The following is a 113,446-nucleotide window of genomic DNA, read 5'->3' as shown; positions in this document are numbered from 1 at the left end:
CCGAGAGCAATACAATGATCAGATCATATTTAATCGTTATAGGAAGTTTTAATGCGAGCATGCCCACAAAATGCATCGACCATATTCCCATTCCCATAGAGGCTGCCCCAAATAACAACCATCCAAGCCTAATGCTCCCATTCGAACTATTTACCCTCCCTGCTAGATCAAGCGCCGTATAGGAGGCCATAACTGCTATAAGATAGGAAAATAAAACTAATAAACTATCATAAGAACCATGAACATGCTCCATTTAATCCCCCTCTATCTCTATGTCTTTTTGCTGTTGTCAAAGTACATTTTCATTATACATGATTGCTATAATAAAATATTGATTTTCTGTCGACAGCTGTCAGATTTCAACGGTCCAGCCATAAAAAAAAGAAGCTTCCCGTCTGGTCCACGACCTTCGGTAGCTCCTAAATTCTTCACAGTCGAAAATAATTTTCTGTCCTATATAAGTTGAACTAAACATTTACGTTTTGGTCGCTGCGCGAGAGGATCATTCTTACGATCGCTGTTGCAGCCAGATTCTTTGATTTACTAAGACATTTAAAGGTAAGAATATGGCTGCAAAGGCGAACACTTCGTTTCTCCAGAACGATCTTCTCGCTTCGCTAAATCTTCATTTTTTTAAGTTCAAGTTATATAGCAATTAACTCTCACTTGCATGCCCTCGGCAGCTCTCTTACTTTTTCACTAAAGCTTTACGCAGCAGGTAGAGAAAGAATGGTGCTCCAAGCAGCGTAGTAACCGCGCCGACTGGCAAGCTAGTCAAGTGATTCTCCATTCCTGGAAAAGACAGTCTAAGCGTAATGCTCTGAGCAATCCAGTCGGATGCGAGCAGGAGAAATGCGGCTAGGAGCGCGCTGACTGGAAACAAGTAGATGGGTCTCCTGCCGACAAGCAACGCAGCAATATGAGGCCCAATGAGTCCAATGAAGCCAATAGCGCCTACAACAGATACAGATGCGGCTGTTAAAGCCGAAGCGACAACAAGCAAAATAAAGCGCGAGCGGTTTGCGGCCAGGCCGAGTCCCCTAGCTGTCATATCTCCGAGCTGCAAAAGTTCCGCCTGTCGCGAATATAACATAGCGAGCAGCAGTCCAAGAGCAGCCCATGGCCAAAGCATCGACCAGCTGCTCCAGCCTCTGCCGTTAAGCGAGCCGAATGACCACAAGAAAATGGTAGATAACCCCCGCTGATTTTGAAGCAGAAGCAGCGATACAGCCGATTGCAATATTGCTGTCATGATGACACCGATAAGAGCAAGACGCGCACCATTGCTCTGCTGACGTGCATTTAAGGCATAAACCAGCATGACCGCTCCAAGACCGCCTATTAATGCGACGAATGGAAGCGGCACTGCTTTGGTGAAAGCGTCAGATGCATAGCTCATCCAGAGGACAGCAAAACATACAGCACCCGCTGATGCACCGATAAGCCCTGGCTCAACTAAAGGATTGCGCATAATTACCTGCAAAATAGCACCCGCTGTTCCGAGCATCATGCCGGCCACAATCGCAATTAGCGCACGCGGCAGTCGTAAATTCCACACGATGTGCCGGAATCCTTCATCTCCGCCCCGGTCAAATAGCGCTCGCATAACTTCCTCAGGTGTCAGCATCGTTTTGCCAAGCCCGATATGCAGCACGAACATTATGCAAATTCCTAGCAGCAACAACATAACAGACATCTGCCGCTTTTGAACCCGAGCCGCTGTCGTCTGCTGATCGTTAAGCATTTACTCCGCCACCCTGCCGTTTAATAAAAAAGAATAAGAAAAATGCCCCGCCAAGCAGCGTCGTCCACACGCCCACAGGAATTTCCATCGGATATAGCAGCAAGCGGGCAACGGTATCTGCAGTCATTAACAGTATCCCCCCGCATAATGCCGATAAAGGCAGCACCAAACGGTTATCGTCTGAGCCTACCATGCTGCGAATTGAATGCGGCGCAAGTAATGCCACATAGCCTATAGGCCCGCATTGCGCAACGGTTATGGCAACTAATCCAGTGCAAAGCACAAGAATCATCAGCCGCGAGCGCTGCACCTGAACGCCTAGCCCAGCCGCCGCTTCATCACCAAGCTGAAGAACATTAAGCGTACGGGTAAAGTGGAAAGCCAGCGGCAAAACAGCTGCTGTCCATGGCAGCATGCGCAGCACATGGCTCCAATTGCGATTGGCAAGCGAGCCGAGCAAGTAAGTATAGAGTAGATTGACGTCATTGCTTGTTCCAAGAGCAATCAGAATAATGAGCAGGCCATTCAGTATTGCCGATACGGACATTCCAATAAGCAGCATGCCTACAGTTCCGCGGCTCCCTCTGGATGCAAGCACGACGCTAAAGCCTCCTAACAATCCTCCGATTAAAGCGACAACGGGATGAACAAGAACAGATATGGGCAAATGGAGCACCGTAATTGCCGCCATTGCAAGCGAGGCACCCGATGATATCCCAAGCAGCTCCGGTCCCGCCAGCTTATTATTCATTGCCCCCTGCATCATAGTTCCCGCAGCACCCAGCATCGTCCCCACCAGAAAGCCAAGCACAATGCGCGGAATTCGCATTTCCCACACGATCGTCCGATGGAGATCCACTTCGGTATTGGAAAAAATAGCAGCAAGCAGCTCCGCCCATGTCATAGCCGGAGAACCATACTTTAAATGAATAATTCCTGTCGTCATAAAGAGCAGGCCAAATAAAAAAATCGGAAGAAGAATGCTTCTTCTTCCGATTGTGTGTACATGTGTACCCTCTTGCATGCAGTCACTTCCTCCTAAAACAAATCCGGGTACATGTATTCAAGTGATTCATCCAATAAAATGCCCAAGGAGCGAGTTCCTCGACCATCTCCCCAAACGGGTGAACGCACTTCGATTACCTTACCCTCTTGAACCGCCTTGAGCTTGCTCCATAGCGGCAGCTCTTTCATTTGCTCGGAAAGCGGCTTCGTACCTGGACTATAAGAATAACTTTCCACAAAAATGATGTCTGGATTTTGTTCCAGCAGCTTTTCTAATGAATACTGAATGCTGCCATCCCCGTACGGATCTTCCGATGGATCATTAACCCTCCAAGGGTATGCAGTTACCTCCTTCAATATTGTTCCGCCAAGTCCGCTATCGGTTACGATGGCAAAATTCACATCAGACCCGTACATAATTAGTGCTTTCTTGTCCTTTGGCGACTTCTTCTTTGCCGCCTCCAGCTTGGCAAGAAAGGCTTCTTCAGCAGCCTTAGCCTCAGCCGTTTTACCGGTCAGCTTTCCGATCGTCTCCAACACTGCAAGTGAATCCGTATAGGTTTTCGGATTAGCAAGATAAATCGGCGCAACGCCATCCAGCCCTTCTCGCAGAGCATCATGTACCCCCATCAATCCAATGACGAGCTCAGGCTTAGCCGTAACAATATCCTCAAGGTTTGGTTCGAAGAAGCTGCCTCCAATGGATGCGAAAGATTCCCCTTTTATACCGTAAAATTCAGGCTGTGTCGCAATTGTCCGAACACCGCTCTCTGCAATAGCAGCGGGCTCAAGCCCAAGCTCTGCCAATACGTCAACGCATAGGGATACAATACAGACAATCTTAGTTACTTCAGCAGGAATTTCCAACACTGTTCCGGTAGCATCTACAACGGTTTGCGGCTCAAATACGGCAGTTGGTTCTTCAGCAGCCGGAGCAGTCGTTGCTTGCCCTGCGGGCGAGGTATGCTCCAAGCTATCATTTACCGCGTTCCCGCAAGCGGAAACCATTAAAGCGGCAGCTAGAAGCAAACTGATGACGAACATTTTTTTACGATTCATTTTATAAGTCCCCTTATTTGTTATTAAGTGTAATTATTACGATTTGCAAAGAAGTAAAGTAATCCGTTACCGCTATCAACCATTATCTGTTTACATATTGCTGATAAGCCTCAGCGCAGCGCTGCATCAGCAGGCAAAAAGAACGATTATGACCTATAAAAAAAGAGGATAGATCATAGCGAGCACGTGATGGCTCAAACGTAACAAGCAATCTATGCTTCATAAAAAGAGCGGCAAACCGAACAAATTCCTCCGTCTGCTCAGAGGCATGGAACGTAATATAGGCGTACAAGGAATGCTCCAGCGGATCATCTTGCACACTCACTCCAGCGCAAGAAAACTCTGTAGGTATTTGCATGCGGCGAAGCAGCGCGAGCGCGGGATGCAGCTCTGCATCCACAGCAACCGATTCCAGCATCACCGTGAGCTTATCCTTTTTCTTCAGCTTCTCGCGTTCTGCCCAAGCGGCCAGCTCCGCATCTCTTCGCTCCCACTGCGCCTCCGAATGCTGGCTTATTACGCGCTCCATATTGTCGTCCAAGGCGATATTGTCCATAAGCTGCACTCCTTTTTTGTCCTTACGAGAAATTCGGAATCGGATCCTTAAGGTCCCGCCAGTTTCCGTCCATCTCTTCAGGTGTCAGCAATGCTTCATCAAGCGAAGCTGCAATACCCATCCGATCCATCTCAATGCCGATAAATACAAGCTTCGTGACCCGATCCCCCCACTTGTCATCCCAATCTGCCGTCTTCTCGTATTCACTGCCAAAATAGGAAAATCGCTCTTCCTCTGACAGCGCAGCAACCCAGAGACCTGCTGGTGACAATTGCCTGGATACCCCCGCCTGACTGAACGTCACAGCCATATTATTCCGCGTTGCGATCCACATTAAACCTTTCGAGCGCACGATCGTCCTCGGCCATTTCGCAAGCCACTTCAGCAGGCGCTCCGGATGAAAGGGGGTTTTTCGTTTATAAATGAAAGTGGCAATGCCGTATTCCTCAGTCTCTGGCGTATGCTCCTCCTTCTGGAGCTCCTTGATCCAACCCGCTGATTGACTTGCCTCCTCAAAATCAAAGAGCTGCGTGTTCAAAATATCCTTTGGGTTTACGCCGCCACGACTTGCTCTTACAATCCTAGCTCTAGGCTGAAGCCCCTTCAGCGTCAATTCAAGTCTCTCCAGCTCTGATTCGCTAACCATATCACATTTATTAATAACGAGCACATCACAAAACTCAATCTGCTCAATCAAGAGGTGGACGACGCCCCTCGTGTCTCCTTCTCCCGCCTCCTGCTCCCGATCCAGCAACGTTTCCTTCGTATTAAAGTCATTCCAAAAATTAACCGCATCTACGACCGTAACCATCGTATCAAGCCTTGTCAGCTTAGATAAATCAATATTTTGCTCCTCGTCTACATAGGTAAAGGTTTGAGCAACTGGAACCGGCTCTCCAATGCCCGTTGATTCGATCAAAATATAGTCAAAACGCTTTTCCAGCGCGAGACGCTCCACCTCCTGCAATAAATCATCCCGCAGCGTGCAGCAAATGCAGCCATTGGACATTTCAACAAGTGATTCTTCTGTCCGGCTCAGACCTCCGCCATCGCGTATCAGATCCGCATCAATATTCACCTCGCCTAAATCATTGACGATAACGGCGACTCTCAGCCCTTCCCGATTATTCAGCACGTGGTTTAGTATCGTTGTTTTACCCGCTCCTAAATAACCGCTAAGCACAGTAACCGGAATTTTATGTTCTGCCGCTTGCATCTTCATTTTTTTACTCCTCTTGGATTAATTTATTTGAAGCTCTTCTGTATTCAAATGCGGCTTATACTCCTCTAGGGAATACTGAATATGCTCCGCACTGAGCAGCGTGCTTTCGATTATCGCCTTTCGCTTGGCCTTCAACACAATTTGCTCCATATCAGCGAAGCTGCATCCCTTTAACGACGAGCTGGCAAACTGCAGCGTTTGCTGCTCTTGATTGAAATCTCCAATCAACAATCGGAGATACTCATTTCTTGTTACGTCATCGGGCATGCCATAGGTCATTTTCGTATCAAATCTGCGCCATACCGCGTGATCCAGCTCCTCTTGCAAGTTCGTTGCAGCCATAAAAATACTGCCGCATTCAAACTCGTCCAAGCATTGCAGCAGCGTGTTGACGACCCTTGCCATTTCCTTTACCTCATCATTGTTGTCACGCGTCCTCGCGATCGCATCAAACTCATCTAGAAACAGCACACAAGGAGATGCCTTCGCATACTCGAATATTTTTCGCACATTGCTCGCGGTCTCCCCTAGATGGCTATGTATAATCGTATCCAGTCGTACAAGCACAAGCGGAATATCAAGCTGCTGAGCCATATAAAAAGCAGTTAGCGTCTTCCCTGTGCCTGGAGGACCAAACATAACAATTTTGTTCGGAATCGGCACATCATGCTCAACAAATTTCTCCTTCATCTCAAGGATCGTGAGAAACTCTTCTATAATTCTCCGGTTTTCCGGCTGAAACACGATGCGCTTCACCTTGCGCGCACAATCCTTTGGTGTATAAAACGCAGCCATCTCCGACCCCTTGGCTCTCGGAAGACGGTTATTGTTGTTTTTACTCATTCTAGATAGGGCTCCTTTAGCTGATCTTCATTTAATCGTAATGTTTACTATTTAAGTATATCAGAATGATTACGATTTGCAAATGGTTTTCAGCTGCGGGAGATTTCTCCTGTACTTTCTCAGAGCAGCCGCGATTGCGCAGTGTCCCAAATCGCTCATGCTTTGTGAGCATGAGCTTGCTCCTGTTATCATTAGTTAGCGGAGCGCTCCTTCCTGTCGCAGAACAGATGGATCTACGTAAATAGGGACTGTCCCGTTAAGCGTAATCCGCTTAAGGACAGTCCCTATTTTTATAAATGCTCTTTAAGATGACGCTAGTTCATTAATGAACTCCACGCCCCTTGATCATACGCATCAGATAAAAGCAATTAAGAAGAAACGAAAACGCCGTCCTTATGGCGGTGGCGCGTTTCATTCCCAGAAATATAGAGAAAGTATAGCGAAATGATATACTTTCCTATATTTTAAGAAACCGCCTTGCGCGTCCGCTTGCAATTCGCTTGGTCGCAGGTTTTGTAGGTTCCGGTAAAATCAAGCCGATGGTCGATGACCTTAAAACCGAACTCCTTCTCAATCCGCTGCTCGATCTCAAATAGCCAGTCTTCCTTAATTTCCTTCAGCGAGCCGCATTCATTGCATATCAGATGATGATGCATATGTTTATCTTCTTCGCCGCGAAGATCATAACGAGCTACCCCATCACCGAAATTCATTTTTTCTACGACATGCAGCTCTGCCAGCAGCTCCAGTGTCCGATATACGGTAGCTAGGCCAATGACCGAATGTTTTTGCTTAACGAGCATGTAGACGCCTTCTGCGCTCAAATGATCTGCTTCGTTCTCAAGCAGCACCTGTAATATTATTTCCCGTTGAGTCGTTAGCTTGTATCCATTTGCCAATAAATGGCGATTTATACGATCCATTTCTGCTGTTATATTCAACATACAGGGATACCTCCTTTATTGAAAAGCCTGAACATAAATATAAGACTATCTATGTAAAGGCTTTCTTTTAGAATAATTATAATTTAATGCTAGTACATTTTTTCGAATTTAGCAAATACCATATTTTAATACCGCGTTTACCCTATATCCTTGACTTTAATAACGACTATCGCATATGATTAAACTACAGTTTTTCGTAAGTATTACTAATAAAGGATGAGTGAGTGTAATGAAGGACGGTATACATCCGGTTTACCATCAGGTTCTGTTTTTTGATGTGAGCAGCGGGTACAAAATTTTGACAGGCTCTACAAAGTCTTCCAATGAAAAAATGGAATGGGAAGATGGCAACAGCTACCCGGTAATTCGTGTAGATACAAGCTCTGCTTCGCACCCTTTCTATACAGGCAAACAACGCAATACGGATAAAGGCGGCCGTGTTGACCGCTTTAACCAACGGGCTCAACAAAAGAAATAAGCTGTAAGCAAGCGTAAACGGCTGTCGCCGTCCTTAAAGGCAAAGCTCGTTTCGCAGTGATATATAAGCCTATTTATAATTGAAAACTTATAAATCTTATATATGAAAAAAAGGAGCTCCGAGCAAGATGCCGTACGATCCGGCTCTTTGCAAGGAGCTTCCTGTATTTACACGATGAAACTAGAGCACTGTTGAGATGCCGCCGTCAATATTTACCGAGGTTCCGGTGACGAAGGAGGCTGCGTCCGATACGAGGAAGCCGATTACATTCGCCGCTTCCTGCGCGCTGCCTATCCGTCCAAGCGGTATGCCGTGACGAGCATCTGCTGCAAATTCATCCCAGCTTAGCTCAGGTGATTTCGCCTGCCACATCCGCTCGATTTGAGCGCTCCGTATGAGCCCGATGCACACCGCATTCACGCGTATCCGGTCAGCAGCAAGATCCTTGCTCATCGCTTTCGTAAGCGCTAAGCCTGCCGCACGACTAACGGAAGTCGGCAACGAGGATGCGCCTGGCGTTTTTCCGCCAATGGCCGTCACATTGACGATCGCTCCACCGCCCGCTTGTCGCATAAAGGGCAATACCGCACGCGAGAAATTCACAGCACCAAATAGCTTCAAATCGAGATCCGCTGACCATGCCGCTGTCTCCACCTGCTCGAACGGACGTGCCGCAGAGGTACCAGCATTATTTACTAAAATTTGAATGCCTCCAAAATGTGCTGCAGTCTCCGCAACTGCCCGCTCTACCTCTTCCGCTTTAGACACATCAGCACTGATCGCAAGTGCCTCTTTGCCTGTCTGCTCTCTAATTTGGTTTACTGCGCTTTGCAGCGCTTCCGCCTCTCTAGCTACAATGGCAACCTCTGCACCTTCTGCAGCCAGCAGCAATGCTGTTGCGAGACCGATCCCTTTGCTTCCACCTGTAATAATAGCTATCTTCCCTCTTACACCAAGCTCCATCGTACTTTCCCTCCATCTCTGCTCGCAAAACTTATTTTTGAACCGCGTTGATTACCCTTTGCACCTCTTCGTTGATGTCGATCCCTGTATGTGCAGGCATGTTTACAATAAATATACCTCCGAATACTTGCTGGGATTTGCCTCCGCAGTCTCGGATTTTATTTTTCAAAACTTTCAGCTCCAAGGAATAAATTACCTCTTTGCTTAGCAGCCAATTATGTCTGGAAAATTGTGATTTTTCAATTGTTTCTATGTACAAGGAAGCATCCTTAAGCGCCTTTACACGAATGACGTCGCCAAAAGCAATGTTTTCTGTGAAAACAGGATTTTCTTCAATTCTATAGATATCTTCAGCTATCTGAATGACATCTAATACCTCAACCTCTCGACCAACACCATCGAAGCAGAGATGCAATGGTATAAAATCTTGAATGTTATTCACCCTCTATGTCTGATTTCAATTTAATCATAAGCTCAGCTGCTAGCTGTTAACGAAGGTCAATGTTCTCATAATGCTCGACGGTCGGAAACGGATCGTAAAAATGATGAAGCAGTCTTTTCCACTCCAAATACTGTGCCGAGCCACGGAACCCCTCCGTATGATCTTCTAGTGTCTCCCATTTGACTAGCAAAATATATTTATGGTCCGCTTCTATACATTTCTGAAGCTCATGACTTATGTAGCCCTTCATACTGGATATGATGGCTGAAGCTTTCTTGAACTGAAGCTCAAACTCTTCCGTGAGCCCCTCTTTTACTTGTAACATAGCTACCTCTAAGATCATAGAAACATTCCTTTCAGCTAAATCTAGCATATACGAAAAATCGCAAAAAAACTACAACAGTTAGCAGAAATTTCTCCAGTTAATTAGCCCAATTTCCGTCTGGATTAGCTAGTTACATGGAATATTGGAGTTATTCCCATTATAATCGAAATTCGATCCGTATCATCTGTTTTAGCGGGAGTTTTTCCCCACCACTTCTCCGTGGCAACGTATAGCATATTAACCTACTTAGGAGCACCGACCAGAGCACAATGAGCAAATGAGTGAACTTCAATCCATGCACCCCGTAAATTACGACAATCACTATAATATTGCTTTTGCTTTGCCGATATATGTCATTAGAACTATACGTCATTCATTCCCCCAAAGTGAAATCAAGGGAAAATCGACTATATTACTTTGTCGGAGAGGAACTGCTGCTTATGCCTATTGGGTCTAAAGTCTTTGGAATTCTTTTATCCCTATTCTTCCTTCTGTCCGTCTCACCCGCAAGTGCAGAAGAACGTTCGTTTGAGATCGGCAAGGTCGACATTCACGCCATCATCGATTCCGATGGAAATATGCAAATAACCGAAAGGGATACATACCGATTCGATGGCGCCTTTAACGGAATTCTCGTCGACTTGAATACGACGGGATCGGACGGGATCGAGCAATTCAAGGCTTACGAGGTATCTGAGAGAGGCAATGTCCCGCTTGAATTCGAGCAATCCGGCGATGGAGCTTCGCTCCAATATAAGGTTTACTCCAATTCCGTCGATACAACGAAGGTATTCCAGATTTCTTATATAGTCAAGAACGTCGTACAGGTGTATGCAGACACCGCAGAATTGTACTGGAAGTTCTTCGATGAGACGAACGCCAACGCGCTTGGGATGATGAATATCGAAATCGAGCTGCCAGTAGGGGTTATGAAGGACGAAGTCACGACGTTCGGCCATGGTCCGCTAGACGGAAGCATTCAAGTCGAAGACGATAGATGGGTTCTCTTCCAGGTCGATTCGCTGCCGGCCAATCAGATGCTTGAGACGCGAGTCCTGTTTCCCACGGATACCGTACTTGGCAGCAAGCGAATAAGCGACGAGCCGATGCTCGATAAGATTCTGGAGGAGGAGCGGAAATGGAGATCGGACGACGCGAATCTGGAGAGTTCGAATGATTACACGGTACCCGGCGCACTGCTCCTGCTGCTCGCCAACCTTGCGGCCGGCTTCACAATTTACATCCGATATCGCAAGAAGCCCAAATCGGATTGGAAGGGCGACTATTATCGAGAGCTTCCTACCGACGCATCCCCTGCCGTCGTCAGTTTTTTGCTGAACTACCGAATCGAGCCCAGAGATTTGATGGCGACTCTGCTCGACTTCGTGAGAAGGAAATACGTCACCATGGAGAAACTGAGCTCGCCGAAGATTGGAGACGGCAAACATGATTATTCCTTCAAGTGGATGAGAAAAAACACCGATGGCTTACTGCCGCACGAAACGATGCTGCTGGAATGGTTCTTCGAGGAGATAGGCGAAAACGATCGGGTGACTTTCTCCGAGATTCGGTTCGAAGCATCCTTGCGACAAAATTTCCCGGGAAAATGGGGGGAATGGAAAAAGAAAGTTGAGAATGTCGTCATTGAACGACAGTATATGAGGATAAATAGCGGTATTTATCGATGGGTTATCCTCGCCTTCCTCTTGCAATTTTTCGGTTTCATGTTCCTTGCTACAGACGATTGGCGATGGCTGCTGATCTGCTCGTTTCCGCTTCCCTTCTTCAAGCCTAAACGTTATCAGAGAACGAAGCTTGGACAGACCGAATACGAGAAATGGAAGGCATTCGACCGTTTTCTTCGCGCTTATAGCCGTATTGAGAAACGCGATGCGATGGAGGTGCATTTATGGGATCATTACTTCGTGTATGCGATTCCGCTTGGAGCAGCGAAGAAGATGATCAAGGACACGAGGGTTAAAATCTTGAATAAGGCAGACAGAAACTACGTCGATACCACTCTCTACCATTCAACAGCCATTCTTGAATTCGATCATCTGACTAAGCTCTTCAAAGAGACGGTAGCGGAATCAGAAAAATCGGTTAGCAGCAGTTCTTCCGATTCTGGAGGATGGTTCTCTTCCGGAGGTGGAGACGGAGGCGGAGGTGGAGGACGCGGAGCGTTCTGATGCCAGATATGGTGTATGACGTATTACAAATAAGGAGGATAACCTTATGTCTATCGGCGGTTATATTGGAATTGTTATTGCCGTTATCGTGCTTCTATGGATCATCATTATATACAACCGGCTTGTCGAGCTGCGCAACCGGGTTCGCAACAGCTGGTCGCAGGTGGACATCGTTCTCAAAAATCGTTTCGACCTCATTCCCAATCTGATCGAAACAGTATCGGGATATGCCCGCTACGAGAGAGCGGTGCTGAATCAGATGACGGAGTTAAGAACGAAATACGCCACTGCGTCATCCGTCACGGATAAAGCCTCGACCAGCAGCGATTTGTCCGCTATGCTCAGTCGCGTGATGATCATAGCGGAGGGCTACCCGGACTTAAAGGCGAGTACAAACTACCTGTATCTCAAAGAACAGCTTGCGGAGATTGAGGATAAAATCCGGTTCGCCAGACAGTTCTTTAACGATTCGGTTGAAACGTTTAACACCGCACTTGCGGTTTTCCCATCCAACCTGTTGGCCAGAGCGTTCGGGTTCCGCGAGGAAGCCTTCTTCAAAATTGATGGGACCGAGAAGGTTTTGCCTGAGTTTCAATTCAAGCTATAATTTTAGAGCCCTCTCGCGAATCGCTTCGTGAGAGGGCTTTCTCATATTATCAGTTCAGCCAGAGATTTCTGGTTGGCTTATTTTCATGGTCATCCTATGATGGCGGCAGCCGGGAGAACGTAAGGCATCGGGGCACACAAAAACTGTCCCCTCTCCCCCTAATGACCGTATTTGAACTAGTCGAGACTTATGGCCTCGTATCCACAAACGAAGCTATAGTGTTGGAATGATCGTGGATATGCCGGCTAACGTTCAACAGGAACCGATATGGGACCAAATATCGGATTAGACATCGCAAAAGGAGCATCTGTATTTCAAGCTTTCGTAAACGGGAACAAATGCGAATATGTTTCATATCCTGGCATCCCGTATGGGATGCGACGCGGAAAGAGCCTGCACGCTATTTGTGCGAGTGGTTTCAATCCACGCACTCCACACGGAGTGCGACTGATTCCAGACTAAAGCAGTTACAGCAGCAGATCATTTCAATCCACGCACTCCGTACGGAGTACGACTTACGATGCGCCGCGCACATATTCGTACTCAAATATTTCAATCCACGCACTCCGTACGGAGTGCGACTACCAAAACCGAACTATCATACAGCGGCTACTTAATTTCAATCCACGCACTCCACACGGAGTGCGACTCCGCGACCTGAGCATTTAAATCCGTAACTTTTTATTTCAATCCACGCACTCCACACGGAGTGCGACAGCGAAAATGACGTTAATTGATCCCATACAGGCATCAATCACCTCATCTCCATACAATTATTATCCATAAAAAGTATAACTCATATATTGACTTTTCACCATGGAGCATAAAAAATGTCATTTTCGACAAATTTCGAGGTGCGAATGTCCTAGGGATTTTATGTGAGCTTCACGTTCGCACCTGGAGCGACTCAAAAAAACAAACATTTTATCTAATCCAATTGACCAGTCCGCCGCTTACAACCGTCTGCGGCTCTTTTTCGAGGCATCATCAGCTGCTACCTTCTCTTGCTCAGCAGCCACCTTATTTTTCGGCGGCCTTCCTCGGCGTGGCTTCGTTCCCTCGCCGCCTGTCTCCGGCTCTGCCTTTGAAACCTGCTTCCCTCCACCTTCTGCTGCTCCACCTGCACTTCGACCATCTGCACTCCGCTTTTTGACAAAAGTGGAGTCGTCATCAGACCCCATATCCAGCTCAATTCCAAACGTCCTGCCCAGATCGCCATCATCCACGACCCGGCGTCCGCGACGACCGCCCTTGCCCAGCATCTCTTGTGACTGCGCAGCAAGCGATGCTGAAATAAGCTCGTCCATCTTCACATTGCGAAGCTGGAAGAACAACGCCGAATCGTGATCAAACCTCGCACCAATACCGTACAGCACCGCTGCTACATGCTTGCACATAACCGCGTAATCCGGGCAGCTGCAGCTCAAGCGAATATCTTTAGGCGCTGGGAACAAGCCCTTGCCTTTCGTCGTAAACAACTCGGACAGCCCGGCAGGAAACTTGCCTTCGGCGAGTTCCTGCAGCGAGCTTATTTTCCCCGCACACTCCTTGACGATCTGCTGCCATACCGAGTCGGACAACGGACCTACAGTAATCTCAACCTTATATGGCTTAGAAGAACTTCCCTGAACAAGCGCTGCGGCCTTGCCGCCAGTGATCTGCAAATCGAGCACAGAACTGTGCCTTACATAGCTGCGCCCCCTGGCAATCCGGTTGCTATAATCCGCATAGCTCTCCAGATTCGTGCACCATGCCTTGCCCCACCAGGTTGTTGCGATAGCACGTCCCGTAATCACCACCGGCCATACTTTAGCATTTTTTTTCTGTAATTTTGCTACCGCTGCAGCTGCTCTGCGCTTCTTCTCCGAAACCGGTACATATTCGGGGAAATCGTTATAGAACGCCATTTCCCATCCACTCCCCTAGCTCTATTCTGTAAGCTTCATCAAATTCATCAGTTGGTCATTGTCCATTTCCGTTATCCAGCTCTCCTGAATATCCGGCACGATTTCATGGGAAAGACGTACCTTGTCCTCGATGATCTGATCGATTTTCTCTTCTATCGTTCCTTGCGTAATAAATTTGTGGACGATAACATTTTTCTGCTGACCAATCCGAAAAGCACGGTCTGTCGCCTGATTTTCCACCGCCGGATTCCACCATCTGTCGAAATGAACCACATGATTGGCCGCCGTCAAGTTAAGCCCGACTCCACCCGCTTTAATAGACAGCACCATAAACGGCACATACTCCTTGCCCTGAAAAGCCTCCACCAGCTCTTGTCGCTTCCCTACTGGAGTTTCTCCATGCAAGACTAGCCCCTTATGCTGAAAAATCTGCTCTAGAAAAACCTGCAGCGCTTCCGTCACTTCCTTGAACTGGGTAAAAATAAGGACGCGTTCCCGCTTCTCATAAATCGTCTCACATATTTCACGCAGCCTCGCAAATTTCCCACTGTCCAGCTCCGCATATACCTGTTGTCCCAAATACTGATCGGGGTGATTGCAAATTTGCTTGAATTTCATTAACGCCGCAAGCACCAGCCCTTTGCGCTGAATCCCTTCTTCCGAAGAAACAAGTTTCTCCTGCAATTCCTTAACAAGCTTGTTATAAAGCACAACCTGCTTTTTCGTAAGGGTCGCATACGTTTTCATCTCGATTTTGTCCGGAAGGTCCGTAATGATGGTACGATCCGTCTTTAACCGCCGCAGAATAAACGGACTCACCGTCTGCCGCAGTCTGCCATAACCATCACTAGAGTCGCGCAATCCGCGCGTGAACGCGCCAAATTCTTTTACCGTCCCCAGCAGCCCCTTGTTCAGAAAATCAAACAGCGACCACAGATCGCCCAGCCTGTTCTCAATCGGCGTACCTGTCATCGCTATGCGATAAGAGGCTTCGATTTGCTTGACCAGCTTCGTTTGCTTCGTGCCCGGATTTTTGATCGCTTGCGCTTCATCAAGAATAAGCATGTCCCATGCTTGTCCTCTCAGCCACTCATATTTGGCCAGCATGCCGTAGGTTGTAATGACGAGCTGAATATCATCTCCAAGTGCATCAGCTTGTTGAATTTCTTTATTTTCGGACGGATGGCACACGTAGTAATGAAGAGAAGGAGCAAACTTGCCAAGCTCTCTCATCCAGTTGCCGATAAGCGAAGCTGGAACGACAAGCAAGGCCCGCTCCTGCTGCACACTACGAATATAATTAAGCAGCGCGATAATCTGGATCGTTTTGCCGAGACCCATATCGTCTGCAAGACAAGCGCCCAGCCCCAGCGTCTTCATCATATGCAGCCAGCTTACGCCCCGTTCCTGATAAGCGCGCAGACTTGCCTGAAAATCCTCCCCCGCACCGCCAAGCGCTTCAATCGTATCCGGCTCTCGCAATCGGTCCATGACTGTTTCCAGCCATTGTCCGTTCGTTATCTCTACTTCGACTTTGTCCGATTCCACTTGTAAAATGCGTTCCGCATTCATATGAAGCTTCATCGCCTCAATCATGCTTAAGCCTGAGCCGCCGGCCGATTTTTCTGCCCGTTCGTAAGCATCCAGCGCCTGCTGCAAGCGCTTATGATTGACCTCCACCCATTTGCCCTTAATGAGTGCAAGCCCTTCCTGCTCGGCAAGCAATTGCCGTAGTTCTTCCACAGAAATAGCTTCATCTCCCAGCCAAAGATCAGCCTGAAAACTCAGCAACGCATCTGCATTTAAACGAGATGGCTGCTTTTCACCAACGCTGACATTTAACTTAAGTGAATTGGCTTTGCTACGCCACCATTTTGGAATACGGCATAACACGCCTGCATCCTCATATCGCGCTACTTCACGAAGGAAAGCGTACGCTTCATCAGACGTCAGTCCAATAGGGTAAAATATATCGCCGGACTCCACCAGTTCGCTAATCAGCTCACTTTGCTCTGCCGCCCGATGCACCGTTGAAAGCAGCTCCAGCAGCTTGCCGCTGTTCTCTCCATAGTCCACCAGCGCTTGCTTAAGCGGCAAATGTCTTGTTTTGCCCGACTCCTGCTCCTCTGCTGCATAGGTAGACAAGAATGAGAAGGGATATTCACTCCCTTCCTTGCTCTCTACGAGGTGGAAATAAACACGTCCTGCCGGCTGAAATGCAGCTCCGTTATCCGCGAACCATTGCGCCATGCTGCCGCTATGACGGTTCACACTAGCTGCAAAAGCGCGATGCAAGCTATTCCAAAGCTCTTCTATAAAGCTTTTATCCAAAAATTGTGCTCCTATCAGAAACGGGGCATCTGCCAGCCATTCCTGCACTTTCTCCTTCTCAAGGGGAACGACAGCTGCATCACGCTGCCCTTCCAGTTCAGGATGGCGCGCCATTCCTTTCACAAATGCTGCCCCAACACGCTGCAAAAATCTGAGTGACTCCGATAACGACTCGTTCCGCCGCGTTAAAGCCAGCTCCAGTAGGAATCCGTCCGAATCCTCACGAAACAGTTTGTACAGCTCATCTTGAAATGCTTGCTCGCTGTGTTCCGACTCGGACTGCGATACCCCCTCCTGCCAGTCAAGCTCATATTGCTCGTCTGGGAGCAGAACGGCGATAAGCTGTCCCCTGCCGGTAATGACAGCTGTTTTGCTAAGTTGCTGCATTGTTTTCACTCCTGCTATATAGTTACAAGTTTACTTATTTTCTCATATATTCACCGAATCGAGATCTCAGTTAGTCGTCAACTAACTGCGTGGTCTTCCCATATATTTTCACACATTATTATCAAAGTTTCAATGTACAAGCATAAACCGCAGACTTCCAACATGACCCAACAACAAGCCATCTCAAAAATGCTACTCCACAAAATACGACGATATCACCCTATGAAGAAGCGCAGTGGGATAACATTTCAATTCACGGCACTCCATACGAAGGTTAGCGCCAAATAACCCCCACCTAGTAATCAGATGGGAGCATGAATATAAGTTAACTGAAGTTGCAATGATTAAGTATATAAAGTGTTAAAAGCAATCGAGAAATTCGCTTCCGGATGAGGCTCTCCCAAAAATGCTATGCTCGCTATTAGTGGAGAATAGTAGAATTTTTAAAAAATGGCGGTATAGGAGTCTATTCCTATACCGCCATTTTCCTTTGATTATCCATGACTGTCATGGACAAGCGAAAGCCATTATGAGATATCCAATTTTTATTCTAACTACATATGTGGTCTTATCGCGCCAGAATGGCCGTGTCCCGTCACTAATTCGACCTCATAAGCACGTATACGTGCTTATCCCCCGGGAAAGTACACTGTTTTGCTGCCATAAGCACCTATATGCTCTTATCGCGCTCGAATGGCCGACACCGACCACTAATTCGACCTCATAAGCACGTATACGTGCTTATCCCCCGGGAAAGTACACTGTTTTGCTGCCATAAGCACCTATGTGGTCTTATCGCACCAGAATGACCGTATCCCGCCACGAATTGGAACCCATATGAGGGGGCCCTAGTCAAATTCATGCCTTTGACCGGCACCCTCATTCAAGTAGTAATATGGAAATCCAAGGAAACTAACCGTATTTTCGGTTATTGCTGGACGGCTGCTTCAAAAACCTCGCTTAGAGGCTGAGCCGGACGACCCAGCAATTTCTCCAGATCGTTGCTTTCCACATCAAGCGATCCGCTACGAATTGGCTCCTGCATATCCACAAGCATGGATACTACAAAATCAGGCAGACCGGCACTTTTCAAAGCTTCGCCGAACGCAGTGTCATCAACGTTGACAACGTTAACCTCTTTGCCCAGCACCTCGCCTGCGATAACAGCAAGTTCCGCTTGCGTAAGCGGCTTGCCTGCCAATTCATACACGGTATTGTCATGAGCTGTTCCTGCCAATACCACTGCGGCCGCTTGTGCGTAGTCATAACGGCTTGCCCAGCCTATACGAGCATCGCCCACTGCATTTAGCCAAGGAGCTCCATGGAGTACGCCCTGCAAGCTGCCAAGCTCGTTTTCCGCGTACCAGTTGTTGCGCAGGAAGGAATACGGGATACCGCTCTCCAAAATCGCTTTTTCAGTCGCCCGATGAACTTCTGCCAGAGCAAGCGTACTGCGGTCCGCGTTGCCTACGCTTGTGTAAGCGATAAAGCCTACCCCCGCTTCCTTCGCCGCATGGACAGCATTCTGATGCTGGCGAATCCGGGTTTCGTTATCCCCATCGGCAGAAATGATCAACAGGCGATCTACTCCGGCAAATGAGTTCTTCAACGTATCTGGCTGATCGAAATCGCCGTGCCGAACGTCTACGCCCTGTGCCCGAATATGCTCAGCCTTCTCAGGATTGCGCACACTTACCGCAAGGTCGGAAGCAGGCACTGTCTTTAATAATGTATCGATTACGATCGAGCCCAATTGTCCGGTTGCACCAGTAACTAATATTTTCATAATAATAACCTCCAATATAAATTTATATAAAATAAATGAAGCGATTCCATTCATCCTACAACTAACAACGGCAAGAATGTAACTAATCATGTTATAACAATAGAAGTTACAACTATGGCGTTAAAAAAAGCTCATATTGAGCTTTTATTATCGGACGCTTGTTCGAGCATCAACTGGATCGTAGTTGCTGCCAGCTGCGACTCCATTGCCGCCTGTGCCTTAGCTAGTTCATCATGAAGCGAGACCTCGATCGTTCTGCCCACAGGACAGAGCGGATTTGGATGATTATGAATATGGAACAAACGTCCCTTATCCGTTGCCTCAACCGCAAGATACACATCCAGCAACGAAATGGCAGAAGGCTCCTTCAACAACGTTGCTCCGCCAACACCGGCCCTGACCTCAATCAATCCTGCTTTCTTAAGCATCCCCATTATTCTGCGAATAACTACCGGATTGGTGTCCACACTGCCTGCAATGATGTCCCCGGTACATTCCCCAGGCATCAACGCAATTAATGTAAGAATATGAACGGCCATCGAGAAGCGGCTGCTGATTTGTTTCATTGCTTTTCACCACCGTTGTAACTATCATAGTTACTTCTTGTTTTTTTGTCAATATCTATTGATCATACGGATCGCTTGGCGGAAGCTCCAACTTAGCGTACTAACATTTCAGCTTTCTTAATGCTTTAGTCACGGTCTTCACTCTTATCCTTACGCTTATCGCGTTCTTTTTTTTCTATTTTATCCTTGTATTTTTGAATGCGTTCGCGCTGTTTCTCCTTTTTTCGTTTATCTTTTTCCTTATCTTTATCTTTTTCCTTATTCTTATCCTTATCTTTATCCTTCGATGTTTTCTCCTTTTTGGGTTGTCTATCCTTATTCTTTTCTTTCTCCTCTTCCTTTTTCTTAGCAATCGGCAATAGCTCCTGAGCTTTAGGAAAACTCAGCACCGGCTCACCCTCTAAAGCCCCAGCCATTAGCGCTTGAAATACGACAGCCGCAGCCTTGGAACTCGTCGATAAATAATGAGTGCTATCGCTTTGATCATAGCCAAGCCATACAGCACCAACAAGCTGTGGCGCATAGCCAACAAACCAGTTATCCTTGGCACTGTAGCCCGTTGTTCCGAGCATTTGTGTCGTGCCTGACTTGCCAGCAAGCGTGCGGTCTTTCATTGCTGCGGAACTACCGGTTCCTTGCTTAATTACGCCTTCAAGCATAGCTGTCATCGTATGGGCAATTGCAGGCTCCATTACCTTCTCACTGCCCGAACTTTGAGAGAATTCCGCCAGCACGGCACCATCGGCAGATTCGATCCGAGTTATCGCATGGGCATGCATCCGAACGCCATCATTAGCAAATACACCAAAAGCTTCAGCTAGCTGGAGCGGTGATACACCGTCATGCAATCCGCCCAGTGCAAGCCCCAGCGTGCGATCACTCTCGGTCAGAGGAATTCCAAATCTCTCTGCGGCATCGATCCCTTTTTGAATTCCTAGCTCATGCAATATTTTCACAGCAGGCACATTATAAGATTGGATTAGCGCTTCATACATGGACACCTTCCCGTGATAGGAGCCATCTGCGTTCTTAGGCTCGTAACCGCTAATATTAATTGGCTCATCTACCAGCTCGTCGCTGGGCTTATATCCCTGCTCCAAAGCAGGCGTATATACGACTAACGGCTTAATGGTTGAGCCTGGCTGGCGTTTTAGCTGCGAAGCCCGATTAAAGCCGCGAAACGGCTGCTCCCCTCTACCGCCCACAAGCGCGCGTATACCGCCAGTTCGAGGATCTATCAGCACAGCACTGCTTTGGATAAGCTGATCAGGCGTGCTCTCAGGAAAGAGTGTTTCCTGCTCATAAACCTGCTCCGCTTTTTGCTGCATTTTCGTGTCCAATTCCGTATATATTCGCAGTCCGCCCTGAAGCACCTCATTTTCCGATAGCCCATACTGTCCCATAGCTTCCCGTATAATCTGATCCACATAATAAGGATAGCTGATATCCTCTACACGGTTAGGCTTCGAGGTTAACAATTGAACCGGCTCATTGATCGCTGTTCGGTAGCTGTCCTCGGTTATCAACGCTTGCTCCTTCATAAGCTGAAGAACAACATTCCGTCTTTCCTTTGCTTTCTCCAGATGCTTATACGGCGTAAGTGCTGATGGAGCTTTAATTAGCCCCGCCAACAGAGCCGCTTCTGCAACGGTAAGCTGCTTAGGCTCTTTTCCGAAATACGTGTTTGCAGCCCGTTTAATACCCCAAGCGCCCTCGCCATAATAGATCTGATTGAGATACATCTCCATAATCTCCTGTTTGTTGTAAGTCTCCTCAATTTTCTTCGCAAGAAGCACCTCGTTCCACTTCCTTGACCAGGTTCGCTCATGCGACAGAAAGACGTTTTTTGCAAGCTGCTGTGTAATTGTGCTGCCTCCTTGCACAGTGCCTCCTGACGTGAAATTTTTTATAAAAGCGCGCCCGATCGCACGCATATCCATTCCTTCATGCTCAAAATATCGCCGGTCTTCGACTGCAACAACAGCATCAACCATATGCTTAGGCATTTCACTGTACGCCAGCTCATCAATTTTATTGAAGGAGATGCGCGTTGCTTCCACACCGCTCAGATCATAAATGATAGTCGCTGCTGGCAGCGGTTCCTCAAGCTGGCCAATATGCTGCGCACCGATCAGCACTCTGAACATGATCCACCCGCCGAGCACTGCCAAAATTAGCAGAGCCAATAATAAGAGCAGTAAGCTTTTTATTTTTATCTTTTTCAACTGAAAAACATGATTTTTTCTCATTATCGTTCCCCCGTGTTTGCATGTTCTATTTGTTTATACCATTCGCAGCAGGAGTTGATTTTTAGTACGTTTGACCCACTCTTACCAATTATGCAGAACAAAATCCCCCTTACAGGTGATTGCACATCGCAGACGCGTCAGCTCAGACTTCTAACGGAAACCAGAGACGCTAAATCGTCTATATATGTCGTTTCAAGATTGTAACGGAAACACGGGCCTCTATTTGCACAAAATATACACGATATCGCTTCATTTCTGTGGAATAGCGTCTCCCACTTCCGTTAAAATGTGACGCTAACCAAAAATGGGACTTTAGCGTCTCTGGTTTCCGTTAGCTTTCGTTGTCCCCTCTCCGGCTGCGTGCACAGCATCGTTATTAACAGATTCGGAGAATCCATAGTTTCCTATACAACAAAAAAATGCTAGAAAGCAGTTGTCTGCTTTCTAGCATTTTTCACATTTTCCCATCAATATAGATGTAACTTAAAAATGAAGTGTAAGCGAAGCGAGAAGATCGTTCTGGAGAAACGAAGTGTTCACCTTTGCAGCCTTATTCTTACCTTTAAATGTCTTAGGAAATCAAAGAATCTGGCTGCAACAGCGACCCTTCAGAATGATCTACTCACGCAGCGCACAAAGCTGTTTTTTTCATCATTGGTGTGCCCTGACACTATTTGGTCAAGCTTGTAATTCGGTTTGTGAACAGTTATCGAAAGCTTCTGTCAAAAGCAAAGTGAGATGATGTCGTTTGGTCAAAAACTGCTGAAGCTGCACGAGTGCAATCTCATCATCCGGGTTCGTTTCTAAATAAGTTTCCAGCTCTGCGATCGTTTGATTGGTTTCATACAAAACTTCCCTGCTGCTTTGACTTTTCTTCGCGCTTATCCACATCGTTTTCCATGCTTCGTTCAACTTATGCCTCCTGTTGCCCTATTCTATTGTTTTGCAAAATATTGGTGTACTTGCAACAATAGGGCTTCGTTATCTATGATATTCAAGACATTGCAATGTAGAACCAAAAATGACATAATCAGGCCTTTAAAATCAGGAGACACAGCGTCAGCATGCCTGAAATGCCTATAAACTAAACAGCTATAAATGATAATATTTCCCGAGAAATAGCGTTTTTTGCAAAAGAACCGCGATAGCTGCGGTTAGCCAAACTGGTTCAGCTCTTGTTAATCAGGGTATTGGATACTAACCGATTCACTATAGGGAGTGTTTAAAATGACAACGAGGCAAAACAATGTAGATATTGAGGAACGTCATGTTGAGAAGAAATCAGATTCCAGCTTGGTTGCATCTACATTCATTAAATATGCTGCTTATATCATCATTTTCTTTGGGGCTCTATACTTTCTGGTACGCTATGTATTCCCCATGTTCTAACAAAAAGATTATCTCAGTATTCCCTAAGGACAATTGGGACGCAGACAATGGTTTTGTCTGCGTCCCTATTTGTTGTGTAATGAATGACATCATTTGTACCAAGGATTCAAGTAGTGCTGATAATTATTGATAATACTTCAATTCAAAGTTATTGTAACCGAAAACATATATAGTATTTTCCGAAATTAATTTTGCGCCCCGCAATGCTGCCATAGGTCCAACGTTTTCATGCTTTCATATGTTAAAATGAGAGGAGAGAAAAAATGTACGATTGAAGGAGTGTAGCAAAGATGGGGCGGCTAATTGACCAATATATTACAAATACCGAGGAGAGAAAGCGTGCCGAGCAGGTAGAGGCTTTGGCTGCACGTTTCGCCGAACGGGCGGCTGTCCACGATTTGGAGGGCTCTTTTCCACACGAAAATTTTGATGACCTGAAGGAAGCCGGTTACTTAAAGCTTACCGTTCCGAAGGAGTACGGAGGAGAGGGCATTTCACTTCATGAAATGGTGGCGCTGCAGGAGCGACTGGCTTATGGAGACGGCTCGACTGCACTCGCTGTAGGCTGGCATATCGGTCAGGTGCTGCATCTTAGAACGACGCGGAAATGGCCGGAAGAGCAGTTCGACAAGCTATGCCGAGCAATCGTGGAGGGCGGCGCTATGATTAATACATTTGCAAGTGAAGCTTCTTCGGGTAGTCCAAGCCGTGGAGGCAGACCTGAAACAACAGCAAGGCAAGTGGACGGCGGCTATCTGATTACAGGTCGTAAAACCTTCAGCACACTATCACCCATTCTTGATCGTTTTGTCGTTACCGCCTACCTCCCCGAGGAAGAAGCTGTAGCGGACTTTCTTATTTATAAAAACGAACGCGTGAGCATCCTTGAAACATGGGATACGATCGGTATGCGCGGCACAGGCAGCCATGATGTCGTATTAGATGATGTGTTCGCCGCTAATGAAGATCGCCTCTTTGGAAAAGGAATCGATGACGGCGGCGGCTGGCTGCTCCATATCCCTGCCTGCTACCTTGGTATCGCATTAGCTGCGCGTGATTTTGCCCTTTCCTTTGCCCAGACGTACCGCCCGAATCATCTTCAAGGGCCCATTGCGGAGCTTGCGACCATTCAGCAAGCCATTGGACAGATGGAGGTTGAGCTGCGAGCGGCCCGTTGTCTTCTATATGCAGCAGCAGACCGCTGGGATGAGGAGAAGGAAAGCCGTTCGATGCTGAGGCCTGAACTTGGACTAGCCAAATATGTCGCAACAAATAATGCGATCAAGGTCGTCGACATCGCTATGCGGATCGTCGGCGGTGCCAGCTTATCCAAGAAATTACCTTTGGAACGATATTACCGGGATGTGCGAGCGGGCCTTCATAATCCTCCAATGGATAATATGGTGCTCCAAACCCTCGCAGCAGCTGCTTTAAACGAGAAATTATAAATTTCTGCTCGATCTAAATCGGTTGGAATAAATCATCCATCGCCTGCTGTGGAGCGACTTGCGCAGCTAGAAAATACTCAAAGCGACCGAACTTGCCTAGCGCTTTATGATCTGATTCCCAAACCCACTTATCCATTTCAGTCTGACAGCGATGCGCCCGGAATGCTGCAAGCTTGGCTGCCAAATGATGCCGAATATCAACTTTGACGACATCCTTCTTTGTATAACCAAATCGCTCAGGAGCTTCCATCGCGTCGCCGAAGCTGATGAAATAAAGCGATCCCTGCCGGCCAGTACGCTGGCAGGCAGCAGTGGTCGCTTTTCCAATGGCACAGTGATCAGGATGACCGCCAAATATTTCATGGAAGGTGAGAACGACATCGGGCTTAATTTCTTCCATGAGTTCAGAAATTTTCTCAATTAAACGTTCCTGATCGTAAAATTCAACCATTTTGTCACGAATATCGAAAAAAATTAATTTCTCAATGCCTAGTGCTTCACAAGCTTTGTTCAGCTCTTTTTCACGGATGGCTGGCATCGTCTCTCGATTTACATAAGGAGGATTGCCCATTCTACGCCCCATGTCGCCTCTAGTAGCACTTACGAGCGTAATCTCCACCCCCATGCTTGCATACTTCGCCAGCGTTCCGCCGCAAATAAACGATTCATCATCAGGATGTGCAAATACAGCCAATAGTTTACGTTTTTTATTCTTCAGCTTTGGAATCATTCCGGAAATGGCTCCTTCCCTAGATGCAGTGCTACGTTCATTCTTCCAATATCATCATAACCAGCTAATAGAAGCTGCCCATTCTTCGTTATTTCATAATGGGTAAGAGCCTCTATACGCAGCCAGCCTTGCCCATCAAAACGAAGAGCGACCCGGAACGGGCCCTCGCCAGCGACAAAAGCTTCCTTAAGATTAATTTTAAAATTACGCACAAAAATAAAAGAGGTGGCTTCGCTATGAATGTAAACCTCTTCTGTTATAAATGATTGAAGCGCTGCATTCAGCTCATGCTGGCTAATTTTATTCATCGCCACTTCATCCCCATTCTCTAAAATTGATAGGAGCATTTACATTTTAACATGTGCGAATCCCGCTTGGGCTTATTTAGCAAAAAAAAGCCTATGCTCCATGCCTCTCGCTTCAAACACGAGATACATGAAGCATAGGCTTCAACTAGCTTATGAAAGCTTTACTGCAATTCTAAATATCAGCCAGCACCTGATACCAAATGCCCCGCTTTGAATAGAGATTTTTCCTAACCTCAGCCCATCCGCCTAAATACGTAATGTCGAACAGCTCCTCAGGTACGGTATAACGATCCTTCGTATCAGCAGCAACCTTCTCGTCCACAGCACGGAAACCATGCTCAACGAAGAGACGCTGTGATTCTTCGTTATGCAGGAAGGCAATGAATGCCTCGGCTACCTTGCGGGTACCGTGCTTATCTGCATTTTTGTCGACGATTGCAGCTGGATTCTCGATAAGAATCGTACTCCTCGGAATGACGATATCATAATCGACGCCTTTCTTAATACGAGCGAGCAGCTCATTCTCATACGTAACGATCACATCGCCTACACCGTATTCGAACGCAGCCATCGATGCGCGCCCGCTCTTGTCGAGCGACTCCACGTTAGCATGAACCGCCTTTAAGAAGTTTTTGGCATAGTCCGAGTCCTTCGTTCCGTTCTTGTCCTCCGCCAGCTTCAGCCCAGCCCCATAAATAGCATTGATATCCCACTGCGCTCCACCAGATGTCTTCGGATTCGGATAAAGCACCTTCACGCCCTTCCGCGTCAGGTCATCCCAATCCTTAATATCTAGCGGATTGCCTTTGCGAGTGCCGAGCACGACGATTGAGTTCGTAATCATCCCGCCATTGCTTTGAGCTTTCCAATCATGCGTAATGAAGCCGGCATCGGCTATTTTGTCCAAATCGCCTTCCATAGCAAGAATGGCAACATCGGCCTCGAAGCCGCCGGAAATGGCACGCGCCTGCGTTCCCGAAGCCTCATAGGATTCTTGGAAGGTTACCTTCTGCCCCGTCTCCTGCAGCCAATACGTTTGGAATGCAGGCAGCAGATCTGCAAAAGCATCCTTTACTACCGAATACGCACCGATGACAAGTGTTACATCGCCGTCTTGAACGGTAGACCCAGCTGCATTGCCGCCTTGCTGCTCAGCCTTGCCACAGCCTGCCGCTATTAGCAGCATAACTACAGCAAGCAGCAGTGAGAGGCTGCGCTGACTTGTTGCTCGATTGATTTTCATGTTCGCATACAACTCTTTCTACGTAGCTTATTGGTTAAATATGAATAGGCATAGGATCGACTTTTAGTTTATTTTCCGCAATCCAGCTGTCGTTATCATTGAACAAATAGGCACGATGAACGAGCACGCTTACTTGATCACCCGGATGCAGCACTTCCTTCTCAAGCGAACGGTACGTAATTAGCTTCGTATCGCCAACGAGCAGCTCAACCATCCATTCACTGCCGCGGAAATGCAATTGCTTCACTTTTCCAGGCAATGTCGCAGAGGCTAGCTTAATTTCTCCCGGCTTGCCGATTTCAATATATTCCGGACGAATAAGTGCTTTCGTACCTGGCTGGACCGCTGCATCCTCGAAGCCCTTAAGCTGCGAAATATTGTCCACGATGGTGGATTCACCGATGAAGCCGGCGACAAACGGCGTTGCTGGGCTTTTATAAATATCCCACGGGCTGCCCTTTTGCTCTAGCTTGCCCTTGCTGATAATCATAATTTCATCTGCTACTTCAATCGCTTCCTCTTGATCGTGCGTAACGAAAATCGTTGTAATGCCGACACGCTCAATCATTTCCTTCAGCCATGTCCGAAGCTCCGTTCGAATCTTCGCATCAATCGCAGCGAACGGCTCATCGAGAAGCAGCAGCTGCGGCTCAGGAGCCAAGGCTCTCGCGAAAGCGACACGCTGACGTTGTCCCCCTGAGAGCTGATGCGCATAACGATGCTCAAAGCCCTTAAGACCCGTCAGCTCAACCAGATACATCACGCGCTCGCGTATTTGCTCCTTCGATTGCTTCTTCACCTTTAAGCCGAAAGCAATGTTATCATATACGGTCATATGCTTGAACAAAGCATAGTTTTGAAAGACGAAGCCAATTCCGCGCTCCTGCGGCGGCAGATCGTTCACGCGTTTTCCATGGAAAATAATATCGCCTGAGGAGGGTGATTCAAGCCCCGCTAGCATACGAAGTATGGACGTTTTACCGCCGCCGCTCGGGCCGAGCAAGCCGATCAGATGACCTTTTTCGATTTCAAAGCTAACATCCTTCACCGCATGAAAATCGCCAAAATTTTTATCTAGGTTCCGTACCTCAATATGCATGGCTTAATGCACTTCCTTCCGTTTTTTCGCCCATTCCATCAGCAGCAGCAATCCGACGGAAAATGCCGCTAGAACAAGGGCAACGCCGTTAGCTGCAACAACGTTAAAGTTTTCTACATCCTGATAAACGAGTGTTGTCGCCGTTTGTGTTTTGTTCATAATATTCCCTGACACGACGAGCACTGCGCCAAATTCACCAAGCGAGCGAGCGACCGTCAATACAACCCCATAGATGACGCCCCAGCGAATGGAAGGCCAAGTCACCTTCCAGAAGGTATACCAAGAGTATGCGCCTAGTGTAGATGCCGCTTCCTCCTGCTGTGCGCCAATCTCCTGAAGCACCGGCATGACCTCGCGCACCATCAGCGGGAATGTTACGAACAGCGTCGCTAGTATCATTCCGGGCAATGCGTATACGATTTTGAAGCCAGCGTCCTCGAACAACGCGCCGATAATCGTATTTGGCCCCAAAATAAGAACAATCATCAAGCCGCCAATAACCGGTGATACTGCGAAAGGCAAATCAACCAAGCTGTTAAGCAGCCTTTTCAATCGCTTCCCGATCCATTCCGCACGCACAAGATACATCGCCAGCATAATGCCAAACACCGTATTCAAGGCCGTAACGACAACAACGATTATTCCTGTCATCATTAGAGCGTGCAGCGACTGCGGCCTCGTGATCCCTTCTATAAAGCCGCTCCAGCCGTCCGCCCATGAGCCAGTGAATATTTTTATTAGCGGTACAATAAGCAATACTCCAAAAACAATATAAGTTAATGTAATCCATAGTCTTCTCATCATTGACCGCCCCTCCTGCCTTGAATGAGGTTGACCGTCCATAGAATGAGGAAGGATAGCGTGAGCAGCATGACCGATACAGCCGCCGCGCCCTGCGGATTACTGCTTTCAATTTCTCCAAAAATATAAACAGATGCGATTAAGGTTTTGCCTGGGATATTGCCTGCAACGAGTACGACAGCGCCAAACTCTGCAATCCCTCGCGAGAAGGCCAGCATTGCGCCGCTTAGGATACCCGGCAGCATCGTTGGAAATATAACGCTGAAAAACGTCTTTGCGCGTGTGGCGCCTAACGTATAAGCAGCTTCTTCCTCTGATTTGTCCATTTCCTCCAGCAGCGGCTGAATTGCACGAATGACAAAGGGAAACGTAACGAACAGCATCGCAATGACAATTGCCGGTTCATGAAATACAATTTCGATTCCAAACTTCTGTGCTAGTCCCCCGACAAAGCTATTAGGTCCAAGCAGCAGTAAAATCATTAGCCCGCCTACTGCTGTAGGCAATGCGAATGGCAGATCCACTAGACTGTTGAGAAACCGTCGTCCTGGGAAACGATAGCGAATAAGCACCCAGCCGATCATCGTGCCAAGAAACATATTGAGCACTGTTGCAACAATTGCCAATCTCACCGTAAGCAGCACAGCTTTCCAAGCTAAAGGATCAGAAACACTTTCCCAGAAAGGGGCCCATCCAAGCGAGAAGGATTGCGTATAAATGCCGACGATAGGTAGAACGATTAGGATGATAAAATAAAGCATAATGGTGCTCCGAAAGCCGAAGCTCCACCCTTTTCCACGAAACAAAGCATTCACTGTGACTTGACCTCCAGACCATCGGCTCGTGCCGTAGGTGTAACAAAGCAATTAATAATTATAATTCCCATTAAGTTACTGGGATATTAATAATGTAGCATCCAAACTGGGATTAAGTCAATCATAAATTTACAAATTCTAATCGCTTTCATAGCAATTTCTTATATAGCTTGCATATTTAGAGTATGTCCAAAACAAAAAAAGAGAGCACCTGGCATGCGCCAAGCACTCTCTCTTCTCATTCACCTTCAATATGATAAACATTTTCGCCCTCTGTAATGATAGCTTGTCCTTGTGTGAGATCTGTTATCCACGCGATGAAGGCTTCTGCTTCAGGTGCTTCCGGCAGGCAGCGCACGATAACGCGATCTGTGAAATCCACAGCGCCCACTCGTGTTCCTTTGCCATGCAGCACATTTTCCAGCTTGCCATACCACGTGTAATCCACATCAACAATGACTTCGCGATGCAATACCTTAACGATTTCATCAGCCGCTTCAATGCCAGCTACCGCGCCGTCCGTGTAAGCTCGTACGAGTCCGCCTGCTCCCAGCATTATGCCTCCAAAATACCGCGTCACAACGACGGCGACATTTTTGAGTCCCTTATGCTTAATGACCTCAAGAATGGGCTTGCCCGCCGTTCCGCTTGGCTCTCCGTCATCGGATGCCTTCTGGAACTGGTCGCGCTCGCCTATCATATAAGCAGAGCAATTGTGCGTCGCCTGCTTATGCAGCTGCTTGATCTCATTTATGAAAGCGACGGCTTCCTCTTCCGATTCCACGGGCTTCGCATAACCGATGAAGCGTGATTTCTTAATAACGATCTCAGCGCTTGCCTGCTGCCTGACCGTTCTATATCTCTCAAGCATAGGCTAAAACTCCCGTATACCGATAATGCCGGTTAATTACAGCCTTGCTTCAAGCTCAGCTTTTTCTTTCTCGAAGCCTGGCTTGCCGAGCAATGCGAACATATTTTTCTTGTATGCTTCAACGCCTGGTTGGTCAAACGGATTAACGCCAGACAGGTAACCGCTGATTCCGCATGCTTTCTCGAAGAAATAAACCAGGTATCCGAACGTGTATGGCGTCATGTCGGCAATGTTTACGATAAAGTTAGGAACTTGTCCGTCCGTATGCGCAAGAAGCGTTCCTTCGAAAGCTTTCTTATTCACGAAGTCCATCGTTTTGCCTGTCAGGAAGTTCAGGCCGTCAAGATCAGCCGCGTCATGCTCAATGGAGATATGCTCAGATACTTCTCTTACTTGAATGACCGTTTCAAAAATGTTCCGGTTGCCCTCTTGGATAAATTGGCCCATGGAGTGCAAATCAGTCGAGAAATCTACTGCTGCCGGGAAAATACCTTTGTAGTCCTTGCCTTCGCTTTCGCCAAAAAGCTGTTTCCACCATTCTGATACAAAGTGCAGCGATGGCTCGTAGTTCACAAGAATTTCAGTCACTTTGCCTTTGCGATACAGCGCGTTGCGGGCTGCAGCGTATTGGTACGCTTCGTTCTCAGCAAGATTAGGATTGCTGTACTCTTTGGATGCATCGGCAGCGCCCTGCATAATTTCTTCGATATTGATTCCAGCAGCTGCGATTGGCAGCAAGCCTACCGCTGTAAGCACGGAGTAGCGTCCGCCTACATCGTCAGGAATAATAAACGATTCGTAGCCTTCCTCAGAAGAAAGCTTCTTAAGAGCGCCCTTCTCAGTATCTGTTGTTGCATAGATACGTTTGCGTGCTTCTTCCTTGCCGTATTGCTTCTCAAGCGCTGCGCGGAATACGCGGAATGCGATTGCCGGCTCTGTCGTTGTGCCTGATTTGGAGATCACATTGATCGACCAGTCGCGGCCTTCAACCAATTGCAGCAGGTGAGTCACATAAGTGGAGCTGATGTTGTTGCCTGCGAACAATACTTGAGGCGTTTTGCGCTGCTCTTTCGGCAAAATATTATAAAAAGAATGCGACAACGCTTCAATAGCTGCGCGAGCACCTAGATACGAACCGCCAATACCGATAACAATCAGCACCTCGGAGTCCGATTTAATCTTGTCTGCGGCCTTCTGAATGCGGGCAAACTCTTCTTTATCGTAGTTGGTCGGCAGATCGATCCAGCCAAGGTAATCTGAACCCGTGCCCGTACCGTTATGTAATTGTTCATGCGCTAGACGAACGGATTCCGTCAAATAATCAATTTCGTGCTGGCCGACAAACGACAGCGCTTTGCTGTAATCGAACTGTACTGTTTTGCTCATGTAAATATTAACCTCCTAAAAGTAGCCTTGATTATGGTTATCAACTTATCAACTTAGCATCTACAATATCGGATTTACCTTACAAAAACAAGCGACAAACAATGAATTATTGATGAAGAATCTGTATAATCAAGTAAAACACAATGATAAACGGAGGAAATCTATATGAAAAAAATCGGTTTTATCGGGTTAGGCGTTATGGGTCTTGCTATGGCAAGCAATCTGCTGCGCAAAGGCTTCGAGGTTAGTGTATATAACCGTACACCTGGCAGAGCAGACACACTTACCCAGCTTGGAGCCGCTGTGCTTGATTCACCGGCAGCTGTTGCCAGTACGGCAGATATTGTCATTACGATGATCAGCAACGATGCTGCTATTCGCGAAGTATATTGGGGCGAGAATGGTATTTTCGCAGGTGTACGCAGCGGCAGCACCCTAATTGACAGCAGCACGATATCGCCAGCGCTCGCTCGTGAGCTTGCAGCAGAAGCTGAGGCCCTAGGCGCCGCATTCCTTGATGCCCCCGTAACCGGCAGCAAGCCAGCCGCTGAAGGCGGTACGCTTGTGTTTATGGTCGGCGGGCTTGCCGAGCAGATCAGCAAGGTTGAAGATGTGTTGCTTGCTATGGGCCGCAAGGTCATACCGATGGGTGCGAATGGAAGCGGCTCAATAGCTAAGCTTGCGCATAACACAATTGTTGGCATCAATGTTGTTGCCCTTGCTGAGGGAATGGCCATTGCAGCTAGCGGCGGCATCGACGGCGCCTCGTTTGTCGAGCTTGTTCAATCCGGCGGCGCAGCCAGCAAGGCAGCTGAGATGAAAGGACCTAAGCTGCTTGAAGGCAACTATGACGTGCAATTCTCGCTTGAGCTTATGCTGAAGGACCTAAGACTATCCTCTGTTCTATCCGACAGCCTGAATGTCCCTACGCCGCTTCTTGAGGCTTCTAAGACACTGTTTCAGGTAGGGGATGCCATGGGACTAGGCGCGCTCGATATGTCCAGTGTTGGACAAGCCTATGAGCAATGGATCGGACGCAAGCTCAGCGGCGCTCCGAAGCAAAGTGACTAACCACATAGCCGTGAAAAAAAGCTGTCTCAAAAGTAGATTTTATCTACCGAGAGACAGCTTTTTTTTTCAATAATACGGAGAAATCATCAAGTATACAACAACGCCTGTAAAGCTGACATAAAGCCAAATCGGCATCGTCCATCTTGCGATTTTGCGATGCTTGTCCAGCTTCATTTGCAGACCGCGTACAACGGAGAGCAAAGCGAGCGGCACCACTACAATGGCGAGCACAATATGGGTGAGCAGAACGAAAAAGTAGATGGAGCGGAGTGCGCCCTCGCCGCCGTATTTCGTTGATTCCGTCAAATAATGATAGGAAACATACGAGATCAGAAACAGCGTTGTAGAAGTAAAAGCAGCTCCGATGAACATCCGATGAAGACGAACATTTTTCTTCAAAATCGAAACTAACGCAACAACGAGCGCTATAAAGGTGAAGCAATTAAAAATCGCATTCAGCAGCGGCAATATCGTAACATCAAATCCGATCTCACCGTCATATGCTGGCAGGAAGAACAGCACAGTTATAATCGCTACCAAGACAAATGATAAAATCGCAATAAAGGGTCCTACATTTTTTTCCTTCAAGAGCCTAACCTCCTATACACGCGCCAAGGCTTAAACCGTGGACACTTCCTTCTTTATTAACTTTATCCGATTTGGCTAGTTTAAATCAATTTGATTTGAGTCGCAGATGTCACGAAAAATCGACTTTTGTACCGTTTGTCTGCATGCAAAATCCGTCGCAGCTGCAGCTCCATAAGAGCTAATCTGCGACGGCTTCTCAATTCTTGCAAATCAATAAACGGCTAATATCTCAAAGAGCTGCGGATCACGTCCCTTTCGCGGATCATGCTCCACCGCCTCTTCTACATGGACAGAAGGGTGCGCTAGTGATTCTCCAGTCCTATTTCGGGTACTCAGCACTTTTCCAGACATGCGATTTCGAATAAGGATTTTCCCCTCGTCATCGGCATCCTTAAGCGCCCATTCGCAGCAGCAGCCGTGCGCTCCCTTTTGCACCAATAATACTTTCCCATCACCCTCAGGCAGCTCATCAGAAGATAACGATGCAGCTAGGTATCGACCGTCAAATACGTTTTTGAAGAGAACATATCCGTCATCCTCAGCCTGCTCCACGATCCATTTTTGCTCTTCTGCCAAATAAGACAGCATCTTGCCGTTGACGGCAGCTTCTTCACCTGCTGTCTGCTGTACTGCCAAATAACGTTCTGCGCCGCAGCTTTTGATGCGATGCATGCCGCTATGCAGCGTATTCTCAATCGAATCCGTAAAGTGATTTAACGTAAAATGGTCAGCCCAGTCCACCTTCATTTCCTTATCCATAGGAAAGCTAAGCGGTAAAAACACGTAAGTGGAGTCATGATAGCTTGACGGGTCCCAGCGATCCCCTACATACAAATATTCTGTCTTACCCTGGACCTGAAGCGGCATAATGAATGCCGGCTGCGAATCATAGGTTGTCGAATCGCCAAACGGCAATAGCTGCGACCATTTGCCGGTTAGGCTGTCAGCATAAGCATAGGTTCCCTGATTCGGCAGCCAGCCGGTGCAAGCGGAAGTAATGAGGAAATATACACCGTTTCGTTTCATCACTGCAGGTGCCTCGCGATATTGACCCGGCCATAGCGTCTTCACATGCTCATCAATGCTCAAATAATCATCCGACAGTCTGTATACGAGAAGATCTGCGTTATCTCTAGCAGCTGAGATAAAGTAGGCGCTGCCGTCATCGTCCTGAAATACGGTGCAATCCCTTGACATATAGCCGATTGGATTAAAGCTGCCATGATAAACATAGTCGCCATCGATCGTATCACATGTTGCAACGGCACAACGGGCATCATGATAATCCCGGCCATTTTCCCAGTGCATCCACATGACATATTTGCCAGTGCGCTCGTTGCGAAGCACCTTCGGACGCTCGATGACGGCACCTTGTCCGTATCCAATATCTTCTTGATCTGGAGAATACATCTCCAGCGAGGTCCGGTAATACGTAGGCCGAACCTTGGATTTCAGCGTCAGTACTGCTCCTCTATTCTCCCAGCAGCTTAAATCGCTGGAGCGATAGCAGGATACCTTTTTACCATCCGTACGATCCTCTCCGAACCAATAATAATAGCCGTCCTGCTGGAGCATCCACCCGCCATGTGCTCTTATCGTATGACCATCCGTATCCTTCCAAGCTTGTCCGTTGTAGAGCCTTGCTATGTTTTCCATATTCTCCATCCTCCCATGATTAAACAGAATGTTCATCCCTGAATTCTTGCGGCGTCTTTCCGTATACCTTCTTGAACTGCTTAATAAAATAAGGTGCATTCTGATAGCTGAATTTGTTTCCGATTTCGTATATTTTTAAATTGGTTGTCTTCAATAAATAAGCAGATTTCTCCATACGTATGCGAAGCATATAGTCTGTTAGACTTTCCCCTGTAACCGATTTATACATTTGCGATACATAAACAGGATGAAGATGGACATATTCTCCGATCATCTGAAGAGAAATCGGTTTATCCAAATGCTCCTCGATAAACCTGTGAACCTTGTAGATCAGCTTGGAATGACCGTCCGCCGCCTCTCGCTCCAGCGATGTGCGCATAAGAGCAGACAATCGGAATAATCCTTCCTTAAGCTGTCCGAACGTTTCGAACGATTCAAAGGTCAAGGAAGCACGCTCGCTGGGCGGCAGGAAATCAAACAAGCCATAACCGCTTTTATGAGCTATGAAGGCTAAGGCGCCGGTCACGGCACAGAAGGTCTCAAAGGCATGCTCGGCCGAATCGCTAAAGTCCTGTTCAAGCTCCTTAAAGATAAGCGAAAGCTTTGCCTCGAAGGCATCCCAACGTCCCGCCTCCAATAGGTCCTGAACCGTCGGAGGCTCATAGAGCTGCCTAAGTGTTTGCACCGATGCTCGTTCTTGATGCTCGCCAAGGGAAACCAAATATCCCTTGCCGCTGCTAATATGCTTGCGGAATGCAGTGAGCGCGCTGCTGTAGGTCAATGCCAAATGCTCAGGGAAAGGTCCTTCCTCGCCGATTACAACGGACACAGCACCTTTCAAATAAGTTTGAACCTGTCTTTGAATCAACTCTCCCAGACGCTCAAGCTGTTCTCTCGCAGAGGATTTCGGTACGCCCCGCGGCTGCTCTTTAACGCTTCGCTTTACTACAAATGCCAAATAACCATGTGTTTCCTTGCAGAGCCATACCTGGCAGTGATCACGCAGCACCTCTTCAGCAACGTTGCTAACCGCATATTCAAGCAGTGTACGATCCTTATAATTATAATGAACGAAGGGCTCCTCCATCCTGATCAGCAGCAATGCGACAGAATCTCCTTGCGAGAGCGGAATCATGAGCGATGAAAGCCTCTCATCCAAAGCAGCTCTGGGTAGCGCATGCCCCTGCAGCAGCTCAAGGAGCAAATCCCTGCGCAGCAGCGGCAAATTGTCTCGCATCGTTTTCAACGTGTGGTCTCGAGAAATGAGCGCCTCCCACTCCCTCCGTACCGTTCCCAGCGCCTTATCAACTGCTCGAATCAAATCATCATCATTTACCGGCTTCAGCAGATAGTCAGATGCTCCGCCAATAATCGCACGCTTGGCATATTCAAACTCCGCATATCCCGTTAGCAAAATACACTGCGTGGATGGCGAGGTTTCGTGCACCTTATCCATCAGCTCCAGACCAGAAATACCGGGCATTCGAATGTCAGTAATAATTAGATCAATAGAGCTTCGTCTCATAATGCTTAGCGCATCTGTAACGGAGAATGCTTTATGGATCGTGCTTATTTTCAATTCATCACATGGCAGCGTGGCTGCAACACCTTCAACAACCGATCTTTCGTCATCCACGATCAATACTTCGTACATGCTCCACCTCTTCTTCCCACCGAACAATGACTCTCAAGCCTCCAGCAGGAGAATGCTCAAGCTCAAGTCCCGAACGCCCCTCATACTTATGGATAAGCCGCTGATGAACATTTCGCATTCCGCAGCTTCCTTCCGCCTCGCCTGGTGTGTTTATCGATTCTCTCAGCTCACCCAGCTCCTGCTCGCTCATTCCGACACCATCATCATCGAACACGATCATAAAGCTGTCTGGCAAAGCAACACCTTTAATTTTAATTATGCCTGCTTCTTCCTTCTGCTCAATACCATGAATGATTGCATTTTCAACGATTGGCTGAAGAATCAGCCTTGGCAACGTCAAATCCTCCATCGCAGCGGGAATATCAATTTCAAATTGAATTCGATTCATGCGCATATTCTGAATAGACAAGTAATTATAGATCAGCTTAATTTCTTCTTTAAGCGTCGTATTTTGCTGGTCTACATGTGTGGTATAGCGATAGTATTCACCGAGCTTCACCGCCATTTCCATGACAGCTTCATGCTCCCCGATCCGGGTCATATTTTTCATAAAAAACAAGCAATTGTACAGAAAATGCGGATTAATTTGCGACTGAAGCTGCTTTAACGTGGCTTCTCTGGAACGCAGCTTTTCTTCATACACGCGATCGATCAGATTTTGAATCTGCTCGCTCATAAGATTGAATTGATCGAACAAATAACTGAATTCATCCTGTTTGTCGCTGTCAACGCGAGCCGTATAATCGCCCATTCGCAGACGCTTGGCAGCAAAGTAGAGCTTTCGAATTGGAACCTGTACATTTTTATAGAGAAGATAGGCAACAAGCACGCTAATAATGGCAATAACGCTCATAGATAACCAAAACCAGTTCCTGCCTGACGTTATCGGATTAAGTATACTTTCGAGCGGAACATATTCAATTAGATACCAGCCGATAGTGTCCGATTGGATGTAAGTGACCAGATACCGTTCGTCCTCAAGTGAAGTAATGAACGTTCCCTGATTTTTCGACATTCCGCTCTTTGTCACAAAGGAAGGAATCAGCTCGCCAATTCGTTTTAGATTCGCGGTACGCGACACAATAGGCGAATAATCCGGATGAAATAGGAAAGGGTCGCCCGAACTATCCGATTTAAAACTAGTAAGCATCTCTCCGATATTTTTGGCATCCACACGAATTTCGCCGATCAGATCCGCTTCTTTGGCATAATCATAAGCCGTTAGCGGTTCTACGGTGCGGAATACGAATGAGTCCGGAACACGATCGTTTTCCATAGGATCAAATTTCCATATAAAAGGCTGAACGGGATTGCTTACGATCTCATCGCGAAACAGCTTTTTGAATGTAATAGAATTATGACTGCTGACGACTACATCCGAGAGTGGAGCATAAAGCGAGTACGAATGTGACCAGCCGCCCGTTTTTCCGCGTCTCTCCAGCTCCTCCTGAAGCTCCAGCTTTATTTTGAACGAATCATAATTGCCAGACTCGGACTCCATAACCGTAAAGGTTTCCACCCTTGGTTCAATGCCCAAATTAATGACCGAGGTCATAAACTTGTTGAATTCGGCATCGATCTGCTGGACCAGAAAAGAAAGATTGTTGCGATTATTTTGCTCAATTTCCTCTTGTACGACCCGAATGCTGACTTGATTGGAATAGGTATACAGCGCTACAAACGGAATGAGCAGCAGAGCCATAATGGCTAATATCTTTTTGAAAATATTCGATTTCTCCATCTACTTTGCCGCCCTCTCCAACAAGGAAAAGCACCCGTTCCCCTAGTAAAGGAACGGGTGCCGCCTTGATCCCAATGTTAATAATTAATTGGTTTGTACCGAATCATACCATTCATTAATCTCTTCTGTAATCGTGTCCCCGCCAGACGATTTCCACTCCGTCACGAACGTATCGAACGCCTCGATTGGACTGCTGCCGTAAATAATTTTGCTAAAGGTTTCCTGCTCGCTCTTGTTAAGGAAATCCCAGCGCTTCTTATAGGTTTTTGTAGGAGAGCCGTTGTAAAGGTTTGGCATTGCATACTCAATTTGCGAGAAGTTAACAGCGCCGCCGTGAATATTTTTATCCATTTCCATGGATGATTTTTTCTCAAACGCAGTTGCAGGCTCTTTGCCGCTGTCCAAATCACTAAGCGTCTTCATCATAAGTGATGGAATACGAGCGCCATCAAACAACACCGCATATTTCCCCATGTTCATAATCGGATTTTCCGTAGGGAACTGTTCTGGGTCCCATGTCGGCTGTCCGTCTTTAATCAAGTAATCATACCCCTCTTTAAAGCCATATTCAAGAGGACTGCCCGCTTGCGGATTAGCTTGATTATTATAGAGATAGTTGGCATAGAGGAAGAACGCTTCCGGGTGCTCATAATTTTTGTTGATCAAAATAACTCCATTGCTTACGCCGGATTGGCTGCGGCCAATCTGTCCGTCCGGTCCAGCAGGCAGCGGATATGCCGAGTAATCAGCGTTTGGATCGATCTCCTTAACCGCTGGCAGCGGCCAGCCTCCAGCCCAATATGGCGCTGCTACGATGCCCGCTTTGCCTGCCGAGAACAACTCAGCAGCTTTGCCTTCATCGTGAAGTCCTGCCTCTTTATGAATATATCCTTTTCCCATCCATTCCTTAAGCTTGCCGAGCACAGTCTTAACTGCCGGCTGAACGGAGCCATAGGCTAAGTTTCCATCGCTATCTGCATTCCATTGACCTGGCATTACGCCATATGCACCAAAGATGAAGTCAGCGTCTGCAAGCCCCCAAGTGTTCATGCCATTTTTCAAGCCTACTGCAAGTCCAACCGTATCTTTTTTACCATTTCCGTCAGGATCTTGATTCGCGAAAATATCCATCATTTTTTCCATCTCTTCAATGGTTGTTGGTGCTTGCAAATTATATTTTGTCATCCAGTCATCTCTAATCCACAAAACAGTATCGTTATTGCTCGCGTAATCAAGTATAGGAACCGCGTATTTCCCACCATCGCGGACGTATGGATTCCACACGCTAGTGTCCTCAGCCATAGCTGACTTATAAGAGTCGCTTGCATACTGCTCAAACAGCTCGCCAACCTCAGCAAATTTACCGGAGTCGATCAGCGCATCAATAACATCCTGTGATCCGCGATATTGAATCACATCAGGCAATTCCTCATTTGCAGACAGCAGCAATCTAATTTTCGTATCGATCGCGCTGCTGTCAGCTGTCCATACATAGTTCAGGTCGATATTAAACGTATCTTTCACGAAATCTACATGCGGGTTATTGTTGATATCTTCTCCAGATCGAAAATTAACGTCACTCGTCATTTGACGAACGATATTCATTTGGACCGGCTCGCTGTATTTCCCTGTCTCCAATACGTTTTTTACAGCAGCCTGCTTTTCCGGGTCGGCAGCAGCCCCACCTGTATTCCCTTCATTGTTGCTTCCACAAGCGCCTAGCAATCCCACGCAAAGGACGAGAGCAGTCATTAGTGCACTTAGCTTAACCAATCGTTTTTTCAAAATAAGTTCCCCCTTAAAATGATGATGATTTTGTCCAGCTTTATTCCTTAACAGAGCCAAGCACGATCCCCTTGACGAAAAACTTTTGCAAAAATGGATAAACGGCAATAATCGGCAGCGTTGCGATAAAGATTTGCGCGGTCTTGACTGTCCGATTAGAAAGCTGCTTCAATTCATCCGCATTGACATTCATACTGCTTAGATCCCGCTGGACAACAAGCGTTTGCAGCAGCGTTGACATCGGATACTTCTCTGTTTGCGTCATATAAATAAGACCATCAAACCAAGCGTTCCAGTGTCCAACCATCGTAAATAGCGATATGGTAGCGAGCGAAGGCAGCGAGATCGGCAGATAGATGCTCCACAGTGCCCGGAAATGCCCCGCTCCATCAATAAATGCGGCTTCCTCAAGCGCCTTCGGTACAGAGGTACGGAAGAAATTCATCAGCAAGATCGTATTATACACGCTGACCGCCCCCGGAAGGATGAGTGCCCAGATCGAATTCAGCAAGCCTAGCTTCTGTACGACCATATACCCCGGAATGAGCCCGCCGCTGAACAGCATCGTGAAGACAAAAAACCAAGCGTACATGTTGCGTCCCTTAAACTCGTTCGTTTCCTTCGACAAGGAATAACCAATGAAGATCGACATGCCGATGGCAACTGCCGTACCGAGCACGGTTCGCACAATCGAATTCATGAACGAGCCTATGAAATTCCCGTTTGATAATGTTACCTTATAGGCTTCAAGTGAAAATCCAACGGGCCACATCTTCACGATATTAGCATCCGCGGCCGCCGATGAGCTTAACGATACCGCAAGGACGTGAATAAGAGGAGCGATACACATGAATGATAGAAGCGCTAGAAACAAGCCATTTCCTACTGAAAAAATTCGATAAGTTAACGAACGATGATGCATGTAGCTCCCCCCTTTAGAAAATGCGGTAATTGGCCAGCTTATAGGCGAGCCTGTATGAGATGACAATCAGGATTAAGCTAACTAGCGATTTGAACACACCGACCGCAGTACCAAACCCAAAGTTTCCTCCAATTAGTCCTACACGATATACATAAGTATCAATAATATCGCCTTTTTCATAAACCAATGGATTGTACAGATTGAAAATTTGATCAAAGCCTGCGTTCAAGACATTCCCAAGTGACAGCGTAGCGACTACGATTGTAATTGGGATAAGCGATGGCAGTGTAATCTTAAATACCTGCTGCCAACGATTGGCTCCATCTATTAGTGCTGCCTCGTAGAAGTCAGGATTGATGCCGGAGAGGGCAGCCAAGAAAATAATCGTTGAAAAACCAAAGTCCTTCCATACATCGCTCGCAATAACCGTAAATCTAAACCAGTCGTTGTCGCCAAGGAAGAAGATCGGCTCAATGCCAAACCAACCCAGCGCTTGATTCACAAGCCCTCCGTCAGTCGATAGCATGTCCAGCAAAATCCCTCCGAGAATGACCCAAGATAAGAAATGCGGCAAGTAAACCAATGTTTGTACGAACCGCTTAAACAGCATTTTCCTTACCTCGTTGAGCAGCAGAGCAAATACCAACGGCACAAACAGATGAGCCACAATCTTGATGACTGCGATAATTAACGTGTTCCAAATGACCTGTCTCGCATCCGGATATTCGAACATTAGCGTAAAGTTTTCGAAGCCAACCCACTCTGATCGGAAGAAACCATGCTGCGGCTGAAAGTCCTGAAACGCCATAATAAGTCCCAGCATCGGCATATATGAGAATATTAAGACGAGCACGATGCCTGGTATCAGCATGATGTGCAGCGGCCAAGTAAGTTTGAAATTCCACTTCCGTGAAACCTTTTGTTTCAATAGGTTCTCCCCCTTTCAACCTTTTCATTTTTGTCCTCGTTATCTATAAACTTATTGTAACCTTGGGGGTAGACGCCTCATATAACAAGGTTTTAAGATTGGTAGCACGATATTAGGGGATTGTATGGCGGCGGTGCGTTTCATTCCGGAGAAATATAGAGAAAAAAAAGAGGCCTTCCCGCAAGCGAATAATCTTCGCTTCGGGAAAGCCTCTTTTCCATTAAAAACAATGAAATTCTTACTCGTAAATATACGAACAGCAGTAATCCGATACTTCAGCAACTTGAAGCTTAAACTTCGTATTCGCAGGCACACGGAATTCACCTTCGCCTTGAATATGAATCCACTCGGTTTCACCAGGGAGAAGCACCTTCAAATCACCAGCTAAAATCTCCATGATTTCGACGCAGTCTGTCCCAAACTCATAGTCGCCAGGCAGCATAATACCTAGTGTTTTTTTGGTACCGTCTGCAAACAGCACAGCGCGGCTAGTTACTTTACCATCAAAATAAACATTAGCTTTCTTTACGATTGAAACATTATCGAATTGAGACATGGCAGTGTAATTCTCCCTTATTTATCGGATGCTAAAGCTTATAGTAACGATTACAGCAGTGCTTTCACTTTGCTAACAACGTTCTCAACCGTGAAGCCATATTCTTTAATTACGCGATCGCCAGGTGCGGAAGCTCCGAAACGGTCGATAGCAAGAATATCGCCTTGATCTCCTGTGTAACGCTCCCAGCCGAATGGATGAGCCATTTCGATCGCAAGACGAGCTTTAACCTCAGGAAGAATAACGGAGTTTTTGTATTCCTTCGATTGCTTCTCGAACAGATCCCAGCTCGGCATGCTGATTACACGTACTTGAATGCCCTCTTCTGCCAAAGCCTTCTGAGCAGCAACTGCTAGTTGAACCTCAGAGCCTGTTGCAAGAATTTGCGCTTGCGGCTTGCCGCCCGCAGCATCAGAAACAACGTAAGCACCGCGGCGAATGTTCTCATGAACGCCTTCCACAGTTCCTTCAAGGATCGGCAGGTTTTGACGAGTAAGCACTAGAGCTACCGGGTTGCCTGTGTTCTCAACAGCATACGCCCATGCAGCAGAAGTTTCGTTGCCGTCAGCAGGACGAATGACAGTCAGGTCAGGGATGATACGGATTGAAGCAAGCTGCTCAATCGGCTCATGTGTAGGACCATCTTCACCAACAGCGATACTGTCATGTGTCAATACATAAACAACAGGAAGCTTCATCAATGCAGCAAGGCGAACAGCAGGACGAAGATAATCGGTAAATACGAAGAACGTACCGCCGAATACTTTCAAACCACTGTGTAGAGCGATACCGTTCATTGCAGCAGCCATTCCGAATTCACGAACGCCGTAATAGAGATTGCGGCCATCGTAGCTGCCTGGCTTGAACTGAGTCAAACCTTTAAGGTGAGTCATGGTTGAGCTTTCTAAGTCAGCAGAACCACCGAAAATCGTAGGCACGTTTTTCGCTAGTCCGTTAAGTGCATTACCGGAAGCTACACGAGTCGATACAGCGCTATCTCCTACTTTGTATACAGGAAGATCAGCATCCCAGCCCTCTGGCAATGCGCCGGAGATCGCTAGCTCGAACTGTGCTGCAAGCTCAGGGAAAGCTGATTTGTAAGCTGCGAAAGCTGCATCCCACTGTGCGTTCGCTTCCTCGCCGCTGCTTTTCACGTCTGCAAAATGAGCGCGAACCTCATCAGGAACATGGAACTGGTGATCTTCCGACCAGCCGTATGCTTGCTTTGTCAATTTTGTTTCATCAACGCCAAGTGGTGATCCGTGAGGACCAGCATGTCCGCCTTTGCCGCCTTTGTTCGGGCTGCCGAAGCCGATAACCGTTTTCACTTCGATCAAAGTCGGTTTGGACAAATCTGCTTGCGCCTCAGCTACTGCTTTGGATAGAGCTTCAAGGTCATTGCCGTCCTCTACGCGAAGAACTTGCCAGCCATAGCCTTCGAAACGTTTTTGAACGCTCTCGGAGTACGATAGGCTCAGCTCGCCATCAAGCGAAATATCGTTGGAATCATATAGAACGACCAATTTGCCAAGCTGCAAGTGGCCTGCGAAAGAAGCAGCTTCATGAGAAACGCCTTCCATCAAGTCGCCGTCGCCGCAAATGGAATATGTGAAGTGATTGATTAGCTCATGGTTTTCTTTGTTATAAGTCGCGCCGAGCTGTGCTTCTGCAATCGCCATACCTACTGCCATTGCAATACCTTGACCAAGCGGACCAGTCGTTGCATCAACACCTGCAGTGTGACCGAACTCAGGATGTCCTGGTGTCAGGGAGCCCCATTGGCGGAAGTTTTTCAGCTCTTCAAGCGGCAAATCATAGCCGGATAGGTGAAGAAGGCTGTAAAGGAGCATCGAACCGTGACCCGCTGACAAAACAAAGCGATCGCGATTGATCCATGTAGGGTTTGAAGGATTATGCTTCATGTTTTTAGCGAAAAGCTGGTAGCCCATTGGAGCTGCGCCCATTGGCATGCCAGGGTGACCCGATTTGGCTTTTTCGATTGAGTCAATCGCAAGTGTACGGATCGTATCGATAGAAAGCTGTTCAACTGATTTCTGTGCTGCATTCATTACAATTTCCTCCTATAGTCTGATCTTATCTACGTAATAGCTTTGAATATTGTATCACTCTGTTTGAAGGTTTTCCAATATTAAAAATAGAATCACAGTATAAATATACAGTTAATTGAATACAACTGTTTTATTGTGATGCACGATAACTCGATCTTCAATATGCCATTTCACAGCGCGGGCGAGTACGACGCGCTCAATTGTGCGGCCAATACGCTTTAGGTCATCTACATTATCGCGGTGGCTGACGCGCTGAACATCCTGCTCAATAATTGGACCGCCATCGAGCTCCTCGGTTACATAATGTGCGGTTGCTCCGATAATTTTCACGCCGCGAGTGTAAGCTTGCGCATAAGGCTTGCCGCCTACAAAAGCAGGAAGGAAAGAATGATGAATATTAATGATGCGATTAGGAAATTGCTCGATAAATCTCGGCGAAATAATTTGCATGTAGCGTGCTAATACAATGATATCCGCTTTGTCCGCAACGACTTCCATCTGCTTGCGTTCTGCTTCTTCCTTCGTTGACGCAGTAACTGGAATATGGTGATACATAATGCCGAAGGACTCTACCAGCTCGCGCATATCGGGATGATTGCTGATGACCATTGCGATATCAGCATTCAAATCTCCGGCCTTCCACTGCCAGAGCAGCTCCAGCAAGCAATGATCCTCTTTGGATACAAACACAGCTAGGCGTTTCTTGCGGCTTGCACGGAATGTATGCCACTTCATATCGAAGCGGTCAGCTACTCTAGCAAAATCTTCAACAAGCACGGGAAGCTCTTTATCCAGATCGTTCAGATCAAACTCGAAGCGAATGAAAAACATGCCGCCCTCAGGGTCCATCGTATATTGATCCGATTGTACGATATTTGCTCCGTGCTCATACAAGAAATGCGAAACAGCTGCAACGATGCCCGAACGATCTGGACAAGAAATAAGCATGCGGGCTCGGCCGTTTTTTGTGCCGACAGCATTGCTGTTTTCGGACGGGGGAATTAGTGATGACATAACTTCAATCTTCCTCTCACAGATATATATAAAGTAATTTTTTTAAATTCTGGCAAGTAGCTCTTTGCCGCCAAACCAAGCGACGATGCGCTGATTAACCTGCTCCTCCGTCAATTCAGAAGAGAGAGCCTCGCCAGCAATAATAAGATCATACAAGCGCTCCATTGGCTCGCGCGGATCTGCTTTCTTAGCTTTGGCATCGTTTTTCAGCAATTCCCAAGTAGAGATTACGAATAACCTAGGATCGATTTCCTGCTTGCCGAAGAAATGATGAAGCCGCTCCACATCCTCGAAGAACGGTTCGCCTAGACGCGGCCTGCCATTACCGCTAAGCAGCGCAATTTCCGCCTCATACATCGGGCGATCTGTTTTGTCTTCCTTGCCAATCCACGGCGTCTCCAATATGAATGGACGACCCTGAAGCCCTTCATGATTCACAATTCTTTGAATCGCATCGTGTCCAAGCCAGCCAGCACCTATCGGAGCATGTCTGTCCTTGCTTGCAGCACGTGGATTTTTGCTGTCATTCACGTGAACGACAGCAACACGGTTTAGTCCAACAATGCGGTCGAATTGCTCCAGCACGCCATCGAGATCATCGACAAGGTCATAACCCGCATCATGCATATGGCAAGTATCCATACAGACCGTTAAACGTTGATTGTCCTCAACCTTGTCAATAATAGCTGCAAGCTCTTCAAAGCTGCGGCCAATTTCGGTTCCTTTGCCTGCCATCGTCTCAAGCGCGATGTTCACATTGGTTTCCTTCGTTCCAGCAAGCACCTCGTTTAAGCCTGCTGCAATGCGAGCAATGCCATATTCAGCATCCTTGTCTGTATAAGCGCCTGGATGAAGAACAATATTCCGAACACCGATCTGCTCCGTCCGACGAATTTCTTCTTGCAAGAAAGAAACCCCAAGCTCAAACGTAGCATCCTTATATGAGCCCAAATTCACAATATAAGGAGCATGCACAACGATTTCGTTGATGCCGGATTGCTCCATTAGTGCTTTGCCTTCTTCAATATATAGCGTATCGATCGGCTTCCTCCTCGTATTCTGAGGTGCGCCGGTGTAAATCATAAATGAGCTGGAACCATATGAAACTGCCTCTTGTGCTGCTGATAGCAGCCCCTTGTCCGAAAATGATACATGGGAACCTATTTTTATCATAAATTTATCGCCCCTTTCGGTTGATCAAACCTTATTTTACAAGGAATGTCGAAATAAATCTAGGAATACGGTATAATTCATTATTGAGGTGAAAGACACTTATGAAAGTAGCGCCTGATTGGTTTATGTATTTTATCGTTTTTTGGGCAGTAGTCATGGTTGGTGCCATGTCCATTGGCGGTTTTTTCATGTTTCGAAAATTTCTCAAGCTGCTTCCGATGCGAGACGGCAAGTCTAAGCTCGATTGGCAAAATTACTGGGTAGACCGCAGCCGCAGCATGTGGAGCGACGATTCCAAGGAGCTGCTCGATGAGCTAGTATCTCCAGTGCCAACCGCTTTTCGCGATATAGCCAAACATTCCATCGCAGCCAAAATTGGCCAGGTGGCAATTGAGCACGGCGCATCGTCCGTTACGCGCGAGCATTGCATCGAGGGCTACATACGAGCTACTCCAAAACGTGATTATCGCAGCCTCGTCACATTCCTTGACCGTAAAGGAATTGACTACGCTCCCTATAAGCATTTACTTAATAAATGAGTTTAAGCCGCCCTCTGGCGGCTTAAACTCATTTATTCATTCCAGCAGAATGAACGCAGCTAATCAATCGTGAGATTCACAATCTTCTTTTACGTTTAAATATAATTATGTAACCTAACACACATTCATTTCGTTATAACATGCAGGAGGTGGTTCTCATGATGAACACATCAAGGAAAAGAAAAAATAAAAAAGCAGTCACAGCAGGAGCCGTTCTCCTTGCTGTCATGTTAGCCGCATCAGCTTGCGGCAACAGCTCCAACACAAACAATGCAGCTCCAGGAAATGATCTGCAGGGTACAGTGGACGAGACACCGATTGTCAGTCAATTGCCTGATGAAAGCGGCGTTCTTGAGCCAGATGTATCGTCACCGTCACCTGAGCCGACAACGGACAATGGCGGCGCAGCTGAAGAACCAGCAGCATCGGTTAAAGTTAATGAAGGTACATTTAGCGGTCTAATTGACTCTCACTCCATAGAAGTTGAAACAGCTGCAGGTGTAATTGTTCTACAAGTAACTGACGATCAATCGGGCATGGTCGAGGCTCTCTCAGACGATGCAAAAATAAAATTCGAGTATACGGAAAAAGCGATCGAAGGCGATGCCAGCATCAAGCAAAATTGGCTCGTCAAAATCGAGGAAATTAAGTGATCGGATAAGCAAAGGGGCGAGCTTTAGATGCGGGTTGCAATTGCTGGTGGAACGGGCTTTATTGGAAGTGCGCTCACAGATCGCTTGTTGAACAGAAATGATGAGGTATTCATTATCTCTCGAAGCGGAGCAAGGGAGCAGACAAGACGCCCCGGAGTTACCCATGTAACATGGGACGAGCTTGATACTGCTCCTGGTTTGCTGGAAGGCATTGACGCCATTATTAATCTTGCTGGAGAATCTATCAATCAGCGCTGGAGCGTAGCGGCTAAGCACCGTGTTATGGATTCAAGAATCACAGCGGCAGCACGCATCTCAAAACTAATGAACTCCCTGGAGCCAAAGCCTCCGCTGGTCATTAATGCATCCGGTATTTCTGCTTACGGAATATCATCAAATGAAATTTTCGATGAATCCAGTCCCATGAAGGTTACTGATTTTTTATCAGAGGTCGTTAGCAATTGGGAGCAGGCCGCAGACGCTATTCCGGCAGAGCGGCTTGTAAAGCTTCGCGTCGGCGTTGTCCTGGATAAGAAGGATGGAGCATTTCCTTTGATGGCTATGCCTTATCGCTTATTTGGAGGCGGCAGGATCGGCAGCGGCAAGCAATGGCTCTCTTGGATTCATCTTGAGGATATGATTCGTCTTATTTTATTTATTTTAGACCATGAAGATATAAGCGGTCCTGTGAATGGCTCTTCGCCTGATCCAGTAAGCAATGACGTATTTGGCCGGGCAATTGGCAAAGCAATGGGAAGACCGCATTGGTTCCCCGTGCCAGCCTTTGTGATGAAAGCCTTGTTCGGCGAGATGTCCACACTGCTCTTGGACGGGCAGCGCGCATTGCCGCGCAAAGCGCTTGATCATGGGTTTGTCTTCCGCTTTCCGACGGTCGATAGCGCTATGAATGATTTAGTAGGCGGCAGATAACCCAGAATTAACGTCCCCTTTTTTCAACTCGTAGGATGGGCCAGTCACACCTGCTAAATGGATAATATCCCCTATAGCCAGCTTATAGCTTTTGTAGGGGATCATCGCTTGTCCATTCAGCAGGCTCCCATTTCTCGAACCTAGATCCTTCGCTCTATATTCGCCCTTCAGGTTTTCTATTTCCAAATGAAGACGAGAAACACCACTCGCTAGCTCTTCATAGCTCAACCGCTCTCCCATTCGTCCAATTCGAAAGAACTCCTCTTCTAAATCCAGCCTACTCAATTGTCCCTCCCAGCTTCTTTGCAGCCAGATTTCCGCTTCAACTGCCTGCGGCGGCTGATGAGTATTGCGCCCGATCAGCATCGTTGGCTCTACTTTGGTATCCACTGGATTTGAAACTACTACACGCAGTGGAGCCGAAGGTTGATCTGCTCCTTGTTCACGAAGAGCTCCGGCGTACATTTCTGGTTCCGTAGCATTCCTCTCCAGCTCAACATTCCTATTACTTGGCTCCGTGAACAATCCATCGATAGACCTCTGCCGAGACCAATCCATATCATCCTCCTTGGAGTATCCCTGCTTAATCTCTCTTCTTCTCACTGCTAGCAAAAAAAATGATAGAAGAAGCAAGGTTAGACCAGAGCTGATGAGCAGAGCTTGCCTTGTTTCCATAGCAAAATAAACAAAACGCCATACGCACGATATTGCAATGATAAGCCCGGCCGCCATGATCCATTTTCTCTTCGTATTCGGCTCATCCTCATCATCATCAGACTCTTCTAAATACAAGGCATCTTCAACAGCTTTAATAGAACGATCCTGATCATTAAGCTCTGCTTTATAATCAACTGAATCTGAATAGTGCAGCTCTGACGGAACAGATGACGGCTGCAGCTGCTGTGCGGATCTATGCCATAAATTTTGCTCCTTTATTTCAGGCTCCACTCGGAGTGGCTTCGCAACGGGTGACGTTCCAATTAATTCTAAAAGTATGGCCCGAAGCTCCGCAAGCGGCCATCGCTTAGCAGCTAATGGCTGGAGCACACGCTGCAGCCCCTCGCCGTCTATATGGTCAATATAGGAGGTAAACCGAACAATAAGATACAAGAGATCGCCCGCCCCGATCGTTTGATCTTCTGGCCCTCCTTTCATCGGAACGTAGGCAATGCGAATATGATGAAGATCCTCTCCGATAAAGATATACTGCTCATCAAGCAGACAGCCCTCAGGCCGCAGCATATAATTTTTGCATTCAAAAAGCGCATCCGTAATTCCTAATATAAGCGTATAATATTGTTCCATTGTGAGCGGCTGCTGCTGCAGGCGATGCAGGAGCATCTTCATCCCCGACAGCTTATAGCGAAAGGTTACTTTACCGTCCATCTCAAACCAATCTATCGGCAGGAAATTCGGTATCTGTTCGCTGTGCAGCATATGAAGCTCTATCTCATCCAGCTCGCTCCTATAAATGCCGCTCTCTCGATCCAGCATCATTTCATGCTCCTGATTCATTGTAAAATCAATTCGAAAGCTCTGCATGAACCAATTTCCCCCTTCTAGCCAGCCTGCTTAACTAATGATAGACCACACTGTTATTGCAGCAGGGGCGACAGCCAGCATAAACGGAAATTTTTTGCCCGACCTCGCCCATTGCAGCCATTGCTGCTTCCTCCAGCCCACAGCAGGCACAAAAATAGCAGTTGCCCCCTCCACCAATCGTTTTCCAAACGTACGATTCATAATAACTAGACATATGCCAATTGCGCCTGCATACAAAATCGAATACAGCAGCACTTGCAGAACAGTCCATACACCTAGCCAAGCGCCTAAAGCAGCAAACAGCTTGACATCTCCAGCACCGATCCCTTTCGCCAGATGAAGCAGCAGCAATGGAAAAAAACCTGCGGCTGCCCCTATTAAAGCTGCTGTTATGCCCTCCATCCCACCTAGAACAGCATGATAAACAATTGCCGCAGCAAAGGAAGCAGCTGTCAGCCAATTCGGAATGATCTGTTTTCTAATGTCAACAATAAAAGCGATAGCCAAAAACAAGCCTGCTGCCACTAGCTGAGTAATATTCACTACAATCCCCCTTATTCCAGAAAACGTCCGTTTGCTTATTAGCTTCCACTGCTGCTCTTCTCAACAACAAAATGCATCGCTACTCTGTTGCTCTCCTTATTCACCTCAGAAGCAGTTAGCTCCCAAATGCCAGGCGTCGTATTGCCTGATACATGCCAAGTCCACTTTACGTAACCATCGGCATCAGCCGTCGCTTCCCCCAAATGCTTCGCTTTGCTTGACCCGCTCTTGTACATGACACCCAAAGAGATGGCAGCGCCCGGCACCGTCTTCACCGTTACAGTTGCCTTTCGTCCCGGCCGCAAGGGCGTCGGCTCAATAGCTACAATCTGAATTGGAATATGATCCGCTTGATTGTTCTCCGTGCCATACCTTGCAGGGAGAGCGTCGCTTATCCAAACCCGCTCAGAGGCTTGCTCCTTAAGAATAATCGGCTTGTTATAGAAGGGCAGCTTTAATGGAAATTCATATTCTACAGCAATCGTCAAATAAGACTCGTTTTCCTTATCAAGATCAGGCAGTGACAGCCAGCCTAAGCTTAGCCGCTCCTGATCAATAATTGCGGCATCAGCAAATTGTTTTAACAATGGCTCGACAACAGCACGGCCAATTTCTGTAGCAGCCATATTTTGCAGCGGACGGAAATCGCCACGCAGCGCAGATGATACCAGTTCTCCTGCTGGGTCAGGCAGCCATTCCGCTGCTTCTGCCGCAATCTCACTCCAAGTAGATGTTGGCAGCAGCGTTCGCTCTTCCACAGGCTGTTTATCTGCTGCTTGCTGCCATGCTAGCTCGATCGGATGTATATGTGCCGCAATTTGTCTTACTGTCTGGGAAGCGGCTGAATGCAACGCCATTTGCACGGCACACAACCGGATCAATGTTACAAAGACTAGAAGTACAACGATAATCATAGGCATAACTAACGCGGCTTCTACGACTATTGACCCTCGCTCATTTTCCTTAGGCCGATAATTAATAGGAGCCGCCAATCGTCTGTGTCGTCTCATATCGATTGCCGACAACCTTTCCTTCCAATAGTCCAAGGCTTCCAATTACCCGTATAAGTCCAAGAACAAACCACAGCTCCATTGAAACATTCGCTTCTCCCGTAACCCCACTTGGAACAGCAGATAGGACGACACCGTTGTTTTGCTCAATAACTGCAATCATTCTAGCCATGCTTGCCTTATCGCCCGCCCCATGCATAAGAATAAACAGCCTTAGGTAGTCCTTGTAGGAAAGCTCTACCTTTACGTATTTCGATAACGGGGCCGAGCCACGTTCTGCGAAGGCCAGCATATCCTCCATCGTTTTCTCTAAGCCATAAATAAGCGCCGCCGACAAAATAAGCAGCGGATGCCCCAAAGAACGGCTCGCTATTAGTCCCTCCATCGTTCGAACAGCAAAGCGAATAGCAAACAGCTCCCCATAAGCTGCAGCTATGTTGCCTACTGAATTATGAAAGCCATAAATAATATATTCCGTTTCCTGGTTATGGAAAGAAGCCGCTTTCTCCAGCTCTGACATATTTCCTTCCATTATCATTGAATACAAATGCTGGGGGGCGAAGAAGGCAAATCGATGAACAGCGTATTCACCAAAATACAAGGAGTCCCTTGTACGCTCGAGCATCCCTGCCATCCCAGCAAATAAACCGCTCATTTTCGCTGTGGAATGTTCTGCTGCCTCATGTGCATCGCTTGCTTTTCCCATCGGCGCATCGGTTATCGTTTCATCTATCTGCTCATTGAACAGCATATTATCGTTATAGCGCTGCTTAACCTGCTCAAAAACCTGCAAGTGCTCTTCCGATTGCAGGACCGTTGTCAATCCATTGAGCAAGCTGCGTGCCTGCTTCCAAAGAGAATTTGCTTCCTCCTCCTGCTGTTTCAGCTTCGCCTTTAAACCGCCTTGCTCATGCTCCTGCTTCCGATTGACCATTACGCTGGCTGGACGAATATACTTCTCTTCATATCCTTCATAGGCGAGTCTTATGCTCGCTGCACTGTCGTACAAAGCTTCACTAGAACTGCTTACAACCGGCCTGATTAATGAAGCTAAGCTTTTGTCTTGATACGCTGCTGCTTCCGCATCGATCGCCGCCGCAGCTATTCCTTGCGCTTCCAGCTCATGTACATATGCGTTAAACCAGTCATCCGACTTGACTAGCTCTGCTGCTGCAGCTTTTACTTGCTCGATATCATCAGCAGTTCCATCAGGAAGCTCATACTCCTCAGCCCCTTCCGCAATGGCTTTCGATACGGCATCATAACCTGTGCTATCCTGCTGCTGACTGGCTTCTTCGGCAAGCTTCAGCAGCTCCTCATTTAATGCGCGTGCAGCTTCCAGCTCCCTCATGGCATTTCCTTGCTGCTTCATCTGTTGATCCAACTGCTCGCTGCTAAGTCTCCGCAGCATAACGCTGAATGCCGTCGCCTTCTGCTCGTATGCTCTAATTTCTTTTGAGGTGTTTTCTGTATCAGCAGCTGGCAGCTCTGACAGCAGCTTCACCTTTGCGGCGTACGCTTTAAATTCTGAAGCGATGCTAAGCGCGGTGTTCTCTGCAGCCGAGACTCCTGCCGACTGAACCGGAATCAGTGCGTGAATCCCGCTGTCTCTCATCTCCGAAGCTGACCGCTCTTGCAGCTCCAATACTTTGGCGAGATGAGCTTCCCGTCTTTCATAAAGCTTTCGCATTCTCTCCAGCAAGCTAAGTGTGACGGATGCCTCCTTCATCGCTTCAGCCATCGGTGCAAACTTCGTGACAAGCTCCAGTGTAAAATCAACCGGAGCCTTGTACTTCATATCCTCCAGTACCTGTCTGGCAAACACTTCATGGCTGCCAAGATACGAGGCTGCATGAAGAGTAGAGGACTCCAGCTTCGAACGAACCATTCGAATCCCTTTTTTATTAGAACCGACAGCGCCCTCTCCATTAGCCGTCATCACATCGGAGAATATGAACTGTCCCTCCGTCCCCCCGCGGCCAAATAATCCGTAGCGCTCATAAAGAGCAGAATCATAAGCAGAAAGCACCGATCGAACGCTCGACCTTACAGCATCCTCGGTCAGCTTGTGCAGGGCTGCAATTCGGGCATAATCAATGAGCAATGAAAAAAACAACAGCAGCGACGATAATACGATAACCGAAAATATGGTTACTGCACCGTCTTCCCGAAAGAGCAGACTATGCTTGCTCTGCTCAGCCTCTGCTCCCTTCGCAACCTTTTCAATCATAGCCGCCGTATCCCTCCTTCAAGTGCCTATCTGCTCACAAGCTCACTCGATCATTTTGATTTCTCCTCCTGCATTGATCCTTTATAAGGAGCTAAAGCCTGTCCCGCTCGCGATCTCGATTGTTCCCCTCCGCCTGCCCCTTTCGAAAACTTAGCATAGTAGTACCTTACAAGATCGACACTTCTTATAAACTCCACTGGGTCAACCACAGAGGCAGCTGCAACACTTTTGGACTCACGCCGCAGCCAGCTCTTCTCTACCAGCTGATTCGACAACGGTGCTTTCAGCTTTACCTCAATGGTTTTCTTAACTGCGCTTCGCTCATAGCTAACTTGTCCTTCGTATGCAAGCCCAGCTTTGCCTATCCATTCCACCGATTGCTTCAATTTTCGGTTTGCCAAAGGATCATTCTCCTCAGCCTTCGCTTCCATAAGAGGAAGTGCCACGACTGCTGTACCCTCTTCTTCACTTGTTCCAAACAAGCTGCCAAGCAGCTTATCCTCGCTAATTCGCCAGTAAAGCCCATCGTAGCTAAGGTTAGTCAGCATGCCATTCCTCGCCTCGCGAGAGCTGTTATCCCAGCTGTACGCCGCTCGCTCAGCCGTTGTTGATGCGGCGTAATAAACGATCACCTTCTGATACATATACATGCCAAACAAAATGAATAATAAAATCAGTCCCAGCAGCAGTGGAAATACGATCGTCGACTCCAGCGTGAAGCTGCCCTGCTCTTTTCTCAGCAAGCATAGCAGCTTAACCTTCATTTTATGTGCGTACATCAGCACCGCCTGCTAACTGAAAATTTTATCCGCTTCATCATCTGCTTTTCCCATAAGTCTCTCAATAAGCTCAATAATCCAATCCTTGAACAGCAAAGCAATAATAATAACAACTGCAATAATCAAAATAATTTCTAACGTACCGAGGCCCTCTTCTTCTGTCCAAAATGATTGAATTGCTTTAGCTAGCTTTTTCATCGATCCATCTTCCTCTCTTTTTCTCATATTCAAGACATTAATAAAACGGCTGGCGCAGCAACTAAAATCATAAGCACAAGCAATATCCCCACAAGCGGGAAAACAAGCTTCGAGGATGCCTCCTCTCCACGTGATCTAGCAATTGCCTTTCGTTTCTCCCATAAGGTATAAGAAAGCTCACGCAAAGCAAGAACGAAATGCTCCCCTCCGCGGCGATAATTCAGCAGCAGAACCGTTGTAAATATCGAAACCTCCTGAACAGAGCAGCGCCTATTAAATTTTTCAATCGTCGTGCTGAAGGGCTGGCCATTGCGCATCGAGACTACCGCAACTCCCCACTCCTTGTAGAGAGGATGCTGGCCAGCCTCCTTCCCATCCAAGCATTTAGCCAATGCCTGCTGCACCGTCTCACCTGCGCCTACAAGCAGCATAAGCTTGCTCAGCATATCCGGAAGCTCTGTAATGATCTGCTGCTTGCGCTGCTCAACACGCCGCCCAGCCTCCACGAACGGGCGCAGTACAAGCACAATGCCTATCACAGCCCCCATCGCGAGCAGAACAGGCTCTTGTCCGAGCAGACTCAGCCAAGCACAAATCGTTAAAGCAGCGTAGCCAGTCCCAAATCCCACTGCCGCTTCTGCCTTCGTCTGCTCGATCGACCAATGATTATCCATCAAGACAAGCAGCTTCATATGGTAGCTGCCCATAGGCAGCTGAAGGGAATCAAACAGATGAAGCCGTTCAAGCAGACGCATGAAGGGGTTGATTAGGACAAGCTGCTTAAGCCGCGTCATACCTTCACTACTCTCTCGTTTCTTATTTGCTAGATGGAGCCAAATTAAACGAAGCGCTCCACTACCGACCAAATAAATCCACAAAACGGTCAGCACGGCAGCGACCAGCGCAGCAGCCATCCCCATCCCTCTTTTCTTCGCTACATACGTATATCCATCATTTTTATCATGATCCAGAAGCAGAAGCCGAGTAAAACTAGCGCCGCCGTCAACAATACGTATCCAAACCCTCCATACAGCGGAGCCATATAGTCAGGAGCTGCTACGCTTAAAAAAGCTAGAAAAACAAAGGGCACGGCCATCATAATTCGTCCCTCAAATTTTTTCTGAGCAATCATAACGGCTATCTCCTGCTCAATTTCTAGTTTTTCTCCAATAATAACCGAGGTTCGTTTCATCACCTCCAGCAAATCTCCGCCCGAGCGCTTGCATGACCCCAGTGCATCAACAAACTGTGTAATTTCATCAATGCCTGCACGATTCGCAAAATGACGAAGCGCATACTCCAGAGGCTCGGCATTTTCCAGTCGAAATCGAACAATTTGAAACTCGATTAGAAGCTCCGTTCGAGCATCAGGATAGAGCAGCTTTAGATCATCAAGTGTTGACAAAAAAGCATTTTCGATAGATCTTCCTGCAGCAAGCGAGGAAATGAGCGAGAATAATGCCTCCTTAAATTGCAGCTTCAAACGCTCTTTACGCTGCAGCAGCAATGACCTGCGTCTGAATCTTGGTGCGATTATTCCAAATAACGCAGCTATTAACGATAGAAACATAGAATGATAGAACAGGTAGACAGCCGCATAAATAACTATTGCTGCTGCAAGGGCTGCTGCAGTAGACTGTTTTCTTGTCAAATAGTAATGATCGTAATTCGTTAATTGTCGGCCTGCTCTTAAATTGTCCAGCGTGATGCTGCTCTCCCAGCCGCACCATTCAAGCGCTCTGTCTATCGGTCCGCTCTGCTGCCGATTTTGACGGTAGCTTTTGCTAGCTTCATAAGCACTTCTCATATGGCAACTCCTCCGTTTATGCTCTTCCCAGCCATAATCAGCTTATCCAGCCTGACAAGCTGGTTCGCTGTACGCTTAAGCCCGCCAACTACCTGAGCGCCACATTCCTCCTCCTCTTCAAAAAGAAATAACGGCTGAAGCAGTACTTCTCCAGCTTGCATCCCAATCACCTCACAAATTTCAGTTACTCTGCGCGATCGATCACGGAACCTGGATAGATGGATAACAATATCGATCGCGGACGCGATTTGCTGACGAATCACCAGCACTGGCAATTCCGCAGCGCTCAGCGCCATCGTCTCTAGACGAGCCATCATATCCTTTGCTCCGTTAGAATGGCCCGTTGACATGCTTTTGTCTTGGACAAAAGAGCACTTAAAAAAGAATAAAAAATATCCCCAGCATTGTGGATAACTGGGGATTAACGATAAGGATATGATGGGCCATACACAGGCTTATTACATTTGATGCACATGTAAATTCTAAAGTGGGTGCTGGCGTGTAGCTTTTCGTTGATTGTGATGTGCTTGCCTTTCATGGCAGCCATACACATACACAGGCCGTCTTTGTAGAGGTCGATTAGTTTGATGGGTTCGGTCATGTTAGTCCTCCAATATAAAAAAAGCCAGACGCTGAACCCTGATAATCACCCAACACGGATGATGTTTCGGATGCAACGGCCAGCCTTTAATTAAAAGGCCCGGGTAAGCCCAGTCCCTAAAATAGCACTCATAGCCTCAGGGGAACTACCACACAGGCAGCTTACGAGATTGTTCGTCCGGTCTGAGGACTTACTTGAACACTATAGTTAATTTTAACAAAAATGTTATACGTTTATCAAGCGGTTTTATAATAACCCTTCATTTCGCATTATATCCGCTACTCTCGATAACTTCCGTATTGCTTCAACCTGATTCTTCCCTGGAGCTGCCGCTTTGTCGTAGAGGTCTTTAACTCTCGTTTGCAGTGATGCAGCATTCAACAACTGCCCTTGTAAGTTCTCGTTCAGCAGCATACTAAAATCAATATCTGCAATGTCTGCTCGTACCTTCACCATATCATAGCCCGGGCATAGTGTTGGTGTTATCTCTCCATGTGCTTTAAGCGACTTGAACGCTGGCATACTGGCTTTGGCGATATAGTACGCAGCATACAAGGCGTTACGGTCAGAATCGATCAGCACGTCATTGGCAGCGTAGTTGCCTGATACAGATATATGAACGGTATAGCTATTATTAGAAGCAACACCATATACGAATGTTGTTAGATCGTTACAAATGTACACTTTACCATTCCGCACAAATAACGAATATGGAAATCCTCCATCACCGTTTGCGCGGTTTTTTGTCAAACTGATGTGCGAATTGGCAATGTTTATTATCAGTTGAAGATCGCTGTATTTGGCTGTATCAGCCTTTGATATAGCGTCATGGTGCAATACAATATCTGTGAGCGCATCAACGTTTCTAGGAGGGTTTATGTCCGTCCAACTACCTTTAGGGTTAACTGGTATCTGACCGCGTAGGTCGATGATTGGAACGGATGCTAGGTTACTTGGCAGAGTCTTGGGTAAAGTCCACTGTGTTGTCATTCGTATTCCCCTTTCCTACTCTAGCTTTATCGATACCGCCCTCAACCATGATATAAACCCATGTTGAAATCGTTCCTACTGTAAGGTTAATGACTGGCATCCACGTATTAAGCTGACCGTCAATGTCTAGTGTGCCGGACAGGAACAAATACGCGCTAATGCCGTTTACGATTAACGATGCTAGGAGTGCTTGAAACTTCGTTTTTCCTAGCTTTTTGAGGTATTCTTTCATGATCTTCACTCCCCATGATAATTTTGATGATTGCTTCAAGTTCGTCGGAATAGGTATCATTGGGCCTTCTTGTCCACTCGATTCGATTCCCAACCTTTCCATGATCAAATGTTGATTATGAATGTACGCCTTGACCTCTGAATCATCATCCAACAGCCAAGGGATATAGCGGCGTAACTTCTTCTTCACTTTGCGTTGCTTCAATAATACGTATACGGCTGTGCCTAATGCGGTTAAGCTGAATCCGTTTTTCCAAAGGGTATGAGCCATTTCTATAATAAGATCGTACATAGGTTGCACCCCTATAGAGCAGCTTGTCGTAAGTGTCGCGGTCAACAAAAAAAGCGATAAGGCGTAGCGCCTCGTCGCTTAGTGGTGAGTTATAGTGTTCCGATTCGTGGAATTCAATCAATTGCATCAACTCCCGAACGCAAAAATAGCCATGGGATGCCTTCCCAATGGCTACATGCGAATTATATTATATCATTCTAGTTTTGTAAAGATGTGGTATAATTCCTGTTAAGTACATAAAAGGCGATAAGGGCGGTCGGCTAATCCTCTGTGAAAGGAGGATGACGCTTATGACAGTATTCGAGACGATGTATCTTATGATCGCATTCGCAACACTCGTGTTACTGATCAGAAAAGACAAATAGACCGCCCCCGGCAAGGTTCGGTCTACCCATTAACCAATCTTCCAAAGCTGACCGCTCTTAAAGCGGATGTGTACCAAGGGCGTAGATGCTGATACATCTGCGCTCTTTCTTATTTTAGTCAAGTATACACCATTTAATTCTTGGTGTAACCAAATTTGTTGAGCTGCATAAACGAAAATAACCCGCCCAAGTTGCGCAAGGTCCGGGTTATTTTCTGATCGTTTAGAGGTCTCCCACCCAAGTATCGTGCAGGAGGGCAGTTGGCGAACTGCTCTCTTTTGTTATTGTAAGCATATCATAGGTGTTTTAGACGTGCAATGTGGGGATTGGTGCCTTTTTCATCATTTAGCGGAAAATACTTTCTGCCCACTCAAACAACCTTCCGAGAATCGGTATTTTATCGCCTATATATTCGTAAATTGATTCAATTTCGTATAATAGAAGCGATCCGAAATATACTATAGCCACAACGCCAATCATGTTAAGAAGTACTAAAAAACCGTTTTTGAATTTGGTCGACATACCGCTACCTACTCCTTAGTTTTAGGCACTCCCAACTCTTCCAATCTTTTCATTCCTTGTATTCTTAGGAAATTAATTTCTCTTTGTATATCTCGTAATTTATCAGACCTATCTTTCGCGGTCAACAACGGATTTCTTTGTGTTTCCTTTTTAGATGAATTCAATTCGCTGACTCGTGAGGATATACTACCTTTTTTGGTGCTCGTCACTTCATCATAGGCCGTTTGATACCAGTTTGGGAGAGGTTTGTCAGCGACAGTATTAGCTGCTTTAGCCTGAGAAACACTTGTTGCATAACCGTAGTAATCCTCGGATATACGATTCTTCATCACCGGATCTTCAAGAAGTTTCAGCTTAGTTAGCGTTTCATCCCACGCATTTCCTACAGGATCACCTTTTCCAACAGTTGAAGTCATTGGTAATCCTACTTTCGCAAGGTCGCCGCCGAATTTCTGAGCTAAGTAATCAAAGGTAAAAGCATCGATCCCCATATTCTCCGCTGCCCAGTTAGCTGCAGCACTCGTCGTTTCATTTTGTTGCATATTTCTGGGTAGGCCTTGGTATTCTCTTGGTACAACGTCACCACCGAAATAGTTTTGTCCACTAAATACAGACACTACTGGCTCAATTGATGATCCGCCTAATGAAGATTTCACAGCCGCCACTGGGTCTAATTTTCTTTCTGGATTTGTGAATGCTGCTGCTGGACCTGCTAGGTATTTAGGTAAGAATGCGTTAGCTCCCTCTTGAATATTTTCTTTTACTCCTGGTAGATCCTGACCATCTTTAGCCCATTTATAGAAGTTGAGGATTTGATCAGCGATATATGCTTCTGTAGGCTCAACAGGGATTGTTCTAAATTTACCGTCAGCGGTTTTTCCGACTGGTATGCCTTTCTCAAATCGGCTGCGTTGTTGGAAATCGGGGTCGTTCTTATACTTCTCGTATGCTGCGATTTTAGCGCCAGCAATACCAAGTATTAAAGCTACTGCAGAAACGGGTTGCTCTTTGAATCTCTTAACCAATCTATAAGTCCCTTGTACAGCAGCGTTAGAATATGGCAAGAACGCTTCAATGTTCGCCCCTCTATGACCGCGCCTTGACCAGTTAACCGTTGCTTCTCGTGCGGCATCGACGGCAGCTCTGACATTCTCAGGATCCCTACTCCATCCCGTCTTGCGCATCTCGGCGTTAAATGCAGATATGCGAGGGATGTTTTCCATAGCGTCGCCTAGTGCTTTCAATGGCCTGAGAGGGTTATAATTTCTGATCGTTTTCAGAGCATTACGTCCCGATAGTATAGGATCTCTCGTTATGTCCGCACTAACTGATCTAATCTTTGAATCCCCTTTTAAATACGCTTCATAACCACCGCCAGCTCGATAGTATTCACGCGCTAATTTACCAACATTTTTAGCTCCTGGAACGAATGAAGGTAACCAATCGGCTATTTGGCTAACCATTGCGTGACTTATATCTGCAAGAAACATCTTCTTGTTCTTTGATTGAGCAGCTGCAATTGGCATGTCGCGTAGCGCAAGTTTCGCCCCTTGAAGTGGTGCCAGTAGTCCTGTTGCTGATTGCTTGATTAGTTTTGATAATCCGTTAACTATCTTCACCACATCATTCAATTGTTCCGGCGATATCCCCTCAATAGCTTTCAAAAGACTAGGATCGCTTACACGCAGCTTAACGGGATTACCCTCTAACATTACAGTTACAGTCGCTTGGCTGTCTCCTGTGGCTTGTTTAGCTTTCTTGAAAAGACCGTTCAGTTCATCATTCAACATTGCTGCTACACCATCGGGACCATTATCCTCAAGCGCTTCATTTATCGCTTTCAACGTGGCCTTCTTCATATCTGCTGTTTCTTCGACTATTTCTATTACGCCTTTGTACTTGTCGGGATCGGCTTTTATGGCATCATGCAATTTGACCATTGCCCTGTTACGCATCATCGCATTGTACGATGCCCCAGTGCTTTCGATCATGCCCTGTGCTGGTTCGATGATCTTCTTTGTACTTCCGACTGCCCGTTGGATCGGTGCTCTCTGACCGCTGAATCCTGACCGTGAAGAGTTGAATGCTAGCCTATTTTTCAGGTTCGTTTTGCTGACTTGACGCATCATAGGAGCGTAGTTTGGATTCGAATTTCTGAGCACGCCGATAAGTTCAGGTGATGCGATACCACTCTGTACCCACAAATCCTGACGATTACCGTTGAATTGGTTCCAATCATCTCCGAATTGCTTCAACCACGGGTTACGAGCTTCTAATTGACTGAGCATTGCAGCTGCTTCCGTTCCGGATTGAGGGAACCACGTTTCATTGCCGTATACTTTCAAACCTCTGTCCATACGGCTAATGGCATCACGCATAATAACATATCTATCAGCTATGTTCTTCTTTCCACGCGGCACAGTGGCATATACATCTTTCAATGACTTACCTAGCACGTTGCCCTCTAGGTCCACAAACTTATCTTTGATAGTCACGTTAGCAAGGTTATTTGCTCTAGTAGAATCCATAGCAGCATCGTATGTTTCTTTATCAATCTGTTTAAATGGTACGAACCGGTCGATATAATCCTCATTTGTCGCTGAAGCTAGATTCTCTGCGCGTTCAACGAGTGATGTACGTTCCTTGGCCCTGCTCACGATTTGAGTATCAATTAATTCTTGGCCGTTTGCTCCAGGAGTGATACCAATTGATTTGTCACCGAACAGTTTGTTAAACCAATGTTCTTTTGGTGCAGAAGTTGGAGCCGCTGGCAGCAGCGAGTCCTTATTCGACAATGCAACACGTGCATTCTGAGGTGCGTCTATCGCTCCTGCAACACGACCCATGCGTAACCTATCAGCTTCTTTTCTAACATTCGGCGATTTCCCATTAAGCAAATCATCGAGGTTATAACCGCGCTCCTTAGCCGCTTGTTTAGCTACATCAAACATACTTGCGTTCCTCTGTACCTCTGTTGCTAATTGACTCATGTCCTCATATGAAAGTTTACGCACATCATTAAGAGACACGTCTCCAAGATGCGGTTTAATCCACTTAGCAAGCTCGTTCGGGTTTTCTAACGGTGGTGTCATGCGTTCGAACACGATCGGTTTAATATCGCTCATAACTTTGTTTACATAAGTTTCGTTGTTGCCAAGCTTCAAGCGTCCTGTTGAAAGGCTGTCTCCTGCTTGTTGGATCGCTTTCGATGATTGTAACATGTTGCTGATTGCTTGCTCGCCGAAGCTATTAGCTACTGCTCCAGCACCTTTAGCAGCTCCAGCAAGTAGACCGCCACCAGCTGCACCAAATAAAGCGCCCCATTTAGCTTGGTTAGCAGCCTCGGTCAGACCACCTTCTGGATTAGATGCAAGTGACTGACCGGCAGCCAAAGGAGCTCCGACAACGCTCTCTTTGATTACTTCACGCCCAATCGTAGGCAATGCACCGGAACCCATACCGAGCTTAGGAGCTAACTTTGATATTAGATTACCAGTTGCCGCTGTAGCTCCACCGATGGCGGTAATACCAGCACCCGGAGTATATAATTGCTCAGCTACTTTTGCAGCAGGTTGTGTCAACTCTTGGAGTTTATCGACTGCCCTTAATCCCAATCCGAGTACCGGAATATCGCGTCCAGGCAATTCAGCATTGATTGAAGCTCTATTTTGGAGGTTTGTCGGCTGTGCAGGCCCTTGCATTGGTCGGAGATCCGTATTTACGCTTTGCGGCGTGAAGGCTGTTGTCGCTGTTCTCAATTGATCCTGTAGAGTAGGCAGAGTAATCTTTTTACTCGTAGTTGCTGCCTGTTCAGCTCTTTTAATTGACGCTTGCCGCTGAACTTCTCTTTCCTTTTCAATGCTCGCGCGTCTGTTAGCAAACGCCGAACCACTGCTTGATCCGCTTTTAGAACTTACACTGCTAGTAGCAACTGAGGCAATGCCTAGATCCTCTCGACGTTTGTCAAACATTCCCATAGTTCACGCTCCTAGCTCGGTAGAGGAATACCAAATTTATTATAAAGTTTAACCATGTCCGCTTCTGATAGGTTCGGATTGTCGAGAATCATGCTTTCGATCTGTGTCAGTTGGTTTGGAGAAGGGGGCCCAGCAATGTTTTTGCCGCCCGGTAAATTGTTAATGATATAGGTTTCCATAGCTGCAGCTGTTCTTGGTCTATTGATATCTTGTATCGTAGACTCTGTAGATGGTTTGGAGCTGTTTGACCCACCGTTACCCGATCCACTAGATGACTGATTAGCTGAAATCCTGTTTTCTTGGCTCACATTAAGATTGTGACTAGCCCATGATAAGGCGTTCTGTACACCGTCTTGCTTAAGGATGCGATCAAACTCTTTCTGCCACTGCGCATCGGCGGTAGCGTCACGACCTTGGGTATACTGTAAGCTTGTATCGTATTGGCGTACACCTTCGTTAAACTGATTTGTGGCCAAGTTTTGATTAAATTGTTGATTATCCGAGTTAAGTTGGTAATTGCGGTTTGAATCAAGTATGTTTTGATTCAACGACTTGCCGCCTAATGTTTGTTGATTCCCCAACATTCCCGTTAATTCCGCTATCTGAAGCTCTCTTTGCTGCTGCTGATAGTAATCATTTAACATCGCACTCATACGTTCAGCTTCCATGCCGGCCGTCGCTGAAGCTACATCGGATTGATAAGCGTTTTGCAGGTCACTTGTGCGGCGTTCGATGTCGGAGTAGTCCGCTGCTTCTTGGCGTCCTAGAGATCCTAAATTGCCTTGTAGCGTCATTCCACGAGTTAGTTCAGCTTGTGCGTTGGATCCTGCACCAGTACCACCACGAGCCGCCATAAACTCCGCAAAATTACGCGCTTGTTGCTGACTTCCTGCTGCTGTTTGATTCTTTGCGTCATAGTACTTCGGCTGGATAGCAGTTTTCTCGGACCCGAGATTGGACAATCCTGCATTTCTGCTCTTTTCCAATGCTGCTAGTGTCTGATTTCTCTTTGCTTCAGCTAGTCCGTCAATGTAACCGCTAGGTGATACAGAATTATTTGGCGTTGATATTACAGGCTGCTGACTGTTCTTGGCCGCTACTAAGCTGTCATACATAGAATTGTTTGCTGCGCTGTTTGTGTTTGTCAGTGAAATTCCATTCGCTGCTTTTCGCTTAATTTCAGCCTCGGTAGCAGCTCTCGTTTGATCGTATAAGGCGTTGTTGCTTGCATTTGTTGAGTTGGTAAGGGCGATACCTAAAGACGCTTTACGCTTAACCTCTGCCAGCTGAGCGGCGTTTTGCGCTGCTGTTGCCATGGTTCATTCTCCCCTCGTGGTACTTAATCTTGTTAGAGTACTTATTGCGCACACCTTGCGCTTGTGGCGAGTCATTTAAGCTGTCCAACATATCACTGTAGAGGTTAAATAGAACTCGATGGACGATCCTCATTTGATGCCGTTGCGCTCTAAAAACGCCTTTACGTCCGTTAAATGGATAGCAACCGCAAGGGAGGTAGCTCGTTCATTGCGACCAACCACCACGCCGATCAACCTTCCGTCACTATTGACCAAAGCTGAGCCGCTGCTGCCAGGATGCACACTCGCATCGACAAAGATTCCTCGTGCTGTTTTATCGTCCTTAATCATCGTTACAATGCCTGATAACGCCATGATACCGATCTTGGAAGGATCTCCGATGATGTATGAGTCCTGACCCTGTGTCACCTTATCAGCGAGCGTGATGTAATCGTCTGATTTGCAGCCTGTTTTGATAAGTGCCAAGTCTTTTACTTTATTTGTAGCAACAATCTCATTGTCAAAACAGGCGCCAAACCTCGTATAGACCACTGGTTTAGGCATGGCTGCAACGACATGCTCATTAGTTAAAATGTAGTTCGGAGCAACATAAAAGCCGCTTGCCCCATCTACCAAATTCGATAGGGACACAGCGGCTTTAATTGATTTATCGATTACGTTGATTTGATACTGTTCTTCCGTTGGTTGCTCGGCAGTGACAGGGATGGTGAAGATTAGGAATAAAAGTAAGGTGGATATGAGTATTTTTTTCATGGGATTCTCCTTTTTAGTCAACAAAAAGAGCGCTGATAAGAGCGCTCAGTGTGTCGCAGTATGATCCTACTATGCATCAACCGCTTCGATAAATTCAGGCAGAATCTTGAGGTGTTCGTACCCCTGCTTATGGTAGTTCAACGCATCGTCACTTACATCAGGTACAAAGCTGTAAGAATCCCTTTTAAAACTCTCTCCTGTAGAACACGCTTGTTCGTTCACATAAAAAACGAGCTGAATATTCATGGATTCTTTAGTCCCGTTAAAATCCTCAATTCGTGCATACGCTTTTACTACGGGAATCCCTTGGAATGAAGTATCAATTCTGAATGCCATACATTTATCCTCCGCTTCCTCTAACGTTGTTTTTGAGTAAGGTTTATTATAAATCCGAGCAGCGGATGCGAAATGTCGGCTGCTGTGACGTTAGTGACCCTGACAATGACGTTGCTACCTTTTCCATACACATCGTAAACGACGCCATTAACAGGGTCTGTAGATGTACCGTTAAAGCTGAAATCAGGCCGTACGTTATACCAGTTGTATGTCGCTCCAGCAGCTATCGTAATTTTAACGGTAGAGTGAGCTGTTATCGTCTGGGCGGCGATACTGCCTGTCAAAAAATCCGCAACATTGATGAGGACAGGGAAACCATTAACAGCAGGTTGGCCTACTATATAGTTTTCTAGCCCTCCTTTGTTGGTATACCTAATTTCTTTTACTACTCCATCATTAGCAGCAAATACGTTATTACCTGTTATACGTCCCGTTCCATCCATATAAGTTATGTTTTCAATGTGATATTCCGAGATAGTGGATACGTTGAAGTGGTATCCTGTAACGTATTTGATGGTCAGGTTATCCACGAACAGATAACCCGTGCTATTGCTCCCACTATCTACTATACCGTTTGTACAATTTGTCAATAATCCGTTCTTTAGTGATAGGTAGCCAATATTATTTAACCTTATTCCATTCACACAGTTTTCAAGATGAATGTTTAGGATGTTTACTGTTCCGCCACGGACATTTACCCCAACATCAGAACATGATTCTATTTCTGGGTTAATCAGATACATATCTGTTAAATCAAACGCCATTTGCATCGTATTTACAATCACCTTATACCCGACAGATGCGTAGGATGTTGTTTCGTAAATTCCTTTATTCCCATTAAATATCCTGATGTTGGATAGGCTCGAATTGTAGGAGTTGACCATTCTTATGCCAACATCAAACTTATTAATGTAAATATCATCGATATTACAATTCGATACGTCAGTTAAATCAATAGCCGTTCCTGAGAATACATTCGGAGTTACTGGATCTCCAATCAAACGTAAGTTGCTGATATTGGAAAATGATGTGGATGGGGACAATTTAATCCCTTTTCCATTTTTGAAAAGCAGTACCGTATTGAACCGGCTAGCGCCGCTCAAATTTATCCTTGCTGGAAATACTAAATTTTCCGAAATGACATAAACTCCTTCAGGGATGAAGTAGTTTTGATTCCTTTCAATCGTAATATCCCCGTTAGGATTCGGAATAGTTGTTGTAGTTCTGGCAGCTATCCATTGCAAAAACGCTGCTGTATCATCCGTAACCCCATCGCCTTTCGCCCCGAACGTTTTCACATCAAACGCAATATCCGCCAACTGCGCAGTATGCTGCTGCACCACGCCCGCAATTCCGGGGTCTGCAAGAGCAGGGTTCGATATGCCGTGCCACGATCCAGTAAAGTTGGCGCTGGAGTCAAGTTTTCGTGTTGTCGTTAATTCCGTCTTAGAAACATAACTGTTTCCAATATCAGTATCCTTTAGATCAATATACGTCTTAAGAGCTTCTAGAAGAGTTTGCACCGTGTTTCCAGTAAGTCCAGATATGCTCGATGCTCCGATAAACCCAGCGCCAGTAGAACCGCTTGTAGTGTCTTTCAACTTGTTTCGAAGTGACTCTAGTATCGCTTGTACCGTTGCTCCGTCTAAATCCGCTATCGAAGTAGTGCCAATATTATCAGCGCCGCTATCGTTATCTGTTACTGCTGCCAGCTCAGTTATCAGAACAGTGTTGATATAATTCTTAATAAGATTAGCCGCCTCGTCGAATTTAGCCTTCAATGCTGCTGCACTTAATCCATCTAACGCATTGGGACGATCTCCAAGGCTTTGCACGATGTTTAAATTATCATTAATTGGTGTAATTGCCATTTCGTCACCTCGATTTACTGCCGTATCTGGCAGGAAGATTAATAGAAAGTATGGTAAGCGTGTCGTTTAGCTCGTTGTTGGATAGAATGAGCTTGAAATAAACGAACTTTTTTGCCTTGATCTTGAATCTGAAAGGCTGCGGATTGTAATTGACCATGAAGCTGTAGTCACCAAAGTCGGTATCATCGAATACGGCCATGTTATAAACTGCTGTGTACGTATTCGCAAGTGCCACACGGTCCGTTTGATAGGTAATATCAACGCTTGACCGGTATTCAGGCTTTAAACTGATCCACATCTCATTGAGGAACTTCTGCAGCCACTCGGCTCCGAAATCATGGAATGACATTTCCCATTCGCACATAATCGCCGTACCATTATCGGTCTTCAATGCGTTGTCAAATTTCATTATCCTGCCTTCATTTGTCCCGAAATACAGTTCATCATCAGCAATTAGAAATGAAGTGATTGTTTGAGCGACTTGGAACTTGTACCACACGTCCAGCCGGTAATTGTAGATGTACACCACGTTTCCAAACGCTATCCAATACTCCCATCGTTTCTCCCAATCCACTGTAAGAGCCGTAGAGAGATTTAATTCATCGAGTGATGGCTGAATACGTTTAGAGATGTAATTGGCGTTACGCTCGTCCCTGACGTTTGTGGCAACCCATTCCTGAACACCCTTAAAGATTGTGAAAGGATTGTTGTTGATTAGCCGAGATTGCCCTGGAGCTACATTACCCTTTGCTTGATTGAGAGGGAATGTTGGGAAGTCCGCTATCACATCACCACTCTCTAAAGTAATCGGATCGTAGTAGGAATACCACGCCTCGCCACCATTGGTGAAGATGATTTGACGATCGTATTGCCGAACGATATCGGTTACAGAGAATTCATCCGAGCTTATTTTTCGATAGTTGAGTGCTGGAAAGTACTCTGCTGATGGAACTCCTGCAGCTAGACCGGTGTAATTGTATTGATTGGTCCCGTTGCCGTAGAAAAACACCCTCGTATCGTTTTGGCCACCAAAGAACATTGCAAACTTGTGACTGTATACCTCTGAACGCTGCCCTGCGCCCTTTGTCCATTGAATGTCTACGTTATCCACTCCCGATGGTGGAGCCGCCAAAAATGTCACCACGCCCGTTGTGAGGTTAACTGTGTAATCAGTCCCTGACACTTTGACAATTCCGTCCACCTTGACCACATCGACACTCGTAACATCCATTTCAGCAATTTGGTAAGCAACCGCTGTATTATCACCGCTGAATGTCTGCCTCTTCTTTCCTGTCAGTAGGTTTATGCCTTCGTTTGGTGTTCCTCCACCAGTTGGGGGTGTTACAGTTGCAATTAACGGGATATAGCCGGCCACATCGCCGAATGTCGTACCGTCCCAACTCTTATACTCGGATCCATTAAGCATGTACACCTTGTCACCGTAAGCAAAGAAGTAAGTCGGTGCATTGGTTAACGTTCCCACGCTTGTATTTGTGCCTAACGCTAAATCGTGCTTATATACATGGCCGTTAGCCGCAAATAAAAAGTGATACGCGCCGTTTAAGCTGCCGTACCACATGCCTTGTATACTTACGGCTCCCAATGTTTCGAACAGCTCGGCATAGCCTTCACGCTTTCTGAGCTTGAAATTCTCGGTAATCCTGTAATTCACCATTGAAGGACTTTCTCCAACGATCAATTCCGTCTCGCCGCTTGTATCAAGGTTAATCCCAAGGAATTTATTTATCGTTTCCGGCGGATTCTGCTTCTGACGTGTGATCGTTGCCATTAGCTAAAACCCCCATACACATTGTTAATCGTCTCTGAAGCTGTTGGCGGACTCTTGGAAGCCTCCGCTTTAAGTTCCTCGTAGCGCTGCTGCAGGAAGCCTGCAACGTCCGCATTCTCCGTAAGGAGTAAATGTGCGCCAAGACCATATGGAATTATCGTTCTGGCCGTAACATCATCAACCTGTAACGTGTCGGTCATGGCTGCTACGATGCTTGGAATAGGTCTATAGACCACTCGTATATTACCTTCGAAATAATAATTCATATACAAGTCCCGTTTGCCTTCCCACTTGTAATTAGCGGGGTTAGCGTATTGCCTATTAGGAAACTCTTCGACGATCTCATTCACGCTTTTAAAGTCATTTGGCATCTGTTTCTTGACCCATGGTCGGTAATCTGGAACATCAGCAGCTAAAGCGAATGGAATGTCGAACAATGCGCGATTTATCGTTTTATAGTAATAGGAGCCTGTGAATCTTAGTCTTGATTTAGTCGCCCCACTAGAAGGCGTCACAACCCCTTTATACGCTGTGAAACCATTAGGAGTATTTGTGGTGGTTATTGTCGCCAGCGTGTTCCATGCGCCGTTGTAGTCTTCTACATAGACGGTTCCGACTCGATCTACTTCAAAATAGTAGGCTTTCGCACTTCCAATGCACTCACGAATGAACTCCGTGCCTGTAAACTCCATAATATCGAGTTCCGATGTGTATCCAAGTAGGTTGGTAATCGGTTTATTTGCAATCTCGTATGTTTTGAATAAATCTCCCTGCTTGATGAGTTCCGATTGAAGGATTGTGAGCAGACCGGGCGTTTTAACTTTGTATGAAACGGTATCCGATTCGCTCAGCAGCCCCGTATCAAGCCTCTCGTCGATAAGATCCATTGCAATACCAAATACTTCTTGCGCCGTCGTTGCCATGTTTTCACCGCCTTATTCCTCTTTTGGGTGAGCCTGACGGTAATGGACCATCAAATCGCCCTTGCCTGCTGTGGTAAAATCGCACTTTTTACATATATACTGCTTTGTTTCCGTGAATTCGTTAATCTGCAGTTCTAAATCATCCGTCATTTCCTCAGATGGTTCACTTCCTACAGCTGGTACACTGTCAAAACGATGGTGCATGCGTAGGATTAGCAGCTCATTACCAGTGATAAACTCACCATTAGCGTCAAATCTAATGTGCTTTATGGTCCCAATCGGCGGCTTAACGTTGACCAGCAGATGTGGTTCGCCTATGAATTTAACCATTACAACCCTCCTTTATACAGAAATAGGGCGGAGCAATAAGCCCCGCCCTATCCGTTAGTTACGGCAGTTGGATAACTTGAACGACCAGTGCATGGTCAGTCAGGAGACGTTTTCCAGATGCCGGCGTGAACGTAATCACGATCGTTCCGTTGTTTTTCTTGTACTTTGCGCCCTCCAGGACAATAGCACGACTTGTTGCTTGTGCTACAGTTCCAGTAAGTGCGGCGCCAGCTGCCCAAAACTCACCAGCTGCGATGGAATAAGTCACGCTTCCGTGAGTCGGACCGTTTTCGATAATGATTGCTACACGTTGGTCCGCCTTTGTAGGCGTGATAGTAAATACTTCAGTTGCATCGATTACGGACGATGTAGCTGCATTGTCGTTGATTGTTGTGATTGTATTTGTCACCAACTGCGTGTTAATCGCTGTTACTGCCATCTATAACACTTCCTTCTCGTTTATTTAATTGGATTAAATTGTTGTTTCAGCTGCGAATGTGAATGTTCCAGTTACCATAAGATCTGGTCTAACCGTTTTACCTCCATATACATGAAGCCCACGAACGCCGTTATCAAAGCTGGACTCAAGACGCAACGATTCTGTTTCGATAATTTGATCAGCGTAAACGATGGAGTTGTATGCGCCGGCCATTACTTTAGATACTGGAACATCAATAGTTCCCGTATTGACCACTTGGTTTGTTACATACAATGTAAATCCTAGTTCCTTCGTCCAAGCGACGCCGCCCGTTCCATTAAAACCCTCATTGATGCTGAATTTGATGCCGGCTAGTTGCAGTTTGAGTCGCATCCAAGGAGGAGCTACCATCCACATTTCAGACTCGGACACGTTCGCTTCGGATAATTTTTGTTGCATTTCACCGATTTTCGACAATACGTTCGACGTAGTGATCGTGCCAACGATTTGACTATTAGCGTCACCATGTTTGCCTAGAATGAATGAATCTGCTGTTTCTCTTAGCTTGTAAGCCGAGCGTTCAGCTTGTGATCCTTTCAAATCCACATTGGCTTGTGCTTTTTCAATATCCCCAACCTTAAAAGCGAAATATTTTTGTTGGTCGATATTCATGGTAACACCAGCATCCTGTAACCCTTCATAAGTTACCGATCCAGCGTAGTCTCTGATCGTTGGGTCGGACAACCCGTTGAAGTAAACGGTATCCCCAGCCTTTTTGATCTCGCCTTCTGGCTCCATGCTGCAAATTTTCTTAGCGATTAGGTTATCTTCCAGCGTGCGGAGGATTTTGGTTGTCCATATTTGTGGTACAAATGCTGCAATTGTCATGAGTTACCTCTCCCTTATTTCCATTTTTTCATTGATTCGTTAATTGCTGTCCAGTTACGATTTGTTTCGCTGATGGACATTTTTGCTACTTGTTCGCGAGTGAAATAAGCAGGATTGCCGCCGGTGTTTGTTACTGCACCAGTTGATGCTTGGGCATTATCAATATTTTGTTGCTCGATTTGCTTAGACTTTTCAACCTCTGCAAGCCTCTGTTTAAGCGTTTGGTTCTCGTGCTTAACAAAAGCATCCACCAAACTTTTTCCATTGCTTACGTCATCCCACACAGTCTGTGGTATGTCCTTGGGATCTACATCGGGGTAAGTTTCCAAGAAAGCATGAAAATCTGACTCTTGTTTGGCTTGATCAGCCGTTTTCTTTTGCGTTTCATTGTACTGATCACGGAACTTTTTGCCCTCTACAAGCTCCTGCACCACATCGTCGGGAAGCCCTTGTTCACTGTACTTATCGATCAACTCTTTCTCTTTCAATGCTTGCTTGTATTCCGATTCCGTTGTGATCTTCTTGCCTTGCCATTCGATGTTTTGCTCAGCAAAGTAAGCGTCACGCGCTTCTTGCGCTGCCTTTTTTGTTACCGATTCACGTTCGCGATCAATCCGCTTTTGAATAATGGCATCAAGCTCCGATTGTGTGAACGTCTTCTCCGCCTTAGTCTCGACAATCTCCGCGCTCGGCTCGGCGTTCTCCGTGTTTACCGCCTGTTCAGCTATGGGTGTGTCGACTATTTCAGAGGATACTACTGGTTCGTTCCCTACGTTTTCCATTGTCTTACCTCCACATTTTTAAGCGGCGGTCCGCTGTTTTTGTTGCCGAAAGTGAAAATAGAATAGGCTACCGCAGTCTCAACGATAGCCCGTTATTCTTTATTTCGTTGTTGTACGCTAGCCAAAGCTAACTTACCCTCTATATCCATCTTCTTCAGAGCCGCTTGCTGTTCAAACTGTTGTTGTGTCTTCATTTGTTCTTGCTGCTGAGCCATATTTGCTTGTTCCTGCTGTTGCATCATCATTTGTTGTTGCTGATCTTGCTGACTCGCTTGTTGCTGTGCCATCTGTTCAGGCGGCTGCATCATCATTTCCATGAGCTGTGATTCCTGTTCTTCTGGCGGCAACGATTGGAGTTGCGCTTGTTGATCTGGTGGCAATTGTTCCATAAAGCGTGCCATTTGCTCGTATATAAACTGCTGCTTCATGTCCTGATTCTTAATATCCTGAATCAATTCTTGCTTTTGTGGGATCATGCCAGCAGGGACGCGATTAAGATACTGTTCAAATGTGATTCTTTCCGACTCTAGTAAGGCGTCCAATGTCTCCATGGCTGTAAGCTCACTCCAATATGACGATGGACCAACATCGATCTTGAGCCTGAACTTCATATCCTTCAGCTTGGAGAAGTCAAACTCACGAATTTCGCGTTTACCCATGATTTCAACATCAATAGAGCGTGTACCGTAATAGTTCGCCATGAAGTCGAGCCATACATAACCAATATCCTCGATGAATTGGTACAAATTCTGCTTAATGTTCTCTAGCGGTATCGATGAAGCTTGTTGTACAGCGATGATAGATCGGCCAGATGCCGACTCAGGTTTAACGTTGCCTAGCAGCGCGTCATTGGCGCCCAACATCTCTTTCGTCTGCTGTATGGTTAACTCAATGAGCTGAAACACCTGGCTCGACATGTCTCCGGGTTTTAAGTACTGAGCAACGTTCCCTATGTTCGTTTCAGGACCAACTGCTTCAATGCCAATAGCAGCTCCGATCTGATTATTCCATCCGCTCACCATACTTTTGTTATAGATGGCTTTAGGGAACGCTGTGTGCATCAAACTCATCATAGCCATCGCAAACATTTTATTCACGAACACCTGATTAGGGATAAGTCCAGTGCCTAGCGCTTGACCGCGGTAACTGTTCTTACGTGCGTCCCAATTCATGTGAGCGTTCGGGTAGTCACTAAGCTTTGTTTCCCATTCCTCGCGGATCGTGGTGTATTTGGTGATCTTCTTGGCGTATACCTTGTCATCTTTCTTCCATAGCTTCAGCAACGAGGTTGTTTTACCTGAGTTCTCACCCTTACGATCCAACTCAATCTTTGACCTATTACCCGATTGGTAGGATGTGTCTTCGTCTGAGCTAATCAAATCAATCTTCTCTTGCGGTATCTTATTGGCTTTTGCCTGTTCCTTAAGTGATTCTACAAGCTCACGAGCCACGATGATGATGTAAGGCTGACCTTTCACCTTGGAGTTATTAGGATCCCCAAACATGACGTTAACGTTGTCGACGCTATCTACTTCGATATCACCCTTAGTCGGCTGCGCGGTATCGATCAAAGCATTCCACCAAATATAAGCGCAAGCATCGCCTGATATAGCTGCATCAAGCAGCCATTGACGCAACTTCTGATTCATTTTGTTCTTTTCCCACAACGTTTCCGAATACGCGCTGATTAGCTCAGCCGCATCCTTAATACTCTGTTCATCCTCATTCGCCGGTTCCTCGCCGACATTTTCAGGAACAAACTGTAATTTGGTGTTCTGACTCATGATTGCTGCTATGAAATAGTTGATGACACGCTTGAATATGTTGAACACCGGAGTTGGTAGGCCATTAGCTACAACGCCTTGCCATTGCTCACCAGCGTAGAACGCTTCGTTGCGGTTAACTGTCTCATATAGGTTGACACGGTGATTGTAATCAATTCCAGCTTGGTACTGTAGCCATTCAGTGGTTATATCACCAACTCGTTTATCCTTACTCATGCTTCACCTTCTTTCTTAGGCGGTTGAAATGGATCATAGCTCATAAGGTTCTGCATACCCTGCATCATCTTATCCTCTTCCACACTAGCTTTAGCCTTCTCAAATGGCTTTGGAATGATTGGCGTGATCGGCTGGATAGGTTTATCCCGTCTGATGCCTAATCCGTCCTGCAAGCCCCTACGGTACGCCCACAATGGAACGATGAAAAGGCACAGCCCGAAGACTATGCCCATGATTGCGTATTCCATTAGCTCCAGCCTCCTGCAATGTACGAATCGTCTATCCTACTGCCTGTAAATGCGTTTGGTTTTGGCTTCTCGGAGTTAAAGTTGTACGTTTTGTCCGGTGCTTTTGGTTTTTCTTGCTTGAACTGATGAGCTTCGTCTTCCATTGCGTACCTTGTCATATCAATTGCGTGGTTATTCTTGTCCGGATATCCTGCCTTCCAGTTACCGTTAGCGTCTTTTTCATACTCGTAAGTAAGGAATTCTCTTGCAGTCTCAGGACAACGAACATCATCGATAATAATTGCCTCTAAACTCTGAAGGAACCGTACACCCCATTCAATACTATCTGGGCCCTTCTTAACACCCATGATATTTAACCCGTACTGTCGCAGCTCGTTAATGCTTTTAGGTTCTGCCGAATCCGCTTTGATAAGCTCGTTATTTTCGTTCTCAGTAATGATATGTTCATAAGCGGACCGATTAGATAATCCAACTTTGTAGAGCTCATGGTAAATGTACAGTCGTTTATGCTTCCGGTCATAGTGCATCGTCCCATAAGATAGCGGATCAACCGCGTAACCAAAGTCAAGCGCACGTTTAATGTTGTAGAAGTCCTCAATTTCTTCATCGCCGATTTGGCGAATCTGAACATTGCCGAACACTTCCCCACCAGTACCGGTAATTGTTCCGAGATACTCATGTTCATACGCTTGTGGCTTAACAAGTTTAAGATGTTCAGCCTCGACAATGAACTGTGGACCCAACCATTCACGCGGAACGGTTAAATAGGTACTGTGATGAGTTAGACGATCCGGACGAGTTAGCTGCATCTCCGCATTCACCCAGTTGTTAGCTGACTTAGGCGGATTGTACGAATAGAATACAGTAAACTTCCTGCCTCCACGCATAAGGGACTGATTGATCATCCGCACTTCTTCCATACTTGTGAACTCATCTAATTCCTCGTACCAAATGAATTTAGTGTATCCTCGGCTGAACTTCATTGACTTAATCTTTTTAGGCTTGTCCGCTCCCCTGAATCGTATCTCCTGCCCTGTGGGGATGTAGGTGATGACCAGCTTAGCTTCAGGTATGTGCCAGTAGTCCTCGACTCCCAAAGCTTCTATAGCCCATGTAAGCTGCTCGAACACCGATTCTTTGAGTGTATCTTTTACTTTGCGCAGCACAACCGCATTTGCATTAGGGTCGGACATGATACCAAGAATGATCTCAATTGCTACGAACGACGACTTTGTACTTCCTCGTCCTCCGCTCAGCCAATAGTGAGTATGTCCATCTCGTTTTATATCGGAGTGTACAGCGTGCAATGATGGAGCTATAACACTGGATAGCCTGGTCATTTGATATCATCTACGATCGTAACGCCAATGTTTCCGCTGTGGTCGATTTCCTGTCTGTCTCTCCACTCTCTAGGCTTGCGGTTCTTTAGCCAAAAGATGAGAGCTGTTGTGTTCGGGTGAGCAACCTTTCTTAAGTCAACTGCTTCCCCTGTGAACTTACTCAATTCCTCTTCGGTATAATCGTATCCAAGTGCTGCTTTAAGCAAAGCGTTCTCGACCATTACGTCGATTACTTCCTTTCCGCGTTTTAGGACTTCGGTTAACTCGGGATAACGCTTCTTGTAATCTATAAATGCATCTTTCCCAACATCAAGGTTTTTGCATATATCAGCATCAGTTAAACCATCCCTTGCCCATGCTTCGATTAGCATCAGCTTCGGCTGTACATGAGTTTCATACTTACTAGGCCGTGCCATCATTCATCACCCTCTCCAAAAAATGCATGCATCGCCATCTGCCACAGGATTAGATTACATATGGCGTATATACTCACGGCATCTAAGTCCGTCATTTCACTCACTGCCTTAAACAACAAAAGAGCCTTATCGGCTCTCTCATGGTCGATTAATCCAACGGCGGTAGGATTGTTCGATAATATATGTGAAGCGCGTCCACGCTTGTCACCTTAAATTCCGTATGATTCCTTCAAAGTCTTCAACGACTCGTTAATTTCATCGTGTACGTTATGACCGCTCTTCTGCAATTCTATCAACACTCCAAGGTATTCGCGGCGATTGTAATTCTTTTCATTCTCATCGCGGCGAGCAATATCCTCAGGTGAGTCGATGTGTTGCCCAATCAGTCCAAAGCGATGGATTGGTGTTAATTGTCGCGGATCGGATTCTTTATCAATGTTTACGCCTGGCACGTATGTTAAAGCTTCAGCAACAGCATAACTTCCATCAGGATTTTTTTGCTGTGTTGTAACCTGTACGATACAACCGCCATCGACGTTAGCTACCTTTGTTGATTTCATCCAGCCTTGTGATTGAGAAGATGCTTTACATAATAATGCGAATGTGTCCCCATCGCCATATACTTGCAAGTCAGAAATGTTTGCTTTCGCTCCACGAACCTCTGTGATTCCTAGATCCTTTTCCGTCATCTTCATCATCCTCTTCATCAATATAATGCAAATGAGATATAGCGCACTCACCATATCCCACTTGCTATCGGCTCATCCGGCATGAATGACCTATAAGTAGAATAACACAAATTGTCTACGCCGGATTGTACGATCTTGTACAGTTTATCCTATCTTTGCCGTTTCTTTTACTCGCTTCAATCGGCTGCTTATTCTCGCTATCCAATCGTATGAGTATTGCAGTTCAGTTGCTATCGCCGCTATCGTCTTACGCTCCACATCTCTCATGTAAGCGACTCTGTACTCCAATGTATCAAACTTACTCATCCTATCCTCCATGCGTCTCTTTGCTTCACGCTTGAGGCTTAGGATGTCTATCACATCATCCATTGACGCTTGAACTGCTTGTACCATAGGCCATACGAGGTTTAATGGTGTATCGTCAGAGTTTCCTGAAGGCATTCCGCTGTAACTGGCTACTAGTTTCGTTCTCGGACCATTTGCAAACATTCGCCTTTGCATGATCCGCAGTTCACCCTCTAGTTCGTGTCTTCTTATTTCGAGTATCTCAATTTCATTGCACAGATCGTTGTACGTTCTATCCCAATCGAAATTACTCATGCCGGATTCCCCCTATTTTGTTTTTATACTACTGTTTTCCAATCCTCTGCCAACATGTCAGGTTGACTCGGCGCCCATCCTACCGTAATTGATCCATCAGCGGCTTTCATGTCTATATGTGATTTGATTGTCACCAATGGATCTCCATCTTCGCCCTGATACCCAACATGATCTAGCGCTTCTCCACGCAACCTTGACGATGGTACGGTTGTTCCCTTAACCAAATAAATAAACATCCCTTTACCATTCCATCCTGCACGAGCTACCTTTTGACCATTTTTCAGTTCATTCAACGCTTCTCCAAAGTTCATATACATTCTCCTTTGTTGAGCGTCCCCGTAGAGACGCTCTGTATGATTAAATCAACCAAATATCAATGGTTCGTTTTCTCCAGCAGCAGATCGACATCCCGTGATAAACCGTTTAGTGACCTCTACAAATCCGCCGTCTCTTGCAATATGCCCTCCACCGTCCGTGCCTTTGCTCAATTCTTCAATGCGCGGCAATAGTTTTTCTAACTCATCAGCCACTTTCACGCACATTTCTGGGCTGATCTCACCATCGCAATCAGAATGATTAAAAAACTCGTACAGTCCAGGGTTCGCTTCTTTGCTGTAACTTGAATCCCAATACCAATTTTCTTTATCCATGTTTTCATCCTTGTGAGGAGGGTAGCTTCCTCCAGCAGCTTCAGCAACCACTTTTCTAAATCTGTTGAATGATGAATATGCTCCGTGAAATGCATTATGTGAAGTGTCTAATCCCACTAAGCTACACTCCTTTGCGACTGTTCAAGCTGAAAGACTCTTGCGGCAAGGGCTTCGTGTTCTGCGCGGCTAACTGGTCGTTCTGCCATCTCCACACCCTCGTTTGCTTCATCCAACTCGTATCCTGGCCCTTCGCTGGGAAGCGTGGGGATTACCAGTGAGATATTCTGTATAGCTTCTTCAGCCAGTTTTGCGGCTTCAACAGCTCTTTGATGCTCCAATTCGGCGCGAAATCGACTGGCCTCGTCCTCGGAGAGCTCGCGGTATTGTCCGATATCCAAACGTTTAATGCTGATTTCTTCACCATTCTCAGCAAGATTTGCAAGGTAGCTCGTCCGTTTCAGATCATCTTCCCAACGTTTGTTGTAAATCGCCGGCTTTGCATCATGCAGTTTTTTCGCGATCTCCGCCAAGTTTGTATTGAGGTTTGTTGATGTCGGTTTCGATTGTGATTCCAACTGCGTCCGTAGAGCTGCATTGTCTGCCACTAGACGTTCATTCTCTTCCTTAACGTTATGTAGCTCTTTTGCAGCTGCATCACGGCGTAACTCCATATCAGCTAATTTGTCGCTGTATTCAAGCGCTTGTTTACGGTATTTATCAAGCTCCGTTACTTCATCGGCCAACGCTTCTACTTGCGATTTATAGCTAGCTTCAATCGTCGCCTGTTTTTGAGCTCGATCACCTTCACGCATTTGCAGCCATGTGGATAGCATTTGATATTGTGATTCACCGGCACACAGTTCGCGGAGTGTAAACGTCATATCCTCGATGGTGATGTTCTCAAACTCGCCAAATAGTTCCTCTGACGCTGTTTGAGCAGCCAATTGAGCTTTGAGCGTATCCAGTTTTGCTTGTTCCTCTTCATGTTTTGCCGTCCTCGGATCAAGTTGGTTTACTACGTCTTCCTGTGCTTGGATATCCTGTTCTAATTGGCTCATTTTTAGCCCTCCGTTGTCATATTTTCTAGTTATATTATATCATAATGACATGCCAATTAATAGCGATAAATCCAATAACCACGCGGTATTTCAGCGATTTCATCAACTTTTAATATATTTCATTATGCCATATGGTGGATAGGCGGGTCCCTCATCTTTTAGCCTCCGATACATCTCAATATTCAGCCTGCGTTCACTGCACTGCGCGAGATAACTTCCACATCCGGGCGGAAACTTGTCGCTTCCCCACCGTCCCACTCAACATATCCGCTGCTATCGATTTTTGTAATGACGTGCGGTACTCTCCAATCAAAATTCGCTTTAGAAGAGCAGCTTCCTGACCGGATAATTTTTACCGTATCCCCGATATTTGCGCCAAGCTGTTCGATATGAATTGCTTTCAGCTGATCCCAGTAATGCTCCTCATCAATCTTAGTTGAGAGGATGTTCTGCTTACCTTCCGGCGTTTCAATTTGGAAAAGGTCCGGTCCTCCGTTGCCTTGATGGTAAACGTCATAATAGACGCAGCCACCAGTAAGCTCTTGCCCAAAGTATTTATGCGTAGGATCAATAATTTTAACCGTTGTCATATTCGATTTTCCTCCCCATGTATTTCTGTATTCAGCGAATGCTCATCCTCTTTAGGACACATTCACGGCATAAATTCTTCCCATCCGCTCTTGTTCCGTAAGATTCTTTATACCGCTTAAACCATTTATTACAACCAACACAGAATAACCAGAATTTTTTCTTCCTCAATCTCTTAGTTTTCGGCACATGGTGGTTGTTCTTTGGTATTTTGTATTTGATGTACTTTCCGTTTTTATCCTTCTTGCAAGTCCAAAACTCCATGCTCATGTCCCTCCATATTCAAAGCTGTTCGTCATTACGGGCAACAACAATACTTACCTGGTCTGCGGCAATAATCGCACATTTCATCTTCCTCGAACGAGTTATAGCGATCATTCACAATTTTCTCTAACTGACGTTTCATTTCGTCAGTCAAATCCGATTCATTAAAATGCGAAGGCTTAGTGATGAATTTGTTGAAAATAAATTTCCCGTCATCTTCATCCACTTCAAACTGCACTTCGTAAGCTAAAGCATCTTCATCGCCTTCCTCAGTAAATTGACCGAGGTATCCATATGCTGGGCTAATAAAAAAGTCACAAATTTCAAACTCCATTTCTCATCCCTCCAAGTTCCTCAATATTCATTCAGATACATAACTTAAAACTCTCCCAAAACTCCCTCTATCTTCCCCACAACCGCTGATTTCGGCTTATTCTTACTCTGCTCATGTCTGCTTATCGTCCTACCAGGACTGCCTATTAATGCGCCTAATTGATTCTGTGTTAGTCCTTTTGCTGTACGTCTGAGGCGCAGCCTTTCACCGTACATCTCCATCGTTTACACCTGCTTCCTTCCGTACATCGATTCTTTACGATGACGCTCCATACTAGATCTCCATGCTGCTCCCTCGCGGTTTGCTTGTCTTTGTAATCTCTCAAAGTTTGGTTGCATCGATTATCCTCCTGTGCGCCTCTCACAGCGCTTTTAGTTACCTACCTAGTATTTGTCCGTCCAACTCTATCAAATCGATCTAATAGGCAACTCTGGCGGTCTGATGATGGGTTTAACCTCTCTGGCGTAGCCTACGAGTATATTATCTTTCGTGAGCGCTAGGTCGATACCGTTTAAACGGATGTATCTGTCTATGTTTTTCATGCGATATCTACCTCGACTCTCGGATTCTTGTTATCCACCTCAAACCGATGTACGATCGTTCCTATTTGCGCCCATCCGTCATTCTTCAGTAATCCAGCTGATACAAGTCCATCAAATATAAATTTCTGACCGGCCATAAGATTATCTTTGTCCTTTTTGCGATTGCGGACGTACCATGTGATTTCGAAATTAGCCAATCCTTCTATGCTTGGTAGCTTTGCCGCTTTAGCAGTCCATGCAACATGATTTGTATAATGAGCTTTCATTTTGCTGTAATTTCCATAATGCCGTTTACTCTCTGCTACGATCTCGTTCATGCTTGGCAAAGTTCCTGCGATGATTAGTTTCATGTTGGTTCTTCCTCCTTGGGTAAAATACCGTTAATCCCCCGAATACACTGCCCGAAAGCGACGACCCTACCCATCATTTCATGCCATTCTACTTGTTTTTCTTCGGCAAAAGCTATCTGAAACTGGCTATTACTGCCCTCTTTCGACTTTTCTAAATCATCCTTTAATTTGTCTAAATCCCTCATAAGCTTTTCGTGCTTTGTTTCTAATGGCGTGTACATCTCACAGTAGAAGCACCAACTGTCAGTGTGGCATACGCACGCGCTGCTCATGACGCATCATCCCCTCCACTCACAAAATATCTCTTCAGCGAATCTCTGTTACTTTTACTTTTCTTCTCTTCTTTGCTTGTTAGTGGCTTACGTGGCTGTTTGAATGGTGTGACTGCCGGCCTGCTTGCTCGGATATCTTTTGACATTTGATCAGCTCCTCTAAATGGCTTGTTCATAATTTGCGAAGCAGCCGCAGCCGCCTATGTCGAACATGTCTATCTGAGTACCGAGTCCAGTTTCCCAATCAATTCTTAGCTGGCGAAGTGTATACGGCGTCTTGGTGTACTTAGCCACCCTTACGCCCTCATCGTTTAAACCGTAGTGTGAAAATACTGAATTGCTGAGTATTGATACTTCTTGGTTTTCCAGATATTCACGCATTTCCTGCTCTTTTTCTTCGTGGTATTTATATAGTTCCGGCTTCGTCTTTAAAAGGTGGATAAAGTGTCCCTGCCCTGCCCTTACACAAAAGCCACCACAGTTGTTATGTGAAAATCCGAGTTCATAGAGTTCAGGCGTTTTTATCCCAATTTTGTTTAACTCCCTTATCATGTCGGATTTACTTAGATAAGGAGCTTCTGTCATAGGTGATTTAACTTCATAAGGTGCCCAGTGCTCGACAATCTTTTCTAGTCGATGCATTTCTGTCCAATCAATTCCAACGTACAGTACGGCCTCTTCTGCCTTGTAATTCTTTTTGATATAGTCAGCCGCTACCTTTTGCTTTAGCAAGTGTGAACACTGAGCGATCCGGCTGTTCCCGATCCATTTCACATCTCGGAACACTTCCCATGGATCGCGGCCATCTTTGAGCCATACAAGTTCGCACCCTAGCTCGTTCGATGTTTCTTTTAAGAATCGATATAAATCTTCGTCTTCGATCATTGTGTCAGTGAACAGCAGTATCACGTTTTCTTTCCCATGTTCTGCTACTACTCGCTTTGCTGCCATCCAGGAGCCTATTCCTCCTGAGTACATGATGATGTGTTTCATGGTATCTCTCCTTTGTCGCAATCTTCCGAATATTCAAATCCTAACCCTACCCTGACCCTATACGGCCCCCGCGTTGCTGGGATTATTCTGTCGATATGATGGCACTATCGTGCAAAAGATCTGCGTTATCGTGAATGTTTCCAATGACGTCCATTTGCCCTTGGTGATTCCATAAAGTGTAGCTCTCTATGATTTTCCAACCTTGAATTATAGAATTTGGTATATCGAAACTGCTTTTTCCGAATGCAGATGCATGACGCAATGCCCACCCACAAGGTAAATGTGAAATTATAAACATCTCTCCTGTCGCATGCTTCCTTAGCATGGCGTATGGTTGAACGGATATTCCTCCACACGATCCATTAGGTACAACGATGTCTCCCTCGTAGAGTTCTACTCCTGCTCTATTCTTTAATCCAGTGTACTGACCTACTGTTCGAGGTAATACATTGCAGTCAAAATCTTCAGGGTACTCATAAGGTTCTGTGAAGTTCGGGCTAATCAGCACTTGCTCGTTGTTGTGAACTAGGTCCCCATACAACCATTCACCGTTATCAATTCGTTTACCACGGAACTTAATCTCTCTCATATCTCATCGCTCCCTTTTCTGTATCCCTCATGACCTACCATGTGTCGGTATCCGGCATAACTCGATTCACTAAGTCATACCACTCACCAATCGAAATCACTTCGACCACTCTATCTGGCTGCTCATTCCTCAATTCCGTTATCTTCACAGTTGCCAACTCCATGTTGTCCCTTTTATAAAGCCCTGTTAATTCGTTATCTACTAGCGTTTTGAAATAAACTGTTTCATCCATTCTCCATCTCTCCCTTTTTGATTACCTGGGTGATCCTCCAACCCAAATGACTCTATCCCTCTGCGTATAAATCCGGCATAGTCTTTGTCGTATAGCTCGTAGTCGTCATGTTTGGTCATATGTCCCTACCTGCACTTTTTTCTCCGCAGCTCTGGCAAAAGTGTAGAGGCAAATCTCCTGCGAACGAATGTATGATTTCGATAACGAGTGTTTGTTTTGGCGATACCTTTTCTTTGCATGACAAGCACCATTTGAATCCAACAGAAGTTAACGGGAATCGCACAAATATGGTGTATGACGCTCTCTTTATGCTGTCAACAATTACTGTTATCGCCTTAATTAGCGGAATGCGCTCCCAATGCATTACGTCCCCTCCCCGATAGTGGTCAGAAGCGCGGCGCGGCAGATCGCAAGAGGTACATTCGTGCTAGTTGCCCAACCTTTCCCTATTCGCAACTCAACTTCTTTAGCCGCGTTATTCATCTTCATTTCCCACGACCATTCACCTTGTAGCTTCTCCAACACTTTCCAAGCTGCATCTATGTCTGTTGAATAATACGGAATCGTTTCTGCGCCACACACCCCGTTTAACCAAGCGTCCATTGCATTTTCAACTCTTTCCCTATCCCATCTGAAAACTCCAACTGCGATTTCGCTATCTAATTTATGTCCTGCACCCATATCTAACACTTGCTCTCTTGTTAATGTCATTTTGATTCCTCCATCATTCTCGCGAATTCTACGCCAACCATAATCTTCTTCGTACCGTTGCATGTCTCACACTTTTCTTGTGCTTCGTATCCATTCGGTCCATACGGAACTGTCCAGCCTTCCCCGTTACAGTCGATGCAGTCAATTTCCACCTTAACTACACTCATTACGCTTCCTCCCTAAAACATCTTATTGTTAATCCGATAGTCATTACCTTCAAACCGAAACGGCTTGGTATTCATCATCATTCTTGAGAAATTCCGCTGCCCGACTTTCCTTGATAGCTCATCCGACACAAGGTTTGTCGTGTAAAGTGTATGCCGTCCGCTTCTCCCGTCGATGATCTCAAACAGCTTTTCTGTCGCCCAGCTATCGCCTTCCTCTTCCTTCCTGACCTTCTCAGCGCCTATATCATCCAGCGCAAGAAAATCGACTGTAGATAGCACGTTTAGCAATTCTGCCTCGTTAAAATCGCTGTTTTTGTTGTATGTACTCTTGATGACGGTTAGCAGCTTAGGTACCGAGATGAACACCGATATAAATCCTCTTTTTTTGAGCGCTTGGCATATTGAGTAAGATAAGTGTGATTTCCCTAGTCCGTACATTCCTGCGAATAGTAGATTCTTAGGATTGTCTAACGAAAACTCATTTGCGTACTCAACGGATAGTTTAAATGCTTGTTCAAGTGTTGAATTATCCATGTTGAAGTTTTCGAATGATGCTTTTTCTAGGTCCGGACTAACGGTGCTGTACTTATCAAACATTTTTTTTACTTGAAGCTGCCGCTGTTCGCGTTTGGCTTCTCGTGCCTGTTCATTCTCCCAACACACGCAACCTCGTTTGTAATCTATCAGCTTCCCCTTCTCTGGACCTGCTACAATTGGCGATTGGATAACGACTACTTCGTTTTTACAGCCATCACAGGTGTAACGACCGATCTCAGAAACCGAAATCAATTCCGGCATTAGGGTTTTTATTACCTCTCCCATCGACTTCATGATGATTCCCTCCGTTTCGATATGCTGCCATTCCCGTTTTACCTACCTCACTACTTCCTGATGATGAATAGTTTCGTTCCCATGTTCGTACAGCTGCTTTCCAATCCTTCATTTGGTTCTTTCCTACCTTCCAACCGTTTGAAGTGTAATGGTCGAACCATTTCTCAGCATCTACTCCGTTTGTTCTTTCTTCGCAATAAGCCTTTACTTCTTCTAGTTTTGGATGAACGAATTTAGATTGCTTAGGATTACCGCTAGGTTGTCCGATTTCTGTTGTACTCTTATCTATACTTATCTCACCTATACTATCCTTACCTATACTTACCTTACCTACGTCGACCAGTGGTATGTCATCTGGTATACCAAGTGTCGTACCAAAGGTGTACGACTTGGAATCATCGAACATTAACTGTGTTTTTTCCTCCGTATAAATCGTTGGAGTGTAGCGGTCATTACGGATATAGTTGTGAATTCGCCAGTGTTTTATCACGCATATTCCAGTATCAAAAGGGATGATAAAGTTCTTGAATACGAGCATGTCCATATCGTTTTTAGAGCAGGATACCATCCTCATGATCTTCTGTGGTGAGTTAACGAATCCGTCATCATCACCACGCATTGCCAAGTGGAAGTATAGGTTCTGAGTCGATGAAGGCATGTCTAGGAATAAGTCGCTGTCTATGATGCTCTTGGAAAACATTCTTCTCTCTGCCATCCTTACACCGCCTTACTAGTGAATCTTCCCTTTATGTCATACCAACGGTTTTGGCAGGAATACATCGACCGTCCAAGCTCGGCAGCTGCCGTTTTGAATAGTTCCGTTGTCTTTTTACGATTGGCCATTCCTTGAATCATGACACTGGCAAGCTTCTCTTCCTCTTGCGGCGTCCATCCGTGATAGTGGTATTCAGTCATTAATCTTCCCTCCCCCAGGTTCCACGTAGGTGCCAATTTGTTTCGACATACTTGCTGATTAGCTTGAACGCAGCACGAGCGGCATTCATACGTTCTCCATCAGGAGATGATGGACAAGAGGCAAGTCGAAGTAATTTATTTACAGTTGGGTTATTAAATTTCATTTCGCTAATATCGTTGTACATGACATCAAGGGCGAATCTAGCAGGCCCTTTATCATTTTTAAATTGATCAAAAAAAGAATTGCATGCCGTTTCCAAGTTATTCATAGTTAACCTCCGCGTTTAAAGCCCGTCGGCTATCTGATAAATACATTGTAGCATACTTTGTAGTAGTTTGTAATACTTTGTGGTAAATAAGTATAAGAAATATTATTCTGTGGTACAATTCGGCTGAGGTGACACATATGGAAAAGGTTAAAACGTCCGTTAGCTTGGATAAAGATGTGTATGAGTTCATTCAGCGGCTGGCTGATCGTGAGCGGTTAAATGTTAGCCAAGTGATTAATAAAGAGTTTGCGTTGAAGTTAGAATCCGAGAAGGGCGAGTAATCGCCCTCTGCTGGAGTTTGTTCCTGATGCTACAAAGGATTAGTCCAATTCCCATCCATACTTTTTGGCCGTTTCCCCGAATAGGGGCATCCCATATGATCCGTATTCGTCAAAATCTTCCAAACCTTCTTCAAGAATCCAATTCCACATTTGCACAACGTTATACATTAACTCAGAAGAAATTCCGCGCATGCCTCTTGCTTTCCCATATCCAAACTGGACATCTTTCTCAAGCTGCTCTAATACGTTTTCGCGTGTAAACGGGATATGTCCGTGTTTTCCCTTGTATTCGTCTTTGAGTTCAACACCTAGCTTATGTAGGTCAAACTCGGGTACAAAATTCATTAATCTAGTTAGATCGCGACCATCAAATGTTTCTGATTTATAATCCCTATATACTTGCTCGAGTGTTTTCATATTGTTGCTCCTCTATTTTTGATTTTGTTTTGATCTTCCATCGATTCGACCGAAATACTTAGCGTAGCGGTAGCCGTATAAGGGCTACCTCCTCCATCTAATCATCCAATACAAACCGTATAAGTTCGCGATAAGCCGTTTAAAAGTGTCACGCAGCATTATTTTGTAGGGCTGGGGAACACCGGTTTCGTTAATTTTGCTCATTTTCCGCTTCCACCAACTTTTTATATTCTTCCTCAGTCAAAATGTCCTCACATTCACAATCCCATCTACCACACAATGGGCAATCTTTCCATCCACTCATGCCGGTTCCTCCTCGATCAATGTTAGATTTCCGTTAGCGTCCATTTTGAAGCGTTGACGGTTGTTTTCTTCATCAATTTGATCTATTAGTGCGGACTTATCGCTTTGCAACTTCTCTACACGCTTCCGCAGCTCGTCACGTTCCTTTTCAGCAGCATCAGCTCTCTGGCGATGTTTTTCTAAAGCAGCACATGCTGCATCGTAAGCATCAGGCGTGGGGTATAACTGTAATGCCTCTCGTTTCCACTCCTCTGCTTCCTTTTCAGCAGCTATGGCGCGGTCAATGGCGTGCGGCCAAGCTTCGAGTGCTCGATCTAAATATTGTTCTTCCGTGCTGTTCTCAATACGCACAAATTGTCTATCAGCCTGCAAATCTCTCTTCTCACTCATCCTCATCATCTCCTTAATATGGCGACTTGTTATAAACCTCTGCTGCTTCCTCAACCGAAACCCAGTCAAACTGTCCACGTACGCTGTTAACCATCTCTTGTATCTCTTTATCGCTCTTACCAGCATCTCGCATAGCTTTGATTACGTAGCCTAGACAGGCGTTATTAGTCCATATTTCCATTGGGACGCTCCTCAATAATCTCGTGCCGATCAGCCGGCCATAAAAAGTAACTATTTGTGATTAACCAATCTTCTATATGCTCCTGGGGTTTGCTGCGTTTGATCTCCTTACCTTGGTGGTAGAGGATTAGTCGGTACATTTGAGTGTGGAGAGGCATTGACGGGCTAACTTTCCGTTGTCCCTCTGTATGCTAGTGACGCCCGCATCTTCCAATTGCACATCATGGTTCCAATTGCTTGCATAGAATTCCAGCACTACTTTCATGGCTATGTGTTCGGCGCGCAACTTCTTTACTTCTGCCCTCATTAATCCTGTGCCGAAGATAAGATTATCTTTAGATGCCTGTGATTCGTGTTTCAGTCTTTCATTCTCTTTGTTTGCCTTCTCCAGTTCATCAAGGAGGTAGCGGATATAGGTGGGAGTGTTGGCGACAAACTTTGCATCATCGAAGGATAATTCTGACGCTACAGTGCGCCTAATGAATATTGGGTCTTTAGGGTCAACAACAACGCTATTATTCGTTTGGTAGTGCCACCATTCTCCTTGTGTAGCCTTCTCCAACGCTTCTTTTATCTCATTTATCATCTATCTCATCTCCTAATAGGTTTATAGATCCGATACGGCCTCCGCTGTCGCTAGGTGATTCAGTCGCATTGGAGGCCTTCGGCTAATTAGTTACTTTTCATCTTCTGTGAAACTAAGTATTTTAACGCCTACTATTTTTTCCTCAATATCCACTGAATCAATCCACATTTCACCGTCAGGGCCCTGTAAAATGTACTCGGCTACATATCCTGTACCATCGAGTCTGCAACCTAATTTATTCTCGTCATATCCCATATTTGGTTCAAAACCGTCATCGCAAAGTGCATCCAATGTAGAGCTCAGAATGCTTGACCCTGAACAATTACCACCAATTTCGTATATAACAGTCCCTTTGTATTCACCGTTTTGTAGCGATACCTCAACTGTGTGCAATCCCCGTTTTGGATAACTTCCTGCTCCCATATAACTGTTCATTTCGATTCCTCCAATAGGTTTATAGGTCAATCCCTCTTAATTTACGTTTATAGCGAATGCCTGCTGGATCTCCATCAAGCCAGCGGTGACAAGGCGTACAGAGGTGGAGAAGATCCTCCACCGTTGTTTTATGCGTCAAATGCTTGCGTCCGGTGATATGCGCTCTCTCTGTCGCTCTAGCCGAGCTACAACGCTCACAGACGAGTGCTGACCGTTCTTTCAACTGTTTATCTACCTTGGTGCTAATGTCGCCCATTTGCTTCTGTGTGAGCTTTACGCGTGTCTTGGATGTTTGGGATGCTTTGGAGACTGGGTGGAATGGTAAGCCCATGTGAACCCTCCTATACCAATTTGGCTTGGCTCCAGAAACCCTTTTTATTGGCGTTCTCAAACTTGTTTTTATTCATGAAGTTCTTGTATCCAACCTCGCCATATCTGCTGATTAAGTTGTCTCTGTTCACCTGAATGTCATGCAGCAGCTTTTCGAAGTCCGCAGGGCTGTAATAGTTTCGCAGATGTTCACCGTTTGAAACGTATCCTTTATCCAAGTTCGTTAGTAGATTGAAACGATATGACAAATGTTTCTTTCCTTTGTGATCGCTGATTCTTATGCTGTTCGACACACCGTAATCAAGTTTGAGATAGACGCTATTTGTCGAATAAGCGTCATATCTTTGCACGGTGAAGCCCATCTTTTTGGCAGCATCGATGATCATTTTTGTGTATCTTTTTATATCTTGAATGGTCATTTGAACCCTCCTATGCAGACTTTTTATTCTCGTCCAGGTACTTGATAAGCGTGTTAACCTTTGATTTTGGTAGCTCAGTGAGACTATTTAACGTCAGGCCAAGGAATTTATTGATCTCGTCATTTCCTTTAAAACCGGCTAGACCACGTTTAACTCGAAGCATCTTTACTTGGTTCTCTGTCGCTAACTCAAAAGGACCGTTACTAGAAGCTGCAGTCGTGCTTATAGGCTTTTTTGTCTGTTGATTAGTAGATTGATTAGGTGTGCTGGCAGGACGGTTCTGAGAGGCTTGTGGAGCGTCTCCATCGTGTGTGTATTTGGTGCGGTCTTTGTCGAAATAAACATCAGCCGCAAATCCTAGTGACTTACATGCAACACTGATTGCATCGGTGTAGGCCATTTTGTAGCATTCATCGCTCGTATAAATCCCGTTTCTTTCTGCCGTTACAAAGGAGCTGCCGCCCATTCCTGGTATTGGAGCAGACCATTCACCGTCGACTTTCACGGAGAGAAGAATGTCGACAAAACAAACTATTTCATCGCCACCACCATGTTCTAAACGCTTATCGGTAATTTCTATCTTCCACCCGATGCCGCAGATACCGAACATCTCTGTCAGCATCTTGATTCGCCACATGGGGTTAATGTCGCTCATGCCTTTCAGCCTGCCGCCATTGATTGCTTTTAACGCTTCAGGTGGAACAGCGCGAACCTGCTCATATATCTTCATATGCTCAGTCATTTCAGCACCTCCTACTTAACTTTTAATTTCATATCTTGTCGAAGCTCAGCACCAGGAATCAACGTTCCCTTTTGCAATTCATCTTTAATCAGCATCTTATTAGGAGCGACTGATACGGAAGTGCGCATATATTGCGTAGGCAGTAACGCTTGGTTTGTAATTTCCACACGCGGTGGATTGGCTCCGATCTTGATTTTGAACAGCGATGACTTAATCTCAGGCGTGTTGGAACGCAACATTTCCCGTTCAACGTATTCATGCAGCCATGCAGCATCCTTTTTAAGCTTGTCCGAGCGAACTTTAAGCCGTTTGATCTCATTTTCGATAGTCTCAGCTTCTGTAAGCTTGCTGTGGTGGAGTTTAATGATCCCCTCAGCCTTTTGTTGGAATGATAGGTCGATAGTCTCTAGCACGCCTTCTAGACCTTCTACGCCTTCTTCTTCCATCATGTAAGCGACTTGGTTTAGTGATTCGGATAATTCATATAATTTAAGTGACATTGAAATTCGTCTCCTTTTGGTTTAAACTATGGTTAGAAACTTTCACATTTAACTGACGGGAGCCACTGCAATGGCTCCTTTTCTTTTTGCATTTTTAAGCATTACTATGGCGATGTGTCTGCCCGATTTATGCCCCTTGTATCTTTTTGCTATAGAAAGGTAGTCCAAAGTTTTTATGCTCATCTTCCTCTTTCACCGTCCGTTCTATCTCTATCTCAATCGTTGATCTCCAACCGTCGTGAATGTACTCGGGATACTCTCGTATAAAGGCGTAATAGTGCGGCTCATCGCGTCTAGCTATCTCTTTCTCCGTCCAGATGCGGACTCTTGAGCGTATGGATGATAGGATTTCTTCGGCGCACAATTCAGAGTTTTGGGTGGTGGTTAGCCATGAGTCGAAACGGTATCGTTCAGTCATTTGGTTGCTCCTTCCTCTTTAGTTCGAATAGCGAGAAAAATATATCGTTTTTGATTCCCTCTATTGCCTCTAATGCTTCATGTGGTGTAAGACCTTCATCTCTAACCATTTCTACCATTGCAGAAGCAATTAACTGATGGCTCCGCTTTTGTGGGTTGAAACGAACCTTCGTCACGCTATCCCTCTCCTCTCAAACGCTCCACTATTGATAAGTGAAGGTTTACTACAGCATCAGCTGTGCTCAACGTATCGAACTCTTCTTTGATTTTCTCGTCTTCCCACAGGAAAGTTTCCCATCGTCTTGTCTTGAAATTTTCGTTGCTGTAAGTACGCCATGCGCTGGATATCCGAGTAGTGTCGTTTATCCTCGTGTGTATCCCTGTCGATATATCTGTGTCTTGGTAGCTCATACTGCTTCTTTCCTCTCCATCGACTGATTAAACTCCCAAGGAATCTCTCTTTGTGCCTCAGCTGCGACGACTTCCTTCTCGTACTCCGTACCTGGGAACTGATCGTCGATGTATCCAGCCATGAAATCCGCTGCATCTGCCATTTGTGGAAGGTTTGATTTGAGCCATTTTGCGACTCCTTCTAGATCCCACACACCTGATTTCTTGCACTCATACAGTTTGTTGATATGTTGGTTTATTTGATCTGCTTCTGTAGGCTTGTCTTCGTTCGGAACGTACGTCATTTGATTTGCCCTCCTTGAATCCCTTATTTTTAAGGTGCTTGATATAGTTTTCTTTCTTCTTCCAACCGATCTCATCCAGTCGATACGTCCATTCGATTAGCGGAACCTTTGTTTGTGCTTGCTTGAAACTTCTCTCGAACGAGATGTATTCGCCTTTGAACTCGTATTGGAGATATACATCTGCGTCTGAGTCGTATTTAGAAAGAGTTAAGCTATCATTCACGTTCGGATTTCTCCTTTTCTAGCATGCGGTTGACCTTGCTGTGGGTTTCTTACTACTGGCTGCGGACCGTTTACAGGTTGAATTCTATTCATAGTAGAGTCACCTCGCAGATGCCTTCTAGGCAGGATGCGCACAAGCTCTGTTTGCCTTTGTAGATGGCTATTGACTCATGTTTGCCACACTCGCATGGTCTGAATATGTCAATCGGGCGGCGATACTGGATACGGTTGTTGTGGCGTTCTCCTGCTGCGATGATTGGGTTTTCCATGATTATGCCTCCTTAGTACCTACTTGAGTTGTATTCGTCCCACATTGATTGCCAGTCTGATTCTGTTTGTTCAAAGCATTCTTCACATTGGACAGTGTAATTTTGCTCGTCATCATGATAAGCGGTGTTCTATCTTCTCCACTCAACTGAAGGCTTTTGCTCACCGCAACGGCTGCAAATTTCGCTCATTCCCTCTCACCCTCCAATTGTCGTTTCATCTCTTCCAACACAATCTCCGCATCTTTTCGCATGAATCCGTTAGCTATGCGGTCTTTCGATTCTTGCGTATTAGCTCGATCGTATAATTGCTTGGCTAGCTGCAGCGTGTAGTAGGCGTGTTTCATGCTCCTTGATTAGCCTTAGCTGCTCTCTTTTGAGCGTCCTTGACGATTAGTGCGGATAAATTCTTGCGCATACGTTTACTTGGCTGCGTTTTGACTGTTGGATCGTCTTCTAGTTTCATGGGCTAGGCTCCCTTCTGCTCGTTAGCCAGTCTTATATTGGCTTTAGCTTCGATACGAGCGATTACTGCGTGCGCTCTCTCCCATGCTCTTTCTGATATTGCTTTGCCGTCATGGCCGACTGGTCTGCCTTGTTCGTTTATATGTGCTGTCATGATTAGGCCTCCTTGTTTCTTTTATTTGATTATTGTTATAGAATCTTACATGTGGTTGCATGGTTTAATTTCCCATAAGTTCAGTAATGGAAGAATCCAAATTTTCGGAAATATGGATCAACAACAGTGATACTTTTTGATCGTCTGTAAGCTTTTTACTATCCCTTATCTGCTTTAGCTCAGTCAGAAACTTCAATGCTGTCAATTTCCTATCTCCTTTCTTACTTTGCTATTTTAGCAAAGTTATGAATAAAAAAAATCTCATTCATTTTAAGTTTCAACTTATCAGCAATTAATGGGAGATGTTCAGCGTTGAATCTGTATTTACCTGATTCGTACTTGTAATAATTAGAAGCGTTCTTAAACCCTAAGTAAATAGCCATATCTTGAAGTGTAATTCGCATTTCTTTGCGCCTCTTTTTTATTAGCGCAAGGTTGATTTCCTTCATTTTCTTCACCTCCCATGATTTTTCTGAATTAGCAAAACTTATAATCTCAATATACATTGCTAAAATAGCAAAGTCAACTAATATTTTCTATTTTAGCAAAGAAATTTTTCTGTTTTAGAAAAGAGTGTTAAATTTATAAATGAAGAACAAATGCCAAATAAAGTACTGAAAGTGAGGACGAAACGTGAATGTCGCTGTAGGTGATCGTATTAAACGATTGCGGGAAAAACGCGATTGGTCACAACTAGAGTTAGCGGAACGAGTTGGGATAAACAACAGCGTACTCTCGAGGATTGAAGCAGGAAAAAGAAAAGCGAGAGCTGACGAACTAGATAAAATTGCATCGACTTTAAATGTCACATCTGAATATTTATTAGGAAGAGATTCATTTGTTTCAAAGGTGAAATCAGGCGAGGGAATTAAAGAACAAACCGCAGCTACCGAGGCCCACGAACTCTTCCACTTATTGAGCCAAGATGGAATCACGCTTGAAGGAAAAATATTGACAGCTGAAGATCGCAAACGAATAAAAGAGATGATACATATTATGTTTCCAAATGAAAAAGACGCCGATTAAAGGCGTCTTTCTTCTATTTGTATAAGTAAATGGTTTGAATGATGGCTGTCCAGTTGACTTAATATTATGTAATTCCTCGCGGCTTCCAACTGGTCATTAGTGCATTTAGCGAATAAAGAGCCTAACCTTTCACTAATGTCTGTGACTTGTACCTCCATGTGTGCGGTACCTCCAAGTTTTAATATGCAGCCGCTTTCCTTATCCTCATTCTAAATGCGAACGCATGTTCTGTAAAGGAGTATTTTTAATCGCTTGGAGAGGGAACAAGTCCCTCATTCCAAGTTTAATAAATATGAGTTATAATAGCGGTAATCTGTTTGCACCTATTCATCTTGGTCGGAGTCATAGGTGTATGGTCGTCTTCTTATGAAGGCGATTTTTTATTTTACTACATTTAAATATCTTGGTTTTGGCTTCTTCACTGCAGCAACTTCTCCAGTAGTATTGTTTTGTAAGTATTTTTTTCCCTTCTCATCGTTATACATAGTGTACGTATCAATTCCTTTTTCTTCACAAAACTCTTCCATTATGCCACTTTGGCCTTGTTTTCTACGGATATTACTTGCTATTGAAAGGACATTCACGACGAACAAAGTAACAATTATATTTTGGTAGTTCCATAGCAAATCTTCAACTTGATCACCTATTTCTTTGTAAACGCCTAATTTATCCATTGCGTTTCTTGTAAAAAAATAATCTTTTGTTTCATATCGCTTCCCCTCATAAATTTTGTCTATCGGAAATACATTTTCGAATTCAGAAGGAGTGATGGTTCCAATTACAATCTTTATAAAATCCATTAATTTGAATGCTAACATGAGTTCATCCAACGTCATATTATCCGTATCTTGAAAATTCACCATCTTCATACCATAATAAATCAGCCTTTTTCTCTCTATTAATTCAACTTTTTCTATTATCGCATCTACATCGATTACCCTATTCAAACAGTTTAGAAATGCTGCTCTGTAGAGAACATAATAATCCGGCTTACTCTTTTTAATACCATCTATTACTTTAAGCACCTTGTGCCCTCCCTTAGTTTACTTCACCGTATTCTTTTTCTATGTTTGCTTTGATCCCGATTTTGGTTAACTGCTCGTGTATAAAAATCCGACCTCGTTGCGTCCATTGGGTGTTCATCTTAACATCAGGTGTTCCATCCTTGTGTTTAAAGGGGAAGGAATACGACTGAGTATACCCCTTATCTGCATATTTCTTGTACAAAACCCACTGGTCGTTTACTTTATATTGAATTCCTACGTCATGAAGTATTTTATTTAATTCTGGGGCAGTCAGGCCATAATCCTTACCTATTTGTGTTGTTGTTACCAAACCTTTTGATTGCAAAATAGTATCCAGGTATGCAATCTTAGGCTTTAATTCTGTTACAGCTTTTTCCAATAAGAGTTTTTGATTTTCTAGTTCTTTTCGTTGTCTTAGTTCCGCTACCCATTGCAGCGCTCTTTCCTCGGGATCTTCCAACATATATGATGGGACTACACTATTAGACAATTCTTTTTTATCATAATAATCGTCCACCAACAATTCATACGCTTCCCACGCCTTGTCCGTGTTTAATGATTTCGCATGTAACCACGAACCCTTTTCAGTCCAAAGAAAAAGCAAAGGCGCATATTTAAGGTTCCCCGAAATTTCCGTAGAAGCTTTAAAGGCCTTCAGTTCATCACCTTCCAGAAGGAAAAAGTGCTTTTCCCTTTTGTACCTACCTGCATTGTTTTGGTAATTATCGTTTAAATTTTTATTATCTGTTCCATATGCTTCAGCAAGTTGATTAGTTGTGAGCACTCGCAATCCCTTATACTCAATAATTTTCATTTACCTTCCTCCTTGTATTATAATACATGTAGTGGTTATACTTGTTAGATAGCTTCATCAATCAAATCATCGATATGCTCGCAGCCAAATGCTATTTTTAACTTTTGAGCGATTTTAAGACTTGGAGAAGCTCGTCCAATCTCAAGGGAACGGATATAATCTAAAGAAATACCCGAATGTGTAGCAACCTCCGCTTGAGTCCAGCCTTTAATGCTACGCATCTCTTTTAACTTGATTTTCATTTTCTCACCGCCTTATGCTGTATTATTATTACATGATTATTATTACATGTAACTGATTACATGTCAATGATTACATAAAGGAGTTTTTATATTATGTCTATTGGATCACGAATCAAAGAACAGAGGGCACGATTGGGTATTTCTCAACAAAAGTTAGCTAACGAAATAGGAGTATCCGTTGATACAATTAGAAGTCTTGAAATCGAGAGAGCCAATCCCAGTGTAGATACGTTGTCAAAATTAGCTGACCTCTTCGATTGTACTTTAGATTACTTAGTAGGAAGATCTGATGATCCTCAAACATATAGAAAAGTAACGTGGTCTGAATTAAAAGAGACTTTGAACTCAATATTAGAAGATATAGCAGAGCACGATCCTGATTCAGTTGAAATTTTTAAGAAAAAGATTGAAACTCTTCCCTTGGAAAACAGAGAAATAACTGATGATGAAATAGTAGAGTTCGACGATGTTGTCGAGGCGTTTTCAAAAAAGTTTGATGAAATAGAAGAAAAAGAGAAGGGCACCCAATAAATGGTGTCTTCTTTATTAGGAGGAACAACATGAGGATAGCGATATATTTAAGAGTTTCCACGGAAATGCAAGTCGAAGATGGTTACTCACTCCGTGCCCAGCGTGCCACTTTAATAGAATACTGCAAGGCGAATGAATACTCTGTATCCGATATTTATATGGATGAAGGAATCTCTGCAAAAGATACGAACCGCCCGCAGTTGCAACGTTTGCTCGATGATGCTACAAAGGGCCTGTTTGACGCTGTGTTGGTTCATAAGTTTGATAGGTTTACTCGTTCAGTAAAGGACTTGTACGAGTTGCTAGGCTACCTGAAGCTTCACGGTGTGTCCTTTATCAGCAAGCAGGAGAAATTCGATACCAGTAACGCTATGGGGATGGCAATGCTTGGTATGCTCGGCGTATTTGCTCAGTTTGAGCGTGAGCTAATTGGGGAACGTGTGCGGTTTGGTATGGAACAGAAGGTTAAGGAAGGTAAGAAGCCTAACGGTCAATTTCCCTATGGCTATGATAAAGAGGGAAACATCATCCCTGAAGAAGCTGAAATTATCCGTTTGGTTAGACATATGTACATGAAAGAACAAATGGGATTTAAAACTATTGCGATGCGGCTAATTGATAAAGGAATTACAAGGCGTGGATCTACCTGGCGCGCATCAACAGTATCTTTCACGCTGTCTAATACTTTCTATGCTGGCATCATTCAATTCGGAAACAGAATGGAAAATGGTAAGTATGCCGGTCACAGGAAGGAATTGCGCAAGGGTGTAATTCATGAGAAAGGAATTTATGAGGCTATATTTACTGAAGAGGAGTTTTTCGAACATCTCAGATATATGCGAAGCAGGTCGGTCAGTGGATATTCCCGTAAACGGGAGTACTTTTTCACAGGCTTGCTTCGCTGTGGTCGATGTGGAGCCAGCATGTTTGGAAAGTTAACTCATAGTGTGCCCAACAAAGATGGAGTAGTAAAAAAGAGAATGTACTATGTTTGTTCAACACGCAGAGACAATAACACATGCAAAATGCCGACGATCCAACAAAATCATATTGAGCACTTGCTCATGAAATACATCTCGGATATTGCTATCGAGAAATCATTGACCGCTGCTGAGAAGAAAAAGAGCGATAACCAAAATGAAGCAAGAGAAAAGTTGATTCAAAAGTTAAAAAGAGATCTCGACTCAGTTAGAAATAGAGTTAAAAAGTGGCAGTTTATGTTTATCGAGGAACTTGTAACAGCCGATGATTTACGCAGCCGACTAGCTGTCGAATATGAAACTGAAGCGGATATCTTGAAATCGCTAGAAGAAGCACAAATACGAGTAAAAGAATCGGAGGAAATTAAATTTAAACTGAGTACCTTTAGTCAATCTTGGAACGAAGCTGACGATTTCGATAAGAAGGAATTATTAAACGAGATGTTTGAGGAGATAAGAGTTATTTGTCACATCGATAACCCTAGAGGCTATAGGAACGGAAACTTTTTCCCTGCAGAGCTGGAACTGACATATCGTTAAGTACCATTTTGTACTCGACACACTTCCCGAATGCCCCGAATTGAGCGCCTGCAGCATGTCCAGCGCTTCTCCTCCCCGCACCTCACCGACAATAATCCGATTGGGCCGCATCCTAAGAGAGGCACGAATGAGGTCGCGAATCGTAATCTCTCCCTTGCCCTCTGTGTTCGCATTTCGTGTCTCCATGGAAACCAAATTTGGAATTGTGCGAATTTGCAGCTCTGCCGAATCCTCTATCGTTACGATCCGTTCATCGGCTGGGATGAATTGCGACAACGCATTTAGAAAGGTCGTTTTACCTGTTCCTGTCCCGCCGCTAATAAATAAATTATATTGCGCTCCAATCATCTCTTTCAGAAATGCGGCAGCTTCAATTGAAATCGAGCCAAGGGATACGAGCTGCTCCATCGTTAACGGCTGCTCAGGGAATTTACGAATCGTCATGCACGGCCCTTTCAGCGCAACTGGAGGCAATACTACATGCACACGTGATCCATCCTTCAGTCTTGCATCAACTATTGGCGACGACTCATTAACGACTCGGTTCACACTTGCGACGACCGTTTGAATCAAATCCTCCAGTCGTTCGCTGCTCTCAAACGATACGGGAAGCATGGACATTTTCCCGTTCCGTTCAACGAAAATCTCCGCATGGTGATTAATCATAATTTCGCTAATTGAAGCATCCTCCATAAGCGGCTGCAATATATCAAGACCTCTAAACGAATGAAACAGCCTTCGTACCAGCTGTACCTTCTCTGTTGCCGTGAGGGGATTGCGTTCGCACCATTCGAATACGATTTCCTCTGCTATTCTTCTAAGACTCTCATCAGACAGCTCGCCGCTAAAATCAATTTTCGCCCGCACCTTGTTGCGCAGCTCCAGTACCGTCTCATCACTCAGCATATGAAGTCACCCCTCTTCTGAATAAAGCTGCTTGTACAGCTTATCTACCGCAGCTCTGTACAATGGCGATGACAACAGCCTCACATGGCCTGCTCCGCGCCACTCCGAAATCTCTGGCAGCTTTACGCGTGCATGAGCAATGCTATCTGACATCCCTAGCCCAGGACGAGCAGCCGCCGCTGCAGAAGTATTAACACTCAAAAACTTAGGGATCAAACGGTTAAATCTCTCTCCCCATTTCTGTGAGCCGTAGCGAATCGCCATCATTTGCTTCTCTCTTACCGATAAAGCTTCGCTGAGCGTCCACAGCACCTGACTTGACTTCTCAAAAACTGCGATATGAAGCTCGTCCAAGCCGCTTTCCAAATCAATGACAATAAGATCGTATAGACCGCTTCCGGCTGCAGCCTCCACTATACCCAGCGCATCCTCCTGGCTGAGTGTCATCCGATCCTCAAGATTCGTGAATGGAGCCAAATAATCGCCTTGGAGCAGCGTATCGTGCTTCCGATGCTCGATAAGCCAGTTCACCGATTTCTCTGGCTGTGCTTTCAGACCATACAGCAGCTCCGACAAACCCTCTCGCTCAGAATCAGAGCCCTGACGCTCTGTACCAAGCCATATCTCCGCCGAATTCCATCTTTCAAGATTCAAATAAAACGTTCGGCATCCAGATGTACTCGCAGCATGCACAAGGTGAAGCGCCAATGCCGTTTTTCCAGTTCCGCCTGCTGCTGAGTAAACGGATATAATCTTTACTCCTGAGACATTCTTAGAGGCTCCATTTATTGAAATTGGTGATAGAGCAGCCCTCGCGTGAATTTCTGTTAGCCGCTGAAGCAGCACCTTGAGCGGCTGATACTGCAGCAGCTCATGCTCCTCACCACTCTCACCCAGCTTCAATACAAGCGCAGCAGCAGGAACACTCGGCAGCTCCAGCTTTAGCGCTGCAAGCAGCTCAGGCTGTGCTGCCAAGAGGTCTATAGGGTAACCCTGCTTCACATATTGCTTGCATGCCTCCACATGCGTGAACGCAATGACCTGCCACTGCTCGCCAAGCCTGCTATCCCGAATATAGTAAGCCAAGCGCTTCAAATATTCCTGCTCCTTTACCGCCACTGCAAGCTGATATTTACTCATTCCCTTCCCTCCCTTCAGTCCAAAAAACACAAAAAAAGCACCATAGAAGGCGCAGATAGCTGCGGCCTTATACGGTGCTTCCGTGTTTGCTCGTAATCTTTGTATAAAATTTACCATAACCTAATTCCATTCGTCAACTAAGGATTTTTCAGCTATTGGAAAAACAATTTAATTTCCTGCTCCGCATTCTCAACTGAATCTGATCCATGGATAATATTGCTCGCAACATCCAACGCAAAATCACCACGAATCGTTCCAGCGAGCGCCTCGGACGGGTTTGTCGCACCGATAAGCGCTCGTGCGTTTTTAACGGCGTCCTTGCCTTCCCAGATCATCGCAAATACAGGACCCGAAATGATAAAATCGACTAATTCGTCAAAAAAAACCTTGGAGCGCAAATGCCCATAGTGATGCTCGGCATGCTCTCTAGTTAATTGTACAACTCTTCCATCCACAAGCGTAAAACCCTTCTCTTCGAAACGAGTAACAATACGCCCCACTAAACCACGTGCATAACCATCCGGCTTAACCATGACAAATGTTCTTTCCATACCTAATTCCCCCTTATATCATTCGGTATAACCATTTATTTGTTAAGCCATTCAGTAATAATACCCGCTGTTTCTTCAATCGCTCGATTCGTAACGTCAATAATAGGACAATTCAATGATTTCATTACTGCTTCTGCATAATCAAGCTCTTCCTGAATCCGCTCGGTTGTGGCGTATTGCGCTGATGCCGGCAGCCCAAGCGTCTTAAGACGCTCGGAACGAATTTCAAGCAGATGATCTGCTTGCATGGTCAGACCGACGATAAGTCTTCCAGGCGCTGCCTTCAGTTCCTCAGGCGGATTAACCTCTGGCATAAGCGGTAAATTAGCCGTCATAATTCCTTTATGAGATAAAAAAATGCTAAGCGGAGTTTTCGATGTTCGCGAAACGCCAATTAATACGACCTGCGCTTGCATAAAGCCGCGCGCATCCTTGCCATCATCGTATTTCACCGCAAATTCCATCGCATCCATCCGGCGATGATAAGCGTCATCTATCGAATGCAGCAGCCCGGGCTCTCGCTTCGGAAAGCTGCCAAAGGTGTCTACATATGCCTGCATCATCGGCCCCATTACATCCACTGCTCGAATCCCCGCTTTAAGCGCTTCTTCTCTCATTAATTCCCTAAGCTCTGGCTGTACAAGCGTGTAGCTGATGAAGCCGCCTGTACTAATCGCCTCCGCAACGATACGTAAAATCTCATCCTCGGACTTGATATGACCGTAGCGCTTGATCTTCACATGCTCGGAAGAAAATTGACGCAAGGTTGCCTTCGCCACCGCTTCTGCCGTCTCCCCGACAGCATCGGAGCATACATAAATAATTTGCTGTGTCATAGCTCTGGCTCCCCCAATTCCCCACTCATCGTGATGTCCGCTATCAGACGTATAATATTTGACTTCGACACCCAGCCGGTTACCTCTGGATCAGCAGGCTGCTCCTCGCGAGGAACGACAACCGGCAAACAATCAACCTGATGGAGCGACATTTTACGGATCGCATCCAACACGGAATCATCGGGCATGAGCGTCACAATATTAGGATAACGAGTCATCACCATGCTGACAGGAATGGCTGCGGCTCCAGCATTGCCAAGCGTTATTTTGAGTAAATCCTTAGGAGTCACAATGCCTAGAAAACGTTTCTGCTCATTAACAACAAGAAGGGTATCTGCGTTTTCGGTAAACAGCGTAATAACCGCATCATGAACGGATAAGGAGTCCGGGACATTTACAGGAACACCCTGAACCTCTCTTACCTTCATATTATTGAACTGCTGCAAGGGCTCTCTACTGGATCGATAGGCTGTGCCGAGGAAATATCCGACCTTTGGCTTCGCATCAAGCAATCCAAGCATGACGAGAAGCGACAAATCCGAGCGAAGCGTCGGTCTGCTGACGCTTAGATATTCGGCTAGCTGTTCACCCGTAATCGGCGCATGCCGCTTCACGAGCTCTAGAAGCTCCAATTGACGAGAGGATAATTGAATCTTACTCTCCTCCTACCCTTATATGAGTCATATTTAAATATATAATACCACTATTCAATAAATAATATATCACATTACCATTTTATGTTCAATAAATAATAGATTTAGTCCACACTCAGCACTTTATAGAGTGCCTGCGTACCGCTATTCTCTTCACCGATTGCAATGACCTGCTCGTATAAAGAGCGTGCGAGTGCTAGTCCAGGTAGAGGAAGCTCTAGCTCCTCGGCTGATTCAATCGCTATTTTTATATCCTTCATGAAATGCTTAACGTAAAAGCCAGGCGAAAAATCCCCATTAATGATTCTCGGCCCAAGATTAGATAACGACCAGCTTCCCGCTGCTCCAGTCTCTATACTCTTCAATACCTTTTCTTGTGAAAGTCCGGCCTTCTTCGCATACGCGAGAGCTTCGCTTACACCGATCATATTCGTTGCAATCGCAATTTGGTTGCACATTTTCGTAAATTGCCCTGCACCGGCTGCACCTTGATGCACAATATTTTTACCCATAAGTGTCAACAGCGGCAAAATGGCTTGAAAAAACCTCTCCTCGCCTCCAACCATAATCGATAGCCGAGCCTCCTTTGCCCCAATATCACCGCCTGAAACTGGAGCATCAAGTGCCGCCAGTCCTTTATTGGCAGCCTCTAGAGCAATACGCTTAGCTAGCGAAGGGCTTGATGTCGTCATATCTATTAACACAGCATTCGCTTTGGCATTCTCGATCAATCCCGCAGCTCCGAAATACACCTCTTCCACATCAGTCGGATATCCTAGCATCGTTATGATGACCTCACATTGCTCCGCTACCGCCTTTGGTGTATCCTGCCAAATGGCTCCTTTGGACATAAGCGCATCTGCCCTCGACTTTGTTCTGTTATATACATGGACGGTGCAGCCACCGTTAAGCAAATGACCCGCCATGCTTGCTCCCATAATGCCTGTCCCGATAAATCCAACCACTTTCTCCTTCTTGCTTGCCTGCTCTGTCATTTTAATTCCTCTTCTCAAAATTATTTTGTATATGGTCTCAAAACAAGATGTTTCCAAGTGAAATGAAAATTGCCCTCAAAGCTGCCGAACTCGGCCTCTTTGAGGGTCATTATAACGCCATTTAAAACCCGTTTCAAATCTCATATCTTGTTTATATATCTTTCACTTGCTCTCTCGGCCGTCTCCCTGGCAAAGAAGAGGCTAGGAAGGCTCCACCAATCAGAAACGCCCCGCTTACATAAAAAACAGCAATTATTCCTGTCCACGCCCCTACCAAGCCAAAGAACAACGGAGCAATCATTTGCGACAAGCGATTAGACGCCATCCGAAGTCCGAGAACCTCGCCAGTTCGACTTTTTGGAGAAGCATTGTAAGTTGTCGTCATAGAAAGTGGCTGACCACAGCCTAGACCTACGCCCATTAAAGCGCTAATCAAAGCGCATAAGAGTGTATTTGTCGACAATGGAACGAGTAGAAACGATACTCCCGCTAATAAAATGGATATCAAAAGGGTAAGCTCGCGGCCAAAGCGTCCCGTTAAACGTGACAAAAAGAGCCGAACCATAACCATTGTTAAGCCTTGTACGCCGATAATCAAGCCGATTGTCGATGCCGACATCCCCCAAGCGCTAGCAAACAGAGGAAAATAGGCGACATAGATATCACGGGAATACAAGACTAGTGCGCTAGAAGCAAGAGCTTTCCTCAACAGCGGGATGCGCAGCAGGTCCAGGGCAGTTCCTTTGTCTTCTTCCTCCTCAGGCTGCTTCGCTCTCTTCATGCTAGGGATAAGAAAAGCCAGCCCCATCGGAGCAATGCCGACAACCGCAGCAAACGCGAATGCGAACGCATAGGATCGATAATCAGCCAGCAACCCTCCGAGCAAAGGTCCAACTATACCCGAGAGAGCCACTGCCATACTGAATAACCCAAAATGATGATCACGATTGTTCGCAGTCGACATATTTCCGATTAAATTTTGCAGCGAAATGCTAATAAATATATGCGAGATGCCGATCAACCCTTGTGACAAATACAAGGACCCTACAGATGGATATAAATACGGAAGCAATGTACCGAGAATCATGCCCGAAATGCCGATTAAAACCGGATAACGATCACCTATCACATCGGCTGCCTTGCCTATAGGGATAGCAAAAATCAGCGGAAATAAAGCATAGGTTGCTGTAATCATTCCGATTTCAAAGGTGCCTATACCTAAACTCATTGCAAAAAGCGTCACAAGCGGCCGTGTAATATTCATCATCAGTTGAAAGCCAAACGCTATTGCTATAATTTTACCTAATCGTATGACTGATCACCTGCCCATCCTATCAGAGACTACTTCGCAGAGGTTAGTTTAGCTTGAAAGGAATTGGCAGGATACGAAAGCCCAAGATTTTCACGGAGCGAAGCGCCTTCGTATTCGGTACGGAATATGCCTCGATTTTGAAGCTCAGGCACTACTTTATCCACAAAGATCTCAAGTCCATCCGGATAGATCGGCGGCATGAGATTGAATCCGTCTGCAGCATCGTTATTAATCCATTTCTCAATGACATCAGCAGCTTGAATCGGTGTGCCCGTAAATGTCAGGTGACCGCGTGCGCTAGCGAGCTTATTAACCACTTGGCGGAGTGTCAGGGAAGTGTCGCTACGCAGCATGTCGAGAATGAGCTGATGACGGCTCTTGCTCCCGTTGACCGAGTCGATGCCCTTTGCATCAATGATCGATGGAATCGGTCCATCCAGTGGATAACCCGTAAGATCGATTCCGAAGCGTTCAGACAGCCGTGCGACTGCCTCATTAGCATCGTGGAAGGAATTCAGCTCATCCTCAAGTTCCTGCGCTTCGGCAGCTGTGTTGCCAATTATCGGACTAAAGCCAGGCAGAATCAACAATTGATCCTTTTCTCTCCCATACTTCGCCAGTCTGGACTTCACATCTGTGTAGAACAACTGCCCCTCCTCCAAAGTCGGCTGTGCAGTAAAGATCACCTCAGCCGTCCTCGCAGCTAATTCACGACCGCTTTCGGACGAGCCAGCCTGAACTAACACGGGATAACCTTGTGGAGGTCTTGGAATGTTCAAAGGTCCTTTGACGGAATAGGTATCGCCTCGGTAATTAATTTCATGCAGCTTACTCTCATCAAATTGAACACCGGTCTGCTTATCGAATACAAGCGCCTCCTGCTCCCAGCTATCCCATAGCTGCTTCGTAACCTCTACGAATTCCTCAGCCCATTTGTATCGTTTCGAGTGCTCAAGATGCGATTCCTTTCCAAAATTGTATGCTGTCGTGTCCGTATGTCCCGTAACGATATTCCAGCCCGCACGTCCACCGCTAATATGATCGAGCGAAGCAAATTTTCTAGCTACGTGGAAAGGTTCGTTGTAGGTCGTTCCAACCGTACCAATCAAGCCTATATTCGTCGTGACAGCAGATAATGCAGACAGCAGCGTAAACGGCTCTAAGCGTCGCCCTGTTCCCACGTAACCGTCTGCCATAAATAGTGAATCAAGCAGCCCCCGTTCAGCGGTTTGCGCCAATTTCTTATAATAGTCAAAATCAAAGCTTAGCTCAGGAGTCGTCTTGGGGTGACGCCAAGCAGACGCGTGATGGCCTGCTGCTCGAAAAAACACATTCAAATGAACCTGCTTCTTTTTCTTTAGTTCACTCATTTCCTTGCCTCCTAAAAGTTTTATTCCGCTTGATGCTTACAAAAAAAAATAGCCGGAGACAAGGCCTTGCTCTTGTCTCCGGCTATCCGGTCGGCTTCAAAAATTAACTATTCCTAGTTGAATAATGTGAATTTATATATTTGTATAATATCAACCATCCTACAGGTTGTCAATCATTCATCACTAACACACTACTATTAGTAGTAAGTATTGTAAGCACTACTCATTCGTCATTTCAATAAACTGATCTACATCTACCGCGGTCAGTGCAACCGCATCGCGCCAAAAATCCTTTTCTTCTACATTTACGCCCAGATGAACAGCAGCAAGCTGCTCCACGCTCATGCGTCCCGTATCGCGCAGCAAGGCTACGTACTGACTTTTGAAATCAGAGCCTTCCTTAAGCGATCTCGCATAAATGCCTGCACTAAACAAATAACCGAATGTATAAGGGAAATTATAGAACGGAACATCCGTTAAATAAAAATGAAGCTTAGATGCCCAAAAATGTGGATGAACCTCGCCGAGCTTATCGCAATAAGCCTCGCGCTGCGCTTCAACCATCAAATCATTAAGCTCCTCTACCGATACCAAGCCTTCGCTGCGCCTTGCGTAGAAACGTGTTTCGAATAAAAAGCGGGCATGAATATTCATGAAAAAAGCGACTGAGCGCTGAATTTTGTCCTCCAGCAGTCCAAGCTTTTCTTCATGCTCAACCGCTGCTTTCATCGCACGATCAGATACGATCAGCTCTGCGAAAGTCGATGCCGTCTCAGCCACATTCATCGCATATTCTTGCGATAGAGCAGGCAAGTCATTCATCACATGCTGATGATAAGCATGGCCCAGCTCATGTGCCAGCGTAGAGATGTTCGATGCAGAACCTGAGTAAGTCATGAAAATACGTGTTTGTCCGCTCTTAGGGAAAGCTGTGCAAAAACCGCCAGGGCGCTTGCCTACACGATCCTCCGCTTCAATCCAGCCGTCACGGAAGGCCATCTCAGAGAAGTCTGCAAGCTCCGGGCTGAAGCTGCGGAACTGCTCCACAATGAAGGCAGCCGCTTCGTCATAAGGGATCGTCTTCGTCGCCGAACCGATTGGCGCCTCCACATCATGCCAGTCAAGCTTCTCAACGCCGAGCAGCTTTGCTTTGCGATCTAGATAGCGTACGAGCACATCCTTGCTTTCCTGAATCGCATCCCACATCGCTTGCAGCGTGGCCTCGCTCATACGGTTCATTTGAAGCGGCTCCTGCAGCACTGAATCCCAGCCGCGCTTCTCATATAGCTTCAGTCGAAAGCCAGAAATCCGGTTTAACGTATCTGCGCATAAATCCGCTTGCTCCGACCATTCACGCTCCCACTCTGCAAATGCAGCTTGACGAACTGCACGATCTCCATCAGAAAGACGATTTTGCATTTGCCCTGCGGATAATATTTGTTTTTCCCCATTCTTGCCGATATCGGTAAATTTGGCTCTCGATACGATGACGTTGTAATAATCCCCCCAGCCATGGTAGCCGTCAACAGCTAGATCACCGGCTAACGCTTCAAGCTCGGGAGCCATCTTCTGCTTCGCAAGCTCCCGACGCTCATTTAGACTAAAGGCTACCTCCGCAAGCTTCTCATGATCAAGCAGCTCAGCCCACTCCTGATCATCCAGCTCTCGCAAACGGTTATCAAAGCGAGTAAGCACACCTAAAAATTTTGCAGCCAATGTTTTTACATTATCGTTTCGTGCACTAGCTGCAGAATCTCGGATATTTTGAGCCATCAAACAGGAAACGAACGACTCCGACTGGCGCAATCGGACCAACACGCTTTGCAGCAGCTCCGTCATGTAAGCAATGTCCGATGCCGCATGATCTGCTTCCTCCGCTAGAGAGGAATCGAGCTTCGCGATGTCTGCTTCAATCCCTTTCAGCTCTTGCAAAAAAGCAGCAGAGCTCGCGCCTCCCTCATAAAAAACATCTAAGTCCCAGCTTTGCGGATATCCCTTGTTCATCTATGTTCATCCTCTCTTCCATAAAAAAAACCAAGAAGCGGCCGCGTTTTTATTTGCGCAAACCTTCTTGGCGGTGTATAACTTAATTATATCCAGATTGGAGGAATTTCACCATGTCTAAACCGTTGCAAATTTCGGCTGATACAGCTGTCAAGCTTTCTGAGCAGCTAGGCGTGCCGATCGAGCACCTGATGCATATGCCACGCCATCTCTTGCTGCAGAGGCTGGCTGAGCTGGCCAAGTCAGATGCACCCGCCGTCGCAGAGAGCGACAAGCAATCATGATTCCGTTCGAAAGAGCTTGGCCCTATGACATTATTATGGGCGATCTCTATGTTTCAAGCTGTCCTTTCTGCGAGGCAGACAATGTGCTTCTTCCCGTAAAGCCGGCAGAACTTCCTGAAATTCAGGACGGATTTAAGCGATTGCTCGTCTTTCCTTGCTGCCGGAACAAGGTTACCCTTATTGATGCAGACGGAGACTACTTGTTAACGAATCGTGTACTGCGTCCAAAAAAACATTAAGCGGAAGTTGAAACCTTTTCCGCAACCAAGGTTAAGCTATCATTTTGAGAAATGTTGCCAGATGCTTGTTCAGATCTGGCTTCTATTCCTTGACGTATGAACTGCCATTGCTCACGGCTGGCGCGAATCATAGCCGCATCAACAATCTTCTTGTCATTCACGACGCGGGAGAACCACCGCACAGCCTCGTTTAATTCACCAATTCGACGGTTCAGCTCGCCGATTAAATACATCAGCTTGGCATTGTTTAGCGAAACTCCCTCTGCTTCATACACACGTATGTATGCCTGCAGTGCAAACCGCAAAAACTTCACTTCCTCATCGTGATTGCCTTTATAACGATAAAGCCACGCAATATGATGCAAAATCCCTGCAATTACACGATCCTTCTCACCGATAAGCTGCGCAGAGAAAAGCGCTAGCTTATAGCTGGCCATAGCCATCGCTTCATTTCGCTCACCGCAGTAGTCCTGATGATTCCAGCGAAAGCCAACCTCATCGAAAAACTTCTTTTTCTGTAGATCGTTTAACTGGCCTATACCATTTTCCGTAGAAGCAAATCCACAATTCGGACAAACCCGCACTACATAAAAATCAGGGTTCACCTCTGCTTTATAATATCCACAAAAGTCAGTATCCGAATTAACTGCCCTCTTAAAGCTCGGTCTCACTCGCGAAGTCATAAAAATTTTCTCGCAGCAGATGCATTCTATTTTGGATTGGTATAGTGGTTCCATAACGATCACGTCTCCTCTTCAGATGTGTTCACAAAGTGATGTGCAGGTCCGGATAGTCTAGTGATAACAATTGATTGCAGCTCTTCATCTATGCCAACCTCCCGCAATGCTTCTCGCATACAGGAAAGCCAAGCTTCAGCACGCTCAGGTGTGATAGGGAAAGGTAAATGTCTGGCTCTCATCATCGGATGTCCATATTCATCCGAGTAAAGGGATGGACCTCCAAAAAACTGAGTTAAAAATAAATATTGCTTCTCCACAACAGGGTCAATGTCTTGTGGGAACAAGGGAGCTAATAAGGGATGAGCTTGTACCCTCGGATAAAAAGCTTCCACAATTAGTCTTAAAGTCTCAGATCCGCCAAGCGCTTCGTAAAGGCTTATTTTACTATTCATCATTAGAACATCTCCAGTATGTAGGTAATTAGTATTATAACACAAATCATATTTCGAAGGTAAACAAAAAAAGACTCGCAGCTTATCGATGCGAGCCTCATAAATTCGTACATATTACCTATTAACCCTCATAATCCTCTTCTCCAGGCGCCGTAAGAGATTCACGAATGACATAGACGAAAGCACATACCAAGATGCCTGCGATTATACTCATGGCCATCACTCCAACCGTTTCAAAGGTAATTCTATTGTACCATAAAAATTTTAGTTATCCAGCTTTTTGTAAGCGTTTTCTATTTCAATTGTATTAATTATTAATGACACTGAAGTGATGGATGTCCATCTACTTACATATATGTGTAGGAGGGGTTGTACATGATCAGGGATCACTGTTTCAACTACCAATCCAACCATTTGAGGAGGCGGTATTGTTGCTGCGCTCGTTCGTTCATCCGTTATCCTTAACCGCCCTCGGCGCTATTTTCATCGTATTGCTCATGACGATATTCCCTACTGAAACTTTGGGCTCCTCGCTCCGCGGACTTTCCATATGGTGGCATGTGCTATTCCCTGCCCTTTTCCCTTTTTTTGTTATATCGGAGCTGCTGCTCGGTTTTGGCATTGTGCATTTCTTCGGCAAGCTGCTTGATCCGCTTATGAGACCCCTATTTCGCCTTCCCGGCATCGGAGGGTTTGTAGTTACTATGGGCTATATTTCCGGATACCCTGTTGGAGCAAGGCTGACAGCCCAGCTTTGGGAGCAGCGGCTAGTCAATCGGGCCGAAGGAGAGCGTCTCGTTGCTTTCACGACCACCTCTGATCCTATTTTCCTAATCGGTGCCGTTTCCGTAGGCTTCTTTCAAAATGCAGCGCTCGCGCCAATCCTTGCAGCAGCGCACTACGGCAGCGGTTTAATCATTGGCCTGCTTATGCGATTCCACGACCGCCATGCCCCATCTTCCTCTGAAAAGAAAATAAGCGATGCTGCAGGTGTGCGAAATGCTCGAAGGAAATCCCGGATAGCTGAAGCACTCAAAGCGATGCACGAGGCTCGCCTCCTTGATGGACGCGGTCTTGGGAGACTTCTGCAGGACTCTGTTGAGTCCGCGCTGCGCCTCATGATTGTCGTTGGCGGCCTGGTCGTTTTTTTCTCCGTTGTGATGGAGATGCTCACGCATGCAGGGATAGTTGAAGCACTCGCAGAAGCGCTTCGATATTTGTTTCATCTAATCGGTCTGCCAGCCCCTCTGGCTGATGCGGGCATTATTGGCTTCTTCGAGGTCACCCTCGGCGCTAGGGCGGCAGGTACAGCAGGTACAGGGCTTATGCATCAAGCAGCTATTGCTGCTTGGGTGCTCTCCTGGGGCGGTTTGTCGGTGCATGCTCAAATTGCCAGTCTGCTCAGCAAAACAGATTTACGCTATCGTCCTTTTTTTCTATCCAGAATTTTGCATGGTTTTCTAGCCATGGCACTTGTTTACCTCCTTTGGGGCTGGATGGCCCCTTAAAACGCCCTGCTTGAGTGCAACATTGCCGACTTGCATTGAATTTAAAGGCGATTTCCTTTATCATCTTAAGTACTATGGAGATCGGAAGGAGATTTATCTTTGAAGTATGCGGTTATAGATCGAGGCGATGCTTTATCCAAATCGTTAGCGGAAAAATTCCATACATTAGCGTCAGAGCACGGCTTCGCTCGCAATGATGAAGCACCTGAAATCGTCATTTCGATCGGAGGAGACGGAACGCTCCTGCTCGCCTTTCATAAATATGTGAGTCAAATAACAGATGTTGCTTTTGTCGGCGTTCATACCGGTCATCTCGGCTTCTACGCTGATTGGCAAGCTGATGAGATCGAGGAGCTCGTTAAAATAATGGCCAACGAGACGCCGAAAATAGTCAGATATCCACTGGCGGAAATTCAACTGGAAACCCCTACTGAAACACGTCACTATTTGTCCTTGAATGAGTTTACGCTTAAAGGCGTCGATGGCACGCTCGTCGCTCAAATTAATGTAAATGATGAAATGTTCGAAATGTTTCGTGGAGACGGAATCGTAATTTCCACCCCGTCTGGAAGCACTGCCTATAATAAAAGCTTAGGGGGAGCTATTGTCCACCCTTCAATAGAATCGCTGCAAATCGCAGAGATCGCTTCTATTAACAATCGTGTGTATCGTACGCTTGGCTCTTCCGTGCTGTTGCCGAAGCATCATCATTGCGACATTATTTCCAAAAAAGAGCAGCGGCTCCAGCTTGCCATTGATCATATCAGCATTATGCGCAGCGACATCCGCTCCATTCGCTGCAGCGTATCCAGCCGCAAGGTCAGCTTTGCAAGGTATCGGCCTTTTCCTTTCTGGACTCGTGTGCGAGAGGCATTTCTTGGCTATGATGTGAGATAGGCTATTTTATTAAAAAAAGACACTGAAGCGCCAGCTATAGGCGTTCAGTGTCTTTTTTGATTGTTTTTTTCGATTCGGCTGATGCAGCTGCAGCTTCACTTGCTGCAAGTCGGAATGGTTTTTTTCCACGCTGGTC

Annotated in this window: 128 protein-coding genes (1 of these 128 only partly in view); 17 read left to right on the top strand and 111 right to left on the bottom strand. The window is 45.8% G+C overall.

All coding sequences use genetic code 11. The features are described from left to right. From MHI37_RS07375 to MHI37_RS07335, 9 genes are all read right to left on the bottom strand, one after another. Positions 1–253 carry the start of an EAL domain-containing protein gene (locus MHI37_RS07375; protein ID WP_076334395.1) on the bottom strand. The gene continues 2,183 nt to the left of window position 1, outside the view, so only the first 253 of its 2,436 coding nucleotides appear in the window; it begins with the start codon at positions 251–253; its stop codon lies beyond the left edge, outside the window. Between the two features lie 435 nt (positions 254–688). Next, the gene (locus MHI37_RS07370) at positions 689–1,744 is read right to left on the bottom strand and encodes an iron ABC transporter permease (RefSeq protein ID WP_076334396.1); all 1,056 of its coding nucleotides are present in this window, start codon (positions 1,742–1,744) and stop codon (positions 689–691) included. Beyond that, positions 1,737–2,768: an iron ABC transporter permease gene (locus tag MHI37_RS07365; RefSeq protein ID WP_076334397.1), complete on the bottom strand. Its 1,032-nt coding sequence runs from the start codon at positions 2,766–2,768 to the stop codon at positions 1,737–1,739. Before MHI37_RS07365 ends, MHI37_RS07370 begins: the two co-directional genes overlap by 8 nt. A gap of 14 nt (positions 2,769–2,782) precedes the next feature. Continuing rightward, on the bottom strand, positions 2,783–3,808 hold the full coding sequence (locus tag MHI37_RS07360) for an ABC transporter substrate-binding protein (protein WP_076334398.1): 1,026 nt from the start codon (positions 3,806–3,808) through the stop codon (positions 2,783–2,785). Between the two features lie 82 nt (positions 3,809–3,890). Then, on the bottom strand, positions 3,891–4,364 hold the full coding sequence (locus MHI37_RS07355) for a hypothetical protein (protein WP_076334399.1): 474 nt from the start codon (positions 4,362–4,364) through the stop codon (positions 3,891–3,893). 22 nt (positions 4,365–4,386) lie between these two features. Further along, on the bottom strand, positions 4,387–5,586 hold the full coding sequence (locus tag MHI37_RS07350; RefSeq protein ID WP_076334400.1) for a GTP-binding protein: 1,200 nt from the start codon (positions 5,584–5,586) through the stop codon (positions 4,387–4,389). Between the two features lie 18 nt (positions 5,587–5,604). Further along, complete coding sequence (locus tag MHI37_RS07345) at positions 5,605–6,429, bottom strand: ATP-binding protein (protein WP_076334401.1); 825 nt, start codon at positions 6,427–6,429, stop codon at positions 5,605–5,607. 31 nt (positions 6,430–6,460) lie between these two features. Beyond that, complete coding sequence (locus tag MHI37_RS07340; protein WP_179090104.1) at positions 6,461–6,601, bottom strand: hypothetical protein; 141 nt, start codon at positions 6,599–6,601, stop codon at positions 6,461–6,463. A 292-nt stretch (positions 6,602–6,893) separates the two neighbouring features. Continuing rightward, positions 6,894–7,373, bottom strand: a complete 480-nt coding sequence (locus MHI37_RS07335; RefSeq protein ID WP_076334402.1) for a transcriptional repressor — start codon at positions 7,371–7,373, stop codon at positions 6,894–6,896. 229 nt (positions 7,374–7,602) lie between these two features. Between MHI37_RS07335 and MHI37_RS07330 the strand changes: the two genes are divergently transcribed. After that, the gene (locus MHI37_RS07330; RefSeq protein ID WP_076334403.1) at positions 7,603–7,851 is read left to right on the top strand and encodes a type B 50S ribosomal protein L31; all 249 of its coding nucleotides are present in this window, start codon (positions 7,603–7,605) and stop codon (positions 7,849–7,851) included. 180 nt (positions 7,852–8,031) lie between these two features. Here the strand turns inward: MHI37_RS07330 and MHI37_RS07325 are convergent, their stop codons facing one another. The 3 genes from MHI37_RS07325 to MHI37_RS07315 are packed head-to-tail and all read right to left on the bottom strand — an operon-like array spanning position 8,032 to position 9,599. Next, the gene (locus MHI37_RS07325; RefSeq protein ID WP_076334404.1) at positions 8,032–8,814 is read right to left on the bottom strand and encodes an SDR family oxidoreductase; all 783 of its coding nucleotides are present in this window, start codon (positions 8,812–8,814) and stop codon (positions 8,032–8,034) included. Positions 8,815–8,845: 31 nt separating this feature from the next. Beyond that, positions 8,846–9,256: a DUF4265 domain-containing protein gene (locus tag MHI37_RS07320; protein WP_076334405.1), complete on the bottom strand. Its 411-nt coding sequence runs from the start codon at positions 9,254–9,256 to the stop codon at positions 8,846–8,848. A 46-nt stretch (positions 9,257–9,302) separates the two neighbouring features. Next, positions 9,303–9,599: an antibiotic biosynthesis monooxygenase gene (locus MHI37_RS07315; protein WP_076334406.1), complete on the bottom strand. Its 297-nt coding sequence runs from the start codon at positions 9,597–9,599 to the stop codon at positions 9,303–9,305. 422 nt (positions 9,600–10,021) lie between these two features. On the opposite strand from MHI37_RS07315, the gene MHI37_RS07310 reads away from it, so the two are divergent. Further along, entirely contained in the window at positions 10,022–11,770 is a 1,749-nt protein-coding gene (locus MHI37_RS07310; protein WP_076334407.1) for a DUF2207 domain-containing protein, read from the top strand. A 46-nt stretch (positions 11,771–11,816) separates the two neighbouring features. Next, positions 11,817–12,377 carry a LemA family protein gene (locus tag MHI37_RS07305; RefSeq protein ID WP_076334408.1) on the top strand — a complete coding sequence of 187 codons (561 nt, stop codon included), beginning with the start codon at positions 11,817–11,819 and terminating at the stop codon, positions 12,375–12,377. A 953-nt stretch (positions 12,378–13,330) separates the two neighbouring features. Here the strand turns inward: MHI37_RS07305 and MHI37_RS07300 are convergent. From MHI37_RS07300 to MHI37_RS07275, 6 genes are all read right to left on the bottom strand, one after another. Then, a complete protein-coding gene (locus MHI37_RS07300) occupies positions 13,331–14,284 on the bottom strand; it encodes an SWIM zinc finger family protein (RefSeq protein ID WP_076334409.1) in 954 nt (317 codons plus the stop codon). 21 nt (positions 14,285–14,305) lie between these two features. Next, entirely contained in the window at positions 14,306–17,002 is a 2,697-nt protein-coding gene (locus tag MHI37_RS07295; RefSeq protein ID WP_083675992.1) for a DEAD/DEAH box helicase, read from the bottom strand. Between the two features lie 928 nt (positions 17,003–17,930). Continuing rightward, positions 17,931–18,788 (bottom strand): SDR family oxidoreductase, encoded by an 858-nt coding sequence (locus tag MHI37_RS07290; RefSeq protein WP_076334410.1) that lies wholly within the window; start codon positions 18,786–18,788, stop codon positions 17,931–17,933. Between the two features lie 131 nt (positions 18,789–18,919). Then, positions 18,920–19,354: an Rrf2 family transcriptional regulator gene (locus MHI37_RS07285; protein WP_076334411.1), complete on the bottom strand. Its 435-nt coding sequence runs from the start codon at positions 19,352–19,354 to the stop codon at positions 18,920–18,922. Positions 19,355–19,479: 125 nt separating this feature from the next. Continuing rightward, positions 19,480–21,603, bottom strand: a complete 2,124-nt coding sequence (locus MHI37_RS07280; RefSeq protein ID WP_076334412.1) for a PBP1A family penicillin-binding protein — start codon at positions 21,601–21,603, stop codon at positions 19,480–19,482. Between the two features lie 678 nt (positions 21,604–22,281). Continuing rightward, positions 22,282–22,515, bottom strand: coding sequence for a hypothetical protein (locus tag MHI37_RS07275; protein WP_076334413.1), 234 nt, complete (start codon positions 22,513–22,515; stop codon positions 22,282–22,284). A gap of 315 nt (positions 22,516–22,830) precedes the next feature. Between MHI37_RS07275 and MHI37_RS07270 the strand changes: the two genes are divergently transcribed. Together MHI37_RS07270 and MHI37_RS07265 are read left to right on the top strand one after the other, a co-directional pair. Then, positions 22,831–22,992, top strand: a complete 162-nt coding sequence (locus MHI37_RS07270; protein ID WP_179090105.1) for a hypothetical protein — start codon at positions 22,831–22,833, stop codon at positions 22,990–22,992. A 290-nt stretch (positions 22,993–23,282) separates the two neighbouring features. Beyond that, positions 23,283–24,440, top strand: coding sequence for an acyl-CoA dehydrogenase family protein (locus MHI37_RS07265; RefSeq protein WP_076334414.1), 1,158 nt, complete (start codon positions 23,283–23,285; stop codon positions 24,438–24,440). A 13-nt stretch (positions 24,441–24,453) separates the two neighbouring features. Here MHI37_RS07265 and MHI37_RS07260 read toward each other — a convergent pair whose 3' ends face one another. From MHI37_RS07260 to MHI37_RS07225, 8 genes are all read right to left on the bottom strand, one after another. Then, positions 24,454–25,170, bottom strand: coding sequence for a PIG-L family deacetylase (locus MHI37_RS07260; protein ID WP_076334415.1), 717 nt, complete (start codon positions 25,168–25,170; stop codon positions 24,454–24,456). Next, a complete protein-coding gene (locus tag MHI37_RS07255; protein WP_076334416.1) occupies positions 25,167–25,478 on the bottom strand; it encodes a DUF1806 family protein in 312 nt (103 codons plus the stop codon). Before MHI37_RS07255 ends, MHI37_RS07260 begins: the two co-directional genes overlap by 4 nt. Before the next feature lie 172 nt (positions 25,479–25,650). Beyond that, entirely contained in the window at positions 25,651–26,721 is a 1,071-nt protein-coding gene (locus MHI37_RS07250; RefSeq protein WP_076334417.1) for a sulfate ABC transporter substrate-binding protein, read from the bottom strand. Positions 26,722–26,755: 34 nt separating this feature from the next. Next, positions 26,756–27,820 carry an ABC transporter ATP-binding protein gene (locus tag MHI37_RS07245; protein WP_076334418.1) on the bottom strand — a complete coding sequence of 355 codons (1,065 nt, stop codon included), beginning with the start codon at positions 27,818–27,820 and terminating at the stop codon, positions 26,756–26,758. A gap of 3 nt (positions 27,821–27,823) precedes the next feature. Then, entirely contained in the window at positions 27,824–28,621 is a 798-nt protein-coding gene (locus tag MHI37_RS07240) for a sulfate ABC transporter permease subunit (protein WP_076334583.1), read from the bottom strand. Then, positions 28,621–29,436: a sulfate ABC transporter permease subunit CysT gene (gene cysT, locus MHI37_RS07235; RefSeq protein WP_256709329.1), complete on the bottom strand. Its 816-nt coding sequence runs from the start codon at positions 29,434–29,436 to the stop codon at positions 28,621–28,623. Before cysT ends, MHI37_RS07240 begins: the two co-directional genes overlap by 1 nt. A gap of 238 nt (positions 29,437–29,674) precedes the next feature. After that, entirely contained in the window at positions 29,675–30,307 is a 633-nt protein-coding gene (locus MHI37_RS07230) for a YigZ family protein (RefSeq protein WP_076334419.1), read from the bottom strand. A gap of 36 nt (positions 30,308–30,343) precedes the next feature. Further along, positions 30,344–31,693 carry a glucose-6-phosphate isomerase gene (locus MHI37_RS07225; RefSeq protein WP_076334420.1) on the bottom strand — a complete coding sequence of 450 codons (1,350 nt, stop codon included), beginning with the start codon at positions 31,691–31,693 and terminating at the stop codon, positions 30,344–30,346. 165 nt (positions 31,694–31,858) lie between these two features. Between MHI37_RS07225 and MHI37_RS07220 the strand changes: the two genes are divergently transcribed. Continuing rightward, positions 31,859–32,764: an NAD(P)-dependent oxidoreductase gene (locus MHI37_RS07220; protein ID WP_076334421.1), complete on the top strand. Its 906-nt coding sequence runs from the start codon at positions 31,859–31,861 to the stop codon at positions 32,762–32,764. A 66-nt stretch (positions 32,765–32,830) separates the two neighbouring features. Here the strand turns inward: MHI37_RS07220 and MHI37_RS07215 are convergent, their stop codons facing one another. The 11 genes from MHI37_RS07215 to MHI37_RS07165 all read right to left on the bottom strand — a co-directional run bounded on the left by MHI37_RS07215 (position 32,831) and on the right by MHI37_RS07165 (position 46,850). Further along, a complete protein-coding gene (locus MHI37_RS07215) occupies positions 32,831–33,352 on the bottom strand; it encodes a DUF420 domain-containing protein (protein WP_076334422.1) in 522 nt (173 codons plus the stop codon). A gap of 210 nt (positions 33,353–33,562) precedes the next feature. Continuing rightward, a complete protein-coding gene (locus MHI37_RS07210; protein WP_076334423.1) occupies positions 33,563–35,008 on the bottom strand; it encodes a family 43 glycosylhydrolase in 1,446 nt (481 codons plus the stop codon). A 19-nt stretch (positions 35,009–35,027) separates the two neighbouring features. Further along, positions 35,028–36,662, bottom strand: a complete 1,635-nt coding sequence (locus MHI37_RS07205) for a response regulator (RefSeq protein WP_076334424.1) — start codon at positions 36,660–36,662, stop codon at positions 35,028–35,030. Next, positions 36,637–38,403, bottom strand: coding sequence for a sensor histidine kinase (locus MHI37_RS07200; protein ID WP_076334425.1), 1,767 nt, complete (start codon positions 38,401–38,403; stop codon positions 36,637–36,639). The genes MHI37_RS07205 and MHI37_RS07200 overlap by 26 nt, the downstream gene beginning before the upstream one ends. 84 nt (positions 38,404–38,487) lie before the next feature. After that, complete coding sequence (locus tag MHI37_RS07195; RefSeq protein WP_256709336.1) at positions 38,488–40,188, bottom strand: extracellular solute-binding protein; 1,701 nt, start codon at positions 40,186–40,188, stop codon at positions 38,488–38,490. Between the two features lie 40 nt (positions 40,189–40,228). After that, entirely contained in the window at positions 40,229–41,110 is an 882-nt protein-coding gene (locus tag MHI37_RS07190) for a carbohydrate ABC transporter permease (RefSeq protein WP_076334426.1), read from the bottom strand. A gap of 13 nt (positions 41,111–41,123) precedes the next feature. Further along, positions 41,124–41,981 (bottom strand): ABC transporter permease subunit, encoded by an 858-nt coding sequence (locus MHI37_RS07185; RefSeq protein ID WP_083676002.1) that lies wholly within the window; start codon positions 41,979–41,981, stop codon positions 41,124–41,126. A 295-nt stretch (positions 41,982–42,276) separates the two neighbouring features. After that, positions 42,277–42,594 carry a pyrimidine/purine nucleoside phosphorylase gene (locus tag MHI37_RS07180; protein WP_076334428.1) on the bottom strand — a complete coding sequence of 106 codons (318 nt, stop codon included), beginning with the start codon at positions 42,592–42,594 and terminating at the stop codon, positions 42,277–42,279. Positions 42,595–42,644: 50 nt separating this feature from the next. Continuing rightward, a complete protein-coding gene (gene tkt / locus MHI37_RS07175) occupies positions 42,645–44,663 on the bottom strand; it encodes a transketolase (protein WP_076334429.1) in 2,019 nt (672 codons plus the stop codon). Between the two features lie 111 nt (positions 44,664–44,774). After that, on the bottom strand, positions 44,775–45,677 hold the full coding sequence (gene purU / locus MHI37_RS07170) for a formyltetrahydrofolate deformylase (protein WP_076334430.1): 903 nt from the start codon (positions 45,675–45,677) through the stop codon (positions 44,775–44,777). A 42-nt stretch (positions 45,678–45,719) separates the two neighbouring features. Continuing rightward, positions 45,720–46,850: a deoxyribonuclease IV gene (locus tag MHI37_RS07165; RefSeq protein ID WP_076334431.1), complete on the bottom strand. Its 1,131-nt coding sequence runs from the start codon at positions 46,848–46,850 to the stop codon at positions 45,720–45,722. 101 nt (positions 46,851–46,951) lie between these two features. On the opposite strand from MHI37_RS07165, the gene MHI37_RS07160 reads away from it, so the two are divergent. The 3 genes from MHI37_RS07160 (at position 46,952) to MHI37_RS07150 (ending at position 48,972) form a co-directional block, all read left to right on the top strand. Then, a complete protein-coding gene (locus MHI37_RS07160; protein ID WP_076334432.1) occupies positions 46,952–47,389 on the top strand; it encodes a DUF2621 domain-containing protein in 438 nt (145 codons plus the stop codon). 158 nt (positions 47,390–47,547) lie between these two features. Next, positions 47,548–48,042: a hypothetical protein gene (locus MHI37_RS07155; protein WP_076334433.1), complete on the top strand. Its 495-nt coding sequence runs from the start codon at positions 47,548–47,550 to the stop codon at positions 48,040–48,042. Between the two features lie 27 nt (positions 48,043–48,069). Then, positions 48,070–48,972: a TIGR01777 family oxidoreductase gene (locus tag MHI37_RS07150; protein WP_076334434.1), complete on the top strand. Its 903-nt coding sequence runs from the start codon at positions 48,070–48,072 to the stop codon at positions 48,970–48,972. Here the strand turns inward: MHI37_RS07150 and MHI37_RS07145 are convergent. The 44 genes from MHI37_RS07145 to MHI37_RS06930 form a co-directional block, all read right to left on the bottom strand. Beyond that, a complete protein-coding gene (locus MHI37_RS07145; RefSeq protein ID WP_076334435.1) occupies positions 48,955–50,514 on the bottom strand; it encodes a DUF6382 domain-containing protein in 1,560 nt (519 codons plus the stop codon). The two genes, MHI37_RS07150 and MHI37_RS07145, sit on opposite strands and share 18 nt — an antisense overlap. A 30-nt stretch (positions 50,515–50,544) precedes the next feature. Next, on the bottom strand, positions 50,545–51,057 hold the full coding sequence (locus tag MHI37_RS07140) for an A24 family peptidase (protein ID WP_179090106.1): 513 nt from the start codon (positions 51,055–51,057) through the stop codon (positions 50,545–50,547). Positions 51,058–51,095: 38 nt separating this feature from the next. Then, positions 51,096–52,067 (bottom strand): TadE/TadG family type IV pilus assembly protein, encoded by a 972-nt coding sequence (locus MHI37_RS07135; protein WP_144023569.1) that lies wholly within the window; start codon positions 52,065–52,067, stop codon positions 51,096–51,098. Next, complete coding sequence (locus MHI37_RS07130; RefSeq protein ID WP_076334437.1) at positions 52,033–54,297, bottom strand: hypothetical protein; 2,265 nt, start codon at positions 54,295–54,297, stop codon at positions 52,033–52,035. The genes MHI37_RS07135 and MHI37_RS07130 overlap by 35 nt, the downstream gene beginning before the upstream one ends. A gap of 50 nt (positions 54,298–54,347) precedes the next feature. Then, complete coding sequence (locus tag MHI37_RS07125; RefSeq protein ID WP_083675995.1) at positions 54,348–55,076, bottom strand: TadE/TadG family type IV pilus assembly protein; 729 nt, start codon at positions 55,074–55,076, stop codon at positions 54,348–54,350. A 12-nt stretch (positions 55,077–55,088) separates the two neighbouring features. Further along, positions 55,089–55,274: a Flp1 family type IVb pilin gene (locus MHI37_RS07120; RefSeq protein ID WP_076334438.1), complete on the bottom strand. Its 186-nt coding sequence runs from the start codon at positions 55,272–55,274 to the stop codon at positions 55,089–55,091. Between the two features lie 29 nt (positions 55,275–55,303). Continuing rightward, positions 55,304–56,188, bottom strand: coding sequence for a type II secretion system F family protein (locus MHI37_RS07115; RefSeq protein ID WP_179090107.1), 885 nt, complete (start codon positions 56,186–56,188; stop codon positions 55,304–55,306). Positions 56,189–56,208: 20 nt separating this feature from the next. After that, entirely contained in the window at positions 56,209–57,081 is an 873-nt protein-coding gene (locus tag MHI37_RS07110) for a type II secretion system F family protein (protein ID WP_083675997.1), read from the bottom strand. After that, the gene (locus MHI37_RS07105; RefSeq protein WP_076334439.1) at positions 57,078–57,398 is read right to left on the bottom strand and encodes a hypothetical protein; all 321 of its coding nucleotides are present in this window, start codon (positions 57,396–57,398) and stop codon (positions 57,078–57,080) included. The genes MHI37_RS07110 and MHI37_RS07105 overlap by 4 nt, the downstream gene beginning before the upstream one ends. Before the next feature lie 530 nt (positions 57,399–57,928). Next, positions 57,929–58,672 carry a hypothetical protein gene (locus MHI37_RS07100; RefSeq protein WP_076334441.1) on the bottom strand — a complete coding sequence of 248 codons (744 nt, stop codon included), beginning with the start codon at positions 58,670–58,672 and terminating at the stop codon, positions 57,929–57,931. After that, positions 58,632–59,195, bottom strand: coding sequence for a hypothetical protein (locus tag MHI37_RS07095; protein WP_076334442.1), 564 nt, complete (start codon positions 59,193–59,195; stop codon positions 58,632–58,634). Before MHI37_RS07095 ends, MHI37_RS07100 begins: the two co-directional genes overlap by 41 nt. A gap of 895 nt (positions 59,196–60,090) precedes the next feature. After that, the gene (locus MHI37_RS07090; protein ID WP_076334443.1) at positions 60,091–64,059 is read right to left on the bottom strand and encodes an LPD38 domain-containing protein; all 3,969 of its coding nucleotides are present in this window, start codon (positions 64,057–64,059) and stop codon (positions 60,091–60,093) included. 11 nt (positions 64,060–64,070) lie between these two features. Next, complete coding sequence (locus tag MHI37_RS07085; protein WP_076334444.1) at positions 64,071–65,375, bottom strand: hypothetical protein; 1,305 nt, start codon at positions 65,373–65,375, stop codon at positions 64,071–64,073. Positions 65,376–65,504: 129 nt separating this feature from the next. Then, a complete protein-coding gene (locus MHI37_RS07080; protein ID WP_076334445.1) occupies positions 65,505–66,128 on the bottom strand; it encodes a serine protease in 624 nt (207 codons plus the stop codon). A gap of 69 nt (positions 66,129–66,197) precedes the next feature. Continuing rightward, complete coding sequence (locus MHI37_RS07075) at positions 66,198–66,464, bottom strand: hypothetical protein (RefSeq protein WP_076334446.1); 267 nt, start codon at positions 66,462–66,464, stop codon at positions 66,198–66,200. 20 nt (positions 66,465–66,484) lie between these two features. Then, positions 66,485–68,335: a glycosyl hydrolase family 28-related protein gene (locus MHI37_RS07070; RefSeq protein ID WP_076334447.1), complete on the bottom strand. Its 1,851-nt coding sequence runs from the start codon at positions 68,333–68,335 to the stop codon at positions 66,485–66,487. Positions 68,336–68,339: 4 nt separating this feature from the next. Beyond that, positions 68,340–70,124: a hypothetical protein gene (locus MHI37_RS07065; protein WP_076334448.1), complete on the bottom strand. Its 1,785-nt coding sequence runs from the start codon at positions 70,122–70,124 to the stop codon at positions 68,340–68,342. After that, positions 70,124–71,047: a hypothetical protein gene (locus tag MHI37_RS07060; RefSeq protein WP_076334449.1), complete on the bottom strand. Its 924-nt coding sequence runs from the start codon at positions 71,045–71,047 to the stop codon at positions 70,124–70,126. The genes MHI37_RS07065 and MHI37_RS07060 overlap by 1 nt, the downstream gene beginning before the upstream one ends. Positions 71,048–71,059: 12 nt before the next feature. Then, positions 71,060–71,377 carry a hypothetical protein gene (locus tag MHI37_RS07055; RefSeq protein WP_076334450.1) on the bottom strand — a complete coding sequence of 106 codons (318 nt, stop codon included), beginning with the start codon at positions 71,375–71,377 and terminating at the stop codon, positions 71,060–71,062. 58 nt (positions 71,378–71,435) lie between these two features. Next, positions 71,436–71,816: a hypothetical protein gene (locus tag MHI37_RS07050; protein ID WP_076334451.1), complete on the bottom strand. Its 381-nt coding sequence runs from the start codon at positions 71,814–71,816 to the stop codon at positions 71,436–71,438. Between the two features lie 33 nt (positions 71,817–71,849). After that, positions 71,850–72,683, bottom strand: a complete 834-nt coding sequence (locus MHI37_RS07045; RefSeq protein ID WP_076334452.1) for a hypothetical protein — start codon at positions 72,681–72,683, stop codon at positions 71,850–71,852. A gap of 14 nt (positions 72,684–72,697) precedes the next feature. Further along, positions 72,698–73,465 (bottom strand): hypothetical protein, encoded by a 768-nt coding sequence (locus tag MHI37_RS07040; RefSeq protein ID WP_076334453.1) that lies wholly within the window; start codon positions 73,463–73,465, stop codon positions 72,698–72,700. A gap of 92 nt (positions 73,466–73,557) precedes the next feature. Then, positions 73,558–75,465, bottom strand: a complete 1,908-nt coding sequence (locus tag MHI37_RS07035; protein ID WP_076334454.1) for a hypothetical protein — start codon at positions 75,463–75,465, stop codon at positions 73,558–73,560. Continuing rightward, positions 75,462–75,713: a hypothetical protein gene (locus tag MHI37_RS07030; RefSeq protein ID WP_076334455.1), complete on the bottom strand. Its 252-nt coding sequence runs from the start codon at positions 75,711–75,713 to the stop codon at positions 75,462–75,464. The genes MHI37_RS07035 and MHI37_RS07030 overlap by 4 nt, the downstream gene beginning before the upstream one ends. Next, positions 75,713–77,053 carry a PBSX family phage terminase large subunit gene (locus MHI37_RS07025; protein ID WP_076334456.1) on the bottom strand — a complete coding sequence of 447 codons (1,341 nt, stop codon included), beginning with the start codon at positions 77,051–77,053 and terminating at the stop codon, positions 75,713–75,715. Before MHI37_RS07025 ends, MHI37_RS07030 begins: the two co-directional genes overlap by 1 nt. Then, positions 77,050–77,472, bottom strand: a complete 423-nt coding sequence (locus MHI37_RS07020) for a hypothetical protein (protein ID WP_306010648.1) — start codon at positions 77,470–77,472, stop codon at positions 77,050–77,052. The genes MHI37_RS07025 and MHI37_RS07020 overlap by 4 nt, the downstream gene beginning before the upstream one ends. Positions 77,473–77,678: 206 nt before the next feature. Then, positions 77,679–78,158, bottom strand: coding sequence for a hypothetical protein (locus MHI37_RS07015; RefSeq protein ID WP_256709351.1), 480 nt, complete (start codon positions 78,156–78,158; stop codon positions 77,679–77,681). A gap of 144 nt (positions 78,159–78,302) precedes the next feature. Beyond that, positions 78,303–78,758, bottom strand: coding sequence for a hypothetical protein (locus tag MHI37_RS07010; protein ID WP_076334457.1), 456 nt, complete (start codon positions 78,756–78,758; stop codon positions 78,303–78,305). Positions 78,759–78,781: 23 nt separating this feature from the next. After that, positions 78,782–79,069: a DUF2829 domain-containing protein gene (locus tag MHI37_RS07005; protein WP_076334458.1), complete on the bottom strand. Its 288-nt coding sequence runs from the start codon at positions 79,067–79,069 to the stop codon at positions 78,782–78,784. Between the two features lie 51 nt (positions 79,070–79,120). Beyond that, positions 79,121–79,525 carry a hypothetical protein gene (locus MHI37_RS07000; protein WP_076334459.1) on the bottom strand — a complete coding sequence of 135 codons (405 nt, stop codon included), beginning with the start codon at positions 79,523–79,525 and terminating at the stop codon, positions 79,121–79,123. Then, positions 79,525–80,466 (bottom strand): hypothetical protein, encoded by a 942-nt coding sequence (locus tag MHI37_RS06995; protein WP_076334460.1) that lies wholly within the window; start codon positions 80,464–80,466, stop codon positions 79,525–79,527. The genes MHI37_RS07000 and MHI37_RS06995 overlap by 1 nt, the downstream gene beginning before the upstream one ends. 182 nt (positions 80,467–80,648) lie before the next feature. Beyond that, entirely contained in the window at positions 80,649–81,056 is a 408-nt protein-coding gene (locus MHI37_RS06990) for a hypothetical protein (protein WP_076334461.1), read from the bottom strand. Positions 81,057–81,352: 296 nt separating this feature from the next. Next, entirely contained in the window at positions 81,353–81,652 is a 300-nt protein-coding gene (locus tag MHI37_RS06985) for a hypothetical protein (protein ID WP_076334463.1), read from the bottom strand. Positions 81,653–82,190: 538 nt separating this feature from the next. Beyond that, positions 82,191–82,544: a RusA family crossover junction endodeoxyribonuclease gene (locus MHI37_RS06980; protein WP_076334464.1), complete on the bottom strand. Its 354-nt coding sequence runs from the start codon at positions 82,542–82,544 to the stop codon at positions 82,191–82,193. Continuing rightward, complete coding sequence (locus MHI37_RS06975) at positions 82,541–82,765, bottom strand: hypothetical protein (protein ID WP_144023570.1); 225 nt, start codon at positions 82,763–82,765, stop codon at positions 82,541–82,543. The genes MHI37_RS06980 and MHI37_RS06975 overlap by 4 nt, the downstream gene beginning before the upstream one ends. A 210-nt stretch (positions 82,766–82,975) precedes the next feature. Beyond that, entirely contained in the window at positions 82,976–83,809 is an 834-nt protein-coding gene (locus MHI37_RS06970) for a hypothetical protein (RefSeq protein WP_076334466.1), read from the bottom strand. A gap of 82 nt (positions 83,810–83,891) precedes the next feature. Further along, positions 83,892–84,398 (bottom strand): YopX family protein, encoded by a 507-nt coding sequence (locus MHI37_RS06965; protein WP_076334467.1) that lies wholly within the window; start codon positions 84,396–84,398, stop codon positions 83,892–83,894. Positions 84,399–84,432: 34 nt separating this feature from the next. Further along, positions 84,433–84,630, bottom strand: coding sequence for a hypothetical protein (locus MHI37_RS06960; protein WP_076334468.1), 198 nt, complete (start codon positions 84,628–84,630; stop codon positions 84,433–84,435). Between the two features lie 363 nt (positions 84,631–84,993). Beyond that, positions 84,994–85,341: a hypothetical protein gene (locus tag MHI37_RS06955; protein ID WP_076334470.1), complete on the bottom strand. Its 348-nt coding sequence runs from the start codon at positions 85,339–85,341 to the stop codon at positions 84,994–84,996. Then, positions 85,338–85,508 carry a hypothetical protein gene (locus MHI37_RS06950; protein ID WP_179090108.1) on the bottom strand — a complete coding sequence of 57 codons (171 nt, stop codon included), beginning with the start codon at positions 85,506–85,508 and terminating at the stop codon, positions 85,338–85,340. The genes MHI37_RS06955 and MHI37_RS06950 overlap by 4 nt, the downstream gene beginning before the upstream one ends. Positions 85,509–85,520: 12 nt before the next feature. Continuing rightward, positions 85,521–86,339, bottom strand: a complete 819-nt coding sequence (locus MHI37_RS06945; RefSeq protein ID WP_076334471.1) for an ATP-binding protein — start codon at positions 86,337–86,339, stop codon at positions 85,521–85,523. Then, positions 86,281–87,054 carry a hypothetical protein gene (locus tag MHI37_RS06940; RefSeq protein WP_076334472.1) on the bottom strand — a complete coding sequence of 258 codons (774 nt, stop codon included), beginning with the start codon at positions 87,052–87,054 and terminating at the stop codon, positions 86,281–86,283. The genes MHI37_RS06945 and MHI37_RS06940 overlap by 59 nt, the downstream gene beginning before the upstream one ends. A 2-nt stretch (positions 87,055–87,056) precedes the next feature. After that, the gene (locus tag MHI37_RS06935; protein ID WP_076334473.1) at positions 87,057–87,254 is read right to left on the bottom strand and encodes a Myb-like DNA-binding domain-containing protein; all 198 of its coding nucleotides are present in this window, start codon (positions 87,252–87,254) and stop codon (positions 87,057–87,059) included. After that, complete coding sequence (locus tag MHI37_RS06930) at positions 87,254–87,523, bottom strand: DUF2786 domain-containing protein (RefSeq protein WP_076334474.1); 270 nt, start codon at positions 87,521–87,523, stop codon at positions 87,254–87,256. The genes MHI37_RS06935 and MHI37_RS06930 overlap by 1 nt, the downstream gene beginning before the upstream one ends. A 137-nt stretch (positions 87,524–87,660) precedes the next feature. On the opposite strand from MHI37_RS06930, the gene MHI37_RS06925 reads away from it, so the two are divergent. Beyond that, the gene (locus MHI37_RS06925; protein ID WP_144023571.1) at positions 87,661–87,804 is read left to right on the top strand and encodes a ribbon-helix-helix protein, CopG family; all 144 of its coding nucleotides are present in this window, start codon (positions 87,661–87,663) and stop codon (positions 87,802–87,804) included. A 39-nt stretch (positions 87,805–87,843) separates the two neighbouring features. Here the strand turns inward: MHI37_RS06925 and MHI37_RS06920 are convergent, their stop codons facing one another. The 16 genes from MHI37_RS06920 to MHI37_RS06845 all read right to left on the bottom strand — a co-directional run bounded on the left by MHI37_RS06920 (position 87,844) and on the right by MHI37_RS06845 (position 94,774). Further along, on the bottom strand, positions 87,844–88,221 hold the full coding sequence (locus MHI37_RS06920) for a hypothetical protein (RefSeq protein ID WP_076334475.1): 378 nt from the start codon (positions 88,219–88,221) through the stop codon (positions 87,844–87,846). 300 nt (positions 88,222–88,521) lie between these two features. Beyond that, positions 88,522–88,914, bottom strand: a complete 393-nt coding sequence (locus tag MHI37_RS06915; protein WP_076334476.1) for a hypothetical protein — start codon at positions 88,912–88,914, stop codon at positions 88,522–88,524. A gap of 13 nt (positions 88,915–88,927) precedes the next feature. Next, positions 88,928–89,095, bottom strand: a complete 168-nt coding sequence (locus MHI37_RS06910; protein ID WP_179090109.1) for a hypothetical protein — start codon at positions 89,093–89,095, stop codon at positions 88,928–88,930. 126 nt (positions 89,096–89,221) lie between these two features. Continuing rightward, a complete protein-coding gene (locus MHI37_RS06905; RefSeq protein WP_076334477.1) occupies positions 89,222–89,680 on the bottom strand; it encodes an ead/Ea22-like family protein in 459 nt (152 codons plus the stop codon). A 90-nt stretch (positions 89,681–89,770) separates the two neighbouring features. Then, entirely contained in the window at positions 89,771–90,115 is a 345-nt protein-coding gene (locus MHI37_RS06900; RefSeq protein ID WP_076334478.1) for a DUF5406 family protein, read from the bottom strand. 19 nt (positions 90,116–90,134) lie between these two features. Beyond that, the gene (locus MHI37_RS06895) at positions 90,135–90,446 is read right to left on the bottom strand and encodes a hypothetical protein (RefSeq protein WP_076334479.1); all 312 of its coding nucleotides are present in this window, start codon (positions 90,444–90,446) and stop codon (positions 90,135–90,137) included. 10 nt (positions 90,447–90,456) lie between these two features. Beyond that, positions 90,457–90,864, bottom strand: coding sequence for a hypothetical protein (locus MHI37_RS06890; protein WP_076334480.1), 408 nt, complete (start codon positions 90,862–90,864; stop codon positions 90,457–90,459). A 10-nt stretch (positions 90,865–90,874) separates the two neighbouring features. After that, the gene (locus tag MHI37_RS06885; RefSeq protein WP_076334481.1) at positions 90,875–91,606 is read right to left on the bottom strand and encodes a hypothetical protein; all 732 of its coding nucleotides are present in this window, start codon (positions 91,604–91,606) and stop codon (positions 90,875–90,877) included. Positions 91,607–91,617: 11 nt separating this feature from the next. Next, positions 91,618–92,106 carry a siphovirus Gp157 family protein gene (locus MHI37_RS06880; protein WP_076334482.1) on the bottom strand — a complete coding sequence of 163 codons (489 nt, stop codon included), beginning with the start codon at positions 92,104–92,106 and terminating at the stop codon, positions 91,618–91,620. A gap of 127 nt (positions 92,107–92,233) precedes the next feature. Continuing rightward, positions 92,234–92,524, bottom strand: a complete 291-nt coding sequence (locus tag MHI37_RS06875; protein ID WP_076334483.1) for a hypothetical protein — start codon at positions 92,522–92,524, stop codon at positions 92,234–92,236. Continuing rightward, positions 92,517–92,699, bottom strand: coding sequence for a hypothetical protein (locus MHI37_RS06870; RefSeq protein WP_076334484.1), 183 nt, complete (start codon positions 92,697–92,699; stop codon positions 92,517–92,519). The genes MHI37_RS06875 and MHI37_RS06870 overlap by 8 nt, the downstream gene beginning before the upstream one ends. A 231-nt stretch (positions 92,700–92,930) precedes the next feature. Then, a complete protein-coding gene (locus MHI37_RS06865) occupies positions 92,931–93,218 on the bottom strand; it encodes a hypothetical protein (RefSeq protein ID WP_076334486.1) in 288 nt (95 codons plus the stop codon). 676 nt (positions 93,219–93,894) lie between these two features. Then, positions 93,895–94,053 carry a hypothetical protein gene (locus MHI37_RS06860; protein ID WP_179090110.1) on the bottom strand — a complete coding sequence of 53 codons (159 nt, stop codon included), beginning with the start codon at positions 94,051–94,053 and terminating at the stop codon, positions 93,895–93,897. Then, positions 94,050–94,172 (bottom strand): hypothetical protein, encoded by a 123-nt coding sequence (locus MHI37_RS06855; protein WP_256709363.1) that lies wholly within the window; start codon positions 94,170–94,172, stop codon positions 94,050–94,052. Before MHI37_RS06855 ends, MHI37_RS06860 begins: the two co-directional genes overlap by 4 nt. Before the next feature lie 3 nt (positions 94,173–94,175). Beyond that, complete coding sequence (locus MHI37_RS06850; protein ID WP_179090111.1) at positions 94,176–94,325, bottom strand: hypothetical protein; 150 nt, start codon at positions 94,323–94,325, stop codon at positions 94,176–94,178. 221 nt (positions 94,326–94,546) lie between these two features. After that, positions 94,547–94,774: a helix-turn-helix transcriptional regulator gene (locus MHI37_RS06845; RefSeq protein ID WP_076334488.1), complete on the bottom strand. Its 228-nt coding sequence runs from the start codon at positions 94,772–94,774 to the stop codon at positions 94,547–94,549. A 184-nt stretch (positions 94,775–94,958) separates the two neighbouring features. Between MHI37_RS06845 and MHI37_RS06840 the strand changes: the two genes are divergently transcribed. Next, positions 94,959–95,351 carry a helix-turn-helix transcriptional regulator gene (locus MHI37_RS06840; RefSeq protein ID WP_076334489.1) on the top strand — a complete coding sequence of 131 codons (393 nt, stop codon included), beginning with the start codon at positions 94,959–94,961 and terminating at the stop codon, positions 95,349–95,351. Between the two features lie 380 nt (positions 95,352–95,731). Here MHI37_RS06840 and MHI37_RS06835 read toward each other — a convergent pair whose 3' ends face one another. Genes MHI37_RS06835 through MHI37_RS06825 form a run of 3 tightly spaced genes read right to left on the bottom strand, consistent with a single transcriptional unit; the run spans position 95,732 to position 97,432 of the window. Then, positions 95,732–96,376 (bottom strand): hypothetical protein, encoded by a 645-nt coding sequence (locus MHI37_RS06835; RefSeq protein WP_076334490.1) that lies wholly within the window; start codon positions 96,374–96,376, stop codon positions 95,732–95,734. Between the two features lie 13 nt (positions 96,377–96,389). Beyond that, positions 96,390–97,190: a phage antirepressor KilAC domain-containing protein gene (locus tag MHI37_RS06830; RefSeq protein ID WP_076334491.1), complete on the bottom strand. Its 801-nt coding sequence runs from the start codon at positions 97,188–97,190 to the stop codon at positions 96,390–96,392. Positions 97,191–97,234: 44 nt separating this feature from the next. Next, a complete protein-coding gene (locus MHI37_RS06825) occupies positions 97,235–97,432 on the bottom strand; it encodes a helix-turn-helix transcriptional regulator (protein WP_076334492.1) in 198 nt (65 codons plus the stop codon). A 93-nt stretch (positions 97,433–97,525) separates the two neighbouring features. Between MHI37_RS06825 and MHI37_RS06820 the strand changes: the two genes are divergently transcribed. Together MHI37_RS06820 and MHI37_RS06815 are read left to right on the top strand one after the other, a co-directional pair. After that, entirely contained in the window at positions 97,526–97,963 is a 438-nt protein-coding gene (locus MHI37_RS06820) for a helix-turn-helix transcriptional regulator (protein ID WP_076334493.1), read from the top strand. Between the two features lie 29 nt (positions 97,964–97,992). Then, the gene (locus MHI37_RS06815; RefSeq protein WP_076334494.1) at positions 97,993–99,483 is read left to right on the top strand and encodes a recombinase family protein; all 1,491 of its coding nucleotides are present in this window, start codon (positions 97,993–97,995) and stop codon (positions 99,481–99,483) included. Here the strand turns inward: MHI37_RS06815 and MHI37_RS06810 are convergent. From MHI37_RS06810 to MHI37_RS06770, 9 genes are all read right to left on the bottom strand, one after another. Continuing rightward, positions 99,376–100,389, bottom strand: a complete 1,014-nt coding sequence (locus tag MHI37_RS06810) for an ATPase, T2SS/T4P/T4SS family (protein WP_144023572.1) — start codon at positions 100,387–100,389, stop codon at positions 99,376–99,378. The two genes, MHI37_RS06815 and MHI37_RS06810, sit on opposite strands and share 108 nt — an antisense overlap. Positions 100,390–100,395: 6 nt before the next feature. Continuing rightward, positions 100,396–101,529, bottom strand: a complete 1,134-nt coding sequence (locus tag MHI37_RS06805; protein WP_076334495.1) for a ParA family protein — start codon at positions 101,527–101,529, stop codon at positions 100,396–100,398. Between the two features lie 152 nt (positions 101,530–101,681). Continuing rightward, on the bottom strand, positions 101,682–102,080 hold the full coding sequence (gene ndk, locus MHI37_RS06800) for a nucleoside-diphosphate kinase (protein ID WP_076334496.1): 399 nt from the start codon (positions 102,078–102,080) through the stop codon (positions 101,682–101,684). A gap of 35 nt (positions 102,081–102,115) precedes the next feature. Next, positions 102,116–102,916 carry a pyruvate, water dikinase regulatory protein gene (locus tag MHI37_RS06795; protein ID WP_076334497.1) on the bottom strand — a complete coding sequence of 267 codons (801 nt, stop codon included), beginning with the start codon at positions 102,914–102,916 and terminating at the stop codon, positions 102,116–102,118. Further along, a complete protein-coding gene (locus MHI37_RS06790; protein WP_076334498.1) occupies positions 102,913–103,548 on the bottom strand; it encodes a CBS domain-containing protein in 636 nt (211 codons plus the stop codon). The genes MHI37_RS06795 and MHI37_RS06790 overlap by 4 nt, the downstream gene beginning before the upstream one ends. A 125-nt stretch (positions 103,549–103,673) precedes the next feature. Then, positions 103,674–104,564 carry an NAD(P)-dependent oxidoreductase gene (locus tag MHI37_RS06785; protein WP_076334499.1) on the bottom strand — a complete coding sequence of 297 codons (891 nt, stop codon included), beginning with the start codon at positions 104,562–104,564 and terminating at the stop codon, positions 103,674–103,676. 151 nt (positions 104,565–104,715) lie between these two features. Beyond that, the gene (locus MHI37_RS06780) at positions 104,716–105,852 is read right to left on the bottom strand and encodes an MFS transporter (RefSeq protein WP_342556559.1); all 1,137 of its coding nucleotides are present in this window, start codon (positions 105,850–105,852) and stop codon (positions 104,716–104,718) included. 53 nt (positions 105,853–105,905) lie between these two features. Beyond that, positions 105,906–107,246 carry an LLM class flavin-dependent oxidoreductase gene (locus tag MHI37_RS06775; protein ID WP_076334500.1) on the bottom strand — a complete coding sequence of 447 codons (1,341 nt, stop codon included), beginning with the start codon at positions 107,244–107,246 and terminating at the stop codon, positions 105,906–105,908. Between the two features lie 219 nt (positions 107,247–107,465). Then, a complete protein-coding gene (locus MHI37_RS06770) occupies positions 107,466–109,250 on the bottom strand; it encodes a M3 family oligoendopeptidase (RefSeq protein WP_076334501.1) in 1,785 nt (594 codons plus the stop codon). A gap of 113 nt (positions 109,251–109,363) precedes the next feature. Between MHI37_RS06770 and MHI37_RS06765 the strand changes: the two genes are divergently transcribed. After that, on the top strand, positions 109,364–109,534 hold the full coding sequence (locus MHI37_RS06765; RefSeq protein WP_076334502.1) for a YycC family protein: 171 nt from the start codon (positions 109,364–109,366) through the stop codon (positions 109,532–109,534). Beyond that, positions 109,531–109,773 (top strand): hypothetical protein, encoded by a 243-nt coding sequence (locus tag MHI37_RS06760; protein ID WP_076334503.1) that lies wholly within the window; start codon positions 109,531–109,533, stop codon positions 109,771–109,773. Before MHI37_RS06765 ends, MHI37_RS06760 begins: the two co-directional genes overlap by 4 nt. Here MHI37_RS06760 and MHI37_RS06755 read toward each other — a convergent pair. Beyond that, a complete protein-coding gene (locus tag MHI37_RS06755; protein ID WP_076334504.1) occupies positions 109,770–110,510 on the bottom strand; it encodes a DUF2225 domain-containing protein in 741 nt (246 codons plus the stop codon). The genes MHI37_RS06760 and MHI37_RS06755 overlap by 4 nt on opposite strands. 5 nt (positions 110,511–110,515) lie before the next feature. Beyond that, positions 110,516–110,905: a globin gene (locus MHI37_RS06750; protein ID WP_076334591.1), complete on the bottom strand. Its 390-nt coding sequence runs from the start codon at positions 110,903–110,905 to the stop codon at positions 110,516–110,518. Positions 110,906–111,336: 431 nt separating this feature from the next. Between MHI37_RS06750 and ylbJ the strand changes: the two genes are divergently transcribed. Together ylbJ and MHI37_RS06740 are read left to right on the top strand one after the other, a co-directional pair. After that, positions 111,337–112,413 (top strand): sporulation integral membrane protein YlbJ, encoded by a 1,077-nt coding sequence (ylbJ, locus tag MHI37_RS06745; protein WP_076334505.1) that lies wholly within the window; start codon positions 111,337–111,339, stop codon positions 112,411–112,413. 99 nt (positions 112,414–112,512) lie between these two features. Then, positions 112,513–113,310, top strand: coding sequence for an NAD kinase (locus MHI37_RS06740; RefSeq protein WP_076334506.1), 798 nt, complete (start codon positions 112,513–112,515; stop codon positions 113,308–113,310). Positions 113,311–113,446 lie beyond the last annotated feature (136 nt).

It is taken from the genome of Paenibacillus sp. FSL H8-0548, from assembly GCF_038630985.1.
Taxonomy (GTDB): Bacteria; Bacillota; Bacilli; order Paenibacillales; family Paenibacillaceae; genus Pristimantibacillus.
The sequence above is the reverse complement of the archived record's forward strand: the minus strand, read 5'-3'. Positions and strand labels throughout refer to the sequence as shown.

Excerpts from the sequence above, each read along its gene's own strand:
- MHI37_RS06985 (WP_076334463.1), bottom strand. The coding sequence starts at position 81,652 with ATGGAGTTTGAAATTTGTGACTTTTTTATTAGCCCAGCATATGGATAC.
- MHI37_RS07180 (WP_076334428.1), bottom strand. The coding sequence starts at position 42,594 with ATGTCTCAATTCGATAATGTTTCAATCGTAAAGAAAGCTAATGTTTAT.
- MHI37_RS07370 (WP_076334396.1), bottom strand. The coding sequence starts at position 1,744 with ATGCTTAACGATCAGCAGACGACAGCGGCTCGGGTTCAAAAGCGGCAG.
- MHI37_RS06865 (WP_076334486.1), bottom strand. The coding sequence starts at position 93,218 with ATGACGTACGTTCCGAACGAAGACAAGCCTACAGAAGCAGATCAAATA.
- MHI37_RS07095 (WP_076334442.1), bottom strand. The coding sequence starts at position 59,195 with ATGTACGATCTTATTATAGAAATGGCTCATACCCTTTGGAAAAACGGA.
- MHI37_RS06845 (WP_076334488.1), bottom strand. The coding sequence starts at position 94,774 with ATGAAGGAAATCAACCTTGCGCTAATAAAAAAGAGGCGCAAAGAAATG.
- MHI37_RS07240 (WP_076334583.1), bottom strand. The coding sequence starts at position 28,621 with ATGAGAAGACTATGGATTACATTAACTTATATTGTTTTTGGAGTATTG.
- MHI37_RS06820 (WP_076334493.1), top strand. The coding sequence starts at position 97,526 with ATGTCTATTGGATCACGAATCAAAGAACAGAGGGCACGATTGGGTATT.
- MHI37_RS06750 (WP_076334591.1), bottom strand. The coding sequence starts at position 110,905 with ATGAATAGTAAAATAAGCCTTTACGAAGCGCTTGGCGGATCTGAGACT.
- MHI37_RS06895 (WP_076334479.1), bottom strand. The coding sequence starts at position 90,446 with ATGGGCTTACCATTCCACCCAGTCTCCAAAGCATCCCAAACATCCAAG.
- MHI37_RS07260 (WP_076334415.1), bottom strand. The coding sequence starts at position 25,170 with ATGATTCCAAAGCTGAAGAATAAAAAACGTAAACTATTGGCTGTATTT.
- MHI37_RS07115 (WP_179090107.1), bottom strand. The coding sequence starts at position 56,188 with ATGGCTGCTGCGCTGGTCGCTGCCGTGCTGACCGTTTTGTGGATTTAT.
- MHI37_RS07250 (WP_076334417.1), bottom strand. The coding sequence starts at position 26,721 with ATGAAAATCAATCGAGCAACAAGTCAGCGCAGCCTCTCACTGCTGCTT.
- MHI37_RS07330 (WP_076334403.1), top strand. The coding sequence starts at position 7,603 with ATGAAGGACGGTATACATCCGGTTTACCATCAGGTTCTGTTTTTTGAT.
- MHI37_RS07060 (WP_076334449.1), bottom strand. The coding sequence starts at position 71,047 with ATGGCAACGACGGCGCAAGAAGTATTTGGTATTGCAATGGATCTTATC.
- MHI37_RS07040 (WP_076334453.1), bottom strand. The coding sequence starts at position 73,465 with ATGGAAAACGTAGGGAACGAACCAGTAGTATCCTCTGAAATAGTCGAC.
- ndk (WP_076334496.1), bottom strand. The coding sequence starts at position 102,080 with ATGGAAAGAACATTTGTCATGGTTAAGCCGGATGGTTATGCACGTGGT.
- MHI37_RS06905 (WP_076334477.1), bottom strand. The coding sequence starts at position 89,680 with ATGATAAATGAGATAAAAGAAGCGTTGGAGAAGGCTACACAAGGAGAA.
- MHI37_RS07125 (WP_083675995.1), bottom strand. The coding sequence starts at position 55,076 with ATGTACGCACATAAAATGAAGGTTAAGCTGCTATGCTTGCTGAGAAAA.
- MHI37_RS07055 (WP_076334450.1), bottom strand. The coding sequence starts at position 71,377 with ATGGTTAAATTCATAGGCGAACCACATCTGCTGGTCAACGTTAAGCCG.
- MHI37_RS06860 (WP_179090110.1), bottom strand. The coding sequence starts at position 94,053 with ATGAAACACGCCTACTACACGCTGCAGCTAGCCAAGCAATTATACGAT.
- MHI37_RS06830 (WP_076334491.1), bottom strand. The coding sequence starts at position 97,190 with ATGAAAATTATTGAGTATAAGGGATTGCGAGTGCTCACAACTAATCAA.
- MHI37_RS07050 (WP_076334451.1), bottom strand. The coding sequence starts at position 71,816 with ATGGCAGTAACAGCGATTAACACGCAGTTGGTGACAAATACAATCACA.
- MHI37_RS07230 (WP_076334419.1), bottom strand. The coding sequence starts at position 30,307 with ATGCTTGAGAGATATAGAACGGTCAGGCAGCAGGCAAGCGCTGAGATC.
- MHI37_RS07110 (WP_083675997.1), bottom strand. The coding sequence starts at position 57,081 with ATGAGAAGTGCTTATGAAGCTAGCAAAAGCTACCGTCAAAATCGGCAG.
- MHI37_RS07340 (WP_179090104.1), bottom strand. The coding sequence starts at position 6,601 with ATGCTCACAAAGCATGAGCGATTTGGGACACTGCGCAATCGCGGCTGC.
- MHI37_RS07290 (WP_076334410.1), bottom strand. The coding sequence starts at position 18,788 with ATGAAAATATTAGTTACTGGTGCAACCGGACAATTGGGCTCGATCGTA.
- MHI37_RS07245 (WP_076334418.1), bottom strand. The coding sequence starts at position 27,820 with ATGCATATTGAGGTACGGAACCTAGATAAAAATTTTGGCGATTTTCAT.
- MHI37_RS07350 (WP_076334400.1), bottom strand. The coding sequence starts at position 5,586 with ATGAAGATGCAAGCGGCAGAACATAAAATTCCGGTTACTGTGCTTAGC.
- MHI37_RS06940 (WP_076334472.1), bottom strand. The coding sequence starts at position 87,054 with ATGGCAGAGAGAAGAATGTTTTCCAAGAGCATCATAGACAGCGACTTA.
- MHI37_RS06995 (WP_076334460.1), bottom strand. The coding sequence starts at position 80,466 with ATGAGCCAATTAGAACAGGATATCCAAGCACAGGAAGACGTAGTAAAC.
- MHI37_RS06890 (WP_076334480.1), bottom strand. The coding sequence starts at position 90,864 with ATGACCATTCAAGATATAAAAAGATACACAAAAATGATCATCGATGCT.
- MHI37_RS06920 (WP_076334475.1), bottom strand. The coding sequence starts at position 88,221 with ATGAAAACACTCGAGCAAGTATATAGGGATTATAAATCAGAAACATTT.
- MHI37_RS07315 (WP_076334406.1), bottom strand. The coding sequence starts at position 9,599 with ATGATCTTAGAGGTAGCTATGTTACAAGTAAAAGAGGGGCTCACGGAA.
- MHI37_RS07020 (WP_306010648.1), bottom strand. The coding sequence starts at position 77,472 with ATGATGGCACGGCCTAGTAAGTATGAAACTCATGTACAGCCGAAGCTG.
- MHI37_RS07285 (WP_076334411.1), bottom strand. The coding sequence starts at position 19,354 with ATGAAACAAATCAGCAGCCGCTTCTCGATGGCCGTTCATATTCTTACA.
- MHI37_RS07310 (WP_076334407.1), top strand. The coding sequence starts at position 10,022 with ATGCCTATTGGGTCTAAAGTCTTTGGAATTCTTTTATCCCTATTCTTC.
- MHI37_RS07305 (WP_076334408.1), top strand. The coding sequence starts at position 11,817 with ATGTCTATCGGCGGTTATATTGGAATTGTTATTGCCGTTATCGTGCTT.
- MHI37_RS07010 (WP_076334457.1), bottom strand. The coding sequence starts at position 78,758 with ATGAGTAATTTCGATTGGGATAGAACGTACAACGATCTGTGCAATGAA.
- MHI37_RS06925 (WP_144023571.1), top strand. The coding sequence starts at position 87,661 with ATGGAAAAGGTTAAAACGTCCGTTAGCTTGGATAAAGATGTGTATGAG.
- MHI37_RS07325 (WP_076334404.1), bottom strand. The coding sequence starts at position 8,814 with ATGGAGCTTGGTGTAAGAGGGAAGATAGCTATTATTACAGGTGGAAGC.
- MHI37_RS07295 (WP_083675992.1), bottom strand. The coding sequence starts at position 17,002 with ATGCAGCAACTTAGCAAAACAGCTGTCATTACCGGCAGGGGACAGCTT.
- MHI37_RS07160 (WP_076334432.1), top strand. The coding sequence starts at position 46,952 with ATGAAAGTAGCGCCTGATTGGTTTATGTATTTTATCGTTTTTTGGGCA.
- MHI37_RS06980 (WP_076334464.1), bottom strand. The coding sequence starts at position 82,544 with ATGAAACTAATCATCGCAGGAACTTTGCCAAGCATGAACGAGATCGTA.
- MHI37_RS07270 (WP_179090105.1), top strand. The coding sequence starts at position 22,831 with ATGACAACGAGGCAAAACAATGTAGATATTGAGGAACGTCATGTTGAG.
- MHI37_RS06880 (WP_076334482.1), bottom strand. The coding sequence starts at position 92,106 with ATGTCACTTAAATTATATGAATTATCCGAATCACTAAACCAAGTCGCT.
- MHI37_RS06770 (WP_076334501.1), bottom strand. The coding sequence starts at position 109,250 with ATGAACAAGGGATATCCGCAAAGCTGGGACTTAGATGTTTTTTATGAG.
- MHI37_RS07355 (WP_076334399.1), bottom strand. The coding sequence starts at position 4,364 with ATGGACAATATCGCCTTGGACGACAATATGGAGCGCGTAATAAGCCAG.
- MHI37_RS06915 (WP_076334476.1), bottom strand. The coding sequence starts at position 88,914 with ATGAGTGAGAAGAGAGATTTGCAGGCTGATAGACAATTTGTGCGTATT.
- MHI37_RS07080 (WP_076334445.1), bottom strand. The coding sequence starts at position 66,128 with ATGAAAAAAATACTCATATCCACCTTACTTTTATTCCTAATCTTCACC.
- MHI37_RS06965 (WP_076334467.1), bottom strand. The coding sequence starts at position 84,398 with ATGAGAGAGATTAAGTTCCGTGGTAAACGAATTGATAACGGTGAATGG.
- MHI37_RS07070 (WP_076334447.1), bottom strand. The coding sequence starts at position 68,335 with ATGGCAATTACACCAATTAATGATAATTTAAACATCGTGCAAAGCCTT.
- MHI37_RS06855 (WP_256709363.1), bottom strand. The coding sequence starts at position 94,172 with ATGAAACTAGAAGACGATCCAACAGTCAAAACGCAGCCAAGTAAACGT.
- MHI37_RS06765 (WP_076334502.1), top strand. The coding sequence starts at position 109,364 with ATGTCTAAACCGTTGCAAATTTCGGCTGATACAGCTGTCAAGCTTTCT.
- MHI37_RS07100 (WP_076334441.1), bottom strand. The coding sequence starts at position 58,672 with ATGACAACACAGTGGACTTTACCCAAGACTCTGCCAAGTAACCTAGCA.
- MHI37_RS07035 (WP_076334454.1), bottom strand. The coding sequence starts at position 75,465 with ATGAGTAAGGATAAACGAGTTGGTGATATAACCACTGAATGGCTACAG.
- MHI37_RS06810 (WP_144023572.1), bottom strand. The coding sequence starts at position 100,389 with ATGCTGAGTGATGAGACGGTACTGGAGCTGCGCAACAAGGTGCGGGCG.
- MHI37_RS07220 (WP_076334421.1), top strand. The coding sequence starts at position 31,859 with ATGAAAAAAATCGGTTTTATCGGGTTAGGCGTTATGGGTCTTGCTATG.
- purU (WP_076334430.1), bottom strand. The coding sequence starts at position 45,677 with ATGTCATCACTAATTCCCCCGTCCGAAAACAGCAATGCTGTCGGCACA.
- MHI37_RS07135 (WP_144023569.1), bottom strand. The coding sequence starts at position 52,067 with ATGAGACGACACAGACGATTGGCGGCTCCTATTAATTATCGGCCTAAG.
- MHI37_RS06990 (WP_076334461.1), bottom strand. The coding sequence starts at position 81,056 with ATGACAACGGTTAAAATTATTGATCCTACGCATAAATACTTTGGGCAA.
- MHI37_RS07130 (WP_076334437.1), bottom strand. The coding sequence starts at position 54,297 with ATGATTGAAAAGGTTGCGAAGGGAGCAGAGGCTGAGCAGAGCAAGCAT.
- MHI37_RS07065 (WP_076334448.1), bottom strand. The coding sequence starts at position 70,124 with ATGGCAACGATCACACGTCAGAAGCAGAATCCGCCGGAAACGATAAAT.
- MHI37_RS06775 (WP_076334500.1), bottom strand. The coding sequence starts at position 107,246 with ATGAGTGAACTAAAGAAAAAGAAGCAGGTTCATTTGAATGTGTTTTTT.
- MHI37_RS07265 (WP_076334414.1), top strand. The coding sequence starts at position 23,283 with ATGGGGCGGCTAATTGACCAATATATTACAAATACCGAGGAGAGAAAG.
- MHI37_RS07105 (WP_076334439.1), bottom strand. The coding sequence starts at position 57,398 with ATGATGGCTCGTCTAGAGACGATGGCGCTGAGCGCTGCGGAATTGCCA.
- MHI37_RS06755 (WP_076334504.1), bottom strand. The coding sequence starts at position 110,510 with ATGGAACCACTATACCAATCCAAAATAGAATGCATCTGCTGCGAGAAA.
- MHI37_RS07360 (WP_076334398.1), bottom strand. The coding sequence starts at position 3,808 with ATGAATCGTAAAAAAATGTTCGTCATCAGTTTGCTTCTAGCTGCCGCT.
- MHI37_RS07255 (WP_076334416.1), bottom strand. The coding sequence starts at position 25,478 with ATGAATAAAATTAGCCAGCATGAGCTGAATGCAGCGCTTCAATCATTT.
- MHI37_RS06850 (WP_179090111.1), bottom strand. The coding sequence starts at position 94,325 with ATGACAGCACATATAAACGAACAAGGCAGACCAGTCGGCCATGACGGC.
- MHI37_RS07300 (WP_076334409.1), bottom strand. The coding sequence starts at position 14,284 with ATGGCGTTCTATAACGATTTCCCCGAATATGTACCGGTTTCGGAGAAG.
- MHI37_RS06795 (WP_076334497.1), bottom strand. The coding sequence starts at position 102,916 with ATGACACAGCAAATTATTTATGTATGCTCCGATGCTGTCGGGGAGACG.
- MHI37_RS07085 (WP_076334444.1), bottom strand. The coding sequence starts at position 65,375 with ATGGCAACAGCAGCGCAAAACGCCGCTCAGCTGGCAGAGGTTAAGCGT.
- MHI37_RS07150 (WP_076334434.1), top strand. The coding sequence starts at position 48,070 with ATGCGGGTTGCAATTGCTGGTGGAACGGGCTTTATTGGAAGTGCGCTC.
- MHI37_RS07185 (WP_083676002.1), bottom strand. The coding sequence starts at position 41,981 with ATGCTGATACCAGGCATCGTGCTCGTCTTAATATTCTCATATATGCCG.
- MHI37_RS07280 (WP_076334412.1), bottom strand. The coding sequence starts at position 21,603 with ATGAGAAAAAATCATGTTTTTCAGTTGAAAAAGATAAAAATAAAAAGC.
- MHI37_RS07200 (WP_076334425.1), bottom strand. The coding sequence starts at position 38,403 with ATGGAGAAATCGAATATTTTCAAAAAGATATTAGCCATTATGGCTCTG.
- MHI37_RS06815 (WP_076334494.1), top strand. The coding sequence starts at position 97,993 with ATGAGGATAGCGATATATTTAAGAGTTTCCACGGAAATGCAAGTCGAA.
- MHI37_RS06930 (WP_076334474.1), bottom strand. The coding sequence starts at position 87,523 with ATGAATAACTTGGAAACGGCATGCAATTCTTTTTTTGATCAATTTAAA.
- MHI37_RS07030 (WP_076334455.1), bottom strand. The coding sequence starts at position 75,713 with ATGGAATACGCAATCATGGGCATAGTCTTCGGGCTGTGCCTTTTCATC.
- MHI37_RS06900 (WP_076334478.1), bottom strand. The coding sequence starts at position 90,115 with ATGAACAGTTATATGGGAGCAGGAAGTTATCCAAAACGGGGATTGCAC.
- MHI37_RS07165 (WP_076334431.1), bottom strand. The coding sequence starts at position 46,850 with ATGATAAAAATAGGTTCCCATGTATCATTTTCGGACAAGGGGCTGCTA.
- MHI37_RS06950 (WP_179090108.1), bottom strand. The coding sequence starts at position 85,508 with ATGAGTGTAGTTAAGGTGGAAATTGACTGCATCGACTGTAACGGGGAA.
- MHI37_RS06805 (WP_076334495.1), bottom strand. The coding sequence starts at position 101,529 with ATGAGTAAATATCAGCTTGCAGTGGCGGTAAAGGAGCAGGAATATTTG.
- MHI37_RS06785 (WP_076334499.1), bottom strand. The coding sequence starts at position 104,564 with ATGACAGAGCAGGCAAGCAAGAAGGAGAAAGTGGTTGGATTTATCGGG.
- MHI37_RS06875 (WP_076334483.1), bottom strand. The coding sequence starts at position 92,524 with ATGACTGAACGATACCGTTTCGACTCATGGCTAACCACCACCCAAAAC.
- MHI37_RS07075 (WP_076334446.1), bottom strand. The coding sequence starts at position 66,464 with ATGGCATTCAGAATTGATACTTCATTCCAAGGGATTCCCGTAGTAAAA.
- MHI37_RS07365 (WP_076334397.1), bottom strand. The coding sequence starts at position 2,768 with ATGCAAGAGGGTACACATGTACACACAATCGGAAGAAGAAGCATTCTT.
- MHI37_RS07005 (WP_076334458.1), bottom strand. The coding sequence starts at position 79,069 with ATGAACTTTGGAGAAGCGTTGAATGAACTGAAAAATGGTCAAAAGGTA.
- MHI37_RS06945 (WP_076334471.1), bottom strand. The coding sequence starts at position 86,339 with ATGAAGTCGATGGGAGAGGTAATAAAAACCCTAATGCCGGAATTGATT.
- MHI37_RS06935 (WP_076334473.1), bottom strand. The coding sequence starts at position 87,254 with ATGACTGAATACCACTATCACGGATGGACGCCGCAAGAGGAAGAGAAG.
- MHI37_RS06975 (WP_144023570.1), bottom strand. The coding sequence starts at position 82,765 with ATGTACACGCCATTAGAAACAAAGCACGAAAAGCTTATGAGGGATTTA.
- MHI37_RS06970 (WP_076334466.1), bottom strand. The coding sequence starts at position 83,809 with ATGAAACACATCATCATGTACTCAGGAGGAATAGGCTCCTGGATGGCA.
- MHI37_RS07155 (WP_076334433.1), top strand. The coding sequence starts at position 47,548 with ATGATGAACACATCAAGGAAAAGAAAAAATAAAAAAGCAGTCACAGCA.
- MHI37_RS07015 (WP_256709351.1), bottom strand. The coding sequence starts at position 78,158 with ATGACGGAAAAGGATCTAGGAATCACAGAGGTTCGTGGAGCGAAAGCA.
- MHI37_RS07045 (WP_076334452.1), bottom strand. The coding sequence starts at position 72,683 with ATGACAATTGCAGCATTTGTACCACAAATATGGACAACCAAAATCCTC.
- MHI37_RS07210 (WP_076334423.1), bottom strand. The coding sequence starts at position 35,008 with ATGGAAAACATAGCAAGGCTCTACAACGGACAAGCTTGGAAGGATACG.
- MHI37_RS07025 (WP_076334456.1), bottom strand. The coding sequence starts at position 77,053 with ATGACCAGGCTATCCAGTGTTATAGCTCCATCATTGCACGCTGTACAC.
- MHI37_RS06960 (WP_076334468.1), bottom strand. The coding sequence starts at position 84,630 with ATGGATGAAACAGTTTATTTCAAAACGCTAGTAGATAACGAATTAACA.
- MHI37_RS06955 (WP_076334470.1), bottom strand. The coding sequence starts at position 85,341 with ATGACATTAACAAGAGAGCAAGTGTTAGATATGGGTGCAGGACATAAA.
- MHI37_RS07190 (WP_076334426.1), bottom strand. The coding sequence starts at position 41,110 with ATGCATCATCGTTCGTTAACTTATCGAATTTTTTCAGTAGGAAATGGC.
- MHI37_RS06885 (WP_076334481.1), bottom strand. The coding sequence starts at position 91,606 with ATGACTGAGCATATGAAGATATATGAGCAGGTTCGCGCTGTTCCACCT.
- MHI37_RS07345 (WP_076334401.1), bottom strand. The coding sequence starts at position 6,429 with ATGAGTAAAAACAACAATAACCGTCTTCCGAGAGCCAAGGGGTCGGAG.
- MHI37_RS07335 (WP_076334402.1), bottom strand. The coding sequence starts at position 7,373 with ATGTTGAATATAACAGCAGAAATGGATCGTATAAATCGCCATTTATTG.
- MHI37_RS07205 (WP_076334424.1), bottom strand. The coding sequence starts at position 36,662 with ATGTACGAAGTATTGATCGTGGATGACGAAAGATCGGTTGTTGAAGGT.
- MHI37_RS06825 (WP_076334492.1), bottom strand. The coding sequence starts at position 97,432 with ATGAAAATCAAGTTAAAAGAGATGCGTAGCATTAAAGGCTGGACTCAA.
- MHI37_RS07090 (WP_076334443.1), bottom strand. The coding sequence starts at position 64,059 with ATGGGAATGTTTGACAAACGTCGAGAGGATCTAGGCATTGCCTCAGTT.
- MHI37_RS06760 (WP_076334503.1), top strand. The coding sequence starts at position 109,531 with ATGATTCCGTTCGAAAGAGCTTGGCCCTATGACATTATTATGGGCGAT.
- MHI37_RS07120 (WP_076334438.1), bottom strand. The coding sequence starts at position 55,274 with ATGAAAAAGCTAGCTAAAGCAATTCAATCATTTTGGACAGAAGAAGAG.
- tkt (WP_076334429.1), bottom strand. The coding sequence starts at position 44,663 with ATGAATGCAGCACAGAAATCAGTTGAACAGCTTTCTATCGATACGATC.
- MHI37_RS07225 (WP_076334420.1), bottom strand. The coding sequence starts at position 31,693 with ATGAGCAAAACAGTACAGTTCGATTACAGCAAAGCGCTGTCGTTTGTC.
- MHI37_RS06910 (WP_179090109.1), bottom strand. The coding sequence starts at position 89,095 with ATGGAAATATGGACTAATAACGCCTGTCTAGGCTACGTAATCAAAGCT.
- MHI37_RS07145 (WP_076334435.1), bottom strand. The coding sequence starts at position 50,514 with ATGCAGAGCTTTCGAATTGATTTTACAATGAATCAGGAGCATGAAATG.